The organism is Cellulomonas persica, from assembly GCF_007989825.1.
In the GTDB taxonomy this organism is placed as follows: domain Bacteria; phylum Actinomycetota; class Actinomycetes; order Actinomycetales; family Cellulomonadaceae; genus Cellulomonas; species Cellulomonas persica.
The window spans coordinates 1-115,343 of the sequence record NZ_BJUA01000005.1; the positions used below are offsets into that span (position 1 = coordinate 1).

The 115,343-nt window shown below is 73.7% G+C and carries 93 protein-coding genes, 1 tRNA gene, 1 pseudogene and 1 riboswitch (1 of these 96 running past the window's edge); of the genes and pseudogenes, 45 read left to right on the forward strand and 50 right to left on the reverse strand.

Annotated elements, in window-relative coordinates; all coding sequences use genetic code 11:
- Positions 1-225: 225 nt before the first annotated feature.
- Entirely contained in the window at positions 226-1,047 is an 822-nt protein-coding gene (locus CPE01_RS06010) for an alpha/beta fold hydrolase (RefSeq protein ID WP_146805751.1), read from the reverse strand.
- A gap of 179 nt (positions 1,048-1,226) precedes the next feature.
- Between CPE01_RS06010 and CPE01_RS06015 the strand changes: the two genes are divergently transcribed.
- On the forward strand, positions 1,227-2,837 hold the full coding sequence (locus CPE01_RS06015; protein ID WP_146805752.1) for an HNH endonuclease: 1,611 nt from the start codon (positions 1,227-1,229) through the stop codon (positions 2,835-2,837).
- 82 nt (positions 2,838-2,919) lie between these two features.
- Here the strand turns inward: CPE01_RS06015 and CPE01_RS16385 are convergent, their stop codons facing one another.
- Positions 2,920-3,057, reverse strand: coding sequence for a hypothetical protein (locus CPE01_RS16385; protein ID WP_186811431.1), 138 nt, complete (start codon positions 3,055-3,057; stop codon positions 2,920-2,922).
- 277 nt (positions 3,058-3,334) lie between these two features.
- Between CPE01_RS16385 and CPE01_RS06020 the strand changes: the two genes are divergently transcribed.
- Complete coding sequence (locus CPE01_RS06020) at positions 3,335-3,910, forward strand: GNAT family N-acetyltransferase (protein WP_146805753.1); 576 nt, start codon at positions 3,335-3,337, stop codon at positions 3,908-3,910.
- A 272-nt stretch (positions 3,911-4,182) separates the two neighbouring features.
- Here CPE01_RS06020 and CPE01_RS06025 read toward each other — a convergent pair whose 3' ends face one another.
- From CPE01_RS06025 to CPE01_RS06035, 3 genes are all read right to left on the reverse strand, one after another.
- Positions 4,183-5,811: a glycoside hydrolase family 88 protein gene (locus tag CPE01_RS06025; protein ID WP_246783772.1), complete on the reverse strand. Its 1,629-nt coding sequence runs from the start codon at positions 5,809-5,811 to the stop codon at positions 4,183-4,185.
- A 162-nt stretch (positions 5,812-5,973) separates the two neighbouring features.
- Positions 5,974-6,282, reverse strand: a complete 309-nt coding sequence (locus tag CPE01_RS06030; protein ID WP_146805754.1) for an antibiotic biosynthesis monooxygenase family protein — start codon at positions 6,280-6,282, stop codon at positions 5,974-5,976.
- Between the two features lie 40 nt (positions 6,283-6,322).
- Positions 6,323-6,733 (reverse strand): NUDIX hydrolase, encoded by a 411-nt coding sequence (locus CPE01_RS06035; protein WP_307723678.1) that lies wholly within the window; start codon positions 6,731-6,733, stop codon positions 6,323-6,325.
- 214 nt (positions 6,734-6,947) lie between these two features.
- Here CPE01_RS06035 and CPE01_RS06040 point away from each other — a divergent pair, with 214 nt between their 5' ends.
- Positions 6,948-7,589 (forward strand): ClpP family protease, encoded by a 642-nt coding sequence (locus tag CPE01_RS06040; protein WP_146805755.1) that lies wholly within the window; start codon positions 6,948-6,950, stop codon positions 7,587-7,589.
- A gap of 2 nt (positions 7,590-7,591) precedes the next feature.
- Positions 7,592-8,185, forward strand: coding sequence for a ClpP family protease (locus CPE01_RS06045; RefSeq protein WP_246783792.1), 594 nt, complete (start codon positions 7,592-7,594; stop codon positions 8,183-8,185).
- A 168-nt stretch (positions 8,186-8,353) separates the two neighbouring features.
- Here CPE01_RS06045 and CPE01_RS16885 read toward each other — a convergent pair whose 3' ends face one another.
- Entirely contained in the window at positions 8,354-9,058 is a 705-nt protein-coding gene (locus CPE01_RS16885; protein ID WP_146805757.1) for a helix-turn-helix domain-containing protein, read from the reverse strand.
- 654 nt (positions 9,059-9,712) lie between these two features.
- Here CPE01_RS16885 and CPE01_RS16890 point away from each other — a divergent pair.
- The 4 genes from CPE01_RS16890 (at position 9,713) to CPE01_RS06070 (ending at position 15,247) form a co-directional block, all read left to right on the forward strand.
- Positions 9,713-11,575, forward strand: coding sequence for a glycoside hydrolase family 11 protein (locus CPE01_RS16890; protein ID WP_146805758.1), 1,863 nt, complete (start codon positions 9,713-9,715; stop codon positions 11,573-11,575).
- A gap of 252 nt (positions 11,576-11,827) precedes the next feature.
- Positions 11,828-12,880, forward strand: coding sequence for a zinc-dependent alcohol dehydrogenase family protein (locus CPE01_RS06060; protein WP_146805759.1), 1,053 nt, complete (start codon positions 11,828-11,830; stop codon positions 12,878-12,880).
- 83 nt (positions 12,881-12,963) lie between these two features.
- Positions 12,964-13,236 carry a DUF7218 family protein gene (locus CPE01_RS06065; protein WP_146805760.1) on the forward strand — a complete coding sequence of 91 codons (273 nt, stop codon included), beginning with the start codon at positions 12,964-12,966 and terminating at the stop codon, positions 13,234-13,236.
- A 415-nt stretch (positions 13,237-13,651) separates the two neighbouring features.
- Positions 13,652-15,247, forward strand: a complete 1,596-nt coding sequence (locus CPE01_RS06070; protein WP_146805761.1) for an Ig-like domain repeat protein — start codon at positions 13,652-13,654, stop codon at positions 15,245-15,247.
- Positions 15,248-15,301: 54 nt separating this feature from the next.
- Here the strand turns inward: CPE01_RS06070 and CPE01_RS06075 are convergent, their stop codons facing one another.
- Positions 15,302-17,128, reverse strand: coding sequence for an ABC transporter ATP-binding protein (locus tag CPE01_RS06075; protein ID WP_146805762.1), 1,827 nt, complete (start codon positions 17,126-17,128; stop codon positions 15,302-15,304).
- A complete protein-coding gene (locus CPE01_RS06080) occupies positions 17,125-19,116 on the reverse strand; it encodes an ABC transporter ATP-binding protein (protein WP_146805763.1) in 1,992 nt (663 codons plus the stop codon). The genes CPE01_RS06075 and CPE01_RS06080 overlap by 4 nt, the downstream gene beginning before the upstream one ends.
- 114 nt (positions 19,117-19,230) lie before the next feature.
- Here CPE01_RS06080 and CPE01_RS06085 point away from each other — a divergent pair, with 114 nt between their 5' ends.
- Positions 19,231-19,764: a DinB family protein gene (locus CPE01_RS06085; protein ID WP_146805764.1), complete on the forward strand. Its 534-nt coding sequence runs from the start codon at positions 19,231-19,233 to the stop codon at positions 19,762-19,764.
- A 33-nt stretch (positions 19,765-19,797) separates the two neighbouring features.
- Here CPE01_RS06085 and CPE01_RS06090 read toward each other — a convergent pair whose 3' ends face one another.
- On the reverse strand, positions 19,798-20,601 hold the full coding sequence (locus CPE01_RS06090) for a class I SAM-dependent DNA methyltransferase (RefSeq protein ID WP_146805765.1): 804 nt from the start codon (positions 20,599-20,601) through the stop codon (positions 19,798-19,800).
- Positions 20,602-20,736: 135 nt separating this feature from the next.
- Positions 20,737-22,248, reverse strand: a complete 1,512-nt coding sequence (locus CPE01_RS06095; protein ID WP_146805766.1) for an aldehyde dehydrogenase family protein — start codon at positions 22,246-22,248, stop codon at positions 20,737-20,739.
- 250 nt (positions 22,249-22,498) lie between these two features.
- On the opposite strand from CPE01_RS06095, the gene CPE01_RS06100 reads away from it, so the two are divergent.
- Both CPE01_RS06100 and CPE01_RS06105 read left to right on the forward strand, forming a co-directional pair.
- A complete protein-coding gene (locus tag CPE01_RS06100) occupies positions 22,499-23,068 on the forward strand; it encodes a GNAT family N-acetyltransferase (protein WP_146805767.1) in 570 nt (189 codons plus the stop codon).
- Positions 23,065-23,385 carry a hypothetical protein gene (locus tag CPE01_RS06105; protein WP_146805768.1) on the forward strand — a complete coding sequence of 107 codons (321 nt, stop codon included), beginning with the start codon at positions 23,065-23,067 and terminating at the stop codon, positions 23,383-23,385. Before CPE01_RS06100 ends, CPE01_RS06105 begins: the two co-directional genes overlap by 4 nt.
- A gap of 37 nt (positions 23,386-23,422) precedes the next feature.
- Here CPE01_RS06105 and CPE01_RS06110 read toward each other — a convergent pair whose 3' ends face one another.
- The 4 genes from CPE01_RS06110 to CPE01_RS16715 form a co-directional block, all read right to left on the reverse strand.
- Complete coding sequence (locus CPE01_RS06110; protein ID WP_146805769.1) at positions 23,423-24,919, reverse strand: AAA family ATPase; 1,497 nt, start codon at positions 24,917-24,919, stop codon at positions 23,423-23,425.
- Positions 24,920-24,995: 76 nt separating this feature from the next.
- Positions 24,996-25,358 carry a fluoride efflux transporter FluC gene (locus CPE01_RS06115; protein ID WP_146805770.1) on the reverse strand — a complete coding sequence of 121 codons (363 nt, stop codon included), beginning with the start codon at positions 25,356-25,358 and terminating at the stop codon, positions 24,996-24,998.
- Positions 25,355-25,843: a fluoride efflux transporter FluC gene (locus CPE01_RS16710; protein WP_246783773.1), complete on the reverse strand. Its 489-nt coding sequence runs from the start codon at positions 25,841-25,843 to the stop codon at positions 25,355-25,357. Before CPE01_RS16710 ends, CPE01_RS06115 begins: the two co-directional genes overlap by 4 nt.
- Positions 25,840-26,430 carry a universal stress protein gene (locus CPE01_RS16715; protein ID WP_146805771.1) on the reverse strand — a complete coding sequence of 197 codons (591 nt, stop codon included), beginning with the start codon at positions 26,428-26,430 and terminating at the stop codon, positions 25,840-25,842. Before CPE01_RS16715 ends, CPE01_RS16710 begins: the two co-directional genes overlap by 4 nt.
- Before the next feature lie 444 nt (positions 26,431-26,874).
- Here CPE01_RS16715 and bsh point away from each other — a divergent pair, with 444 nt between their 5' ends.
- Complete coding sequence (gene bsh / locus CPE01_RS06130) at positions 26,875-27,819, forward strand: choloylglycine hydrolase (protein ID WP_146805772.1); 945 nt, start codon at positions 26,875-26,877, stop codon at positions 27,817-27,819.
- Here the strand turns inward: bsh and CPE01_RS06135 are convergent.
- Positions 27,816-28,109 (reverse strand): sulfurtransferase TusA family protein, encoded by a 294-nt coding sequence (locus CPE01_RS06135; protein WP_146805773.1) that lies wholly within the window; start codon positions 28,107-28,109, stop codon positions 27,816-27,818. The genes bsh and CPE01_RS06135 overlap by 4 nt on opposite strands.
- Positions 28,110-28,280: 171 nt before the next feature.
- Here CPE01_RS06135 and CPE01_RS06140 point away from each other — a divergent pair, with 171 nt between their 5' ends.
- The 3 genes from CPE01_RS06140 (at position 28,281) to CPE01_RS06150 (ending at position 30,984) form a co-directional block, all read left to right on the forward strand.
- Positions 28,281-28,970 (forward strand): hypothetical protein, encoded by a 690-nt coding sequence (locus CPE01_RS06140; protein ID WP_146805774.1) that lies wholly within the window; start codon positions 28,281-28,283, stop codon positions 28,968-28,970.
- 133 nt (positions 28,971-29,103) lie between these two features.
- The gene (locus tag CPE01_RS06145; RefSeq protein ID WP_146805775.1) at positions 29,104-30,063 is read left to right on the forward strand and encodes an LLM class flavin-dependent oxidoreductase; all 960 of its coding nucleotides are present in this window, start codon (positions 29,104-29,106) and stop codon (positions 30,061-30,063) included.
- Between the two features lie 6 nt (positions 30,064-30,069).
- Positions 30,070-30,984, forward strand: a complete 915-nt coding sequence (locus CPE01_RS06150) for a cation diffusion facilitator family transporter (protein WP_146805776.1) — start codon at positions 30,070-30,072, stop codon at positions 30,982-30,984.
- A 141-nt stretch (positions 30,985-31,125) separates the two neighbouring features.
- Here the strand turns inward: CPE01_RS06150 and CPE01_RS06155 are convergent, their stop codons facing one another.
- The 5 genes from CPE01_RS06155 to CPE01_RS06175 are packed head-to-tail and all read right to left on the reverse strand — an operon-like array spanning position 31,126 to position 39,359.
- On the reverse strand, positions 31,126-32,334 hold the full coding sequence (locus tag CPE01_RS06155) for a nitrate/nitrite transporter (protein WP_146805777.1): 1,209 nt from the start codon (positions 32,332-32,334) through the stop codon (positions 31,126-31,128).
- Positions 32,335-32,360: 26 nt separating this feature from the next.
- Entirely contained in the window at positions 32,361-33,107 is a 747-nt protein-coding gene (narI, locus tag CPE01_RS06160; RefSeq protein WP_146805778.1) for a respiratory nitrate reductase subunit gamma, read from the reverse strand.
- Positions 33,107-33,850 (reverse strand): nitrate reductase molybdenum cofactor assembly chaperone, encoded by a 744-nt coding sequence (gene narJ / locus CPE01_RS06165; RefSeq protein ID WP_146805779.1) that lies wholly within the window; start codon positions 33,848-33,850, stop codon positions 33,107-33,109. Before narJ ends, narI begins: the two co-directional genes overlap by 1 nt.
- Positions 33,847-35,568 (reverse strand): nitrate reductase subunit beta, encoded by a 1,722-nt coding sequence (gene narH / locus CPE01_RS06170; RefSeq protein ID WP_146805780.1) that lies wholly within the window; start codon positions 35,566-35,568, stop codon positions 33,847-33,849. The genes narJ and narH overlap by 4 nt, the downstream gene beginning before the upstream one ends.
- 17 nt (positions 35,569-35,585) lie before the next feature.
- A complete protein-coding gene (locus tag CPE01_RS06175) occupies positions 35,586-39,359 on the reverse strand; it encodes a nitrate reductase subunit alpha (protein WP_146805781.1) in 3,774 nt (1,257 codons plus the stop codon).
- A gap of 122 nt (positions 39,360-39,481) precedes the next feature.
- Between CPE01_RS06175 and CPE01_RS06180 the strand changes: the two genes are divergently transcribed.
- From CPE01_RS06180 to CPE01_RS06190, 3 genes are all read left to right on the forward strand, one after another.
- Positions 39,482-41,407: a M3 family metallopeptidase gene (locus tag CPE01_RS06180; RefSeq protein WP_146805782.1), complete on the forward strand. Its 1,926-nt coding sequence runs from the start codon at positions 39,482-39,484 to the stop codon at positions 41,405-41,407.
- A gap of 198 nt (positions 41,408-41,605) precedes the next feature.
- Positions 41,606-42,544 carry a hypothetical protein gene (locus CPE01_RS06185; protein WP_146805783.1) on the forward strand — a complete coding sequence of 313 codons (939 nt, stop codon included), beginning with the start codon at positions 41,606-41,608 and terminating at the stop codon, positions 42,542-42,544.
- A gap of 131 nt (positions 42,545-42,675) precedes the next feature.
- The gene (locus CPE01_RS06190; protein ID WP_186811433.1) at positions 42,676-43,377 is read left to right on the forward strand and encodes a nucleoside/nucleotide kinase family protein; all 702 of its coding nucleotides are present in this window, start codon (positions 42,676-42,678) and stop codon (positions 43,375-43,377) included.
- Between the two features lie 59 nt (positions 43,378-43,436).
- Here the strand turns inward: CPE01_RS06190 and CPE01_RS06195 are convergent, their stop codons facing one another.
- Complete coding sequence (locus CPE01_RS06195) at positions 43,437-43,655, reverse strand: chemotaxis protein CheW (RefSeq protein ID WP_146805784.1); 219 nt, start codon at positions 43,653-43,655, stop codon at positions 43,437-43,439.
- Between the two features lie 118 nt (positions 43,656-43,773).
- Here CPE01_RS06195 and CPE01_RS06200 point away from each other — a divergent pair, with 118 nt between their 5' ends.
- From CPE01_RS06200 to CPE01_RS06215, 4 genes are all read left to right on the forward strand, one after another.
- Positions 43,774-45,087, forward strand: coding sequence for an MFS transporter (locus CPE01_RS06200; RefSeq protein WP_246783774.1), 1,314 nt, complete (start codon positions 43,774-43,776; stop codon positions 45,085-45,087).
- 34 nt (positions 45,088-45,121) lie between these two features.
- The gene (locus CPE01_RS06205; protein ID WP_146805785.1) at positions 45,122-45,682 is read left to right on the forward strand and encodes an RNA polymerase sigma factor; all 561 of its coding nucleotides are present in this window, start codon (positions 45,122-45,124) and stop codon (positions 45,680-45,682) included.
- A 3-nt stretch (positions 45,683-45,685) separates the two neighbouring features.
- The gene (locus CPE01_RS06210) at positions 45,686-46,669 is read left to right on the forward strand and encodes a hypothetical protein (RefSeq protein WP_146805786.1); all 984 of its coding nucleotides are present in this window, start codon (positions 45,686-45,688) and stop codon (positions 46,667-46,669) included.
- Between the two features lie 211 nt (positions 46,670-46,880).
- Complete coding sequence (locus tag CPE01_RS06215; RefSeq protein ID WP_146805787.1) at positions 46,881-48,179, forward strand: RNA polymerase sigma factor; 1,299 nt, start codon at positions 46,881-46,883, stop codon at positions 48,177-48,179.
- 31 nt (positions 48,180-48,210) lie between these two features.
- Here CPE01_RS06215 and CPE01_RS06220 read toward each other — a convergent pair whose 3' ends face one another.
- Both CPE01_RS06220 and CPE01_RS06225 read right to left on the reverse strand, forming a co-directional pair.
- Entirely contained in the window at positions 48,211-49,464 is a 1,254-nt protein-coding gene (locus tag CPE01_RS06220; protein ID WP_146805788.1) for an Nramp family divalent metal transporter, read from the reverse strand.
- Between the two features lie 92 nt (positions 49,465-49,556).
- Positions 49,557-50,198, reverse strand: a complete 642-nt coding sequence (locus CPE01_RS06225; RefSeq protein WP_146805789.1) for a hypothetical protein — start codon at positions 50,196-50,198, stop codon at positions 49,557-49,559.
- Positions 50,199-50,262: 64 nt separating this feature from the next.
- On the opposite strand from CPE01_RS06225, the gene CPE01_RS06230 reads away from it, so the two are divergent.
- Complete coding sequence (locus tag CPE01_RS06230) at positions 50,263-51,402, forward strand: GNAT family N-acetyltransferase (RefSeq protein ID WP_146805790.1); 1,140 nt, start codon at positions 50,263-50,265, stop codon at positions 51,400-51,402.
- 217 nt (positions 51,403-51,619) lie between these two features.
- Here the strand turns inward: CPE01_RS06230 and CPE01_RS16895 are convergent, their stop codons facing one another.
- Entirely contained in the window at positions 51,620-52,492 is an 873-nt protein-coding gene (locus CPE01_RS16895; RefSeq protein WP_146805791.1) for a PadR family transcriptional regulator, read from the reverse strand.
- A 247-nt stretch (positions 52,493-52,739) separates the two neighbouring features.
- Here CPE01_RS16895 and CPE01_RS06240 point away from each other — a divergent pair, with 247 nt between their 5' ends.
- Positions 52,740-53,009, forward strand: a complete 270-nt coding sequence (locus CPE01_RS06240; protein ID WP_146805792.1) for a hypothetical protein — start codon at positions 52,740-52,742, stop codon at positions 53,007-53,009.
- Positions 53,010-53,109: 100 nt separating this feature from the next.
- Here CPE01_RS06240 and CPE01_RS06245 read toward each other — a convergent pair whose 3' ends face one another.
- From CPE01_RS06245 to CPE01_RS06265, 5 genes are all read right to left on the reverse strand, one after another.
- Positions 53,110-53,871, reverse strand: coding sequence for a hypothetical protein (locus CPE01_RS06245; RefSeq protein WP_146805793.1), 762 nt, complete (start codon positions 53,869-53,871; stop codon positions 53,110-53,112).
- 106 nt (positions 53,872-53,977) lie between these two features.
- Positions 53,978-55,204 (reverse strand): ABC transporter ATP-binding protein, encoded by a 1,227-nt coding sequence (locus tag CPE01_RS06250; protein ID WP_371861985.1) that lies wholly within the window; start codon positions 55,202-55,204, stop codon positions 53,978-53,980.
- The gene (locus CPE01_RS06255; RefSeq protein WP_146805794.1) at positions 55,201-57,054 is read right to left on the reverse strand and encodes an ABC transporter permease; all 1,854 of its coding nucleotides are present in this window, start codon (positions 57,052-57,054) and stop codon (positions 55,201-55,203) included. Before CPE01_RS06255 ends, CPE01_RS06250 begins: the two co-directional genes overlap by 4 nt.
- Before the next feature lie 10 nt (positions 57,055-57,064).
- Positions 57,065-58,195: a thiamine ABC transporter substrate-binding protein gene (locus CPE01_RS06260; RefSeq protein WP_146805795.1), complete on the reverse strand. Its 1,131-nt coding sequence runs from the start codon at positions 58,193-58,195 to the stop codon at positions 57,065-57,067.
- 74 nt (positions 58,196-58,269) lie between these two features.
- A riboswitch (TPP riboswitch) is annotated at positions 58,270-58,404 on the reverse strand.
- Between the two features lie 107 nt (positions 58,405-58,511).
- Positions 58,512-67,934 (reverse strand): DUF11 domain-containing protein, encoded by a 9,423-nt coding sequence (locus tag CPE01_RS06265; RefSeq protein ID WP_146805796.1) that lies wholly within the window; start codon positions 67,932-67,934, stop codon positions 58,512-58,514.
- A gap of 161 nt (positions 67,935-68,095) precedes the next feature.
- Here CPE01_RS06265 and CPE01_RS06270 point away from each other — a divergent pair, with 161 nt between their 5' ends.
- The gene (locus CPE01_RS06270; protein ID WP_146805797.1) at positions 68,096-68,353 is read left to right on the forward strand and encodes a DUF4235 domain-containing protein; all 258 of its coding nucleotides are present in this window, start codon (positions 68,096-68,098) and stop codon (positions 68,351-68,353) included.
- Positions 68,354-68,374: 21 nt separating this feature from the next.
- Here CPE01_RS06270 and CPE01_RS06275 read toward each other — a convergent pair whose 3' ends face one another.
- Complete coding sequence (locus tag CPE01_RS06275) at positions 68,375-69,862, reverse strand: phytoene desaturase family protein (RefSeq protein ID WP_246783776.1); 1,488 nt, start codon at positions 69,860-69,862, stop codon at positions 68,375-68,377.
- Positions 69,863-70,156: 294 nt separating this feature from the next.
- Between CPE01_RS06275 and CPE01_RS06280 the strand changes: the two genes are divergently transcribed.
- The 3 genes from CPE01_RS06280 (at position 70,157) to CPE01_RS06290 (ending at position 72,510) form a co-directional block, all read left to right on the forward strand.
- Positions 70,157-70,726, forward strand: a complete 570-nt coding sequence (locus CPE01_RS06280) for a hypothetical protein (RefSeq protein WP_146805799.1) — start codon at positions 70,157-70,159, stop codon at positions 70,724-70,726.
- Positions 70,723-71,706 (forward strand): hypothetical protein, encoded by a 984-nt coding sequence (locus CPE01_RS06285; protein WP_246783777.1) that lies wholly within the window; start codon positions 70,723-70,725, stop codon positions 71,704-71,706. Before CPE01_RS06280 ends, CPE01_RS06285 begins: the two co-directional genes overlap by 4 nt.
- Positions 71,707-71,823: 117 nt before the next feature.
- Positions 71,824-72,510, forward strand: coding sequence for an ABC transporter ATP-binding protein (locus CPE01_RS06290; RefSeq protein WP_146805800.1), 687 nt, complete (start codon positions 71,824-71,826; stop codon positions 72,508-72,510).
- A 120-nt stretch (positions 72,511-72,630) separates the two neighbouring features.
- Here the strand turns inward: CPE01_RS06290 and mnhG are convergent, their stop codons facing one another.
- Genes mnhG through CPE01_RS06320 form a run of 6 tightly spaced genes read right to left on the reverse strand, consistent with a single transcriptional unit; the run spans position 72,631 to position 79,162 of the window.
- Positions 72,631-72,999, reverse strand: coding sequence for a monovalent cation/H(+) antiporter subunit G (gene mnhG, locus CPE01_RS06295; RefSeq protein ID WP_146805801.1), 369 nt, complete (start codon positions 72,997-72,999; stop codon positions 72,631-72,633).
- On the reverse strand, positions 72,996-73,388 hold the full coding sequence (locus tag CPE01_RS06300; protein ID WP_146805802.1) for an MrpF/PhaF family protein: 393 nt from the start codon (positions 73,386-73,388) through the stop codon (positions 72,996-72,998). Before CPE01_RS06300 ends, mnhG begins: the two co-directional genes overlap by 4 nt.
- Positions 73,385-73,948 (reverse strand): Na+/H+ antiporter subunit E, encoded by a 564-nt coding sequence (locus CPE01_RS06305; RefSeq protein WP_146805803.1) that lies wholly within the window; start codon positions 73,946-73,948, stop codon positions 73,385-73,387. Before CPE01_RS06305 ends, CPE01_RS06300 begins: the two co-directional genes overlap by 4 nt.
- On the reverse strand, positions 73,945-75,579 hold the full coding sequence (locus CPE01_RS06310; RefSeq protein WP_146805804.1) for a Na+/H+ antiporter subunit D: 1,635 nt from the start codon (positions 75,577-75,579) through the stop codon (positions 73,945-73,947). The genes CPE01_RS06305 and CPE01_RS06310 overlap by 4 nt, the downstream gene beginning before the upstream one ends.
- The gene (locus CPE01_RS06315) at positions 75,576-76,136 is read right to left on the reverse strand and encodes a Na(+)/H(+) antiporter subunit C (RefSeq protein ID WP_146805805.1); all 561 of its coding nucleotides are present in this window, start codon (positions 76,134-76,136) and stop codon (positions 75,576-75,578) included. The genes CPE01_RS06310 and CPE01_RS06315 overlap by 4 nt, the downstream gene beginning before the upstream one ends.
- Entirely contained in the window at positions 76,133-79,162 is a 3,030-nt protein-coding gene (locus tag CPE01_RS06320) for a Na+/H+ antiporter subunit A (protein ID WP_146805806.1), read from the reverse strand. Before CPE01_RS06320 ends, CPE01_RS06315 begins: the two co-directional genes overlap by 4 nt.
- Before the next feature lie 502 nt (positions 79,163-79,664).
- Between CPE01_RS06320 and CPE01_RS06325 the strand changes: the two genes are divergently transcribed.
- Positions 79,665-81,848, forward strand: coding sequence for a (Fe-S)-binding protein (locus tag CPE01_RS06325; protein WP_146805807.1), 2,184 nt, complete (start codon positions 79,665-79,667; stop codon positions 81,846-81,848).
- 101 nt (positions 81,849-81,949) lie between these two features.
- Here the strand turns inward: CPE01_RS06325 and CPE01_RS06330 are convergent, their stop codons facing one another.
- Together CPE01_RS06330 and dcd are read right to left on the reverse strand one after the other, a co-directional pair.
- Positions 81,950-83,086, reverse strand: a complete 1,137-nt coding sequence (locus CPE01_RS06330; protein ID WP_146805808.1) for a hypothetical protein — start codon at positions 83,084-83,086, stop codon at positions 81,950-81,952.
- 4 nt (positions 83,087-83,090) lie between these two features.
- Positions 83,091-83,666 carry a dCTP deaminase gene (gene dcd / locus CPE01_RS06335; protein WP_146805809.1) on the reverse strand — a complete coding sequence of 192 codons (576 nt, stop codon included), beginning with the start codon at positions 83,664-83,666 and terminating at the stop codon, positions 83,091-83,093.
- A gap of 241 nt (positions 83,667-83,907) precedes the next feature.
- Between dcd and CPE01_RS06340 the strand changes: the two genes are divergently transcribed.
- The 4 genes from CPE01_RS06340 (at position 83,908) to CPE01_RS06355 (ending at position 89,423) form a co-directional block, all read left to right on the forward strand.
- Positions 83,908-86,376, forward strand: a complete 2,469-nt coding sequence (locus tag CPE01_RS06340; protein ID WP_146805810.1) for a glycoside hydrolase family 94 protein — start codon at positions 83,908-83,910, stop codon at positions 86,374-86,376.
- A 48-nt stretch (positions 86,377-86,424) separates the two neighbouring features.
- A complete protein-coding gene (locus CPE01_RS06345) occupies positions 86,425-87,396 on the forward strand; it encodes an aldose 1-epimerase (protein ID WP_146805811.1) in 972 nt (323 codons plus the stop codon).
- Positions 87,397-87,512: 116 nt separating this feature from the next.
- Positions 87,513-88,364 carry an SCO4651 family lipoprotein gene (locus CPE01_RS06350; RefSeq protein WP_146805812.1) on the forward strand — a complete coding sequence of 284 codons (852 nt, stop codon included), beginning with the start codon at positions 87,513-87,515 and terminating at the stop codon, positions 88,362-88,364.
- Between the two features lie 204 nt (positions 88,365-88,568).
- Complete coding sequence (locus tag CPE01_RS06355; RefSeq protein WP_146805813.1) at positions 88,569-89,423, forward strand: SCO4651 family lipoprotein; 855 nt, start codon at positions 88,569-88,571, stop codon at positions 89,421-89,423.
- Between the two features lie 21 nt (positions 89,424-89,444).
- Here CPE01_RS06355 and CPE01_RS06360 read toward each other — a convergent pair whose 3' ends face one another.
- Positions 89,445-90,047 carry a GNAT family N-acetyltransferase gene (locus tag CPE01_RS06360; RefSeq protein ID WP_146805814.1) on the reverse strand — a complete coding sequence of 201 codons (603 nt, stop codon included), beginning with the start codon at positions 90,045-90,047 and terminating at the stop codon, positions 89,445-89,447.
- A 107-nt stretch (positions 90,048-90,154) separates the two neighbouring features.
- On the opposite strand from CPE01_RS06360, the gene CPE01_RS06365 reads away from it, so the two are divergent.
- The 9 genes from CPE01_RS06365 to CPE01_RS06405 all read left to right on the forward strand — a co-directional run bounded on the left by CPE01_RS06365 (position 90,155) and on the right by CPE01_RS06405 (position 100,822).
- Positions 90,155-90,985 (forward strand): hypothetical protein, encoded by an 831-nt coding sequence (locus tag CPE01_RS06365; protein WP_146805815.1) that lies wholly within the window; start codon positions 90,155-90,157, stop codon positions 90,983-90,985.
- Positions 90,986-91,849, forward strand: coding sequence for a hypothetical protein (locus CPE01_RS06370; RefSeq protein WP_146805816.1), 864 nt, complete (start codon positions 90,986-90,988; stop codon positions 91,847-91,849).
- A 33-nt stretch (positions 91,850-91,882) separates the two neighbouring features.
- A complete protein-coding gene (locus CPE01_RS06375; RefSeq protein WP_246783778.1) occupies positions 91,883-93,562 on the forward strand; it encodes an AMP-binding protein in 1,680 nt (559 codons plus the stop codon).
- 137 nt (positions 93,563-93,699) lie between these two features.
- The gene (locus tag CPE01_RS06380) at positions 93,700-94,491 is read left to right on the forward strand and encodes a hypothetical protein (protein WP_146805818.1); all 792 of its coding nucleotides are present in this window, start codon (positions 93,700-93,702) and stop codon (positions 94,489-94,491) included.
- Positions 94,492-94,592: 101 nt separating this feature from the next.
- A tRNA-Gly gene (locus CPE01_RS06385) sits at positions 94,593-94,666 on the forward strand.
- Positions 94,667-94,934: 268 nt separating this feature from the next.
- Positions 94,935-95,999: a C39 family peptidase gene (locus tag CPE01_RS06390; RefSeq protein WP_186811434.1), complete on the forward strand. Its 1,065-nt coding sequence runs from the start codon at positions 94,935-94,937 to the stop codon at positions 95,997-95,999.
- 164 nt (positions 96,000-96,163) lie between these two features.
- Positions 96,164-97,153, forward strand: a complete 990-nt coding sequence (locus CPE01_RS06395) for a hypothetical protein (protein ID WP_146805820.1) — start codon at positions 96,164-96,166, stop codon at positions 97,151-97,153.
- Between the two features lie 217 nt (positions 97,154-97,370).
- Positions 97,371-99,905, forward strand: a complete 2,535-nt coding sequence (locus CPE01_RS06400) for a circularly permuted type 2 ATP-grasp protein (protein WP_246783779.1) — start codon at positions 97,371-97,373, stop codon at positions 99,903-99,905.
- The gene (locus tag CPE01_RS06405; RefSeq protein WP_146805822.1) at positions 99,902-100,822 is read left to right on the forward strand and encodes a transglutaminase family protein; all 921 of its coding nucleotides are present in this window, start codon (positions 99,902-99,904) and stop codon (positions 100,820-100,822) included. Before CPE01_RS06400 ends, CPE01_RS06405 begins: the two co-directional genes overlap by 4 nt.
- A 52-nt stretch (positions 100,823-100,874) precedes the next feature.
- Here the strand turns inward: CPE01_RS06405 and CPE01_RS06410 are convergent, their stop codons facing one another.
- The 6 genes from CPE01_RS06410 to CPE01_RS06435 form a co-directional block, all read right to left on the reverse strand.
- A complete protein-coding gene (locus tag CPE01_RS06410; protein WP_146805823.1) occupies positions 100,875-101,750 on the reverse strand; it encodes a hypothetical protein in 876 nt (291 codons plus the stop codon).
- Positions 101,751-101,990: 240 nt separating this feature from the next.
- Positions 101,991-102,527: a DinB family protein gene (locus CPE01_RS06415; RefSeq protein WP_146805824.1), complete on the reverse strand. Its 537-nt coding sequence runs from the start codon at positions 102,525-102,527 to the stop codon at positions 101,991-101,993.
- 74 nt (positions 102,528-102,601) lie between these two features.
- A complete protein-coding gene (locus CPE01_RS06420; protein WP_146805825.1) occupies positions 102,602-103,009 on the reverse strand; it encodes a DUF779 domain-containing protein in 408 nt (135 codons plus the stop codon).
- A gap of 123 nt (positions 103,010-103,132) precedes the next feature.
- Positions 103,133-104,656 carry an acetaldehyde dehydrogenase ExaC gene (gene exaC, locus CPE01_RS06425; protein WP_146805826.1) on the reverse strand — a complete coding sequence of 508 codons (1,524 nt, stop codon included), beginning with the start codon at positions 104,654-104,656 and terminating at the stop codon, positions 103,133-103,135.
- 221 nt (positions 104,657-104,877) lie between these two features.
- A complete protein-coding gene (locus CPE01_RS06430) occupies positions 104,878-105,639 on the reverse strand; it encodes a deoxyribonuclease IV (RefSeq protein ID WP_146805827.1) in 762 nt (253 codons plus the stop codon).
- Positions 105,640-105,744: 105 nt separating this feature from the next.
- Positions 105,745-106,971: a GAF domain-containing protein gene (locus tag CPE01_RS06435; protein ID WP_146805828.1), complete on the reverse strand. Its 1,227-nt coding sequence runs from the start codon at positions 106,969-106,971 to the stop codon at positions 105,745-105,747.
- A gap of 203 nt (positions 106,972-107,174) precedes the next feature.
- Between CPE01_RS06435 and CPE01_RS06440 the strand changes: the two are divergent.
- Both CPE01_RS06440 and CPE01_RS06445 read left to right on the forward strand, forming a co-directional pair.
- A pseudogene (locus CPE01_RS06440) lies at positions 107,175-107,759 on the forward strand (TetR/AcrR family transcriptional regulator); the annotation flags it as partial.
- A 161-nt stretch (positions 107,760-107,920) separates the two neighbouring features.
- A complete protein-coding gene (locus tag CPE01_RS06445) occupies positions 107,921-109,177 on the forward strand; it encodes a methyltransferase domain-containing protein (protein WP_146805830.1) in 1,257 nt (418 codons plus the stop codon).
- A gap of 35 nt (positions 109,178-109,212) precedes the next feature.
- On the opposite strand, the gene CPE01_RS06450 is transcribed toward CPE01_RS06445, so the two are convergent.
- The 5 genes from CPE01_RS06450 to CPE01_RS06470 all read right to left on the reverse strand — a co-directional run bounded on the left by CPE01_RS06450 (position 109,213) and on the right by CPE01_RS06470 (position 113,585).
- Positions 109,213-109,818 (reverse strand): TetR/AcrR family transcriptional regulator, encoded by a 606-nt coding sequence (locus tag CPE01_RS06450; RefSeq protein ID WP_146805831.1) that lies wholly within the window; start codon positions 109,816-109,818, stop codon positions 109,213-109,215.
- Positions 109,819-109,830: 12 nt separating this feature from the next.
- Positions 109,831-110,526 (reverse strand): ABC transporter ATP-binding protein, encoded by a 696-nt coding sequence (locus CPE01_RS06455; RefSeq protein WP_146805832.1) that lies wholly within the window; start codon positions 110,524-110,526, stop codon positions 109,831-109,833.
- Positions 110,523-111,653: an ABC transporter permease gene (locus CPE01_RS06460; protein WP_146805833.1), complete on the reverse strand. Its 1,131-nt coding sequence runs from the start codon at positions 111,651-111,653 to the stop codon at positions 110,523-110,525. Before CPE01_RS06460 ends, CPE01_RS06455 begins: the two co-directional genes overlap by 4 nt.
- Positions 111,654-111,738: 85 nt before the next feature.
- Complete coding sequence (locus CPE01_RS06465; RefSeq protein ID WP_146805834.1) at positions 111,739-112,770, reverse strand: 1-acyl-sn-glycerol-3-phosphate acyltransferase; 1,032 nt, start codon at positions 112,768-112,770, stop codon at positions 111,739-111,741.
- Positions 112,767-113,585, reverse strand: a complete 819-nt coding sequence (locus CPE01_RS06470) for a patatin-like phospholipase family protein (protein ID WP_186811435.1) — start codon at positions 113,583-113,585, stop codon at positions 112,767-112,769. The genes CPE01_RS06465 and CPE01_RS06470 overlap by 4 nt, the downstream gene beginning before the upstream one ends.
- 186 nt (positions 113,586-113,771) lie before the next feature.
- On the opposite strand from CPE01_RS06470, the gene CPE01_RS06475 reads away from it, so the two are divergent.
- A protein-coding gene (locus CPE01_RS06475; protein WP_146805835.1) for an NHL domain-containing thioredoxin family protein crosses the window boundary here: on the forward strand, positions 113,772-115,343 show its 5' portion. Its footprint extends 399 nt past the window's final position; only the first 1,572 of its 1,971 coding nucleotides appear in the window; its start codon is at positions 113,772-113,774; its stop codon lies off the right edge, out of view.

The following is a 115,343-nucleotide window of genomic DNA, read 5'->3' on the forward strand; positions in this document are numbered from 1 at the left end:
CCGCTCGAGGCGACGGGTTGGGCCTCCCCCGACGATCTCCCCGCCCCGGACGCCCCGACCCGCCGCTGACCGCTGCACGCGTCCCGGGCGCGGCGGACCCCGCGAGGGCCGCGCGGCCGTGCAGGGCGTCGTCGGCCTGCTCAGCAGTGCGGACGGCCCCGGCGGTCGCGGCCCAGGAGGTCCGGACGACGATCGCGCGACCGCGCGCGAGCCAAGGGCGCCGCCTCAGGCTCTCCGGCGGCGCAGCCACTCCGCAGCGATGGCGCGGAAGACCTCAGGCTGCTCGACCCACGGGTAGTGGCCGCAGTCCGGGATCCAGGCGACCGGGGCGGACAGCGCCGCGGCGTACGCGGTGACGGGTGCGCGGCCGGACAGCGCGTCCTGCGCGCCGGCGACGACGAGCGTCGGCGGCGGCTGAGCGGCAAGCACCTGCTCGGCGGCGTCGTCGGGCACACCCTGGAACCAGGCGGTCACGGCTGCGAGCGACTGCTCCCCGACGCGCGCGTGGCGCTGCTCACGCTCGGTCCAGCGCGCGTAGGAGCCCGCCGCGACGAGCTCACGCTGCCGCTGGAACTCGGCCTCGTCGGCGGGCGCGGGCGCCGCCATCGCGTCGAGCGCCGCGGCGGCAACGTCGTCGTGGCGAGCGAGCAGCAGCTCGTCGGCGTCGGAGGGCGTGCCCGTGAGCCAGGATGCGGACGGCGTGACGAGCAGCAGCGACCGCACCCGCGCGGGGTGGCGCGCGACGAGGGCGAGCGCGAGCCGGGTCCCGGCCGAGTGCGCGACGACGTCGACCGACGCGAGTCCCAGGTGGTCCGCGAGCGCCACGACGTCGTCGGCGTCGGTCCACCACCCGCGCGAGGGCGCGCTGTTCGTCGGGGCGCCACGCGGGTGCAGCACGACGAGCGAGCGGTCGTCGGCGAGGCCCGCGAGGCCCTCCAGGTACTCGACGCCGCGGCACGGGCCGCCAGGCAGGACGACCGCCGGTTCGCCGGTCCCGCCTTCCCGGTGCCAGGTCAGCGCCGCTGGGTGCCGGGCCGTCGTGCTCACGCGCCGACCGTACCCGCCGGTGCGATCTCACCGGCACGGTTCGTGCGTCGATCCCTCCTGGACGGGCTGACTCCTCGTTGTCCACAGATCTTGCCGGGGCCGCCCCGCGCGTGCTGCGTCTTCGTACGCTTGTACGAGATGCCCGGTTCGGGTTCCGGCAGACGAGGGAGGTGCGTGGCATGGCGGTGACGACGGTCGCGCGCTCGGCGCTGGGTGCGGGGCGTGACGACGAGGCCCCGGGCTGGGAGCTCCTCGTCACTGTCGCACGGCGTGCGGCCGACGAGGCCGCGCGTGCGTCCACATGGTCCGCGGACTCTCGTCGCGACCGGCTCGCCGCCATCGACGCGGCAAGTGCTGCCCTGACGGCGGCCCGCGCTCGCGTGCTGGCCGCGGTCGACGAGTCGCGCGACTGGGCCAGGCGTGGTGACCGCAACGTGAGCGCGTGGCGGGCCCGGACGTCGCGGGCCGGCTCGACCACCGCGGGCGCCGAGCTCCGCCAGGCGGCGACGCTGACCCAGATGCCCGCCGTCGAGCAGGCTCTCCTCGACTCCGAGATCTCACCCACGCACGTGGACGTCATCGCGAAGGTCGCGGCACGCGGCACGCCGGACGTCGCCGCGTTCCTCGCGGCGCCGGACACGCAGGGGACGCTCGTCGCGCTCGGGCGCTCGCTCGACGGCCGTGAGTACGCGCGAGCGGTCGACCGCATGGTCGCGCAGGTCGACCCGGTGTCGCTCGAGCGCGGGCTCGCCGTGCAGCGCGCGAACCGGCACCTCTGGCTCACCGACACCGCCGACGGCACCTACGTCAAAGGCCTGCTCGACCTCCAGGCCGGCGCCCGCCTGCGGCGCGCGCTCGAGTCGGTGGCGGGACGGCCGTCGGCGGACGACGAGCGGACGTCCGAGCAGCGCCGGGCGGACGCTCTCGACACGCTGGCCACCGACCTGCTCGCCTCGCCGAAGAACGCCGCAGGTGCCGTGGTGCCGCCGCAGGTCTCGGTGATCGTCACCGAGCCCACCTGGCTCGCCCTCACCGCTGCGCTGCGCAGCGGCGACCGCACCCCGCTCGCCGAGCGCCTGCGCGGCCTGCCGCCCGTCACCGACGAGGACGGTCGGCCTCTGCCTCCGAGCGCCGTCGCCCAGCTCGTGTGCGACAGCGCGCTCACGCGCATCGTGGTCGACGCACAGGGCACGCCCGTGGACCTCGGGCGCACCACGCGCCTCATCACCAACGAGGTGCGGCGAGCAGTCGTCGCCCGCGACGGCGGGTGCGCGTGGAACGGCTGCGACGCGGTCGCCCGGTGGTGCGAAGGGCACCATATCGAGTGGTGGGAACGAGACGGCGGGGTCACCAGCATCGAGAACAGTGCGCTCCTGTGCTCGTTCCACCACCACGTGGTGCACCAGGAGTCGCTGCACGTCGAGCGGCTTGAACCGCCACCGCCAGGTGCCGCGGATCCAGGCTGTGAGCAGGCCAGCGCGTTCGCGCTCACGCGCGCCCGCTACCGGTTCACGCGACCAGACGGCACCGTCCGGTCCGAGCCTCGAGGTAATCCGGCACCGCATGCCGCCGCACGCGAGCGCCGGGTGGCGCCTCCCGGCGACGCGGGCGTCAGCTCAACCGACGGACCCGGGTGCGCGGGCAACACCGACGCCCTCATCCGGCCGCCGATGCAGCGGACGCCGGCGGCACCGATGCCTGGTGCTGGCATGTGTGAGCCGCCCGGCAGTCTCATCTCCCCTGCCGTTCCTGCGGCCGTGTCCGAGGAGCGCAACGTTGCCTCGGCATGACCGTCCGCCGCCCAGCATGGCCGCGACACGCGCGCGCAGCCGCGGGCCGTGGCTGCACCAGCTGCGCGGCCGTGCGGTCCGCTCAGACGGCGGTGGCCGCGAGAGCGGTGAGCACACCGCCGACGGCTCCGACGAGCACGGCGGCGACCGCGAGCGTGCGGTGCGCGAGCAGGTCGGCGAGAGCGGCGCGCTGGCGGGCGGGGGATGGCGTCGCGGTCATCGGTCCTCCTGGTCGGGCCCGGCGGTGCCGGTCGGTCGCGGTGCAGGTCGTCGTAGTGCAGGTCGTCGTAGTGCAGGTCGGTCGTCGTGCGGGCCGGTGGGAGTGGGGATCTGTGGCGGTCCCGGCGCGGGCGGCGGGGGGACCGCCCGTCGTCGGGGCACCGGCCCGCTCCTCGTCGAACGTGACCGGCCGAACCACCCTCACCCGGGCCGCGCAACCCCGCAACCGGAGCGGATGTCAGGGGCCGGTGCCAGGCTTCGACGAGGAGGTGGTCGCGATGGGGAAGCTGACCGTGCAGGCGCTCAATGCGACCACGTGGGACCTGTTCGCGGGTCTCGCGGAGCGGCACAACGGCGTGTGGGGCGGGTGCTGGTGCGTGTACTTCCACCCCGACTGCGCGGAGAAGCGGGTGTCCGCCGAGGGCAACCGGGCCCTCAAGGAGCGGCTCGTGCGGGACGGTCTGGCGCACGCGGCGCTCGTCGTCGACGGCGACGAGGCCGTGGCGTGGTGCCAGTACGGGACGCCCGACGAGCTCCCGGAGATCCAGCACCGCAGAGATGACGAGAAGGCCCTGGTCGACCTGCCGGACTGGCGGATCACGTGCTTCTTCGTCGACCGCCGGTACCGCAGACAGGGCACCTCGGCGATCGCGCTGCAGGGCGCGCTCGACCTCATCGCGGCGGCTGGCGGCGGCGTCGTCGAGTCGTACCCGCAGGACACCGCGGGCAAGCGCACGTCGGCGTCGTTCCTCTACAACGGGACGCGGTCGCTGTTCGAGCGTGCAGGCTTCAGCTACGACCGCCCGAAGGGCAAGAACCACTGCGTCATGCTCCGCACGGTCGCGCCCGCCTGATCGCAGCGGGATTCGAGGTCCGCCGACCCGGAGAGCCCTGTGCCGGCTGCTCGTCGGGCCGTCCCAAGGTCACCGGCGGGTGGGCCGCGCCCGGGCGCGGCGCACCGATCCGGCGCGCGGTGGCGTCAGCGCAGGCCAGCATCCCTCCCGCTCGTCGTCGGCAGGATCGGGACCCCCTCCGCACCTCGCCGACCGAACCGAACCGGGCCTCCGCTCGACGACTTCACCAGGCGTCCTCACGCTCGTCGTCGACCGGGCTCGAGCGCTCGGCATCAGCGCAGGCCACCCCAGCGCATCGGGTTCGTGGCGGTCGAGGCGAAGACGAACCAGGACGTCGCGCCGACGTGCTGCACCTGGAAGTAGCCGAAGCCGAACCCCGTGTCGAGCAGCGACGACGCCGCGACCACGCCTCCGGAGACCTCGACGCCGCCGAGGTGCTGACCGCCACCCAGCGCGTGCTGCGCGTGCCGGATCTGCTCGAGCAGCGCGCGGGAGGTGTAGTTGTCGCCGCGGCGGTGCCGGTCGGCGAGCGCCGTCGCGAGCTGGCCGGTCCCCTCGAGCCAGACGCCCTGCGGGTGCACGGTGATCCCGTTGTACTGCGCGGTCGAGGTCAGGCTCGCGGTCGAGAACGTGACGCCCGAGACCCGCTCGCCGTCGGGGAGCTGCGAGGTGTCGGCAGCGGCGTCGTCGGTCGTGGCGAGCGCACGGCCTGCCCAGTCCAGGGCGCCCGCGTACGAGCGCTCCCGCAGCGCGAGCCAGCTCCACGTCGCGGGGTCCAGCGGCACGGGCGAGCGGTTGATCTCGACTCCGTCGTTGGTCCCGGTCCAGAACCACCCGTCGCGGCGTGACCACATCCGGTCGACGAACGCGCGGGCGTGCGCGGCGGCCTTGGTCCACTTCTTGTCGCCGGTGACCGTCTTCAGCATCGTGAAGAACGCGACGCAGTCGATGTTGTGCTCGGTCGAGCCGTTCGGGACCGGGGTGTTGCCGCCGTCGACGCCGAACGAGAACCCGCCCAGCGGCTTCGTCGACCACGTGTTCGTCGTGATCCACTCGCCGATGCGCACTGCGGCGTCGCGGTACCGGCGATCACGCGTCACGCCATACAGCTGCGCGAGCGCGAGGCCGGGCCAGGCCATGTCCCCGACGGCCGTCCCGAGGAACCCGAACTGCCAGCCGATGTTCGCGTTCCCGTCGGGCAGCACGAAGCCGTACGGCTGGAGGCTGCCGTCGTAGAACGTGTACGGCCCGACGTTGTAGCCCTGGCGCAGGCGTCCGTCGTCGAACGCCGGGTCGTGCTCCTGCGCGTAGACGAGGCCGTCACCCAAGGTCTTCGCGGTGGCGAGCGAGGACCGCCGGCCGTCGGCGAGCAGGGCGAGGACCGCGAGCGCGGTGTCGTAGACGAACGCGGTGCTGAACAGGCCGAGCTCGTCGGCGTAGGACTGCGCGAGCCGCGGACCGGCGTTGAGCGTCGGGTACGCGTCGGTCGCCGACTGGAGGAACGCCACCGCGGCACGTTGCGCGGCGGCGGGGTGATGACCGTGACCCGGCCGCCCCGGCCCCGGCCGTCCTGGCGCGGGTCGCGCCGGTCCGGGATGGCCCACCGCCCCTCCCGACGACGAGCCGGCGCGGCCCGCCGGGAGGGCGGAAGCCCGTCCGGTGCCGGCGAGCGCCCCGCTCGCGCCGACGGCCACCGCGACGGCGGCGCCCGAGAGCGCGAGGAACGAACGACGACCCAGCACCGCAGCCGACGGCACCGGACCACCTGGGCTGCCGGCCGACGACGAGCGGTGCGTGGGCGTGGAGCCCGCCAGGGCGCTGGTCCCGGCCTGAGCCAGGCCCGCCCGCGCGGGCCCGGTCGCCGAGAGCTCGTCGATGCCGGCGTGCGGGTCGTTCGTCATCGCAGGTCCCCTCCGACGGGCGGTGCGGGCCGCGACACTGCAACCCCGCGCTCAGAGTAGTGACACGTGTCATCGATGGGAAGATCCGGACAGACCTGGCACGAAGGGCCGGTTCAGGGGCGCCGACCACACCCGTGCCGTCGCGCGCGGCGGCCCGACCGGTCAGGCCGAAGGGTCGGCCACCAGGACCCTGCTGTAGTGCTCGACGGTCGGGAACGGGTCGTAGAAGCGGTGCAGCAGCGCGCGCCACCGCTGGTACTCCGGCGATCCTCGGGAACCGACGGTATGCGCCTCGAGCGAGTCCCACTCGACGAGCAGGAGGTACCGCGTCGGTCGCTCGAGGCACCGCTCGAGCCGCAGCGACCGGAAGCCGGGCATCGCCGCGATGATGTGCCGCGCCTCGTCGAAGGCCGCCTCGAACTCCTCCTGCTGGCCGGGGACGACGTCCAGCACCGCATGCTCCAGGATCACCGGCTCTTCCTGGCACCCGGCCGGTGCCGGCGGCGGGGTGTCAGAGCACGTGCGTGCGCAGCGCGGGCAGCACCTGGTGCTCGAGCAGCGGAGCGAGGTCGTCGGGCAGCGGGTCCAGGTCGGGGTCGAGCCACCGCACCTCGGCGATCTCCCGCGAGGGCACGGGCGCGACGACCGCAGGGTGGACGTAGACCGTCCCGCGCACGCGCCGGCCCGCCTCGTTCGCGGCCGCTGCGGAGAACGTGCCGAGCTCGAGCAAGGCGTCGGGATCGAGCTCGACGCCGACCTCCTCGGCGCACTCCCGCAGCGCGGTCTGCGCGGCGGTCTCGCCGGGCTCGGGCTTGCCGCCGGGGAGCATGAACCTCGCCGTGCCGCGCTTGCGCACGGTCAGCACCTCACCGGCGGGTGAGCGCAGCACGACGGCGCTCACCTGGATCACGTCCTGGGTCACGGTCAGCCATCGTAGGTTCCGCGCCGAGGCGCCTGGTGCGCACCGGGCCCTCGATCGATCCACGGGATCTACCCGCCCGTCCCCATCACGCATATCCAGCCAACCGCCACCCACGCGGCCCCGACCCACCCGCCCTCGACCGGTCCGCCGTCGGCAGATCCGCCGTGGGCAGCACCGACCGACCATCGACCGGCAGCGGTGCGAGCGTGGCGGCATGAGCGAGACGACGACGAAGACCGAGTACGACGAGGTGCTGGCGCAACGCCTCCTGCACCAGCGGGTGCTGCTCATGGGCACCGCGCTGGACGAGCAGCTGGGCAACCGGCTGTGCTCGGCGCTGCTGGTCCTGGCCGCGGAGGACCCGCACCGCGACATCACGCTGCTCATCAACTCACCGGGCGGCTCGGTGCCGGCGATGCTCGCGATCCGCGACGTGATGAACCTGGTGCCGTGCGACGTGGCGACGATCGCGATCGGCTGGGCCGCGAGCGCGGGGCAGTTCCTGCTGTCGTCGGGCGCACGCGGCAAGCGGGCAGCCCTGCCGCACGCGCGGGTGCTGCTGCACCAGGGTTCGGCGGGCATCGGCGGGACGGCGGTGGACGTCGAGCTGCAGGCCGACGACCTGCGCCACACGCGCGACACCGTGCTGGGGCTGATCGCGCAGGACACGGGTCAGCCGGTCGAGCGCGTCACGGAGGACTCCCAGCGCGATCGCTGGTTCACGGCCGACGAGGCGCTCGCGTACGGGTTCGTCGACCGCGTGGTCGACGACGTGGCGCAGGTGCTGCCGTGGTTCGGCACGCCCACGGGCTTCGGCGCGCCGTCGGTCGCGCCGGGTGCAGGAGGTGCGCGGTGATCATCCCCTACGTGACGCAGAAGGTGCCTGGTGGTGAGCGTTCGCTCGACGTGTACTCGTGGCTGCTCGCGGACCGCATCGTGTACCTGGGGTCACCCATCGACGACGAGGTCGCGAACGTCGTCGTCGCGCAGCTCCTGCACCTGGAGTCCGCCGACCCGGACGCCCGGATCGACCTGTACGTGAACTCACCGGGTGGGTCGCCGTCGGCGATGCTCGCGATCTACGACGCGATGCAGTACGTGCGACCGACGGTCACGACGACGTGCGTGGGCCGGGCCGCGGCGGACGCGGCAGTGCTGTTCGCAGGCGGCGCCGCCGGCCAGAGGTCGATGCTCGCGCACGCGCGCATCGTCCTGCACCAGCCGGGGACGCAGGCGCGCGGCGACGTGCCGGACCTGATCCTCGCGGCCGACGAGATCGTGCGGGTCCGGTCCGAGCTCGAGGAGGTGCTCGCACGGCACACGGGGCGGTCGGTCGAGACGCTGCGTCGGGACACCGACCGCGCGCTCGTGCTCACCGCTCAGCAAGCGGTCGAGTACGGCCTCGCCGACCAGGTCATCGACCGCGACGACCTGGGTCGGTCCGCCGCCTGAGGTGCGCGTCCGACGGCCGTCCGGGGGCCGCCCGAGGGTCGGTCCGATCGCGAGCAGGCGGACCGGGATGACGGTCGGCGACGACGAGCGTCAGGCCGCGAGCAGCGTGACCGCACGGGCATCGGCGTCCGCGCCGCGGACCGGGACGACCGTCGGCGACGACGAGCGTCAGGCCGCGAGCAGCGTGACCGCGCGGGCATCGGCGTCCGCGCCGCGGACCGGGATGACCGTCGGCGACGACGAGACGGTCGCACCCGCCGCGTCGCGGGCCGCCGTCAGGTCGAGCACGACGCCCGTCCGCGCTCGTCGCGGCAGCGTCGCCAGACCTGCCACGCGACGCTCGGCAGCACCGACGCGGACGCGGCCGGATGCGCCTGCGTGCGACGACCGTGCGAGGTCACCGCGGGCGCCGACGGCGGGCACGGGGGCGCCGGGCGTGCGGGCACTGCGGGCGGCGGGAGCGGGCACGAGGGCGCCGGGCGCGGCGACAGCAGGCGCGGAGGCAGCGGGCGCGAGGGCGCTGGACGTGAGGGCGCTGGGCGGCAGGGCGGTGGGCCTGAGGGCGACGGGTGCGAGGGCTTCGGGTTCGAGGAGCTCGGCGACCCGCAGCGCGAGGTCGGCGAGCGACAGCTCGAGCGCACCGGTCACGGCCTCGAGCACCTCCGACGAGGCCTCCTTGCGGCCGCGCTCGATCTCGGAGAGGTACTGGGTCGAGACGCCGGCGCGCGCGGAGACGTCGGTCAGCCGGAGCCCCGCGTCGAGCCTCGTCGTCCGGAGCACCGCGCCCACCGCGTCGCGCCACCGCCACCGACGGCGCCAGGCCGTGCGCGTCGCGCGGTCACTGTGCAGCGATGTCGTCGCGCCTGCTCCCATGAGCCGACGCTAGCTGCGGGGTCGGGACCGTCGAAGGCGTTCCGCTCACAGCAGAGCCGGCCCCGGCCCAAGCCCAAGCCCAAGCCCAAGCCCAAGCCAGCACCAGGACAAAGCCCGAGCGGACGAGGCGCGCCCGCGGCCGAGGGGCGAGCGTCGGGTGCCGGGCGCGCGGCGAGCATCGGGTGCCGGGCGCATGGCGAGCGTCGGGTGCCGGGCGCGCGGTGCCGAGCATCGGCCGGAGTCGCACGCACGCCGAGAGGCCAGGCAGCGCGCTCCAGGATCGGCGCGGCGGCGCCCCTCTCCGTGCACCGACGGCCTGCGCGGTTTCGACAGTTTCGAGTGCGCGTTCACGCAACCGGTCCCGATCCGCACTAATCGGTTCGGATTCGGCACCACCCGTTCCACGCCTGGCGGACCCGCGCTCACACTCGCTCGATAACGGTTTACATCCTGCTGTCGGAGCACCGACCAGGGCGAAGACCGTGACAGCCCGACGGCTCGTCGGGCCCGCGCTCCGCCCCCGTGCGGGGAGGCGGAGCGCGGCCGATCCCCACTCCAAGGAGTGCAGCAGTGTCCGATAGTTTCTCTCTGCGCGGGCGGCGACACGGTCGTCGAACGCTGCGCGCCTGGCTGGCCCTCGGGACGGCCACCGTGATGGCTGCGGCGGGTCTGGCCGTCGCGACCCCTGCCTCAGCGGTGTCGACCAACTCGACCGGCACTCACGACGGGTACTACTACTCGTTCTGGACCGACTCCCAGGGGACGGTCTCGATGGACCTCGGCTCGGGTGGCAACTACTCGACCCGGTGGTCCAACACGGGCAACTTCGTCGCCGGCAAGGGCTGGCAGACCGGGACCCGTCGCGCGGTGTCCTACTCGGGTCAGTTCAACCCGTCCGGCAACGCGTACCTGACGCTCTACGGGTGGACCCGCGGTCCGCTCATCGAGTACTACATCGTCGACAACTGGGGCACCTACCGCCCGACCGGGACGTTCATGGGCACCGTCAACTCCGACGGCGGCACCTATGACATCTACCGGACGCAGCGCGTGAACCAGCCGTCGATCGAGGGCACGTCGACGTTCTACCAGTACTGGTCGGTGCGCCAGCAGAAGCGGACCGGCGGCACCATCACCGCGGGCAACCACTTCGACGCGTGGGCGTCCAAGGGCATGAACCTCGGCACGCACGACTACCAGATCCTCGCGACCGAGGGGTACCAGTCCTCGGGTTCGTCGAACATCACCGTCGGCACGGGCACCTCGGACGGCGGGAACAACGGCGGCGGTGACAACGGCGGCAACAACGGCGGTTCGAACGGCTGCACCGTCACGGCCACGCGCGCCGAGTCGTGGTCCGACCGCTTCAACGTGACGTACACGGTGTCCGGCGCGACGAGCTGGTCGGTGACCGTCAACCCCGGTTCGGGTCAGTCGATCCAGAACTCGTGGAACGCGACCCGCAGCGGGAACACATTCACCTCGAGCGGCAACCAGAGCTTCGGCGTGACGTACTACTCGGGCGGCAACACGTCGGTCCCGTCGGCGAGCTGCACGGCCTCCGGTTCCAACAACGGAGGCAACAACGGTGGGAACACCGGGGGCGACAACGGTGGCAACACCGGCGGCGGGAACGGATGGACCTGCACCGCCGGCTATGTCGCCCTGACGTTCGACGACGGCCCGAACTCGGGCACGACGACGCAGCTCATCAACACGCTCACGGGCAACGGCGCGACCGCGGTGGTCTTCCCCACCGGTCAGAACGCCCAGAACAACGCATCGCTCATGCAGGCCTACAAGAACGCGGGCCTGACCATCGGGAACCACTCGTGGGACCACCCGCACCTGATCAACATGAGCTACAACGACGTGCAGTCGCAGCTGTCCCGGACCCAGCAGGTGATCCAGCAGACCGCGGGTGTCACGCCGAACCTGTTCCGCCCGCCGTACGGCGAGACGAACAGCACGCTCAAGCAGGTCGAGCAGCAGCTCGGGCTGACGGAGATCATCTGGGACGTCGACTCGACCGACTGGAACAACGCGTCGTCGTCGACCATCCGTAGCGCGGCGAGCCGGCTCACCAACGGCCAGGTCATCCTCATGCACGACTGGCCGGCTGCCACGATCCAGGCCCTGCCGGGCATCCTGCAGGACCTCAAGTCGCGCAACCTGTGCACGGGCACCATCTCGCCGAGCACGGGCCGCGCTGTCGCCCCGTCGACCGGTGGCAACAACGGCGGCAACAACGGTGGCAACACCGGCGGTGGCTCGTGCACCGTCACGGCGGCCCGGGCCGAGTCGTGGTCCGACCGCTTCAACGTCACCTACACGGTGTCCGGCGCGTCCAGCTGGTCGGTGACCGTCAACCCGGGCTCGGGCCAGTCGATCCAGAACTCGTGGAACGCCACCCGCAGCGGGAACACGTTCACCTCGAGCGGCAGCCAGAGTTTCGGGGTGACGTACTACTCGGGAGGCAACACGTCGATCCCGAGCGCCACCTGCACCGCCCGCTGAACCTGCACCGCCCGCTGACCGGCGAGCCGGCCTAGCAGGCAGCAGCACCACCCGTCCGACGAGATCGGCGACGATCCCGATGGCGGACGCACCACCCGGCGAGGGCCGCGGCAGCCACCAGGCACCGCGGCCCTCGTCGCGCGCGGTCCGTGCTCCGCTCCGGGGCACGGAAACTCCGCCTGGTCCCAGGGCCGGCGGCGCCGCGGGCTCGTACATTGGGCGCCAGCACGCAGGCACGACGGAAGGACGACGATGCGCGCGACGGTGATCCACGGTGCCCGGGACGTCAGGGTCGAGCAGGTCCCGGACCCGGTCATCCAGCACCCCACGGACGCGGTGGTGCGGGTCGTCGCGGCGTGCGTGTGCGGCTCGGACCTGTGGCGGTACCGGGGCGTCGAGCCGACCCGGCAGCCGACGCGCATCGGGCACGAGTACGTGGGCGTCGTCGAGGAGGTCGGCTCGCAGGTCACGGGCGTCGCGGTCGGCGACTTCGTGATCGCGCCGTTCTACGTGTGCGACGGCACGTGCGTGAACTGCCGCAACGGCGTGAGCACGTCGTGCCGGAACGGCGGCTGGTGGGGCAGCCACGACGGTCCGGGCAGCTCGGCCGACGGCGGGCAGGGCGAGCGGGTACGCGCACCGCTGGCGGACGGCACGCTCGTCGTCGTCCCGGGCGGCCTGCCGTCCGACGAGCTGCTCCCATCGCTGCTGACGCTGTCCGACGTGATGGGGACGGGTCACCACGCCGCGCTGCAGGGCGGGGTGCGCGAGGGGTCGACGGTCGCGGTCGTCGGCGACGGCGCCGTGGGGCTGTGCGCGGTGCTCGCCGCCCGGAGGCTCGGAGCGTCGCGCGTCGTCGCGATGTCCCGGCACGAGACCCGGCAGGCGCTCGCGCGCACGCTCGGCGCCACGGACGTCGTACCGGAGCGCGGTGACGAGGGCGTGGCGCGGCTCAAGGAGATGTTCGACGGGGTCGGCCCGGACGTGGTGCTCGAGTGCGTCGGCACCAAGGAGTCGATGGACCAGGCGCTGCGCTCCGCGCGGCCGGGCGGTCAGGTCGGCTTCGTCGGCGTGCCAGCGGGCGGGCCCGAGCTGCCCGTGCGGACGATGTTCAACTCGAACGTGGGCGTGCGCGGTGGGGTCGCGCCGGTGCGCGGGTACATCGAGGAGCTCCTGCCGGAGGTCCTCGACGGTCGCCTGGACCCCGGGGTCGTGTTCGACCTGGAGCTGCCGCTCGACGAGGTCGCGCAGGCGTACGCCGCGATGGACGAGCGCCGCGCGACGAAGGTCCTCCTGCGCCCCTGACATCCGGCGGTTCCCGCCCGGCTCCGGATGCAGCCTCGTCGTCGCCGTGCCTAGCGTGGAGGTCCGAACGACGAGGAGGCACCATGCCTGGACGACGTGACCCCGGTCCGAGCGTGAAGGACAAGGAGCTCTACGAGTCGCTGCGCGACGAGGGCAACAGCAAGGGGAAGTCGGCCCGCATCGCCAATGCCGCTGCGGCACGCGGGCGCAAGGCCGTCGGGAAGAAGGGCGGCGAGTCGGGCTCGTACGACGACTGGACGGTCAAGGACCTGCGCAAGCGCGCCTCCGAGCTCGAGATCGACGGCCGGTCGAGCATGACCAAGTCCCAGCTCGTCGACGCCCTCCGGAACCACTGACCCACGGACGACGTCGCGCCGTCGTCCGGCGCGACGAGCACGTGACAGGACCAGCCTGACGGCACGACCCGCCCCGTCCTCGCCTGCGCGGGCCGGCCGCTGCTGATGCTCCGGACGGGTGACCGCTGCGGTCCGCGGCAGGTCGTCATCAGCCAGCCACTACGCTCGCGCTCGCGCGGACCTGCCGTGCGGCGACGGGGGGTGGGCTGTGCCAGATCGTGGGAGCGCCGTGGTCCGGCGGGTGCGCGGAGCGCTCGCGGCGGTCGTCGTGGCGGCCTGCGCGCTCACTCTCGTGCCACCCGCACACGCGTCGGAGACCGGCTACCTCGTCGGGCGGCTGGTGCGCGAACCTGGCCTCGACGGGTCGGCGAGCGTCTGCCTGGTCCGTGTGGGAGCGGTCTACGGTGAAGGCTGCGTGGAGGTCATCCGGGACGCGTACGTGTTCCACTCGTACGTGCCGCCGGGACGCTACCGGCTCGTGCTGTCGACCGACTACCACGGCTACTTCGGCGTCACGTCGGAGCCTTTCGAGATCACGTCGAGCACCGGAGTGCTGCCGACTTTGACGATGAGCGCGGGCGCACCGCTGACGGGCGCCGTCAAGGACCGTCAGGGCCGGCCGATCCCGGGTGCTGACGTCAGCGCGGTTGCGGACCTGGCCCCGGCCGGTCCGACGCCGGAGTGGGAGTCCATGTCAGCCACGACCGACGGCCGGGGCCGGTTCTCCGTACCCGCGCGGCCGGGCTGGCGGTACCGGACCTATGTGAACCTTCGGGGGAACGGTCGCTCCCCCTACGCCGGTCGCGAGGTCACCCTCAGGGAGGGCGGCACGACGCCGAGCACCGTGTACGCGTCGACGATCCGCAGCACCGCGGGATTCACGGCCGTGAAGGCCAGGGTGGTGGCTCGACGTTGGGGCTCACGCCATCCCTCGGGGACCGTCACCGTCCTCGAGGGGTCGACGGTCCTCGCCGCTCAGGCGATCGACGACGACGCCGTCGCTCGGATCACCCTCCCGACTCTCGCTGCGGGAACACACATGCTCACGCTCGTCTTCAGCGGGCACTGGGACGTCCTGAGCTCCCGCGACACGCTCACTGTGAAGGTGACGGGGGACCTTCCGCGGGGCGCCGACCCGGGCCCCGGCTACCCGAGCTGGTTGCGGGGCCACGTGCGGAGCCGCGACGGGCGGCCGGCGACGTCCCACACGGTGACGGGCGTGGCCGTCGACTGCACCACGGGTGTCGTCGTGGAGCCGACGACCAAGGTCCGCACCACGTCCGGCTCGGACGGCACGTTCGCCTTCGCCACCGAGACGGGCTGGTGCTACGACATCTCAGCGGTCGTCGACGACGAGCGCGTCACCCAGCGAGCGGTCCCTGTCAGGACGACCGACGTCGTGCTGATCCCCCGGGACCAGCGCCCGGCTCCGACGGTCGTGGCCGTCAGTGGCTCGACGAACACGTTTGGCTCTCCCGGCACCGTCACCGTGGCGGTGACACGCGCCAACGGCGGGTTCGCGCCCGTGAAGGGCCGGGTCGTGCTGCTGGACGGCACGCGCTTGATCGCCTCCGAGCGCGTCACGAGTGACGTGACCACGACGCTCACCACGCCACGCCTGGCCGGTGTGGGCAAGAACCGGTACACCGTGGCGTTCCGGCCGGACAGCGGCTTTCGAGCCTCGTCGAGCGGGGTGACGCAACGGGTCACGCGCGGCTGGCCCTCGATACGGGTGCGGACCTCGAACTTCTACATCTACGAGACCGGGACGATCTCGGTGAAGATCAACGCGGCGACGCCCGTGGCCGGGACGGTCCGGCTCACGCGCGGTGGGGCCAACAAGCTGGTGGCCACCGCGAAGCTCACCGGGAAGAAGAAGTCTCAGACCGTGACGTTCAGGGTCCCGTACCTCGTCGCGGGCAGCGGCTTCACCGCGACGTACAGCGGGAGCAGCACGCTCCACTCCGTGCACGCCGGATTACCCGGGCCGCAGCCCCGCCCTCGCGAGTAGCGACGCGGGCCCGCGGTGACGACGCACGGCTGACCAGGTCCCCACGCGAGCGGTTCAGGAGCTCGCGTACGCGCGGGACTGCAGGGCCCACAGGCGGGCGTAGGGGCCGTCGGCGGCGACGAGCTCGGCGTGCGTGCCGTGCTCGACGACGCGTCCGGCGTCGAGCACGACGATCCGGTCGGCGAGCCGCACGGTGGACAGCCGGTGCGTGACGAACACCGTGACGCCGCCCACGGTCGTCGCGACCTGCGCCGCGGTCGCCTGGTAGGCGTCGACGAGCCGCTGCTCGGCGAGTGCGTCGAGCGCGGACGCGGGCTCGTCGAGCACGAGCAGCTCGGGGTCCTCGCGCATGAGCGTGCGCGCGAAGCCCAGGCTCTGCCACTGACCGCCGGACAGGTCACGCCCGGGCGCGTACCCGGTGCCGACGACGTCCTGCGGACCGAGGGCGTCGGCGAGCTCGCCGATGTCCGCCCGCCGCACGGCACCGGCGACCGCGCCCTCGTCGTCCACGTCCGCGAGCCGGCCGATCCCCACGCTGTGCTGCAGCGTGAGCTCGACGCGCGCGAAGTCCTGGTAGAGCGCCGCGGTGCGTTCGCGCCACCGGGCGGGTGCCACCGTGGCGAGGTCCGCGCCGCCGACGAGCACGCGCCCTTGCGTGGGTCGGTAGAGACCCGCGAGCAGCTTGAGCAGCGTGGACTTGCCCGCGCCGTTCTCGCCGACGAGCGCGACCGACGTCCCGGCGGGCAGGTGCAGGTCGATCCCGTCGAGCACGGTCGCCTCGGTGCCCGGGTACCGGAACGTGACGCCCTCGAGGCGGATGCCGTCGCTGAGGTCGTCGGGCAGCCCGCGGTCCCGATCGAGGCTCGGCGTTCCGGCCGACGAGGAAGTGCGGCCTGACGAGGCGTCGCGGTCGGCGGCGACCTCGGCCTCGAGCGCGAGGAACCGGCGCAGTCCGGCGGCGGCGCGGTGCACCGACCCGAGCATCTCGATCCCCGCGGACATCTGCACGGACAGCTGCGTGGCGAGCGTGATGGTCAGGACGACCTGTCCGACGCTCGCCCGTCCCTCGCGCGCGAGCCAGAACGCGCCGAGCACCGCGGCCACGTACGCGACGCCGAACACGATCTGCCCGGTCGCGCGCAGCAGCGCGTAGCGGGTGTCGGCACGGCCCATGGCGTCGTCGTACGTGTCGAGCAGCGTGCGCTGGCGCGCGAGCAGGAAGTCCGTGCCGCCGCCCAGCCGGATCTCCTTCTGCGAGGCCGGGCTGGTCGCGAGGCGGCGCAGCGAGCGGATGGAGCGCGTGGTCGCGGACTGCTCCTCACGCACCTCCTGCAGCGCGGACTCGGCGCGTCGGCCCAGCACCACCGGCGCCACGGCGAACGCGGCGAGGACCAGCAGCCACGGCGAGACGGTTGCGAGCACCACCGCGGTGAGCAGCACCTGCACCGCGGTCGCGCCGAGCTGCAGCCCGGTCTGCACGGTCGCGCGCATCTGCATGACGTCCTGGCGCAGCAGGTCGACGCGGTCCGCGAACGCGGGGTCGTCGGTGCGGTCCAGGTGGTCGCTGCCGTTGACGAGGTGCAGCAGCTCGCGGTTGAAGTGCTCCTCGGTCTGCTCCGCGAGCTCGAAGTAGTACAGGTGCGCGAAGTGGCCGAGCATGAGGTCGCCCGTGAGCGCGACAGCGACGACGACGGCCCACACGCTCGCCCCGGACACGTCGGCGGCGACCACGTGGTCGACGAGCCGTCCGGCGCCGATCGCGACGACGGGCGTCGCGATCGCCCCGAGCAGCAGCAGTCCGGCGCCGACGACGAAGCGGCGACGGTCGAGGCGCCACGCGACACCCAGCAGCCGGCGCAGGCAGAACGCCACGTCCTTCATCGCGCACCTCCCGTCGCGCCCGCACCCGCGGCCGCGCTGTGGTCGAACGGGTCGTCGGGCTCGTCGGGCGAACCGGCACCCGCCTCGTCGGCGAAGCGCCGCGCCTGCACGTCGAACATGCGCGCGTACTGCCCACCGGTCGCGACGAGCTCGTCGTGCGTCCCGGCCTCGGTGACGCGTCCGCCGTCGAGGACGACGATCCGGTCGGCGCGCCGCACCGTGGAGAACCGGTGGGAGATGACCAGGCTCGTGACGCCGCGCGTGAGCTCGAGGAACGTGTCGTAGAACTCGGCCTCGCCGCGCGCGTCGAGCTGCGCGGTGGGCTCGTCGAGGACGAGCACGGACGCGCCGTGCCGCACCGCGAACAGCGCGCGGGCGAGCGCGAGCCGCTGCCACTGCCCGCCGGACAGGTCACGGCCGCCGGGCAGCGCACGCGTGAGCGGGGTGTCGAGGCCGTCGGGCAGCTCCGCGAGCAACGACCCGAGGCCCACGCGCTCGAGCTCGGCGCGGATGCCCTCGTCGTCGTCGCGGTGCGCGATCGCGGCCATCGCGACGTTCTCCCGCAACGGCAGCTCGTAACGCAGGTAGTCCTGGAACGTGATCGCGAACGCGGCCTGCCATGCGTCGACGTCGAGCGTGCGCAGGTCCTCGCCGTCGATCCGGACTGCACCGGACTGCGGCGTGTACATGCCGGTGAGCAGCTTGACGAGGGTCGTCTTGCCGGCGCCGTTGACGCCGATCAGCGCGGTGGACGTGCCGACGGGCAGGTCGAGGTCGAGGCCGTCGAGCACCGCGCGGTCGGTCGTGTAGCCGAACCGCACGTCGTCGAGCCGGACGCTGCGCTGCGGCGTCAGCCGCGCGCCGGGCGCCGCGGCGGCGGGCTCGGGGCCCGTGCGGCGCGCGATGTCCTCGAGCTCGAGCAGCGCCTGCCACGCGCCGCGCCCGTAGACGAGCTTGACGTCCGACTCGGGGAAGATCACGCCGAACCGGCCGCACAGGATGAGCGCCTGCACCGCGACGCTGACCGCCGCGACGTCCACGTCGGCGCGCGCGACGACGAGCAGACCGATCACCGAGCCGATCAGCGCCGCGACCGTGTAGGCGACGAACGGCGCGCCGTACACCGCGCGGCGGCGCGTCCACAGCGTGTCGAGGACGGCGCGGTTCTCGGCGACGTAGCGGTCGTCGAGCCAGTCGACGAGACCGAGCGTGCGGATCTCCTTGGCGGCGCGCGTCCCGGTGGCGAGCTCGCGGACGTAGTTCGCACGACGACGCAGCGGCGCGAGCGAGCGGATCACGTCGCCCCAGCGGTGGAACGCCTCGGTCTGGCCGAGCCGCGCAATGATCGCGACGAGGGCGCCCGCGAGCGCGGCCCACGGTCCCGCGGCCCACGTCAGCACGACGAGCGAGCCGACGAGCTGCGTGTACCGCGCGGTGAGCGCGAGCGCGCCCTCGACCGCCGCCCCGGGCGTGAGGGTCCACTGCTCGAACGCCTCGTCGGCCTGGCTCAGCCGGTCGGCGACCTCGGGCCGCTCGAGTCCCGCGAGCGACGCCCCGCGCAGCGAGAACGTGGCGAGGCGCTCGATGCACGCGGCGTCGACCCGGCGCTGCACGCGGCGCGAGAGCACGAGCTGCACGGGCGCGACGAGCTGCTGCACGAGGAACGCCCCCGCAGCCAGCGCGAGCCAGCCGATCGCGGCGTCGCTCCCGAGGTCGCGCAGCGCGAGACCCGTGCCGAGCATGAACGCGACCGGCGCGAGGCCCGCGACGAGGTGCACCGCGACGGTACCGGCGACGAGGCCGCGACCCGCGTAGCCGCGCAGCTCCGCGAGCTGGCGCGCGGCGAACCGCCGCTGCGCGACCCGCTCGCGCGCGAACCGCCGCCACGTCGCCGGTGCGCTCGCGCCCTGCCCGCGCTCGTCGCCCTCTCCGCGCTCGTCGTCCTGCCCGCGCTCGTCGTGCCCGCGCTCGTCGTCCTGCCCGGCCATCCGCTCCCCCGCACGTCGTCGTCAGCCTGGGAACGCTCCCGCAGGGGCGCCCGCAGCCGCCACCGTATTTCGCATGTCGGTCATCGACCAGGGCCGCGGCCGTAGCCTCGTCGGGTGATCACCACCGAACGCACCGACCCGCCCACGTCCGGCGACGAGGCCGCGATCCTCCTGGGGTTCGTCGACTTCCACCGGCGCACGCTGCTGACCAAGGCGGACGGCCTGGACGCCGCCCAGCTCGCCACGCGGCTCGAGCCGTCGACGATGACGCTCGGCGGGCTGCTGCACCACCTCGCGTACGTCGAGGACGTCTGGTGCAGCATCGTGCTGCACGGCAACCCGCCCGCCGAGCCGTGGGCGTCGGCCGACTGGGACGCCGACCGGGACTGGGAGTGGACGGCCGCCGTCACGTCGTCGCCCGACGAGCTCCGTCGGCGCTTCGTGAGCACGGTGGAACGGTCCGACGAGCTCGTCGGCGAGGTCCTGCGCACGCGCGGGCTCGACGCGACCGCCGTCCGCCGCGACCGCGCGACCGGCGAGGAGATCTCGCTGCGCTGGATCCTCGTGCACCTCGTCGAGGAGTACGCCCGCCACAACGGCCACGCCGACCTCATCCGCGAGTCCATCGACGGCCTCACCGGCGAGTGAGGGACGCGCCCTGGCGCGCGCGAGGACGTCCGGTCAGCGCGTGAGTCGGTAGACCGAGACGTGCGAGCGTGACTCGGCGGTGAACGGCGCGCCCGACCAGTCCGCGTCCCGGCTCTCGAGCTCGAAGCCCGCGAGCCGGCCCATGAGGTCGAGCTCCGCGGGCCACACGTACCGGTGGCGGCTCGTGCCGATCCGCGCCCGCCGGGCGGGCTGCGCGTGCTCGGCGCCGAACCACACGTGGTGCGAGACGACCTGCTGCGCGAGCGTGTCGTACGTGTCGACGCCGAGGTAGCCGGGCGCCGTCCCGAACACCGTCGCGCCCTGACCCGGCGGCAGCGTGCGCAGCTCGGGCACCCACAGCTCGACGACGAACCGCCCGCCCGGCTCGAGGTGGGCCGCGGCGTTGCGGAAGCACGCGACCTGCGCGTCCTGCGTGAGCAGGTTCGAGATCGGGTTGTAGACGACGTACACGAGCGAGAACGACCCGGGGACGCGCACGCGCGTCATGTCCCCGACGGCCACCGGCAGCGCGTCCTCGTCGAGCTTGGTGCGCAGCACGGCGACCATCGCGGGCGAGTAGTCGATGCCCGCCACGCGCACGCCGCGCTGCGCGAGCGGCACGGCCACACGCCCGGTGCCGATCGCGAGCTCGAGCGCGCGGCCGCCGTCCGCGAGCGCCGCGAGGCGGTCGACGGTCGCGTCGAGCAGCTCGGGCGCGAACATCCCCTCACCCGGGGTGTCGTACGTGGCCGCGGCCTCGTCGTCCCAGCCGTCGGCGACGGGGTCCGGTGCGGCGTCCGTCCCGTGGTCCGACGACGCGTCGTGCGCAGTGGTCATGCGCCGACGATCCTCACGCGACCGCATGACGGTCAACGCGATTACTCCCACGTCGGACGCCCGCGCGCCGACCTGCGGTGGACGACGAGGTCAGCGGCGCACACGTGCGACGAGCCGGGAGTGGCTCGTCGTGCGTCAGCGGTGCTGGTCGGTGGCGGTGCGCGCGACGAGGCGGCGGGTCGTGAGGTCCGCACCCGTCAGGACGCCCGCACGGCCGAGCAGGCGACCGTGCTCCCAGTTCGACAGGCCGAGCTCGGGTTGGTCGAGCGCGTACTGCCCGTCGACCCAGCGCGTGAACCCGTCGCCGACGAACGGCGCGTCGACCGCGTCGACGAACGCGCGCCAGGCCTCGGCGTCGGTCCCGACGAGCGAGGCGACGAACCGCGGTGAGTACGCGTTGAACAGCGCGACGGCCTCAGCGACGTCCTCGACGACGACGAGCGAGAGCTCGGGCGTGTTCTCCCACTCCCACTCGCGGCCCAGCTCGTCGGCCGCGAGCAGGCTCGCGCGCGGCTCGGCGACGACGCCCTCGGCCCGGTGCACGTCGATCGTGCGCTCGAGCTCACCCGCGGGCAGCCACTGCTCGCTGCCGGCGACGACGTGCACGCGCGCGACCGTGCCGCGTGCGGCGGCGGCCTCGTCGGCAGCGGCCAGGAGCACCGGGACCAGCTCGGCGGCGCGCGAGCGCGGGATCGCCGCGACGTTGAGCGTGTTGCAGACCTTGCGGTCCAGCGAGTGCCGCACCACCGAGGCGAACCGCGCGGTCTGCGCGGACTCGTCGGCCACGAGCCACGCGCCACCCGTGCCGTGCGCGCTGACGGGCGTGCCCGCCTGCCGCGCGACCGCCGCGAGCTGCGCGACCGCGGCACCCGAGCCGCGCACGACCCCGAGCGACAGGCGACGGTCGGCGAACAGCGCCCAGCCCGCCGAGCGCTCCCGGCTGGTCACGAGGCTGATCGCGCCGTCGGGCAGCCCGGAGCTGCGCAGCGCGGGGGCGAGCGCGTGCTCGACGATCGCGGTCCCCGTCCCGAGCGCGTCTCCGCCGATCCGCAGCACCGCGGTGTTGCCGGTCGCGAGCACGCCCGCGGCGTCGGCGAGCACGTTGGGTCGGCCCTCGAACACGAACCCGATCACACCGAGCGGCGCGGTCACGACGTCGACGTGCCAGTCGGCGTGCGTGACGCGCGGCGGCGCGACGTCGTCGCTCGCGGCCTTCTCCACCAGGTCCGCCCAGCCCCGCAGACCCTCGGCCATCTGGTCGCGCACCGCGGCGTCGATGCGCAGGCGCGTGGTCGACCGGCCGAGCCCCTCGGCGCGCATCACGTCGTCGGAGTTGGCCGCGGCGATCGCGTCCCACGCGGTGACCAGCCCGTCGGCGAACGCGCGGTAGAACGCGGCGACCTGGACAGCCGGCACGCTGCGCATCGCCTGCGCCGCCTCGACCGCCGCGCTCACGCTCGTCGTGACCGCGTCGGAGACCGCGGCGGGCACGTGCAGGAGCGCACCGTCGTCGTGCACGACGTACAGCCGGTCACCCGGCCGGAACGCGGCCGCGAGCGTCTCGTCGACGGTCGTGAACCGGTCGCCGCCGAACGGCACGAGCGTGCCGGCGGTGAGCTGCGTGAGCTGTCCTGCGGTCGTGGTCATGGCGGGCCTCGTGTGTCGGTCGTCCAGGCGGTGCACGGCGCCGGGTCGCGGTGGGAGTCGGCCGGGTTCGGTGGCCGGACCGCGCCGGGCGGGGTCCAGCCTGCCCGCTCGACGCACGCGTCCGCAGCAGCGTCCATTGTGCGTCCGTGGAGGCGCCCCCCGCTGCGACCCTGACCAGTCGCGCGCCCGGTCCTGGCACGCTCCTGGCGCGGTCCCGCGCAGTCCTCGCGCGCCCGGCTAGCGTGCTCGGGTGAGCCACTTCGCCGAGTACCGGCCGGGCCGGCACGGCACGCGCGACGCGACGCTCGTCGTGCGGCCCGCGCTGCCGCGTGACGTGGACGGGATCGCTCGCGTCGCACGGACCCGCGGGGGTCAGCGCGCCGGGCTCGAGGACCGGCTGACCGCGTGGGTGCGCGACGACGAGCGCGTGGTGGTCGTCGCGTGCCACGCCACCGAGCCGGACGGCGGCGTGGGCCACGAGCCGGACGGCCAGCCGGACGACGAGGTGGTCGGCTGGTCGTCGGCGTCCCGCATCGCGGGTCACGAGGACGCGCCGGACGGCTGGTACGTGTCGTCGCTGACCGTCGACCCGGCGTGGCGACGACGAGGCGCGGGCGACGGGTTGCTCGCGGCCGTGATCGCGGCGACGGCGGACCGCAGCCCGCTGCTGCGCTCGATCGTCAACGCGACCAACCGTCCCTCGCTCGACCTGCACGCCGCGCACGCCTTCGTCGAGGAGGCGCGTGGTTCGTCCTTCGCGGGCATCACGTTCCGTGGCGGCGAGGGCGTCCTGCTGCGACGTGGCACCCTGCGTGCATGACCACACCGCGCACCGCCGGGACGCGACCGGCCGCCGCGTTCCGTGAGACGTTCGCTCGCGAGCTCCGCCGCGGCGCCCGGGACCTGCCGCGCGACGTGGCGCGCGGGTTCCTCGAGGACCTGGGCTACGCCGTGGCGGGGCTCGTCGCGTTCGTCGTGCTCGCGGGCGGCGGCGCGTGGGTCGGTTCGGCGATCGGCGGGCGCCTCGCCGCGCTCGTCGGGCTGGTCCTCGGGGTGCTCGTGGGCGGGGCGGCTCTCGTCGTGATCGGCGTCGTCGTGCTCGCGCGGACCGGTCGCAGCCGGGGCGCGGCCGGCTGACCTGCACCCGCCCGCGTCGGCAGGGACCGACGAGCGATCAGCGAGCCGGTACGGCCCGGGCCGAGGCCCACGCGCGCAGCTCCGCGACGCGCTCTCCCATGACGACGGCCAGCGGGCGCGTGTGGCCCAGCTCGGCGAGGACCGCGGCGGCGTCGAGCGAGACGGCCTTCGCGTGCGCGGCGTACGTCGCCGCGACGACGCCCTGCTCGATCTCGGCCCCCGAGAACCCGGCGGACGCGGCGACGAGCGGCCCGAGGTCCTCGTCGCGCAGCGTGAGGCCGCGGCGGGCCGCGTGCAGCCGCAGCAGCGCGGCGCGGGAGGCCTCGTCGGGCAGGTCGACGAAGAACATCTCGTCGAACCGGCCCTTGCGCACGAGCTCAGGCGGCAGCGCCGAGATCTCGTTGGCGGTGGCCGCGACGAACACGGACGAGCGGCGGTCGGCGAGCCAGGTGAGGAACGTGCCGAGGACACGGCGTGCGGAGCCACCGTCGCCGTCCGACGATGCGACGGCCTTCTCGATCTCGTCGATCCACAGCACGCACGGCGCGAGCGCGTCCGCCGCGGCGAGCGAGTCGCGCAGGCGCCGCTCGGACTCGCCGACGTACTTGTCGTGCACGCCCGCCAGGTCGAGCCGCAGCAGCGGGACCCCCAGGACCGATGCGGCCGCGCGGGCGGCGAGCGACTTGCCGCAGCCCTGCACACCGAGCAGCAGCACGCCGCGCGGTGACTCGAGGTGCGGTGCCGTGCCGTCGAGCGCGGGCCGGCGCAGCGTCAACCAGTGCATCATCCGGTCCAGCCCCACGACGTCCGCGGCCCCGACGGTCGCGTACTCGTACGACAGGACCCCGTCGGCCGCGAGCGCGTCGAACCGGGCGCGCTCGACGACCGGGACGTCGCGCACCGTGATCGCGCCGTCGTCGACGACCGCCCCGCGCGCGAGACGCGCGACGTCGCTGCGGGACAGGCCGGCGAGCCGCTGCACGAGCAGGTCACGCGCCTGCGGGTCGACGTGCGGGAACCGACCCGACGACGCCGCCCACTGCTGGACCGTCTCGTCGACGATCGCCGCGCGCTCGGCGGCCGACGGGAACGCGACCGGGACGTGCACCGCGAGGTGCTCGAGCTCGTGCGGCAGGTCCACGGCACGCGACACGAGCACGACCGTGCTGCGCTGCGCGGCCGGCGCCTGCGCGGCGTCCTTGAGCAGCCGCACGACGACGGGGTCCTCGAACCACGGGTGCAGGTCGAGCAGCACGTAGACGCCCGGCGCGCTGTTCTCGACGACGGCGCGCAGCATCGTGACCGCGTCCGCGTTGTGCCGCTGCGTCGAGCCGAGGTCCACGTCGAGCCGGCGCAGCCCCTCGGTCACGCTCCAGCGCAGGACGGGCCGCCCGCCCGTGATCCCCGCAGCGCCGTGCGCCGCACGCACCACGAGCTCGACCGCCGCGGCCTCGTCGGCCGTCTCCAGCACGACGATCGGCGTGCGCGCGGCGATGAGCGCCGCGACGTCGTCGCGCGAACCGTCGGGGACCACGCGCACAACCTAGCGGCTGCCCTCGCGCCTCCGGAGGTCGCCGCTCGGCGCGCCACCCGCTCGGCCCAGCGGGTCGTCAGGACGTGATCGCCACGCCCAGCCAGGCGGCGGCGACGCTCGCGACGAGCATGCCGCCGGCATGCAGCACCGCGGCGCGGACCCTGCCCGCGCGCAGCAGCCGCGCACCCTCGACGCTCGCCGTGGAGAACGTCGAGTAGCCGCCGAGGAAGCCCACGCCGAGCACGTCCTTGAGGTCGCCGAGCCCCGGGTGACCGGCGACCCAGCCGGTGACCATCCCGAGCAGCACGCACGAGGTCACGTTGATGACGAGGGTCCCGGCGGGCATCGTCCAGCGGTTGTGCCGCGCGACGAGCGTGTCGACCTCGAACCGCGCGACGGCACCGAGCCCGCCCGCGAGCGCGACGAGCAGCGCGATCACGCGACGGTCCGCTCGTCGGCCGATCCGTTCGCCGTCGGGCGCGTCGTCGGGTCCGTCGTCGAGTCCGTCGTCGTGCTCGCCGGTGGCCCGGGACGGCGTCCCGCGAGCGCCATGCCTGCCACCGCGAGCGCGAGCCCCAGCACGACGCTGACCAGCGGGTACGCCACCGCGACGGCCGACTCACCGTCGGTCGCGAGCCGTTCGACCTCGAGCACGAACGTGCTGTAGGTCGTGAACCCACCCAGGATGCCCGTGCCGCAGCCGAGCCGCACCGCACGGCGCCGACCCTCGTCGGGACCTCCCCGCACGAGCCGTTCGAGCAGCAGTCCCAGCACGAACGACCCGACGAGGTTGATCCCGAACGTCGCCCACGGCCAGCCCGTGGGCGGCGCGAACGCGTTCTCGAGCCCCGCGCGCAGCGCCGTCCCGAGGGCCCCTCCGACGAACACCAGGCCGACGAGCCGCGCGTGCTCGCTCCGACTCACCACGGGGACCTCGTCGCGCTCCAGTCGACGACGTCGAGCGGCACGGTCAGCACCGGGCGGTGCTGGTGGTGCGCGAGGTGGACGGCCACCGAGCCCTCGACCAGCTCGCGGAGCTTCGCCCCGGTCCCGGGTGCACGCGTGCCGACGACGATCGCCGCCGCGTCGACCGCGCGCGCGAGGTGCGTCAGCGCCCGGTCGGGCCGTCCCGCCAGGTAGTGGCACGTCCACGGCACACGGTCCGGGGCCGAGGTCGCGCTCGCCGCGGCCGCGGGGATGGTCGACGAGGCCGCCGGGCCGAGCAGCCGCTCGGCCCACGCGCGCAGGTCCGCGTCGACCGAGCGCCACGCGTCGTCGGCACCGTCGGGGTCGACCGCGGCGTGCCGCACGCTCCCGTCCGGGTGCTCCTCGACGACGTAGCGGGCTGTGTCGACGTACGCGAGGTGCAGCGCGCCACCCACCGCGGCGGCCCAGCGGGCGGCGGTGCGCACGACGAGCTCGGGCTGCCCGGGCACCACGCCGACGACCAGCGCGTGCCCGGCGGGTTCGACGATGCGCGTGACGGCCGGCTGCGGTGCCGCTCTGGTCACGGGCCCCTCCTTCGTCGTCGGCAGCCACCTGCCCACGGTCGTCACGACCGGCCACGGGCTGGCCGCCACGCGCAAGGGCCGTCAGCCGCGCGCACGCATCACGGGCCCGGCGCATGCGGCCGGCGGCATCCGTCTGCTCGCCCAGCGTAGGACCACGCGACCGTCACGGCGGCGACCGCGGTCCCGCGCCGGGTGTGGTTCCGCACCGCGTGGTTTCGCACCGCGCGGTCTCGTACCGCCTGGTTTCGCACCGCGCGACGGCTCCGGCGTGCCGTCGGCCGCGCCAGGGCGCATGCTCGTCGAGGGGCCTGCTCGTCGGGGGCCTGCTCGACGAGGCGTCGGCTCGACCGGGAGCGGGCGACAGGCAGCAGGCGTCGACCGCCGTCGTGCGACCGCCGTCGTGCTGTCGGCTCCCCGGCGACCACCGGCGTGGGAGGCATCGACATGTGCACCAGCATCAGGTTCTCGGACGGCAGCCACCTCTACCTCGCTCGCAACCTGGACTGGACGAGCGGCTACGGAGAGCGGGTGGTGGTGACACCGACCGGCTACGCGACGAGGTCACCGTTCGGCGCCGTGCCCGGCATCCGGCACGCGGTGATCGGGATGGGCATCGTCGAGGACGACACACCGCTGTACTTCGACTGCGGGAACGACGCGGGCCTGGCCGTGGCCGGTCTCAACTTCCCGGGGTACGCGGTGTACGCGGACGGACCCGTGGACGGGGCGACCAACGTCGCGGCGTACGAGCTCCCGCTCTGGGTGGCCTCGCAGTTCACCTCGGTCGACGAGGTCGAGGCCGCGCTCGAGCACGTCGTCGTGGTCGACCGGCCGATCAACGAGAAGTACCCGAGCTCGCTGCTGCACTGGATCGTCGGCGACGCGACGCGCGCGATCGTCGTGGAGAGCACGCGCGAGGGCCTGCAGGTGTTCGACGACGACGTCGACGTCCTGGCGAACCAGCCGGGCTTCGCCTGGCACCACGAGAACCTGCGGAACTACCTCAACGCCTCCCCCGACTTCCCCGGGACGAGCGTCCTCGGCCGGGCGCACCTGAGCCCGTTCGGTTCCGGATCGCACATGCGCGGGATCCCCGGCGACTACTACTCGACGTCACGGTTCGTGCGCGCCGCGTACGTGAACGCGCACTACCCGGACAAGACGAGCGAGGAGGAGAACGTCAGCCGCGCCTTCCACACGTTGCAGCAGGTCGCGATGGTGGACGGCTGCGCGGCCATGGACTCGGGCGAGTTCGAGAAGACGATCTACACCGGGCTGTTCTCGTCCAGGACGACGACCTACTACTGGAACACCTACGACGACCCGGCGGTCCGCAGCGTCGCGATGGCCGACCACCGGCCCGACGGGACGGACCTCGTCGTCGTCTAGCTGATCGGGTCCTGCGGCGCGGCGCGCCGCCAGGGGTTGGCCGGGTCGGTCGCGGTCGGCGCCGCGACGACGCGGACCGCGTACGTCGGCACCCCGGTCCCGGCGACCGTGCCCAGGTACTCGTGCCCGGTCATGCGGCACCAGACGGGCAGGTCGATCGGGGCGATCGGGTCGCTCGTGGACAGGTGCACGACCGTCCCCTCGTCGAGCTCGGCGACCCGCGCGCGCAGCAGCACGAGCAGCCGCGCGCACCCGAGGTCGCCCCCCTCGATCAGCACCGGCTCCGCCACCCGCCGATCGTGCCACGCACCCGAGCGCCCGCTCACCACCCGCTCGCCCGCTCGCCCGTCGCCCCCCTCACCCCTCACCCCTCACCAGCAGCAAGGTCGCCCGCGGAGAGCCGTGTCGCGAGCTCGCCGGAATCCGCCCAGACCGGGGCGTCGCACGGGCATGCTGAGCAGATGACCCTCGAGCCTGCTCCCACGTCGCGCGGACCCCGCACCCAGCTGCTCGCGGCCGGTGTCGGTCTCGCGCTCCTCACGCTCGGTGCGTCCCTGCTCGTCGCGCAGTGGCCCGTGGGCATGACGTACCCGGACGAGTGGGTCGACTACGGGTCGGACGCCGTGGTGGGCCTGCGCGTCGAGGGCCCCTCGGTGGGCTTCGTGCTGGGCATCGCGCTGGTCGCGCTGGGCGCCGGGGTGCTGGGCATGGTCCTCGGCTGGGGGATGACCGGGCGCGGCGGTGGCGGTCAGGTGCTGGTGAGGCTCTGGCGCACGCATCGCGCGCTCGTCGTCGTCGCCGTCGGCGGGGCGCTGCTGGTCGCACTGGGTGCTCTGCTGCTCGCGAACGCCACCGGCACCTCCGACGACGAGGCGTGGCCGGTCGTCGTCGCCCGTCCGGATCTCGCTCCGGAACGCTGGACGGACGTGGCGGACATGGCGGACGGCTCCTCGGATGCCCTGGAGCTGTCCGACGGGACCGTCGTGAGCGAGGTCCCCGCCGCACGGTTCACGTCCGTCCAGCTCGAGACGACGCCCGAGCGGGCCGGGACGTCCGACGAGCGGGTTGTGGGGTTGCTGCTCGGCGGGCTCGGGCTCGTGCTGCTCGGTGGTGTCGGCGGCTGGCTGCTCGCGCCGACGCGCGAACGGTGACCAGCGCGAACGGTGACCAGCGCGAACGGTGACGAACCCGAACGGTGACCAGCGCACCCGGAGACGAGCCGCGCACGGTGGCAGGCCGCGCCTGGAGGGTGAACCCCGCCGCGGGGACGGGCAGACTGGCCGCATGACCACGCCTGCTGTCGGGGTGCTGCTGCCCCGCGACCTGCCCGCCGAGCAGATCCTGCCGTTCGCCCGCCGCGCCGACGACCTCGGGTTCGACGAGCTGTGGGTGGTCGAGGACCTGGGGTTCCGCGGCGGTGTGGCGCAGGCGGCGGCGGTGCTCGCGGCGACGAGCCGGGTGCACGTGGGCATCGGCATCCTCCCGGCCGCGGTGCGCAGCGTGGCGTTCACGGCGATGGAGGCGGCGACGCTCGCCCAGCTCTTCCCGGGCCGCGTGACGATCGGGATCGGGCACGGCATGCCGGGCTGGATGCGCTCGGTGGGCGTGTGGCCGGACCGCCCGCTCACCTACCTCGGGGCGTACACGCGCGCGCTGCGCACGCTCCTGCGCGGCGGCACGGTGCACGACGACGTCCTCGGGGTGCACGACGTCGCGCTCGAGAAGTCGTCGCTCCCTGACGCCGTGCCGGACGTGGTGCTGGGCGTGCGGGGGCCGCGGTCGCTCGCGGTGTCGGGTCAGGTCGCGGACGGCACGATCCTCGCGGAGCCGACGACGCCGCAGTACGTCAGCGGTGCGCTCGCGCAGATCGCGGCACCCGGCCCGCACCGCGTGGTCGCGTACGGCGTGGCCGCGGTGGACGACGACGAGGCGACGGCCCTGGCCGCGGTGCGCGCGGGCCTGGCGTGGATCGGCGAGCCCGACTGGGCGCCGCACCTCGTCGGCCTGCCGTTCGCCGACGACCTGGCCCACCTGCGCGCACGCAGCTCGAGCCGCGAGGCGTTCGCGGCGGCACTGCCGGACGCGTGGGTGCGGGAGCTCGCGCTCGTCGGCACCCCGGCGCAGGTCGGCGCGCGCATCGCGGCCCTGGGCGCGGCGGGTGCCTCGTCGGTCGGTCTGACGCCGGTCGGGCCGGATCCGCTCTCGGCGGTGGAGCAGCTCGCGCGCGTCGTCGGGCGGGTCTGAGGGCGCATGGGCCACGACCACCACCACGGTCCGGACGACGCGAACCGCACCCGGCTCGCCGTCGCGTTCGGGATCACCGCCACGATCCTGGTCGCGCAGGCGGTCGGTGCGCTCCTGACGGGGTCGCTCGCGCTGCTCGTCGACACCGCGCACATGCTCACGGACGCGGCCGGGCTGGCGATCGCGCTCGTCGCCGCGACGCTCGCGAGCCGCCCCCCGACGGCCCGCCGCACGTGGGGCTTCCGCCGCGCGGAGGTGCTCGCCGCACTCGCGCAGTCGGCCGTGCTGCTGGCTGTGGGCGTGTACGTGCTGGTCGAGGGTGTGCAGCGGCTGTTCGAGCCGCCTGAGGTCCCCGCGCGCGAGCTCGTGGTCTTCGGCGTGATCGGTCTCGTCGGGAACGTCGTGGCGCTCGCGGTGCTGGCGGGCGGACGCTCGGCGAGCATGAACCTGCGCGCGGCGTTCCTGGAGGTCGTCAACGACGCGCTGGGCTCGGTCGGCGTGATCGTCGCGGCGGTCGTCATCGCGACGACGGGCTGGCAGCAGGCGGACGCGGTCGCGGGTCTGCTGATCGGCGCGCTGATCCTGCCGCGCGCGCTGAAGATCCTGCGCGAGGCGACCTCGGTGCTCCTCGAGACCACGCCCGCGGGGCTGGACCTCGACGACGTGCGCGAGCATCTGCTCGGCGTGGACCACGTGGTCGACGTGCACGACCTGCACGCGTCCCTGATCGCGACCGGGCTGCCGGTGCTGTCCGCGCACGTCGTCGTCGACCAGCGCTGCTTCTCGACCGGGCACGTGCCGCACATCCTCGACACGCTGCAGGAGTGCGTGGCGCACCACTTCGACGTCTCGGTCGAGCACTCGACGTTCCAGATCGAGCCGGCCGCCCACGCGACCCACGAGTCCCCGACCCACCCCTGAGCGCGGCACACCCCACCACCCGCCGCGAGCTCGTCAGGCACAGGGCAGGTCGTCAGTTCTCGCTGACGACTCGCCGTGTTCCTGACGACCCGGCCGGTGATGGCGCCGGGCCGGGCGGGCGGGGGCCGGCGTGCGGGAGGGTCAGGGGGTGCGGGACTCGCGGGGGAGCCGCCAGAGCGTGTAGGCGAACGCCAGGGCCGCCGTGACCACCAGCAGCACGAGGCCGATCGTGTACGAGTGCGCGACCTCGTCGTACGTCGCCCCCAGGACGAGCGGCGGGAAGTAGCCGCCCAGCCCGCCGGCGGCACCGACGACGCCCGTCACGGCGCCCACGCGGTCGGCCGGCGCGCGCCGCGCCACCCACGCGAACACCCCGCCCGCGCCGAGGCCCAGGAAGAACGCCATCGCGACGAACACGACACCCGCGGGGATCTCGGGCTGCGGCTTGAGCGCCATGAGCACCGCGGAGACCGCAGCACCCGCGAGCGAGACCAGCACGACGACCTTGGGGTGCGTGCGGTCGGACAGCACCCCGCCGATGGGCCGCGCGATCACGGCCGCGATCGCGAAGCCCGCGGTGCGCGTGCCGGCACCGGCGAGGTCGAACTCGTACACGTCCTTGAGGTAGGTGGGCAGGTAGGTCGAGAAGGCGACGAAGCCGCCGAACGTGACGGCGTACAGGAACGACATCTGCCACGTGACCCCGAGCTTCGAGGCGGCGACGAGCTTGGGCATGACCGCCTGCGAGCTGGGCTTCCAGGCCGGGGCGTCCCGCGCGAACAGCCAGACGACGACGCCCGTGACCGCGAGCGCCACGGCGATGATCACGTGCGCGGGGACGTACCCGAACCACGAGACGAACCGCGGCGTGAAGAACGACGACAGCGCGGTGCCACCCATGCCCGCGCCGAACAGCCCGGTGGCGAACCCTCGTCGGGCCGGCTCGTACCAGGCGTTGACGAACGGGATGCCCGCGGCGAACGACGTCCCCGCGATGCCGAGGAAGAACCCGAACACGAGCAGGAGCGTGTACGACTCCAGGACCCCGGCCCACGCGACGAGCAGCACCGGCACGACCGAGATGACGCTCAGCACCGAGAGCATCACGCGACCGCCGTACCGGTCGGTCAGCGCGCCCACGGGGATCCGGCCGACGGCCCCGACCAGCACGGGCGTCGCGATCAGCAGCGACTTCTGGCTGGCCGACAGCGACAGGTCCTCGGCGTACCGCACGGCCAGCGGGCCGATGATGTTCCAGGCCCAGAACGTGATGGCGAACGTCCACGTGGCCAGGCCCAGGTTGAGGGCGCGCCCGGTCGTGGTCGGTGCGCTCGTCGTCGATGCGCTCATGTGCTCCCCTGCAGGGACGAGTAGTGTCAGCGGTCCCGGTCGCGGGTGCCGACGGGGTCCCAGCCGCGCCGCGGTGCGGACGCTCCAGGGGTCGGTCGGCGGTCGCGCGAGCGGTAGACGATGTACGGGCGGAACAGGTAGTGCATGGGCGCGGTGAACGCGTGCACGAGCCGGCTGAACGGGAACAGCGCGATGAGACCGAGCCCGAGCAGCACGTGCAGGTGGAACTGCAGCGGCGCGGAGGCCATGGCGTCCACATCCGGCCGCAGCGTGAACAGCGAGCGGAACCAGGGCGAGACCGACTCGCGGTAGTTGTGCGCGTCGTGGCCCGCGGTGAAGGCGATGGTCGTGACGACGAGCCCGGTGACGATCGCGGTGGTCAGCACCGCGTACATGAGCTTGTCGTTGCGCGTCGTCGCCATGAACACCGGTCCGGTGCGACGCCGCCGCACGATGAGGATCACGATCCCGACGAGCGTGCCGATGCCGGCCAGCGTGCCGATGCCGAGCGCACCCGCGTGGTACATGTCCTCGGTCACGCCGATCGCGTCCGTCCAGGACTCGGGGATCAGCAGCCCGACGACGTGCCCGATGATCACGAACAGCAGCCCGAAGTGGAACAGCGGCGACCCGATCCGCAGCAGCCTCGACTCGTAGAGCTGCGACGAGCGCGTGGTCCAGCCGAACTGGTCGTACCGGTAGCGCCAGATCAGCCCGCCGACGAACGTCACGACGACGAGGTACGGCAGCACCCCCCAGAGCACGACGTCCATCAGCCCCTCCCGTCCGACGTCCCGTAGCCCGCGAGCGGCAGCAGCCGCGGGTCTGCCGCGTCCAGCCCCACCGTCTCGGTCGGCGGGCCGGCGGCGGCCATCGCGTGCACCGCGGCCCGGTCCCGGGGCGACTCGCCCGGGAGGGTCGCGCACACGGCCTCGAGCACGCCCGCGTACGGCGGGGACGCGTCGATCAGCGCGAAGCGCGTGAGCTCGAGGCTCGCGCGGTACTCCTGCAGCAGCGCGGCACCGTCGTCGGGGTCCGCGAGCGCGGCGTACTCGAGCACGAGCGGCAGGTGGTCCGGCAGCTCGCCGTGGGTGTCCACGAGGAACCCGCTCGCGCGGTAGCGCTCCTTGAACCGGGCGAGCACCTCGCCGCGCCGCCGCGTGTCGCCGTCGGTCCAGTACGACAGGTACAGCGCCTGCTTGCGCGACAGGTCGAACAGGTGCACGTAGTCGGTCTGCAGCTGCTCGAGCGGCGTCGCGGCGGCGTGGTCGAGGAACGCGCGCAGGCCGTCGCGCGCGCGGCCAGCGGGCAGCTCGTCGACCGCGGCGGCCAGGAGCGGGAGCCGTTCGACGAGCGTCTCGTCGGGGTAGCCCAGGCACCAGGACGCCGCCTGGTGCACGACGCGCGTCGGCGCGGTTGCCGGCGCACCGTCCGCACCGTCCGCGTCGGGACGTGCCGACGACGAGGCCGCGTCGCTCGTCGTGCCCCGGACGCGACCCGACGGGCGCAGCCTCATCGGACCACCCCTTCGTCGTCCCGGCCGTGCTCGGCCCGCGCCGGCGCACCGTCCGGGTGCGCGACGTCCTTGTGCGGGAACAGACCCGGCGGCGTGCCGACGCCGTCCCAGTTCAGGAGGTTCACCCGGCCACGCATCTCGTCGGGCGGGGCGATGTCCTCCGACGTCTGCCGCTGCCGCAGCGCGTGGAACGTCTCGACCGCGACCGGCACGGGCCGGCCCGACGCCTCGCCGAACGCCGCGGACTCGTACATGCCCGGGCCCTCGTCGTAGTCGAGCGAGCAGCCCAGCTCCTCGAGCTCGTGCCCGCGCTCCTCGTGCGCCTTCGGGATGACGTAGCGCTCGTCGTACTTCGCGATCGCGAGCAGCCGGTACATCGCGTACATCGCCTGCCCGGTCATCCCCACCGACCGCGCGACGGACTCGTCGGCGCCCGTGCCCATCGTGATCCCGCGCAGGTACGTGCGCATGGCCGCCAGCCTCTTGAGCACGCCGGTGACGACCTCGGTGTCGCCCGCGCTGAACAGCTCCGCGAGGTACTCCACCGGGATGCGCAGCGCGTCGATCGCGCCGAACAGGTTGCCGTGGTCCTCGGCGTCGTGCCCCTGCTCGCGCAGCAGGTCGACCACCGGCGACAGCGGCGGGACGTACCAGACCATCGGCATCGTGCGGTACTCGGGGTGCAGCGGCAGGGCCACGCGGTACGTCTTGGCCAGCGCGTAGACCGGGCTGCGCCGGGCCGCGTCGACCCAGTCCGCCGGGATGCCCTGCTCACGCGCCGCGGCGACGACCGCCGGGTCCTGCGGGTCGAGCATGAGGTCGAGCTGTGCCTCGTACAGGTCCTTCTCGTCGGGCACGGACGCAGCCTCGGTGACGCGGTCCGCGTCGTACAGGAACACCCCGATGTACCGCAGCCGGCCCACGCACGTCTCCGCGCACACCGTCGGCAGCCCCACCTCGAGGCGCGGGTAGCAGAACGTGCACTTCTCGGCCTTGCCGGTCTTGTGGTTGAAGTAGACCTTCTTGTACGGGCAGCCCGTGATGCACTGCCGCCAGCCGCGGCACCGGTCCTGGTCCACCAGGACGATCCCGTCCTCCGCGCGCTTGTAGATCGCGCCCGACGGGCACGACGCCATGCAGGACGGGTTCAGGCAGTGCTCGCAGATCCGCGGCAGGTAGAACATGAACGTCTTCTCGAGCTCGAAGCGGATCTTGTCCTCGGACTCGCGACGGACCTTCTCCACGACCGGGTCGAGGTGGCCCAGCTCGGACGTGCCGCCCAGGTTGTCGTCCCAGTTGGCCGACCAGGTGACCTTCGTGTCCTCACCCGTGATCAGCGACTTCGGCCGCGCCACCGGGAAGTCGTCACCCAGGGGCGCCTCGACGAGACGCTCGTAGTCGTACGTCCACGGCTCGTAGTAGTCGTTCAGCTCGGGCTGGACCGGGCTCGCGAAGATCGACAGCAGCCGCTTCGCGCGCCCACCCGTGCGCAGCGTCAGGCGGCCCCGGCGGTTCAGCGTCCAGCCGCCGTGCCACTGCTCCTGATCCTCGTAGCGCCGTGGGTACCCCTGCCCGGGGCGCGTCTCGACGTTGTTGAACCACACGTACTCGACGCCCGCACGGTTCGTCCACGCCTGCTTGCACGTCACCGAGCAGGTGTGGCACCCGATGCACTTGTCGAGGTTCATCACCATGGCGACCTGGGCCATCACACGCATGTCGTCGTCCCCCCGGCCTAGTACTCGACGTCCTGCGACCGACGACGGATCGTCGCGACGATGTCGCGCTGGTTGCCCGTCGGGCCCAGGTAGTTGAACGCGTACGACAGCTGCGCGTACCCGCCGATCAGGTGCGTCGGCTTGACCAGCAGACGCGTCACGGAGTTGTGGATGCCGCCCCGTCGGCGGGTCTTCTCGGTCTTCGGGACGTCGATCGTGCGCTCCTGCGCGTGGTGCACGAACACCACACCCTCGGGCATGCGGTGCGACACGATCGCCCTCGCCACGAAGATGCCGTTGGCGTTCGAGCACTCGATCCACTCGTTGTCCTTCGCGCCGATCGCGTCGGCGTCCGCGGGCGACATCCAGCACGTCGGGCCGCCGCGGGACAGCGAGAGCATCAGGAGGTTGTCCTGGTACTCCGAGTGGATCGACCACTTGTTGTGCGGGGTCAGGTAGCGCACCGTGACCTGCTTGGCGCCGTCCGGGCCGAGCTCGGGCTCGCCCAGCAGGCGGTGCAGGTCCAGCGGCGGGCGGTAGATCGGCAGCGCCTCGCCGAGGTCCTTCATCCAGCCGTGGTCGAGGAACAGGTGCATGCGACCGGTCAGCGTGTGCCACGGCTTGAGCCGCTCGACGTTGACCGTGAACGGCGCGTACCGCCGCCCGCCCGTCTCCGAGCCGGACCACTCCGGGGACGTGATCACCGGGACCGGACGCGCCTGCGTGTCCGGGAACGTGATCCGCTTCTCCTCCGAGCCCTCCGCGAGGTCGTGCAGCTCCTTGCCGACGCGCCGCTCGAGCGTGCGGAACCCCTGCGTCGCGAGCTCGCCGTTCGTCGTGCCGGACAGCGCGAGGATCGCCTCGGCCATCTTCACGTCGGTGTCCAGCGCGGGCCGGCCGTCACCCGCGCCACCGAGCATCACGCCGTTCAACCGGCCCAGCCGCTCCACCTCGTGCTCGAGGCGGTACGTCACGTTCTTCACCGTGAAGCCCTGCGTGGAGGCGAGCGGCCCCAGCGAGCCGAGCTTGTCGGCGATCGCCGTGTAGTCCCGCTCGACGACCTGCAGCAGCGGCATCGTCACGCCCGGCACCGCAGGCGCGTCCCCGTGCCGCCAGTCGCCGCCCGCACCGCCGTCGCGCGGCATCTCGCCGGGGGTGTCGTGCTGCATCGGCACGCTCACCAGGTCCTTGCGGACGCCCAGGTGCGTCGCCGCGAGCTCGGAGAACCGGCGCGCCACCAGGTGGAACGCGTCGAAGTCGCTGCGTGCCTCCCACGGCGGGTCGATCGCCGGGGAGAACGCGTGCACGAACGGGTGCATGTCCGTCGAGGACAGGTCGTGCTTCTCGTACCAGGTCGCCGCGGGCAGCACGACGTCCGAGAGCATGGTCGTCGACGTCATCCGGAAGTCCGCGCTGACCAGCAGGTCGAGCTTCCCCTCCGGGATGTCGTCCCGCCACGTCACGTCGCTCGGCCGCGCCGTCGGCTCGGGCGCCTGCACGTTCGAGTGCGTGCCGAGCAGGTACTTCAGGAAGTACTCGTCGCCCTTCGCGCTCGACCCCAGCAGGTTCGAGCGCCACAGCACGAGCGTGCGCGGCCAGTTCTCCGGCGCGTCCACGTCCTCGACCGCGAACCGCAGGCTGCCGTCCTTGAGCCGGCCCGCGACGTGCGAGGCCGCATCCGGTGCCGAGCCGTCCTGCGTCGCGGCCGTCGCCTCGTCGGCCAGGTCCAGCGGGTTCGCGTCGAACTGCGGGTAGAACGGCATCCAGCCGCGCCGCGCGGAGGCCGCGATCGTGTCCGCCGTGTGCATCTTCGCCAGGTGGCCGTCGGCCAGCGGCCACGCGAGCTCGTCGGCCGAGTAGCCGTCGAACCGCCACTGGTCGGTGTGCATGTACCAGTACGACGTGCCCGTCATCGTGCGCGGCGGACGCGACCAGTCCAGCGCGTTCGCCAGCGAGATCCACCCCGTCAGCGGACGGCACTTCTCCTGCCCGACGTAGTGCGCCCAGCCGCCGCCGTTGCGTCCGAAGCACCCCGTGAACGCCAGCAGCGCGAGGATCGCGCGGTACGTCGCGTCACCGTGGAACCACTGGCAGATGCCCGCGCCCATGATGATCATCGAGCGGCCCTGCGACTTCTCCGCGTTCGTCGCGAACTCCCGCGCGATGCGCGTGCACGCCTCGGCCGGGACCGACGTGTGCGCCTCCTGCCACGCGGGCGTGCAGCCCTGCGTCGCGTCGTCGTAGCCCGTGGGCCACTGCCCGGGCAGACCGTCGCGGCCCACGCCGTAGTGCGCGAGCGTCAGGTCGAACACCGTCGTGACCAGGTGGCCGTTGACGCGGCGCACCGGCACGCCGCGGCGCTGCACCGCGCCGGTACCGCCGGGGTCGTCGAACCGGGGCAGCAGCACCTCGACGGCCTCGTCGGTCGTTCCCGACGAACCTGCGTCCGACGAGCGCGCGTCGCGGATGCTCAGCGCCGGGACGACGCCCTCGAGGTCGAGGTTCCACCGGCCCTCGCCGGAGTCGGTGTAGCGGAAGCCCAGCGAGCCGTTCGGCACGACGGGCCGGCCGGTCGCCTGGTCGAGCAGCACGGTCTTCCACGCGGCGCCCTCGCCGTCGGGCGCGGTCACCGGGTCGGCCCCGGCGCTGTCGGGCGACCCCTGCTCGTCGGACAGGTCCTCGGCACGCAGGAACCGGCCGGGCACGTACGCGCCGTCACGCTCCTCGAGCGTCACCAGGAACGGAAGGTCGGTGTACCGGCGGACGTAGTCGCGGAAGAACGGGACCTCGCGCTCGACCAGGTACTCCTTGAGCACCACGTGCCCCATGCCCATCGCGAGCGCGCCGTCGGTGCCGGCGGCCGCGGGCAGCCACTCGTCGGCGAACTTGGTGTTGTCCGCGTAGTCCGGCGACACCGTGACGACCTTGGTGCCGCGGTAGCGGACCTCCGCCATCCAGTGCGCGTCGGGCGTGCGGGTCACGGGGACGTTCGACCCCCACATCATCAGGTAGGTCGCGTCCCACCAGTCGCCCGACTCGGGGACGTCCGTCTGGTCGCCGAACATCTGCGGGGACGCGACCGGAAGGTCGGCGTACCAGTCGTAGAAGCTCGTCATGACGCCGCCGATGAGCTGGATGAACCGCGTGCCCACCGCGTGCGACACCATCGACATCGCCGGGATCGGCGAGAAGCCCGCGCAGCGGTCCGGGCCGTACGCCTTGATGGTGTGCACGTGCGCCGCGGCGACCATCTCCACGGCCTCGTCCCACGTCACGCGCACCAGGCCGCCCTTGCCGCGTGCCTGCTGGTAGCGGCGCCGCTTGACCGGGTCACCGGTGATCTCGGCCCAGGCGGCGACCGGGTCGCCCAGGCGCGCCTTCGCCTCGCGGTACATCTCGACGAGCACGCCGCGCGCGTAGGGGTAGCGGACCCTCGTCGGCGAGTACGTGTACCAGGAGAACGCGGCGCCACGCGGACAGCCCCGCGGCTCGTAGTCGGGGCGGTCGGGGCCCGGCGACGGGTAGTCCGTCTGCTGCGCCTCCCACGTGATGATCCCGTCCTTGACGTAGACCTTCCACGAGCACGAGCCCGTGCAGTTCACGCCGTGCGTGGATCTGACGACCTTGTCGTGCCGCCAGCGGTCTCGGTAGAACACGTCGCCTCGTCGTCCGCCCTCGCGGAAGACGGCACGACCGTCGTCGGTCTCGTCCCAGCGTGTGAAGAACCTGCCGGCGCGAAGGAGCACGTCAGACGCAGGACCGTCGAGGCCGGGCAGCTGCGGGTCCGCCATGGGTCCGACCCTAGCGACGGGTGTGACCCGCGCCACCCGGAACCGGCCGTGGAAAATCGCGGGCACCGCCGCGCCCCACAATCCACGGGCTCCGCGAGGGTCCGCGCGGGTAGGTTCGGCGCATGACGCTCGAGCCCCTCACGCTTCCCGCCGACGACGCCGGGTGGTCGGACTTCCTGACCACGACGATCGACGCCGCGCTCGACGAGGCGCGCACGCACCTCGCGACGCTCAAGGACGGCGCGTCGCGCACCGCCGCCGAGGTCCTCGAGCTGTGGAACGCGTCCGACGTCGCGCTCGGCCAGGCGTCCGCCGCGGCGCACCTGCTCGCCGAGGTGCACCCGTCGGCCGAGCTGCGCGAGGGCGCCGAGCAGCGCGCGCAGGCCGCCGAGGACCTCGCCACGGAGCGCGGCCTCGACCGCGAGCTGTGGGAGGCGTTCAGCGCGACCGACCCCGCGGGTCTCGACGCCGACGCGCAGCGCCTGCACGCCCACGTGCTGCGCGACTTCCGCCGCGCGGGCGTCGACCGCAGCGCCGCCGAGCGCGACCGGCTGCGCGCCCTCGCGCAGCGGTGCACCGAGCTCGGGCTCGAGTTCGCGCGCAACATCCGCGAGGGCGCGCGCTCGATCCGCGTCCGGCCCGAGCAGCTCGACGGCCTCCCCGAGGACTTCGTCGCGTCGCACACCCCGGACGACGAGGGCCTCGTCACCCTCACGACCGAGTACCCCGACCTCATCCCGGTGCGCACCTACGCGCACGACGCGTCCGTGCGCCGCGCGCTGACCACCGAGTACCTGCGCATCGCGCACCCGGAGAACGGCCCGGTCCTGGCCGAGCTGCTCGCGCTGCGCGCCGAGCGGGCGCAGCTGCTCGGCTACCCGGACTGGCCGTCGTACGACGCCGAGGTCAAGATGATCGGCACCGGCACGGCGATCGGCGAGCTCATCGAGCGGCTCGACGCGCTCACCGCCGAGCCCGCCGCGCGCGACGTCGCCGTGCTCCTCGAGCGCTTCCGCCGCGACGACCCGACCGCCACCGCGATCACGCCCGCCGACAGCCTGTACTACGACCAGGTCGTGCGCCGCGAGCAGTACGACGTCGACGCGCAGGAGGTCCGCCGCTACTTCCGCTACGACAAGGTCCGCGACGGCGTCATGTCGACCATCGGCCGCCTGCTCGGCCTGACGTTCACGGCCGTCGACGTGCCCGTGTGGGACTCGTCGGTCGAGGTGTACGACGTCGCGTCCGACGGTGAGCGGATCGGCCGGTTCTACCTCGACATGCACCCGCGCGCGGGCAAGTTCAACCACGCCGCGCAGTTCTCGCTCGTGCCCGGCATCGCCGGTGTGCGGCTGCCCGAGGGCGTGCTCGTGTGCAACTTCCCCACGGGGAGCATGGAGCACGACGACGTGTGCACCTTCTTCCACGAGTTCGGCCACCTGGTGCACGAGATCGTCGGCGGGCACCAGCGCTACGCCGAGTTCTCCGGCGTCGCGACCGAGTGGGACTTCGTCGAGGCGCCGTCGCAGCTCCTCGAGGAGTGGGCGTGGGACGCGGGCGTGCTGCAGTCGTTCGCGACCGACGACGCCGGCGAGCCGATCCCCGCGTCGCTCGTGGCGAAGATGCGGCGGGCCGACGAGTTCGGCCGCGGCTCGTGGACGCGCCGCCAGCTCAACTTCACCGCGCTGTCCTACGGCCTGCACGCCGACCCGCCCGCGGACCTCGACGCGTTCACCGCGCAGGTCGACGCGCGTTTCGGCCCGTTCGCGCCGCTGCCCGACACCCACCAGGTCACCGGCTTCGGCCACCTCGAGGGCTACGGCCCCGCGTACTACACGTACCTCTGGAGCCTGGTCATCGCGAAGGACCTCCTGACCGCCTTCGACGGCGACCTGATGAACGCCGACGTCGGCCGTCGCTACCGCGACCAGATCCTGGCCCCCGGCGGCAGCCGCGACGCCGCCGACCTGGTCGAGTCCTTCCTGGGCCGACCCCGCACCTACGAAGCCTTCGACACCTGGCTCACCACCACCCCCACCCCCGCCTGACCCCCGGCGAGCCCTCGTCAGCCCCCGCGAAGTCGTCAGCTTCGCGACAAGTCGTCAGCGGCGTCTGACGAGCTCGCGCGGTTCTGACGAGATCACCGGTCGCTGGCCACCCGACCCCAGCACTGGGTGTCGCACGCGCGGTCCACAGGGAGCGGGGGCCGGGGCCAGCACCGGACCTGGGGCGGCGAGGGTGGGGGTATGCCGCGTCGTCCGGGGTCCGTCTCCACGCTCGCACCCGTCCCCGCGCCGAGCGTGGTGCTTGCGCGCGAGGTCCCTCAGGACGTCATCGTGAGCCGGGTGCGGGCGGGTGCGTGGGTCAAGGTCGGGCACGGGGCGTACGTCGCCGCGGGAACATCTCCGCTCGACGCGGCGATCGCCCGGGCTGCCGGTCTGCACGCGCGGCTGACCGCGCCGCACGCCTTCAGCCACGAGACCGCTGCGCTGCTGCACGGCCTGCGGGTCTGGTCCGTCCCCGAGAGGACGCACGTGCGCCAGCAGCATCGCGCCGGCGGCTTGAGCGACCGACGGGTGGCGCGGCACTGCCCGCTGCCCGACGCGTCGCGCATCGTCGTGCGGGCGGGTCTGCCGGTGACCGACCTCGAGACCACCACCTGGGACTGCCTGACGTCGCTGCCACCGTTGCCCGCCCTCGTCGTCGCCGACGCGGCCCTGCGGGCGGGCGCCGACCGAGAGCTGCTCGCCGCGCGAGCGCACGGGCTGCGGGGGCGGGGAACCGCTCGAGGGCGCTTCCTCCTCGGGCTCGCCGACGACGGCGCCGAGTCGCCGCGCGAGACCATGGCACGGTTCGCGCTCCTGCGCGCGGGGTTGCCCGCACCCGAGACGCAGGTGCGCGTCGAGACGCCGCGCGGGACGTACTGGGCGGACCTGGGCTGGCCGCGGTGGCGGCTGCTGGTCGAGTACGACGGCCTCGAGAAGTACGAGGGCCGCGAGCGCGAGCACCTCCTCGACGAGAAGATCCGACGCGATGCGATCGCCGAGGCGGGTTGGCGCACGGTCCACCTCACGAAGCGCGACACCCTGGACGCAGTCGCCGCCCGGGTCCGCCCGTACCTGCCCGACCGGGTCCTGGCTGCATCGACTCCGCCCCGCTTCCTCCACCCCCTCGTCCTGCGCTGAGGTCGTCAGATCGAGGGTGGGTCGTCATCGACCACTGACGACTCACCGCGGATCTGACGACTCGCGCGGCAGGTGCGCGACCCGTCCGCCACCGACCAAAGGCCCCTCCGGGTGGCCGTAGCGTCGTCGGCATGGGACGTGAAGATGTGCTGGCTGACGTGGTGCAGGTGGTCAAGGACGCCGGGCCGGGCGTGCTCGTCGGCGTGGACGGCGTCGACGGAGCCGGGAAGACGGTCTTCGCCGACGCGCTCGGGGATGCGTTGCGCGGTGCGGGGCTGCCCGTGGTGCGGGTGTCCGTGGACGGGTTCCACCGGCCGCGCGTGGAGCGGTACCGGCGCGGGGCTCGCTCGCCCGAGGGGTTCTTCCTCGACTCCTACGACTACGACGCGCTGCGGCGGGAGGTCCTCGACCCGTTCGCGCCGGGCGGCGACCGGCGGTACCGCGGGGCGATCCGGGACGTGGCCTCCGACGAGGCCGTCGAGGAGCCGCAGCGCACCGCGCCTGCCGACGCCGTGCTCGTCGTCGACGGGATCTTCCTGCACCGCGACGAGCTGGCCGGCGTCTGGGACGTCTCGCTGTTCCTCGACGTGCCGTTCGGCGAGACGTTCGCGCGCATGGCGCGGCGCGACGGCTGCCCGGCCGACCCTGCCGACGAGCGCAACCGGCGCTACGTCGAGGGCCAGCGCCTCTACCTGGCGGCGTGCGACCCGGCGGCCCGCGCGACGCTGGTCATCGACAACACCGACCCGGCACACCCGCGAGTGACCAGAACACGACCTCGTCAGGAGCACGCGAGGTCGTCAGATGCCGCTGACGATCTCACCGCGTTCTGACGACCTCGGCACGATCTGACGAACCACCGCACGCGCGGGGGCCGGCGGCGAGGCGGGGGTCAGGCGACGAGGGCGCCCAGGAGCGCGGAGACGCCGATGCCGATCAGGGCCCAGGCCACCATGCTGCCGACGAGGTAGCCGACGAACGCGAGACGACGGCCGACCGAGCCCTCGAAGCGCGGGGCCGGGGCCCAGCGGACGGTCTCGACGAACCGACGCAGGCGCATGCCGAGAGCGGGAGTGGTGGGGCGGGCGGGGGACAGGGTGACGGCGGACACGACGTGCTCCTCGTGGGATCCAGCTGGAGTGGGCGCCGGGGTCGCCGGCCCCCTGATCGTCTCACGGACTGGACAGGCGACCAGGGCCCAGGGTCCCGCGTGTGGGTATCGTCACCCGGTGCTTCACCCGATCGAGCTGCTCGCGCCACGCCGGCTCGGCACCGGGTTCCGCTGGGTCATGGCGTCGTCCTGGACGACGAACCTCGCCGACGGATTGGTGCTCGCGGCCGGACCCCTGCTCGTGGCGTCCCGCACCGAGGACGCGTTCCTCGTCGCGCTCGCCGCGACGGTGCAGTGGCTGCCGCCGCTCGTGTTCGGGCTGTGGGCCGGTGCGCTGACGGACCGGCTCGACCGGCGTCGGCTCGTCATCACGGTCGACGTGGTCCGCGCGCTCGTCGTCGGCCTGCTCGCGACGGCCGTGGTGCTCGACGCCGCACCGATCGCCCTGGTGCTCGTCGCGCTGTTCCTGCTCGGGACCGCGGAGACGTTCGCGGACAACGCGTCCCAGACGCTCGTGCCGATGCTCGTCGAGCGCGACGACCTCGCCGCCGCGAACCAGCGCATCCAGGCGGGGTTCCTCACCATCAACCAGATGGCGGCGCCGCCGATCGGCGCCGCGATGTTCGCGGCCGCGCAGGCGACCCCGTTCGCGACGTACGGCGTGCTCGTCCTCGCCGGCGCCGTGCTCGTCTCACGCCTGCAGCTGCCCCCGCACGGCCGGGCGAAGCACGAGCGCACCCACATCCGCGCGGACATCGCCGAGGGGGTGCGCTGGGCGTGGCGGCACCCGGCGGTCCGCACGCTCGTCCTGACGATCTTCATCTTCAACGTGACGTTCGGCGCCGCGTGGTCGGTGCTGGTGCTGTACGCGCAGCAGCGGCTCGGGCTCGGCGACGTCGGGTTCGGCGTGATCACGACCGTGCAGGCCGTCGGCGGGCTCCTCGGCACCGCGATGTACGGGTGGCTCACGCGGCGGGTCTCGCTCGCGAACCTCATGCGGATCGGCCTGATCATCGAGACGCTCACGCACCTGGCGCTCGCCCTCACGACGACCGCCTGGGTCGCGCTCGTGGTGTTCTTCGTCTTCGGCGCGCATGCGTTCGTGTGGGGCACGACGAGCGTGACGGTGCGTCAGCGCGCGGTGCCGACCGCGCTGCAGGGCCGGGTCGGGTCCGTGAACCTGGTCGGGGTGTTCGGCGGCCTCGTGATCGGGTCCGGGGTCGGGGGCGTGCTCGCGCAGCACTACGGCGTGACCGCGCCGTTCTGGTTCGCGTTCGCGGGCTCGGCGGTGTTCGTCGTCGCGATCTGGGGGCAGCTGCGCCACGTCGCCCACAGCGACGAGCAGGCCCACCCGCTCGACGACGACACCGGCACGGCCGCCCCGCACGAGACCACCCTCACCGCCCCGCACCACGACGTCGACGAGCCCTGACGTAACCCCGGACCCGCCCAGGACACTTCAGGGTGTGAGCACAGACCAGCCGAGCGACGCGCAGCGGTTCTCCGACCTCTGGGACCGGTACGCGCCGCGGATCCAGGCCTACGCGATGCGTCACGTCGACCGCGACGAGGCGCCTGAGATCGTCGCCGAGACGTTCCTCGTCGCGTGGCGCAGGCTGGTCGACGTCCCCGGCGAACCGTTGCCGTGGCTGCTCGTCGTCGCCCGCAACACCGTCGCGTCCCACCGCCGTTCGCGCCACCGCGCTCGCGTGCTGTCAGACGAGCTCGCTCGCCTGCACGCCGTCGTGGCCCCCGACTCGTCCTCACCGGACGAGCTCGTCCTCGAACGCGACGCGTTGCTGCGGTCCCTGGCGGCCCTGACCCCGATCGAGCGGGAGGCCCTCCTGCTCGTCGCGTGGGACGGGCTGCTCCCCGCGCAGGCGGCCGAGGTGGCCGGCTGCTCCGTCACCGCGTTCAAGGTGCGGCTGCACCGTGCGCGTCGTCGGCTCGAGGCGGCGGTCGCCGCGACCGGGCCCGACGAGCACGCCGCCCGTGCCGCCCTGTCCCTCGTCTCCCAGGAAGGCTGACCGATGGCCCCGCTGAACCTGACCGACCTGCGGCCCGACCGCACGATCGACCCCGCCGGTCTCGACGCCGCACGCGACCTGCTGCACGCCCGCATCGAGGCCGACGCGACCCCGACGACCGTCGTCCACCTCACGTCACGCCGCCGCAGGGGGGCGGTGCGGCTCGGGCTCGTCGGTGCCGCCGCGGCGGCCGCCGCGGTGGTCACCCTCGTGCTGCCGAACCCCACCGACGCGGCGGCGTTCGCCGGCTGGACCGCCGTGCCCGCCCAGCTCGACGCGGCCGACACCGCGGCAGCGGGCGAGCAGTGCCTCGCGCTGCGCACGGACCTCGCCGGGGACGCACCGCAGGGCGACCCCCCGGTGAACCTCGCCGGGGCTCGCACGGTCCTGGCCGACCGCCGCGGCGAGACGACGTTCACGGTCCTCGCGTCCGATGCGGGACTGCAGTCGTGCCTCATCGGGCCGGCCGTGGCGACGTCGCTGGTGCTGTCCGGGTCCGGTGACGTCGTGCTCGGATCGGGCTCCGGCGACGCCTCGGACGCGCCCCGGGAGCAGCTGAGCGTGGGCGTCGTGGGGGACGACGAGACGCCGGCCGCCGACGGCGCGACGTACGCCGCGGGCGGGATCGACGGCGTCGGCTCCGACGAGCCGTGGGGGTTCGCCGTCGGGCGCGTCGGGGCGGACGTGACGTCCGTCGAGGTGCGCCTGGCCGACGGCAGCACCGTGCAGGCGAGCGTCGCCGAGGGTGTGTGGGCCGCGTGGTGGCCGACGCAGCAGCTCGCGGCCGGCGTCGTGCCGACGCTCGCCGACGGCACCGTCGGGCAGTCCCCCGCGATCGACCGCAGCACGCTCGAGGTGACCTCGGTGGACGGGACCGAGGACGCCGACGCGTCGACCGGTAGCGGGACGGGCGGCGGAGCCACGGTCGACGACGAGTCGGTCGTCGACGAGTCCGTGGTCGAGTCCACGCCCGAGTCGGGCGACTGAGCGGCCCGAAGGGCGCGACCAGACCGCAGCGCGGCGTCCCGCGGGGGGCGCCGCGCTGCGCTGCGTCGGGGTGCCAGCCGGACACCGGCGGGTCGGGTTGTCGAGTCGCGTCGTCGTGGCGCGTCATCCGCTCGACGGCCGCCGCGGAGGCGGGCACAGTGAGGCCGACGGCGAAAGGACGTGGGATGAGCAGCCCGACGACGAGCGAGGCATGACCGCGGAGCGCACCGCCGACCCGGCGCGGGCGGCGCTCGACGAGGCGTGGCGGTCGAGCTGGTCGCGCGTCGTCGCGCTGCTCGTCGCGCAGTACCGCCGCCCGGACCTCGCGGAGGACGCCGCCGCGGACGCGTTCGAGGCCGCGGCCCGCACGTGGCGCTCGTCGGGCGTGCCTGCCAACCCGGGCGCGTGGCTGCTGACCGCCGCGCGCCGACGCGTGCTCGACCGCCTGCGCAGCGAGGCGGTGCACCGACGCAAGGAGCCGCTCATGGCCGTCGACGACGAGATGCGGGCGCTGGCCGCCGCGGTCGTCGACCCGGGCGCGCACGTCGCCGACGAGCAGCTGCGGCTCGTGTTCGCGTGCTGCCACCCGGCGATCGCGGCCGACGACCGGGTCGCCCTGACGCTGCGGTTCGTGGTGGGCCTGCCGACGAGCGAGATCGCGCGGCTGCAGCTCGTGCAGGAGATGACGATGGCCGCGCGGATCACGCGCGCGAAGAAGCGGCTCGCGTCCTCCGACATCCCGTTCGAGACGCCGGGTCCGGACGCGCTCGCGGACCGGCTCGACGTGGTCGCCACGGTCGTGTACCTGGCGTTCACGTCCGCGTACCAGCCGGGTGCGGACGGGCTCCGGGTGGACCTGGGCGACGAGGCGATCCGCCTGGCGCGCCTCCTCGACGAGCTGCTGCCGGGCCGGGACGTGGTCCGCGCGCTGCTCGCGCTCATGCTCCTGCAGCACTCGCGTCGCGACGCGCGTCTGGACGCGGCGGGCGACCTGGTCCTGCTGCCGGACCAGGACCGCACGCTGTGGCATCACGACGAGATCGCGCAGGGACTCGCGCTGCTCGCGGACCTGCCGCCGGTCGCGGGCTCGCGGCTCGCGGCGGAGTACCGGTTGCAGGCGAGCATCGCCGCCGAGCACGCGACGGCGGCGACCGCGCAGGCCACGCGTTGGCCGGTGATCGCGGACCTCTACGCGCGGCTCGAGACGCTCACGGGGTCGCCGGTCGTCCGCCTGGCGCGCGCGGTCGCGGTGGCGGAGGCCGACGGCCCGGACGCGGGGCTCGAGGTGCTCGACGGCATCGAGGTCGCGCTGCCGCACCACCACCGCGTGCCGGCGGTGCGGGCTGAGCTCCTGACCCGAGCGGGCCGGGCCGGCGACGCGGTGGACGCGTACGACCGGGCGATCACGATGGCCGTGAGCCCGGCCGAGGTGAGGTACCTGCAGGCACGACGCGCGGCGCTCGTCGGCGGACCCGACCCGCAGAGCCGGACCCCGGAGCAGCGGTCCTGACGGATCGGCCGGGGTCGGGCAACCGGGCCGGTCAGCCGACGGCCAGCAGGTAGAGCAGCGCGCCGTTCAGGACGACGACGAGGCCGACGACCGTGACGAGCACCGCGTGCAGCGGCGTGCGCGTGCGCGCCTCGCCCATGACGTCGCGCGACCGCGTGAGCCGGACCAGGGGGATCATCGCGAACGGGATGCCGAAGCTCAGCACCACCTGCGAGACGACGAGCGTCCATGTGGGGTCCGCGCCCGCGGCGAGCAGCAGCACCGCGGGGACGATCGTCGCGGAGCGGCGCGCGAGGATCGGGATCCGCTTGTGCAGCAGCCCCGCCATGATCGTCGCGCCCGCGTAGGACCCGACGGACGTCGACGCGAGCCCCGAGGCGAGCAGCCCGATCGCGAACGCGATGCCGACGACCGGCCCGAGCGCGTCGGTGATCGCCGCGTGCGCGCCCTCGATGGAGTCGGTGCCCGGCACGCCGCGCAGGCCCGACGCGGCGAGCAGCAGCAGACCGATGTTGACGAGCCCCGCGACGACGAGCGCGAGCCCGACGTCCCACCGCGTCGCGCGCAGCAGACGGTCGCGCCACGGCCCGGCCTCGGCGTGCCCGTGCCGGTCGCGCGCGAGCGCGGAGTGCACGTAGATCGCGTGCGGCATGACGGTCGCGCCGAGCATGGACGCGGCGAGCAGCACCGAGTCGCTGCCCTCGAACCGCGGGACGAGCCCGGACAGCACGCCACGCGCGTCGGGCGGGCTGACGACGAGCCCCGCGAGGAAGCCCACGGTGATGACGGCCAGCAGCGCGACGACGACGTGCTCGAACCGGCGCTGCCCGTACCGGTCCTGGGTGCCCAGGAGCGCGAGCGAGACGAGCCCGACGATCACGCCGCCGAGCCACAGCGGCACGCCGAACAGCAGGTTCAGCGCGATCGCGCCGCCGACGACCTCGGCGATGTCGGTCGCGGCGGCGACGAGCTCGGCCTGCGCCCAGTACGCGAGGCGTGGTCCGCGGCGCAGGCGGTCGCCGAGCACGTCGGGCAGCGAGTGGCCGGTGACGAGCCCGAGCTTGGCGGACTGGTACTGCACGAGCACGGCCATGGCGTTGGCCGCGACCAGCACCCACAGCAGCAGGTACCCGTAGCGCGCGCCCGCGGTGAGGTTCGCGGCGACGTTCCCCGGGTCGACGTACGCGATCGCCGCGACGAACGCCGGCCCCAGCAGCAGCGGTCCGCGCGGCCGCCGGCCGGGCCGCCTCGTCGTGCCACGCTCCGCCACCGGCACCTGCGTCATTCGGCCACCCTCGTAGAGAAGTTCGGATATCCGAACTCTACGTCGTCACGGCCGACTCCGCGGCGCGGACACGCGCTCGTCGCGCGACGCCGTCAGGCCGCCGCGACCTCGCGCACCCACGTGCCGTCGGCCTCCGGCGCGAAGCCCACACGGCTGAAGTAGTCGCGGTTCGTGGGCACCGGGTCGACGACGAGCCGGGAGAACCCGCGGTCGCGGAACACCCCCGAGCGCCGGTACACGAACTCGCCGGGGGTGCAGTCGCGGAACCGCGGCGTCACGTAGTCCATGAGCACGCGGCCCGTGCCCGCACCTTCGTCGCGCACCTGCACCACACCCACGGTCTCGTCGCCCCGGACGACGAGGAACGCCGCCGAGGCCGCCCGCGGCGCACCGTCACGGCCTGAGGCCGGGGCCCCCGGCTCGAACTTCGCGATGTCCGCGGCGTGCACCGCCAGGACCCGGCCCAGGTACGCGTCGTCCGGCGCGACCTCGACGACCTCGTACGTCGCCTCGTCGTGCCGCTCGCGCAGCAGGCGCGCGAGCCAGTAGACGTCGATCAGCGTGATCGCCGCGTTCATGGCCGCGAACGGCCAGATGCCGATCGCGACGTTGTACGCGGTCGCGATCGCCGCGCCCGCCAGGTTCATCCACCGGAACCGCAGCACGCGAGCCTGCATGAGGGAGACGACGACCAGCACGGAGCCGATCCAGCCGAAGACTTCGAGCCAGTTCATGCACCGAGCGTAGGTGCCGCCAAATACGTGGCGACCGGGACCCGCGCAGGCGCACGCTGAACGTATGACCACCGTCCGAGAGGTACCCGTGACGGCCACGGCGACGGAGCCGGCGGCCGCACTCCTGCGCGCCTACGTCGACGCGTGGAACGACGTGAGCCACAACACCTGGGGTCACGACGACTTCGTCCGCGAGCCCGTCGAGATGCTCGAGGCGATGCGCGACAAGCCCTACGAGAAGCTCGTCCGCCTCGTCGCGATCGACGACGCCCACGCCGACACCCCGTCGGACGAGCTCCCGCTCGAGGCCGTGACCGGCACCGGCGTCGTCCTGCTCCCCCAGCAGGACAACCTCACGTGGGCGTACGTCGGCACCACCGTGCGGCCCGCGCACCGGGGGCGCGGCGTCGGCGGCGCGATCCTCGAGAGCTGCGTGCGCGTCGCACGTGACCACGGCCGCAGCACGCTCATGGCCGAGACCGAGCACCGCGTCGAGCCGCCCGAGGGCCCTGAGTCCCTGACCGCGCCGACGGGCTCGGGCCGCGTCCCGCTCGACGACGCGGGCGTGCGGCTCCTGACGAAGCGCGGGTGGGACCTCGAGCAGGTCGCGAGGCGGTCCGTCCTGGACCTGCCGGTCGACCCGGACGCACTCGAGGAGCACCGCGCACGCGCCGCACGGGCCGCCGGCGACGAGTACCGCACCGTCGGCTGGGACGGCCCCGTGCCCGACGAGTGGGTCGACGCCATGGCCGAGCTCTACACCGAGATGAGCGACGCGCCCCCGATGGGCGGCCTCGAGTACGAGCAGGACCGCTGGGACGCCGCACGGGTGCGCTCGCACGAGGAGCAGCAGGTCCGGCGCGGCATCGCGTCGTGGACGACGGTCGCGCAGCACGTGCCGTCGGGCCGGCTCGTCGGCTACACGACGCTCCTGGAGGTCCCGCCCGTGCGTGACCTCGTCCACCAGGAGGACACGCTCGTCGCCGAGGCGCACCGCGGGCACCGGCTCGGCATGCTCCTCAAGGCGACGAACCTGCAGCGCCTCGCCGCCGCGCGGCCCGACGCCCAGCGCATCGACACGTGGAACGCCGAGGAGAACGACCACATGCTCGCGATCAACATCGCCCTGGGCTTCCACCCCGCGGGGTGCGCGGGCGAGTGGCAGCTCAAGCTCGGCACCGCGCACGGCCGGCCCGCCGCCTGACGCGCGGCGCACCCGTCGTCGGCCACGGTGCGCACATCTCCGGCCCTCCGGGTCGACCACCCGCACGGTCGGTCCCGGAGGGCCGGGCACGACGAAGCCCCGTCGTCACCTCGGTGTGTGGTCGAGGGGCGACGGGGCTTCGTCGTGCCGTGCGGCCCGTCGGCGCCGGCGGCGTCGAGCAGCCCCCCGCAGGTGGACCGGCGGGTCCGGGGTCGGATCAGGCGGGTGGGGCGGTGTCGTCGGGCGCGGCGGGAGCGCCGGGTCCTGCGGGGCCCGGGGGTTGCGTGGGGGCCGGGGGTGCCGCGGGTGCCGGGGGTGCCGCGGGTGCCGGGGGTGCCGTCGGGTCCGTCGGGTCGTCGGCGAGCAGGCGGTAGAGCTCGCGACGAGCCGCGTCGATCGCGGCCACCGCGCGCGCCACCTGGTCCGGCGTTCCCGTCCGGGCGACCTGCTCGGCCGCGCCCGCGAGCGCGCCCAGCGCGTGGTGCAGCTCGCGACCGGGGTGCTCCGGGCGCTCGCTCGCGGCCTGCCACGGGTCGCCGAGCTCGTCGGCGTGCTCGGTGACGTACGTGCCGCCGGCCTCGGTGAGCGTCGCGAGCTTGCGGCCCGACTCGCTCACGATCGCGACGAGACCCTCGTCCTCGAGCGCCGACAGCGCCGGGTAGATCGCGCCGGGGCTCGGCCGCCAGCGCCCCTCGGTGCGCTGCTCGATCTCCTGGATGAGCTGGTAGCCGTGCATCGGCTGCTCGGCGAGCAGCAGCAGGATCGCGGCGCGGGTGTCGCCCCGGCCTGCTCGTCGTCCGCGGCCGCGGTGACCCTCCGGGCCGAACCCCGGCGGGCCGAACCCCGGGGGGCCGAACGCGTGCGGACCACGCGGGCCGAACCACGGGCCGCGCGGGCCGAAGCCCGGTCCGCCGGGCCCGCCCGGGCCTCGTCGGCCGCGCTCGGGTCCGTCCCAGCCGCCGTCCCAGCCGCCGGCCCACGGGCCGCGCTCGGGACGCCGACGGCGTTGGCCGCGCTCGCGGCCGGTGATGTTCTCGATCGGGTCGGGGCGCTGGTCGCGCCTCCCGCACCCGGCATCGTCGTGTCGCACGGGGTGCCTCCTGAATGTAGGTGCGTCGGTGTCGCCGACGTGTGAACGATATATCGTCGATACATCGCAGACAACCCCCTCCCCGGCGTCGCAGGGACCGACGTCCTCACCACGACCCTTCGCGCACCCCGACCCCACCTGGCATCGGGTCGGTCCGGGCCCCGTGCGGCCCACGAGGCGGCCGGATAGAGTCCCGCAGGCCGGCCGCGGACGAGGCGCCCGGTGAGTCCCGCGCCGGAGGTGGAGCGTGCCCCTGCTCGTGCTGGTCGCGGCGCTCGTCGGCGCGCTCGCCGCGTGGCAGGTCGGACGCCTGCGCCGTCGCGGCGACCGGCGTCTGCTCGTGCTGACCGCGGGGGTCGTCGTCGTGCTCGTCGGGCTGGGCGTGCTCGCCTGGCGGACGCAGGCGGGTCGCGTCGCGCACGTCGCCCTGGTCGGCGGCTACGTCCTGACCTCCGTGGTCACGCCGATCGACCGCACCCGACCCGACACCCCCACCCCGCCCTCACCGCCACGCTGACCGACACGACCCAGCGCACGCTGCGTCGTGGGGTGTCGTGGGCCGCGCGCGGGGGTGAGGCCGGCGGTCGGGTCAGTGGGTCGGGGTCAGTGGGTCGGGGTCAGTGGGTCGGGACAGGGGCGCCGGCGTCACGCCACCACGCGTCCCAGCGGGCCGTGACCTCGTCGAGCGTGGGCTGGTCCAGGCCGAACACCGACAGCACCGCCGTGACGGTCCCGTGCGGCGGGTGCGCGCCGATCGGGATCTCGCGGACCACCAGGAGCGCCTCGGTGATGGCATGCAGCTCGATGCCGAGCTGGTGCTCGGTCTTGTAGAGGACCGTGCCGCCGAGCACGGAGCCGTCGGGCCGTCGGGCCTCGAGGTGCCCGCGCACCGGGATGCCGTGCGCACCGTGCAGACCCGCACGGTCGAGCAGCCGGTCCGTGCGCGGGCCGGCGTCGGCGTCCACGAGGCTCACCGTCCGGCGGTCACGTCCCAGCTGCTTGCCGAGGGCGAACTGGAGCTGGTGCATGTTCGCGATCCAGTCCTCGTCGACCTCGTCCATGTTCCCGTCGTACTGCACCGCGAGCGCGTCGTGGCTGCGCCGCGTCACGCGCAGGCGCGTGAGGTGCGGCTGGTGGGCGGCGGCGCTCACGGCGAGGACGTCGTGGTTGGGCCAGGTCAGGGTGTGGGTGGTGGCGTCGTGGTCGACGTCGCGCCGCTCGGTCGGGGTCCGGGTGAAGGCGAGCGCCTCCTCGTCGAGCCCGGGGCGTTCCCAGCCGAACCAGCGGCGCACGAGCGTGGGCTCACGCAGGTGCTCCCACACGGTGGCGAGCCCCACCGGGATCTCGAGCGACACGATCTCGCGGCGATCAAAGGCCATCACGCCTCACCTGCCCGTCGACCTCGACGACGATCTCCTCGCTTCGGACGCTAGCCCGGGCGTCGCGTCGCCGCACCTCAGGTCAGGGCCGGGTCCAGCGCCGCGGTCAACGCGGCAGGACGACGACCGCCTCGCGCAGGATGTGCAGGGACACCTCGTCGCCCGGCGTCGGCATGCCGGAGCCCATGGGACCCCGAGCCGCGAGCGCGGGACCTGCCGGCTCGGCCGCGCCGGGTACGGGGGCGACGAGAGCGCGGGTGGCGGCCGTGACCTCGCCGATCCCCGGGACGTCGACGTGCAGCGTCGGGCTGCCCCGGCGCGTGCGCACCGCGAGCACGACACCCGTGAGCACGTCGGCGGACCCGGTGGCCGCGCCGCTCACGAGCGCGCCGGGCGGGAGCGCGTACGTGGCGTCGTCCGGTGCGGGCACGGCCCGGCGCAGAGCGACGGGGGCGTCCGCGACGGGGACGAAGGCCTCGTAGCCGAGGAAGCGCGCGACCTGCTCGTCGGCGGGCGCGCGCCAGAGCTGGGCGGGCGGGCCGACCTGCAGCAGCCGTCCTGCGGACATCACCGCGACGCGGTCGGCGACGACGAAGGCCTCGTCCTGGTCGTGCGTGACGAACAGCGCCGTGGTGCCGGTGGCGAGCAGCGCCGCGCGCAGGTCGAGCGCGAGGCGTTCGCGCAGCGAGCGGTCGAGCGCGGACAGCGGCTCGTCGAGCAGCAGCAGGCGGGGGGCGGGGGCCAGGGCACGCGCGAGCGCGACGCGCTGCCGTTCGCCGCCGGACAGCGTCGCGACCGCGCGAGGTCCCGCACCGGGCAGGCCGACGAGCTCGAGCAGGTGCTCGACGCGCGCCGCGACCTGGCCGCGCGGGCGGCCCGCGAGGCCGTAGGCGATGTTGCCCGCGACGTCGCGGTGCGTGAACAGCTGCCCGTCCTGGAACATCAGCCCGAAGTCGCGGCGGTGCACGGGGACGTCGACGACCGACGCGCCGCCCCACGTCACGTCCCCGTCGGCGAGCGGCTCGAGGCCGGCCACCGCGCGCAGCAGCGAGGACTTGCCGCAGCCCGACGGCCCGAGCAGCGCGAGCACCTCACCGCGTGCCACGTCGAGGCTCACGCCGTCGACCGCCGCAACCGGCTCGGCCCGCCGCCGCGGCGCGGGGTACCGCACGACGACGTCGCGCACGCCGAGCCCCGCCGCGCGATCGCGCGCACCGTCGTCGGGCGTGCGCGAGGCCGCCCCCGCACGCGAGCCGGCCGCGCTGCCGCTCGTCGGGCTCGGGCTCGTCGGGCTCAGGCCCGTCGTGCTCGGGGTGGTCCTGCTCGTCGTCACCACTCGCCTCCTTCGCCCGCGCGACGCAACCGCTCGCACAAGGCCACCACGGTCGCGGTCAGCACCGCGAGCAGCACGGACGCCGCGAGCGCCCGGCCGTACGACTCGGGCCCGGGCCGGCCGATGAGCCGGAAGATCACCACGGGCAGGGTTGGGGAGTCGGGGCGCGCGAGGAACGACGTCGCGCCGAACTCCCCGAGCGACGCGGCGAACGCGAAGCCCACGGCGAGCCCCACGGCGCGCAGCGCGAGGGCGCCGTCGACGGTCCGCAGCACACGCCCGGGTGCGGCGCCCAGGGTCGCGGCGGCCTCGCGCAGGCGCGGGTCGATCGCGCGCAGCACGGGCAGCACGGTGCGCACGACGAGCGGCACGGCCACGACCGCCTGCGCGACGGGCACGAGCAGCGGTGAGCGCCGCAGGTCGAGGTCGAGCCCGAACGGCTCGTGCATCGCGAGCAGGAACCCGAACCCGACGGTCACGGCGGACACCCCGAGCGGGAGCATGAACAGCGCGTCGAGTCCCGCGACGGCTCGTCGTGCGGCGGGGCGGCGGGGCCGGCGGGACACGATCAGCGCGACGAGCCCGCCGACGACGAGCGCGAGCAGCGTCGCGTCCACGGCGGTCCGCAGGGACGTCAGCGCCGCCTGCCACACGGACACGGTGACGCCGCCGCTGGCGGTGGACAGCGCGACGTAGTGGTCGAGCCCCCACCCGTCGCCGACGCGCAAGGAGCGCACGACCAGGTGGAGGAGCGGCAGCGCGAGCAGCACGACGACGAGCGCGGTGAGCGCGGTGGCGCCGCGGACCAGCGCGAGCCCGTCGTCGCGCGGCTCACCGCGCCGGCGACGCAGCCGCAGGGGGCGCACGACGAGCCCGGGGTCGGCGAGCTGGAGCGCGCGCTCGCGCCGCGTGCGGGCCCGTCCGGCGACGAGCAGCGCGCCGGCGACGACGACGAGCTGCACGACCGACAGCACCGCGGCGGCGCGCAGGTCGAGGAACTGCGTGGTCTGCACCCAGATCTCGGTCTCGATCGTGCCGAACTGCAGGCCGCCGAGCACCAGCACGGTCCCGAACGCGGTCGCGCTGAACAGGAACACGAGGGACGCGGCGGACGCGATCGCAGGCGTCAGCGCGGGCAGCGTCACGGTCCGCAGCGCGCGCCAGGGCGTGGCGCCGAGCGCGCGGGCGGCCTGCTCGGCACGTGGGTCGAGCCGTTCCCAGAGCCCGCCGACGCTGCGCACCACGACGGCGTAGTTGAAGAACACGAGCGCGGCGACGATCGCGGCGAACGTCCCGTCGAGGTGCAGGAACCCGAGCGGCCCGCCCTCGACGAGCAGCGACCGGAAGGCCACGCCGACGACGACCGTCGGCAGCACGAACGGGACGGTGACGAGCGCGCGCACCGCGGCGCGCCCCGCGAACCGGTGCCGGTACAGCACGTACGCGCCCGGCACGCCGAGCAGCACGCTGACGACCGTCGCGACCCCGGCCTGACCCAGGGTCTGCCCGATGATCCGCCACGTGCGGGGGCGCGAGAACACGTCGGCGAACCCGGACAGGTCGAGCTGCCCGTCGACGACGAACCCGCGGCCGACCATGACCGCCACGGGGTAGGCGAAGAACGCGACGAGGAACGCGAGCGGGACGACGACCGCGACGGTCCAGACGGTGCCGCGGCCGAGCCGACCGGCCCGGTCCCGCCCGCGACCCCCTCGGGGACGCGCCGCACCGGGGTGCGACGGACCGGGGTGCGACGGACCGGCGGACCACCGACCCCCCGGCGTGCGTGCGGGCACGCCGGGTCGCGCCTCCCCGGGGGGAGGTGCGTGGGTGGTGGTCGCCGAGGTCATGGCCGCGTGGTCAGCCGATCACCGTCTCGGACCACTGGGTGAGCCACACGTCGCGGTTCGCGGCGATGTCGGCGGGCTGGACCTCGAACGGGTTCTCGGCGAGCGGCGCGAACTGCACCCACTCGTCGGGCAGCTCGGCCGACGAGCTCACGGGGTACATGTACATCGAGCCGGGGATGTCGGACTGCACCTCGTCGGACAGGAGGAAGTCGATGAACGCACGCGCCCCGGCGGGGTTCTCCGCACCCGCGAGCACGCCCGCGTACTCGACCTGACGGAAGCACGTGTCGAGCAGCGCCTGGGTCGTCGGCTCGGTGCCGCCCTCGGGGACGGTCGAGGGCGGCGAGCTCGCGTAGGACAGCACGACGGGACGCGGGCCGTCGCCGCCGCCGCCGGAGAAGTCGGTGAAGTACGCGTCCGACCAGCCGTCGGCGACCTTGAGGCCGTTGGCCTTGAGCGCCGACCAGTAGTCGGGCCAGGCGTCGCCCTTCGCGCCGATGGTCGCGAGCAGGAACGCGAACCCGGGCGACGACGTGACCGCGTTCGGCACGACGAGCAGGTCCTGGTACTCGGGGAGCGTCAGGTCGTCGAGCGTCGTGGGGACCGCGAGGTCGTGCTCGTCGAACCACGTGGTGTCGACGTTGAGGCACACGTCGCCGAAGTCGACGGCGGTGAGCGCCCCCTCGTCGTCGCCCTCGACCGCGAAGCCGAGCGCGTCCGCGGCCGCCTTGCCCTGCGCGGCGTACGGCTCGAGGACGCCCTCGGTGATCGCGCGCGACGCGAACGAGTTGTCGATGCCGTAGACCGCGTCGCCCAGCGGCGCGTCCTTCGTCAGCACGAGCTGGTTGACCAGCGCGCCCGCGTCGCCGGGCTGCACGACCTCGACCTCGATGCCGGTGGACTGCGTGAACGAGTCGAGCAGGCCGTCGGACAGCGCGAACGAGTCGTGCGTGACGACGGTGAGCTTCCCTCCGGCGGTCGCCTCGCCGGTCGGGGCCGTCGCCGACGCGTCGGGGCCGGGGGCCGGGTCGTCGGAGCCGGTCAGCGAGCAGCCCGCGAGCGCGAGCGTGAGGGCCGTGCCGACGGCCGTGCCGAGGGCGACGATGCGCGCGTGGCGCGTGTGCGAGGCGGTTCCCGCCATGGGTGGTGCTCCTCCTTGGTCTGCAGGAGGGGTGCACCGCGGGCGGCGCCGACCCGCGGTCGACGACGACCACGGAGCTGAGATTCCCGACTCCCTACGCCGGTATCACCCGGATCAGGTTCGAGGGTCTGCGGTTGTCCCGCACTCTCAGCGTCCCGGCGGTGGGTTCCCGAGGGTTCCCAGAGCCCGACGCTCCCCTGTCGTTCTCCTCGATCGTACCCGCGTGCGCGCGGTCGTCGGTCCGGTCGACCGGACCTCGCACGGTCGCCGCGCGTGCCCGGAGGCGGCCACGGGGCCGGCCTCCGGGCACGCGGGGTCAGCGGCGGCGTGCCTGCACGACCGCGGCGGTCCCGCCCGCGAGCAGGAACATCGCGAGCAGGGCGAGCAGCCCCGTCTCGACGCCGGTCGTCGCCAGCGGCTTGCCGCGCACGGGCACGGTCACCGACCCGCTGTTGTTCTCGGTGTCGACGTCCTCGGTGCCGCTCGTGACGGACGCCGTGTTGGTCACGGACGTGCCCCCGACCGCGCCGACGCGCACGGTCAGCCGGACCTCGGCGGACTCACCCACGTCGAGCCCGTCGAGCGTGCACGTGACCTCCTGGCCGTCGGCCGCGCACATCGCACCGCTCGCGGTGTCGAACGTCAGCCCCGCGGGCAGCACGTCGGTCACCGTGATCGGGCCGGGGTCCGCGGTGGGTCCCGCGTTGGTCACGGTGAGCACGAACGTGCCCGTCGAGCCGACCTGCAGCGCGTCACCGTCGAACGTCTTGACCAGCGTCAGGTCGACGAGCGGGGCCAGCGCCATCGAGTCGTCGTCCGTCGAGATCACGATGCCGTCGGCGCCCGGCGTCGAGGAGCGCACCTCGACGACGTTCACGACGCCCGGGAAGGCGTCGGGTCCGACGACCACGTCGATGTCGATGGTCGGCGCGGTCGTGCCGGGCGCCAGCGAGGCGGTCGTGCACAGCACGGGGGTGCCGTCCGCGGCCGCCTCGCCGATCACGCACCGCCAGGTCGCGTCGTCCGCACGGACGGCCGTGACCTGCAGCGACGCGGGCACCTGGTCGAGCACGGTCACGTCGGACGCGGCCGACGGCCCCGCGTTGGCGACGACGAGGTGGTACGTCAGGGTCCCGCCGACGCGCGCGTCGCCGGTGTGGGTCTTCACGACGGAGAGCTCGGCGTACGCCGTGGTGCCGGACGTGACGCTGTCGGTGTTGTCCGCGGGCTCGGGGTCGGGCGTCGAGGACGTGACCGTCGCGGTGTTGACCACGTCCCCGGTGAGCGTCGGGTCGACGGCCACCTCGAGGTCGAGCGTCGCGATCGCGCCGGTCGGCAGCGGGGCGTCGAGCGTGCACGTGACGTCCGTGGTGCCCGTGCAGGCCCACGAGCCGGCCGACGAGCCGACCACGGCGGCGAACGTCAGCCCCGCGGGCAGCTCGTCGTGCACGACGACGTCACGCGCGTCGGACGGCCCGAGGTTGGTCACCTCGACCCGGTACCGGGCCGTGCCACCGGCGACGGGCTCGGACAGGACGCTCTTGACGAGCCGCAGGTCCGCCGACGCGCTCGGCGTGGCCGTCGCGTCGTCGGAGTCCGGCTCGTCGCCCGTCTGGGCACTGCCCGCACCGGGACCCACCTGGGGCGAGAGCCCGGGCCGGACGGTCGCGAGGTTGACGACGTCACCGGTCGCGCTCGAGCGCACCCTCGCCGTCACCGTGATGACCGGCGCGGCCCCGACCAGCAGGTCGGTGTCCCGCTCGCAGGTCACGGTGCCCTCGTCGGTGCTGCAGACCCAGCCGGCGCCGGACGCGGTCGCGTCCTGCACGCCCGCGGGCAGCTCGTCGACGACGACGATCGGCGTCGTCGCGTCGGCGCGCGACGTGGACGGGCCGTGGTTCGTCACCGCGACCCGCCACGCGATCGCGTGGCCCGCGACGACGTCCGCCGGGTCGGTGACGAGCTCCTTGACGAGCCCGAGGTCCGCGACGCCCGTGACGGTCACGTCGTCGGTCGCCTCGTCGTCGAGCGTCTCGACGACCGGCTGGGCCGTCAGGCCGCTCGGGGTGACCACGGCGCGGTTCGTGACCGTGCCGTGCAGGTCGGCGTCGAGCAGCACCGGCACGGTCACCGACGCGGTCGCCAGCGCGGCGAGCGTGGTCGGGCGCGTGCACTCGACGACCTCGTGCGTGTCCCCGCCGACGGTGACCGGCGTCCCCGCGACGCACGTGAAGCCGCCGCCGGTGACCGGGTCGGAGTCGTCGAACGTCACGCCGACGGGCAGCGTGTCCCGCACGACGATCGGGTCGGCCGCGGTGGCGCGCGAGTCCGACGGACCGCCGTTGGTCACGGTGAGCGTCCACGCGAACGGCTCACCCGCGACGGCGGTGCCGGTGTGGGTCTTGGTCAGGCCCAGGTCGGCGGACGTGGTGACGTCGACGTCCGCGGTGTCGGGGTCGGAGTCGCCCGACAGCGTCGAGGTCGCGTACGCGGTGTTCGTCACCGTGCCCGGCTCGGCCGCGGCCGAGACGACCGCGACGAGCCGCAGCGTGGGGGCCGAGGCGCCCGCGACCAGGCCGGCCGTGCCGTCACCGAGCGTGCAGGTGACCTCCTGGCCGTCGTCGTCGCACACCCACGCCGGCGAGCCCGTGGTGGACGCCGAGTCGAACGTCAGCCCCGTCGGCAGCGTGTCGGTGACGGTCACGGGACCGGGCACGTCGGACGGCCCGTCGTCGTGCACGACGAGCGTGTACGCGATCGTCTCGCCCGCCCGCACCGTCGTGCTCGTCGCGGTCTTGGTGACCGTGAGCGTCGCCTCGGTGTCCACCGTGATCGTCGCGTCGTCGGAGTCCGTCGTCGGGCCGGTGCCGTCGACGTCGGGCGTGGTCGACGAGACCGTGGCCGTGTTCGTGACGGTCGCGCCGTCCGCGACGCCCGAGCGTACGCGCGCCTCGACGGTGACCGTCACGGGGCCGTCGGCCTCGAGCAGGTCGCCGAGGTCGCAGCTGACCTCCTGGCCGTCGATCTGGCACGTGCCGACGGTCGACGACGCCGAGACCGGCGCCAGGGCCGCGGGCAGCGTGTCGACGACGGTCGTCGCCGCGGCCACCGAGGGTCCGGCGTTCTCGACGACGAGCGTGTACGTCACGCCGTCGTCGTCACCCGCGACCACCGTGGTGGCCGAGGGCGTCTTCGTGATCGACAGGTCGGCCGCGCGGACGACCACGACGTCGTCGCTCGCGGTGTTCGCGTGCGTGTCGTCGTCCTCGTCGAGCGTGGGCGGACCCGCGACCGTCGCGGTGTTCGTGATCGTCGCGGGGGCGGCGTCCGCGGGCACGAGCACCGGGATCTCGATCTCCCACTCGTCGTCCACGTCCAGGCCCGTCGCGAGCGTGCACGTCACGGGACGCGCACCGCCGGACGTCGCCGCCCCGACCGTGCACGAGCCGCCGTCGGGCGTCGGCGCACCGTCGAGCGGCAGACCCGCGGGCACCGTGTCGGTCACGGTGATCGGGCCGGGTGCGTCGGACGGGCCGTGGTTCGTCACGACGATCGTGAAGGTCGTGCCGTCGCCCGCGCGCACGTCACCGGCCGGGTGCGACTTGGTGATGCCGAGGTCGGCGTGCACGGTCGTCCCCGTCTGCACGTCGTCGCTGTCCTGGTCGGCCTGCCACGTCGAGCCGACGACGGCCTCGTTGAGGATGGTCCCCGTGCGGCCCGCGGCGACGGTCACGTCGAACGTGAACGACGACGCCGCGGACGTGCCGACGCCGAGCACGCCGTCGAGCTCGCACGTGACGCTCGTCGTGCCCGTGCACGTCCAGTCGTCGGTCGAGGTGACGCCGCCCGCGAACGTCAGGCCCGTGGGCAGGTCGTCGGTCACGACGACGCCACGCGCGAGCGACGGGCCGTCGTTGCGGACCGCGATCGCGTACGAGCCGGTCGAGCCCGCGACGAGCGTCTGCGCGATCGTCTTGGTGATGTGCAGGTCCTCGGCGTGCGCGATCGCCGTGCTGGTCGAGTCCGCGTCGTCGTACGTGTCGTCGCCCTGACCGGTCACCGGGACCACCTCGGCGGTGTTCACCAGCGGGCCGTCGGCGGCGACGAGCGCCGCGTCGAGGCGGCCCGTGACCTGGACCTGGAACGACGCCCCGCTCGCGAGGTCGGTCGTCCGGCGGCAGGTGAGCTCCGTGCCGTCGGGCTCGTCACACACCGCGCCCACCGGCGAGACGTCCGTGACGGTGACCCCCTGCGGCAGCGTGTCCGTCACGACGACCGGCGCCGCGACCGTGGCGCGCGAGACGGACGGTCCGCGGTTCGTCACCGTGACGGTCCACGTCGCCGGCGCACCCGCAGCCACGGACGCCGGGCCCGTCTTGACCAGCTCGAGGTCGGCGACCGTGGTGACCGTCGCCGTGCTGCTCGCCTCGTTGTCGTCGGGGTCCGGGTCGAACGTCGCGGACGTGACGGTCGCCGTGTTCGCGACCTGCGTCCCCGCCGCGACGCCGGAGTCCACGCTCATCGTCACCGTGAGGGTCGCGGACGCGCCCGACGCGAGCGCGGTGCCCCGGGTGCAGGTCGCCTCGCCCGCGGCGGCGTCGACGTCGCACGTGAAGCCCGTGCCCGCGACGGACACCAGCGAGACGCCGTCAGGAAGCGTGCCCAGCACGTCCTGCACGACCACGCCGACCGCCGGGTCGGGGCCGGCGTTCGTCACCCGCACGGTCCAGGTGTTCGTCGACGAGCCGGCGACCCACGTCGAGGCGGTCTTCGTCACCGACAGGTCCGCCGCGTGGATGCGCGCGGTCGCCGAGCCACCCGTGCCGAGGTACGAGCCGGTCCCGCCGTCGTACGAGTCACCCCCGAGGCGGTCCGTCACCCCCGTCACGTCGACCGTGTTCGTGTGGGCGGCGGCCGAGCCCGCGGACGAGGCGGCGGCCGCGGTCGGCGTCGCGACGTACCGCAGCACGGCCTCGGCGCCGGGCGCCAGGCTCACCCCGCTCGGCAGCACGTCGGACCACACCAGGGTGCCGGTGCCCGACGGGTCGGCCAGGGCGACCGCAGGGGTCGACCCGACCTGGATCGTCGCGCTCCCGGCCACGTACTCCCAGCTCGCCGGCAGGGTGTCGGTCACCCCGACCGACGCCGCCGTGCCGCCGCCCGCGTTGGTCAGGGTCACGGCGTACGAGACCTCCTGACCGACCGTCACGGGGTTCGTCGTCGTCTGCGCCTTGGTCGCGTTCACCCGCGGGTACACCGGGGTCACGTCGACCGTCGCCGGCGTGCTCGGGCCGTAGGAGCGCCCGTCGGCCGCGAGCGAGGACCACGAGGCGACCCGAGCCGTGTTCGTCAGCGTCGCCGCGGTCACCGCGTCCGCGTCGACGATCATCGCGGGGACCGCGAGCGTCGAGCTCGCGCTCGCGGCGAGCGAGGTGAGCGTCCAGGTGATCCGTCGCGTCGTCGCGTCCCACGCGCCGCCGGAGGCCGTCGTGCCGAGGTCCGCCACGGGGTCGCCGTCCGCGTCGAGCGGCTCGACGCCGACCGGCACCGTGTCGGTCACCGTGATGCCGTACGCCGTGGCCTGGCGGTTCGCGGCGGTCGCCGACGAGACCTTGACAGAGTAGGTGAACACCTGACCGGGCTCGGGCGTGCTGTCGTCGACGGTCTTGGTCACCGTCAGCAGCGGCTCCCGGACGGCGACGCTCACGGTGCCGAGCGTCGGCGCCCGGTCGAACGTCGTCGTCGTGGTCACCGTCCGGCTCGCGTCCGTCTGGAACCACCCGATGCCGTGCGCGTTCGTCGTGGAGGTGCCGGCCGCCGTGGAGCCCGCGGGGTCGATCGTCGCGGGCAGCGTGATCGTCACGACGCGCTCGCTGGTCAGCGCCGGCAGGTCGCCGAGCGGCCACACGACCCGCGTCGTCGTCGTGCCCGTGTACGTCGCCGACACCGGGGTGCCGGCGCACGTCGCCTGCCACGTCGCGTCGCCACCCGTGCACGTGACGGTCGCGTTCGTCAGGTCGGGCTCGACGCCCGCGGGCAGCACGTCGATCACCGCGGAGTCGTAGTAGTTCGCGTTGGCCGGCAGGCGCGACGTCAGCGTGTAGGTCACGACCTGACCCGGCACCGCCCACGTGACGTCCGCGGTCTTGGTGCCCGTCGGGCTCGCGAGCTGCACCGTGCCCGTGTCGGACGCGGTGAACGAGCGCTCGGTCGTCGTGCCGTTCGCGCCGTCCTCGATCGTCGACGCCGTCAGGGTCGCGGTGTTCACGAGCGCGCTCGAACCCGCGGAGTCCGCCGGGACGGTCGCCTGGTACTCCACGACGCTCTCGCCCGTCGCGGCGAGGTCGCCGAGGTCCCACGTGATCTGCTTGCGCGTCGAGGCGCACGGGCTGCCCGTCCCGTCCTGCGTGGTCAGGCCCGCCGGGAGCGGCGTCACCGGCAGCATCCCCACGGGCAGGCAGTCGACGACGACCGCGTCGTGCGCCGTCGGGCGCGTGCTCGACGACTGCGCGGCCGTGAGCCGGTACGTCACGACCTGGCTGGTCCCGACGGTCAGGGGGTCGACGGGCGCGTTCGAGCCGTTCAGCGGAGCCTTGACGAGCGTGACCGCCGGCAGGACCACGTTCACCGTCGCGCTGGCGGTGCCGCGCGTCACGGGCGTCGTCGCCGTGGCCGACGGGTGGCTGGTCAGGGTCGCGGTGTTGACCAGCGTCGAGGCGTGCGTGTTCGCCCCGGCGTTCGCCACGCGCGCGGAGACCGACACGGAGAACGTCTGCGCGGACGCGGTCGAGTTCGTCACGACGGGCGGCAGGGACAGCCTGCCCGTGGTCTGGTCGACGCACGCGGTCGTCCCCGTGGGCGTGCAGGTCTCCCCGTCGCCCGACGAGAAGCCCGTCGTCGTCAGCCCCGGTGCGGCCGACGAGTGCACGGTCAGGTCGGTGAGCCGCCCTCCGCCGGGCAACGCGTCGCTCAGCACGCCGTGGAAGATCGACGACTTCGCGGGCAGCTCGATCGAGTAGACGTAGGAGACCCGCTCACCGATCGTCGCCTGCGTCAGCTCGTCGTTGCCCGCCTCGACGACGCTCGTCGTGCTGACCCTCTTGGCGACCACGGCGTTCGGCAGCGTGACGGTCGCCGACGCGTTCGCGGCGGGTGCGTTGCCGTCGGTCGGGTCCGCGAGCGAGTCGCTCGGCCGGTAGACCGCCTCCGTGGCGCCCGGGCGTCCGTCGGTCGTGGGCACCGTGTACTCGACGACCGAGGCGTCGTTGCGGTGCGAGGACGCGATCGACAGCGGCGACGGGATGCGGACCTGGAGGTCGAACGTCGCGGTCTCGCCCGCGGTGAGCACCGCGTCCCCACCCAGGGCCGCGCCCTGCAGCGTGGTCGTGACGACGCTGCGGCCCGTCGTCGACGTCGTCGTCCCGGGTGCGCACGTGACGGCCGAGACGACGTCCGCGCACGTGAAGCCGCTGGGCAGCGCGTCCCACAGCTCGACCGAGCTCACAGGGTGGTCGCTCGCGTCGGCGGCCGTGCCGTCCTGCCGCACGGTCAGGCGGTAGGTCACGACCTCGCCCTCGCCGACGCGCTGGCTCGTCGAGGTGCCGCTCGCCGCGGTCACGGTCTTGGTCAGCGACAGCGGCGCCGCGGGGGCGACCACGAAGTCGACCTGCGTGCGCTGCGCCGCGATCCGGTTGTCCGCGTCCCGCCAGCGCATCTTCGCGAGGTTGCCGAGGATGTCCTTGCCGGTCGGGTTCGTGTCCGTGACCTGCGCGAGCACCTGGAACGTCGCCGAGGCGCCCGCGGGCAGGTAGCGCGACGAGCCGATCGTGTCGCCGATCGTCCACGCGGGCTGCCCGGGGATCTGCGTCACCGCGAACGACGACGAGGTGTCCACGACGTCCGCGTCGACGTACTCGGTGCCGACGGGCACGAAGTCCCGCAGCGCGACGTCACGCAGCGCGACGCCGCTGTGGGCCCGGAGCGTGATCTGGAAGCACACGAGGTCCCCGAGCCGCACGACGGGCTGGGCGCTCGTCGACCACAGCGGGCTGGTGACGTCGGGGCAGGACGCCAGGCCGGCGATCGGCGACCGGGACGCGTTGGGCCAGACCTGCTTGACGAGCGTCGGGCCGTCGGAGGCCACCACGGCCGACGAGCCGTTCGCCACGTGGCGTGAGCCGGTCTCGGGCGATCCGGCGACCGGGTTCGTCGTCGCGCTGAGGGCCGCGGTGTTCGTGAAGGTCTCACCCGTCGCGGTCGGGGAGCCGTCCGCGTGGGTCGCGCGCATGTACGCGTCGTAGGTGACGCGCGCGGTCCCGTTGGCCGGCACGTCGGGAAGCTCGAACGTCAGCGTCGTGCGGCCGTCCCCCAGGACGTCCGCACCGAGCAGCGTCGCACCCGAGACCGGGCGTCGGTCCAGGCCCGCACAGTCCGCCGGCCAGCCCGCCGGGACGGCGAACCCGGCGGGCAGGTACAGGCACACGCCGTCGGGCAGGGTGTCGGTGACGACGATCGCCGAGGCGTCCGTGTACTGGCCGACCCGCACGTCGAGGGTGTAGCGCACGGTGCTGCCGCCCGCGAAGCTGCCCGTGTCGGCGGACTTGGCGAGCGCGACGTCCAGCACCTGCACCGTGTGCTGGGTGCTCGCGTCGACGGCGCGGTCCGCCGCGGTGAGCACGGCACCCCCGTAGGTGCCGGTCACGGTGGCGGTGTTCACGGCCTCGGTGCCGGACGGGCTCTGGCGCAGGGAGGTCCCGTCGAACGCCCCGGTCTCGGTCAGCGCCTGGTACCCCGCCGCGGCGCGGTAGCGGATCGTCGTCGTGCTGCCCGCAGGGAGCGTCCCGAGCTCCCAGCGCAGCTCGGTCATCGCCCCCGACGGGCTCGACACCACGGACTGCCCCGCGAACAGCGCGCACCCGTCGACGGTGCTCACCGACTCGCAGCCCAGGAACTGCAGCGGTGCCGGGAGCATGTCCCGCACCACGACGCCCTCGAGCGCGCCGGCCTGCGCGACGCGCACCGTGAGCGTGTACGTCGTCTGCTGGTCCTGCAGGCCGCGCAGCAGCTCGCTCTCCGACGACGGCTCGGACTTCGTGATCTCGACGGGCGACACGCGCGTGACGGCCGTGTCCGACGCGTCCACGGTCGCGTTCGCGACGGACGAGACGCCGGTGGTCCCGAGGGTCACCGTGGGCACCATGCGCTCGTCGTCGCTGCCGAGCACGAGGCTCGGGACCTCGACCGTGCTGCCCGCGGGGAACCGGGCCGGGTCGAGCGCGAGCTCGAAGCCGAGCGTCGCCGTGCCCCCGGCGGGCACGTCGGTCACGTTGGACCACTCGAGGACCCAGAAGTCGGTGGAGGTGTCGGCCGGGTTCGGCGTCACCTTCGTCGCCTGGGGCTCACCCGGCGAGCCGGGGCCCGAGGCGGGCGTCGCGGAACCGGCGACGTAGGTCGCACCCGGGGGCAGCGTCGCGACGAACGACACGTTGTACGCGATGTCCTCGGACGCCCCGGCGTGCCGCGCCTCGAGGGCGATCCGGGCGTTCTCGCCCGCGAGCACGGTGGCCGGCGTCGCGTCGTGGTCGAGGCTCAGCGTGCCGGTGGCGGCGGCTGCGGGAGCGGGCGGTGAGGCGACCGTGACGACCGCCCCCATGCCGAGGACGAGAGCCAGGCTGAGCAGCGCGGCGAGGCCCCTGCTGGGGCTGCGGTGACGCACGGTGACCTCCGGGGGTGTAGTCACCGCGGAGCGTATGGGACACATCGACCCAGGTCAGGGCATCATTTCGGACTTGTCACGACGAACTGTCACAAAGAGAGGGGTGGCCGTCCCGCCAGTTGGACAGATGTTCATGTTCGGCCCCGCGCGCGTTCACCCGTACGTGCGCGGTAGCGTCGGCGACCATGGCAGACAAGCCCTCCACCCCGCTCCTCGCGAAGCTCGTCGGACTGGCCGCGGCCGGCCTCGCCGCCTTCGTCGCGACCCAGGTCGTCAACCAGTCCTGGCAGGCCGCGCGCGGCCACAAGCCGCCCAAGGCCGAGGACCCGGGCGACTCCGGGCTCGCCGAGATCGTCGTCGCGGCCGCGCTCACCGGCGCCGCGGTCTCCATCGCGCGCGTGTTCGCCACGCGCGGCACCGCGAAGCTCGCCGCGCGCTCCTGACCGGCCCGGCGCTCGCCCTGATCAGGGCCGCAGGTCGGGCACCGCGGTGATCCCGAAGACCTCACGCATGGCGCGACGAGCCGCGAACCACCCGCCGAGCCCGTGCACGCCCGGCCCCGGCGGGGTCGACGACGAGCACAGGTACACGCCCTCACGCCCGGTCGCGTACGGGTCGGGGCGCATCGTCGGCCGCGCGAACATCTGCCGGATCGAGACCGCACCCGCCGAGATGTCGCCGCCCACGTAGTTCTGGTTGTGGCGCGACATCTGCGACGCCGGGACGCACCGGCTCGCGACGACGACGTCGCGGAAGCCCGGCGCGAACTCCTCGATGTGCGCCGTGACGGCCTCGGTCACGTCCACGTCCGAACCGGCGGGCACGTGCGCGTACGACCACAGCGGCCGCAGCCCGCCCACGACGCGCGTCTCGTCGACCACCGACGGGTCGCTCACCAGCGTCATCGGCCGCTCCGCGTGCCTGCCCGCCGCGACCTGCGCCTCCGCGGCCGCCATCTGCGCGCGCGTCCCGCCCACGTGCACCGTGCCCGCACGCGCGAGCTCCGGGTGCGTCCACGGCACCGGACCGGACAGCACGAAGTCGACCTTCGCGGCGCCGTCGCCGTACCTGAAGTCCCCGAGCGCCCGCCGAGCACGCGCGGGCAGCTCGTCGCCGAGCACCTCGACGACCGTGCGCGGCGTCGTGTCGAACAGGTACGCGTGCGCGTGCGGCAGGTCCGCGACCGAGCGCACCGGCCGGCCCGTGAGCACCGTCCCGCCGTGCGCCTCGAGGTCCGCGCGCAGCGCGTCGGTGATCGCACCCGACCCCCCGCGGGGGATCGACCAGCCCTCGCCCGCGTGCGCGAGCGAGCCGAGCAGCAACGCCGTCCCCGCGGCCGCGAACGACGGCAGCGGCGTGATCGCATGCGCCGCGACACCCGTCAGCAGCGCCGGTGCGACGTCCCCCTGGAAGCGCCGGTCCCACGCGCGCGTGCCCTGCTCGAGCACCGCGAGCCCGAACGCGACCGCGGTCGGCACACCCCGCGGCACCAGCCCCGGCGGGATGCTGCGCTTGTCGCCGAGCGCGACCCGCACCACGTCCGGCCAGTGCTCCGAGAGCCGTCCGACGAGCGAGCGCCACGCCGGCCCGTCGACCCCGAGCTCGTCGACCGTGCGGTCCAGGTCCCGGTACGCCAGGCCGGCCCGGCCGTCGGGCAGCGGCTGCCCGTACGAGATCTCCGGCGTCAGCAGCTCGACCCCCCGCGCGCCCAGGTCGAACGCGCGGAAGAACGGCGACGCCCACGCCATCGCCTGCACCGCCGAGCAGACGTCGTGCACGATGCCGTCGGCCAGGCCCAGGTCGAGCGTGCGCGCGCCACCGCCGGACGTCGGCTGCGCCTCGAGCACGGTGACCTGCAGCCCCGCGCGTGCGCACGTCACCGCCGCGGCGAGCCCGTTGGGTCCCGCGCCGACGACGACGACCTCCGTGTGCCCCTCGCCGTGGCCCCGCACCCTGCCTCCCGGCTGTCGACTCGTCTCCGCGCCCATCCAACCACCGCCCCACCCCACCCCGCCCACGACCCAGCGGACGCTCCGCGTTCTCGAGCGGTGGGCCCGAGCGGGCGCACGGTCCTCGCGGCGGTGTGCGCGGCGGTGTGCGTGGCGGCGGGCGTGGTCCCGGCGAGGCCTGCTGGCCTGCGGGTTCGCCGGGTTGTGTGAAGGTCGTGACGATGCGCCCGCAGGCCCGGCCGGGTCTGGCAGAGTGCCGCCGAGGGGCGCACGCCCGCGGCAGGAGGCAGGGGAGCGATGGGGGACACGGGGGCGACCTCGCGCGGGCCGTCGGCCGACGAGCACACGGCGGGCTCAGGGGTGTCCGACGAGCACGCGATGGGCGCTGCGGTCGACGACGAGCAGGCTGCGGGCCAGGCAGGCGACGACGGTGCCGCGGCCGGTGCGGCCGGGCGGGACCGCCGCGTGGCGCGCGTCGTGACGTGGGGCGCGGTCGCGGTGATCCTGCTCGGGGCCGCTGTCGAGATCGAGGCGTGGCCGGTGACGTCGTTCCGCCTGTTCAGCACCATGCGCACCGCGGACGGTGCGACGACGAGCCTCGTCGCCATCGCGCCGGACGGCACCCAGACCCCCGTGCCGATCCCCGAGCACCAGGTCCTCGCGACCACGAGCCACCAGCTCGTCGAGCTGCGCGACCAGTCCCCGCGGCAGCAGCGCGCCGAGGCGGTCGCGTGGCTGGAGCTTGCCGGGCTCGACCCGCAGGACTTCGTCGCGGTGGCCGTCGACCGGTCCGCGTGGACGATGGACCCCGACACGCGTGAGCGGCACGTCCGGAGCACGACGCGGCTCGTGGAGGTGCCGCTGTGACGCCGACACCCACCCCGGGCCGCGCGGCGACGAGCACGCCGCCAGGCGCCGCCGCGACCGGCACGGAACCCGCGACGGCGGCCGCCGCGCAGGTGAGGCACCCGGGCCGCGTGACGCGGTTCGTGCGCGGCATCGACGCGCGTCTGACCGCCCCCGGGCCGGGCTTCCGGCTGCTGGAGGTGCACACGCTCGTCGCGCTCGTCATCGGGCTGCGGCTCGTGGCGCGGGACTGGAGCGCGGTCGCCGACCGGCCCGCGGCACTGACCGACGGCCTCACGTTCGTGTCCTGGCTCCCGCCCCACGTGCCGGACCGCGTGCTCGTCGCGCTCGCGGTGGTCGGGGTGGCGGGGGTCGGGCTGGTCGTCGCGCGGCGCCGCGCGCAGCTGGGCTTCGTCGTCGCGTGGACCGCCTACGCGGTGCTGTGCGCGCTGTGGGGCTCGTCGGGCAAGGTCATGCACAACGACGTGCTGACCGTGTGGGTCGGCTTCGTCCTGCTGTTCGCGCGCGTGCCGCAGCGCGGTCGGGACGACGAGCGCACGGTCGCGTTCGGGTGGCCGCCTCGGGCGGCGCTCACGGTGCTCGCGGTCGTGTACTGGCTGACCGGCGTGCAGAAGGTGCGGCACTCCGGGTTCGACTGGGCGTTCTCCGACAACATGTCGTGGATCCTGCGGCAGGGCGGCCAGGCACCGGCGACGGGGCTCGCGCACTGGGTCGCGGACCACGGCCTGCTCGCCGGGGCGCTGGCCACGGGTGCGCTGCTGCTCGAGCTGACCGCTCCGGTGTGGCTCGTGTGGCGGCGGACGCGGGCGCTGTTCGCGCTCGCGGTGGCGGTGATGCACACGAGCATCTGGCTGTTCCTGGGGCTCGACTACTCGGCATGGGTGCTCACCGCGGCGGCTGTCGCGGTGCCCATGAGCCTGGCCCCGACGCGCCGACTGGGTGATATGCGGCGATTTGGGACCATTTCCACGGCGCCCTAATCGTTGAAGTTGGACGCATCGCCACAATTCGCCCGTCAGGATGCCACGCAAGCGGGTAGCCCCCTGCCCCCGCGAACCGCTGACCGCCGCACTCCCCATGCACCGCTGCGAGGCGCCATGTCTGTGCTCTCCGCCTGCGACGTCGTCGCTCGCGCCGGATCCCCCGCCGAGCTGCTCGGCGCCAGTCTCGACGTCGCCGAGGGCGAGTCCGTCGCGCTGCTCGGCCCGCCCCGGTCCGGCACCACGACGATGCTCCAGTGCCTGGCCGGCCTCGCGAAGCCCACCGCCGGACGCGTGCGCCTCGACGGCGTCGACCTGGCCCGGCTCGAGCCGCACGAGCTCGCGGCCACGCGCCTGCGGTCGCTCGGGCTCGTGTTCCCGGGCGACGAGCTGCTGCCCGAGCTGACGCTCGTCGAGAACGTCGAGCTCCCGCTGCTGCGCATGCAGATCCCCGCCGACCTCGCGCGCGAGCACGCCGCCGAGCTGCTCGCGCGCCTGTTCGTCGGCGCGGGCGCCAACCGCGTGCCCGACGCGGTGTCCGTCGGGCAGCGTCAGCGCACCGCCGTCGCGCGGGCGCTCGTGCACCAGCCGCGCGCGGTCCTCGCCGACGACCCCACCGCGGGCCTCGACTCGTGGCATGCGCTCGCGCTGTTCGGGCTGCTCGTCGCCACCGCGCGCGACGCGGGGATCGCGGTCGTCGTCGCGACGCACGACCTGGAGCTCGCCGAGCTCGCGGACCGCGTCGTCGAGCTCAAGAACGGCCGGCTCGTCGCCCGCCCGTCCACGCGGACGTCCATCCGCTGACCGCGTCGTCGGCGCGGACGTCCGTCCGCCGACCCTCGTCGCTGACGTGCGCAAGCGCCGTTCGTCGGCGACGTCTGGTCGCCGACCGCTCGTCGGCCCGGCCACGGACCGCCGACGCCGTCAGGTCTCGTCGCGCGTGCGCGCCTCGGCGAGGTCGCGCGTGAGCTCGTCGGTCACCAGCAGGTCGCTGCGCACCTTGCCGGTGCGGTACCCCGCACGGCCCACCATGTGCGCCGCGACGGGCGCCGTGAGCAGGCCGAAGACGGCGACGAGCACGAGCGCCCACACGGCACCGCCCGAGCGCAGCCGCAGGCCCAGCCCCACCAGCACGAGGATCAGCCCGAGCACCTGAGGCTTCGTGCCCGCGTGCATGCGCGCGAGCAGGTCGGGAAACCGCAGCACGCCGACGCCCGCGGCGAGCACCAGGAACGACCCGCCGAGCATGCAGATGATCGAGACGACGTCCGCGACCGTGTCCCACGTGCTCATCGGACCTCCCCCTCCGCCGGCCCACCGTGCTCGGGACCTTCGAGCCCCGCCCGCAGCTCGGCCTCCTCGGCCTCCCGCCGCGCGGCCTCCTCGGCGGCAACCTCCTCGCGCGTGCGCACCCGGCCCTCACCCTCGGGCTCGACCGCCGCGAACCGTGCGACCGTCACCGACCCCACGAACCCGACGAGCGACAGCACGACCAGCACGGGCACGACGTCGGTGCGCCGCTGCGACGCCGCGTACAGCGCGAACGCCGCGATCACCGCGGTCACCGTGACGTCCAGCGCGATGGTCCGGTCGAGCATCGACGGACCCTTCTCCGCCCGCACGATCGCGAGCGCCGCACCCGTGGTGATCATCACCGCGCACACGATCACGACCCACGTCATGAGCGCACCCCCGTCCGGCCGGTCGTCAGGCCCGCCGCGCGCTGCTCGGCGTCGGAGCCGAACGCGCGCAGCACGCGCTCCTCCTGGTCGAGCACCGCCTGGCGCGCGGCCTCGATGCCGCCCGCCGCCTCGACGTCCAGCACGTGCAGGTAGAGCCGGCCCGTCAGGCGGTGGGCCTCGACGACGAGCGAGCCCGGCACGAGCGAGCAGAGCTCGGCCGTCATCGTCAGGTACAGGTCGGAGTGGCTGCGCAGCTGCACGCCGATCACCGCGCCGCGCGGCGTGTAGCCCGGGCGCAGCGCGATGGCCGCGACCTCGAACGACGCGCGCACGAGGTCCCAGCCGAACCGCGCGAACAGCCGCACGACGCCCCACGGCCTGACCTGGCCGTGGAAGTCGACGGGCGTCATCCGCAGCCCGAGCGTGACGAGCAGCGCGAGCCCCGCGCCGGCGAGCACGTTCGCGACCGACAGGTCGCCCCACAGGAACACCCAGACCACCGTCAGCCAGACGACCGTCCCCCACGGGAGTCGTCGTGCGCGGCGTGCGTGCAGGCTCATGCGTCGTCACCCGCCTCGTCGGCCGGTCCCCCGGCGGGTGCACCCGCCGGGTCGCCGGCCTGTCCGCCAGCCGGTTCGTCGTGCTCGCCGGCCTCGTCCTCGCTCACGTCGGCGGACTCGCCCTCGCCGCGCTCACCGTCGGGCAGGACCGCCCAGACGTACGTCGTGCGCAGCGTCAGCGAGCTCGCGGCGCGCTCGGTGTACGCGTAGAGCGGCCCGGCCGCGAACGTCAGCACGAGCCCGACGACGATCAGCGCCGCGGTCGGGCCGACCATGCCGAACGGCATGCTCACCGGCCGCGGCTCGTCCTGCGGCGACTGCCAGAACGCCTTGTTCCACGCCTTGACCAGCGCGTAGAGCGTCAGCAGGGACGTCACCACCGAGCCGACGACGAGCACGTACGCGAGCGGTGTCCCGGCGTCGACGCCCGCCTGCAGGAGACCGAGCTTGCCGAGGAACCCGGACAGCGGCGGGATGCCGCCGAGGTTCATGGCGGGCACGAAGAACAGGATCGCGAGCACGGGCGCGATCTTCGCCAGACCGCCCAGGCGCGTCAGCGACGTCGAGCCGCCGACGCGTTCCACGAGGCCCACGACCAGGAACAGCGCGGTCTGGACGGTGATGTGGTGGGCCACGTAGTAGATCGCCGCGGCCCAGCCCGCCTGCGACGACAGTGCGATACCGAACAGCATGAAGCCGATGTGGCTGACGAGCGTGAAGGACAGCAGACGCTTGATGTCGTCCTGCGCGACGGCGCCGAGGATGCCGATGACCATCGTCGCGAGCGCGGCCCACATGAGCACGTCGTCGAGCCTGCCGTCCGGGAACAGCAGCGTCTGCGTGCGGATGATCGCGTACACGCCGACCTTGGTGAGCAGGCCGGCGAACACCGCGGTCACGGGTGCCGGTGCGGTCGGGTAGGAGTCCGGGAGCCACGCGGACAGCGGGAAGATGGCCGCTTTGACGGCGAACGCGAGCAGCAGCAGCACCTGCAGCGTCAGGCGCGTGCCCGGGTCGATCTCCGGCAGGCGCAGCGCGAGCTGCGCGAGGTTCACCGTGCCCGTGGTCGCGTACACGGCCGCGAGCGCGACGAGGAACAGCACCGACGACAGCAGTGCCACGACGATGTAGATCGTCCCGGCGCGGATCCGGTCGCGCGTCCCGCCGAGCGTGATGAGCACGAACGACGCCGCGAGCAGGATCTCGAACCCGACGTAGATGTTGAACAGGTCGCCCGAGAGGAACGCGTTCGCGACGCCCGCGGACAGCACCAGGAACGTCGGGTGGTAGATCGAGACGGGCGCGGACTCCTCGTCGTCGTCCCGGCCCTGCGCGAGCGAGTACAGCAGGACGCACAGGGTGACGGCCGACGAGACGCTCAGCATGAGCGCCGAGAGCCGGTCCGCGACGAGGTTGATCCCGACGGGCGCGGCCCAGCCGCCCACGTCGACGACGAGCGGGCCGTCGTCCGCCAGCACCAGCAGCGTGACCGACGAGAGCAGGACCAGCACGAGCGCGCTCACCGAGACGACCGGCTGCACGCGCGGGCGGCGCCACAGGGCGAGCGTCAGGCCGGCGGCGAACAGTGGGATGACGACCGGCAGCGGCACGACCCAGGTCCAGTCGCTCACGGTGTCACCTCCTCGTCGCCAGGCTCGTCGCCGTGCTCGTCGCCCTGCTGGGCCTCGTCGTGCTGGTTCCCCTCGGGACGGCCCTCGCGGACCAGGCCGTCGTCGACCTCGTCGCGGGCCTCCTCGGCCTCCTCGTCGAGCGACTGACGGGTCGCCTCGGTGTCGGCGTCCGCGGTCGCGCGCTCGTCGATCGCCGCGAGACGCGCGATACGGCGGTCCTCGACGTCGTCCTGCACCTCGTCGTGCCGCTGCAGCTGCCACGAGCGGTAGGCCATCGCCAGCAGGAACGCCGTCATGCCGAGCGTGATGACGATCGCCGTGAGCACCATCGCCTGCGGCAGCGGGTCGGACATGCGGCGCTCGTCGGCGAGCCCGACGATCGGCGGGCGCCCGGCGCGTCCCCCGGCGACGAGGAACAGCAGGTTGGCGCCGTTGCCGAGCAGGATCACGCCGATCAGCACGCGCGACAGCGACCGCTCGAGCACCAGGTACACGCCCGCGGCGAACAGCACGCCGATCGCGACGACGAGCGTGATGTTGGGGGCCATGTCGATCATCGCGACGCCCCTTCCCCGACCCGCGGCACGGCGCCGTCGAACGGCGGGTCGTCGCCGATCTCCGCGCGCCGGTCGAGCTCGGCGCCGAGCGAGCGCAGGATGTCGAGCACGAGGCCGACGACGACGAGGTACACGCCGATGTCGAAGAACAGGCTCGTGACCAGGTGCACGTCGCCGAGCAGCGGCACGTGCAGGTCGACGATCCACGAACGCAGCACCGACCCGCCCGCGAGCAGCCCGACGAGCCCCACGCCCGCGGACAGGAACAGGCCCGTGCCGAGCAGCAGACCGGGCTGCACGGGTGCGGCCTCGCCGAGCTCGTACCGACCGCCCGCGAGGTAGCGCACCGTGAGCGCGATGCCCGTGACCAGGCCCGCGGCGAACCCGCCGCCCGGCTGGTTGTGCCCGCTGAACAGCAGGAACACCGAGTACACGACCATCGTGTGGAACAGCAGCCGCACGACGACCTCGAAGATCACCGAGCGTCGCTGCGGCGCGAGCGTCGAGCCGGCGCGCAGCCACTCGCGGTTCGTCGTCGGTGCGTTGATGCGCGCCTCGTCCGTCCCCCGCCGCAGCGCCGCCATCGGGTCGAGCCCCGCCCACACCGCCCGCTCGGGCGCCGCGTCCCGCGCCCGGAAGATCTGTCCCGTGCGCCGCGAGAGGAAGACGAGCGACGCGACGCCGGTCGCCGCGACCAGCAGCACCGAGATCTCGCCCATCGTGTCCCACGCGCGGATGTCGACGAGCGTCACGTTGACGATGTTCTTGCCGCCGCCCCAGCTGACCGCCTCCTCGGCGAAGTGCTCCGTGACGGGCGGGTGGATGCGCGCGGACGGTGCGACCAGGGCGATGCCGGCGACCGTGAACCCGACGGCCAGGCCGATCGCGAGACGCAGCCAGCGCGATGCGACCAGGGGACGGTCGGAGAAGTACGGCGGGATGCGGCGCAGCACGAGCACGAACACGACGAGCGTGACGGTCTCGGTGAGCACCTGCGTGAGCGCGAGGTCGGGCGCTCCCTGCAGCAGGAACAGACCCGCGACCGCGTAGCCACCGATGCCGAGCAGGATGACGGCCTTGAGGCGCCGGCGGGCGCGCGCGACGAGCACCGACGAGGCGATCACCGCGGCCGCGAACACGACCTGCGCGGGGTGGTCCCACGCGGTGACGTCGGTGGGCCACGTGCCGCCGACGAGCAGGCTCGTGCCCACGCCGACGACGAAGACGACGAGCACGACGCCGACGTACAGCGGCAGCGAGCCGCGCTGCGTCGCGGCGGTCACGTCGGCGGCGAAGTCGTCGAGCCGGCGCATGAACCGGCGGTAGATGCGGTCGGCGTCGGGGCCGCGGTACGTCAGACGCGCCTGCACCGTCTCGATGCGCTCCCGCACCGCGAACAGCGCGGCACCGGCGACGAGGATCACCACGGTGAGCAGGAGCGTGGGCGTGACCCCGGCCCACAGCGCGAGGTGCCCGGGCTCGCCGACGTGCAGCGTGTCCGCGTACGGCTCGAGCAGGTGCTCGCCGAGCTGCGGCAGGAGCGCCACGGCGAGTCCCAGGACGCCGAGGATCATCGCGGGCCACACGAGCAGCAGCGACGGGTGCGAGATCGCGGCGGGCTCGGCGTCCGGCTGCGTCGCCACGCGGCTCGTCGACCCCGGGCTGCGCGCGCCGTCCGCCTGCGTCGCGACGGCCTCGTGCGCGATCGCCGACTCGGGGATGACCGCGCGCTTCGTCGCGAACGCACCCCACCACAGCCGCAGCCCGTACGCGACCGTCAGCACCGACCCCACCGCGACGCTGACCAGCACGATCAGCCCGACGGCGTTGTCCTGGAGGTGCTCGATCGCCTCGAGCCCCGCCTCCTTGGCGACGTACCCCGCGAACGGCGGGAGGCCGATCATGCTCGCCGTCCCGAGCGCACCCGCGAGCGCCGTGAGCTTGAGCTCCTTGCCGACGCCCGACAGGCGCCGCAGGTCACGCGTACCCGTCGCGGCGTCGACCACGCCGACGACGAGGAACAGCGTCGCCTTGAACATCGCGTGCGCGCCGAGCATCGCCAGACCCGCGAGCGCCGTGGCGCGCGTGCCCAGGCCGACGAGCAGCGTGATCAGCCCGAGCTGGCTGACCGTGCCGAACGCGAGGACGAGCTTGAGGTCGTGCTGCCGCAGCGCGCGGTACCCGCCGAGCAGCAACGTCCCGCACCCGAGCACGACGACGGTCCACCGCCACAGCTCGTGCTGCGAGAACGCGGGCGCGAACCGCGCGACGAGGTACACCCCTGCTTTGACCATCGCCGCCGCGTGCAGGTACGCCGAGACGGGCGTCGGCGCGGCCATCGCGGCGGGCAGCCAGAAGTGGAACGGCAGCAGCGCGGACTTCGTCGCCGCACCCGCGAGCAGGCACGCGATCGCGGCGGTCGCCGCGGCGCCCGTCGGCGGGTGCGCGATCACCTCGCTGAGCCGGTACGTCCCCGCGGACTCGCCCAGGAGCACCACGCCGACGAGCATCGCCAGGCCACCCGCGGTGGTGATGACGATCGCCTGCATGGCCGCGCGACGGCTCGCCTTGCGGTCGCTGTAGTGGCCGATCAGCAGGTAGGAGGTGACGGTGGTCAGCTCCCAGAAGATGAACATGAGGACCATGTCGTCGGCCGTGACCAGGCCGAGCATCGCGCCCGCGAACGCGACGAACACCCCGCCGAACCGGCCGAGCCCCTGCGCCGAGACCGAGAAGTACGCCGCGCAGTAGATCAGCACGAGCGCACCGACCCCACCGACGACGAGCGTCATGAGCCACGCGAGCGTGTCGAGCCGGAACGTCAGGTCCAGCCCGAGCGCCGGGATCCACTGCACGCTCTGCACGGGTCCGTCCCCGCGCTGCACCTGCGACGTCCAGCTCAGCGCCCAGATCGCGGCCGAGGCCGGAGCGGCGGCGAGCACCCAGAACGCCTTGCGTCCCCACAGCCCGACCAGCGTGGGCGCAACGAGGGCTGCTGCGAGATGGATGAGAAGCAGCAGCAGCACGCGTGCGGGCTCCGTCCTGTCGGGGCGCAGCACCGGTGACCGAATCGTTCTGGTCGACGGCGTGCCTGGGCAGGGGATCGGTCAAGACTCTACCAACCGACATCCCCGCACCCGGCTCCCGATCCCGAACCGTGACCACCCTCACGGACCCCTGGCCCCCTCCCCTCCCACCGCGGCACCCCGCGTCGAACGCGCCAGATCCACCCCGAGCGCGGTCCTCCCTGACAGGCGCTCGCGTCCGATGACCCGCGCTCGCGGACCAGCACCCGCGCTCGCGCACGCACGGACGCCTGACCACTCGGACCACGCCCGCACGCCCCCACGCCCAACGCCCTGACTCCGAGCGCGCCAGATCCGGTCCGAGCGCGGGCCTGCTCGAGCCGCGCTCGCGGCCGATCACCCGCGCTCGCGCACCAACGCCCGCGCTCGCGCGGGTGGGCCGGCGCTCGTGGGATGTGGGCGTATGGGTGGGGGTGCCGGGTGGGTGGGTAGGTTGTGCGGCGTGAACGGGGTGCAGTGGGCGTGCCTGGTCGTCGTCGTCGCGACGACGGTCGTCGGCGTGTGGTTGTTCGCCCGCGGGGCGACGAGGATCACGCGCACGGTCGGCATCGGCCGGCCCGCTCCGGGGCGGCTCAAGCCCGTCGGGCAGCGGCTGGCCACGCTCGCGCGCGAGGTGCTCGGGCACGGTCGGTTCCAGCACCGGCCCGTCGTGCGCGCGGCGCACTGGGTGGTCATGGTGTCGTTCCCGGTGCTCGCGGTGACGCTCGCGACCGGGTACCTGCAGGTCGTCTCCCCGAGTGCCGCGCTGCCGCTGATCGGGCACCTGGTGCCGCTCGAGTGGGCGGTCGAGCTGCTCGCGTGGACCTCGCTCGTCGGGATCGTCGCGCTCATCGTGCTGCGCCTGCGGATCCGGCCGCGCGCCTCGCAGCCGGACGACGTCCAGCGTCGGTCGCGGTTCTTCGGGTCCACGCAGTGGCAGGCGTTCTACGTCGAGGCGACCGTGCTCCTCGTCGTGCTGGCCGTGATCGTCCTGCGCGGGCTCGAGTACGCGCTCGCGGCCGCGGCCGGTGAGGGCACCGCGTCCGCGTTGCACTTCCCGCTCACCGCGTGGCTGGGGCAGGCCTGGCAGGGCGCGACGACGAGCACGCTGGAGACCGCGGTCGTCGTCGTGGCCACGGTGAAGATCGTCGTCTCGATGACGTGGCTCATGGTGATCGGCCTGCAGCCGACGATGGGCGTGGCCTGGCACCGGTTCCTGGGCCTGGTCAACGTGTACGCGCGGCGCGAGCCGGACGGCGCCCCCGCGCTCGGACCCCTGCAGCCGCTGACGCTCGCGGACGGCTCACGCGTCGACCTGGCCGCGCTCGAGGACCTGCCCGACGACGCGCGCCTGGGCGTCGGCGCGATCGAGGACTTCACCTGGAAGGGTCTGCTCGACTTCGCGACCTGCACCGAGTGCGGCCGCTGCCAGGACCAGTGCCCCGCCTGGGCCACGGGCAAGCCGCTGTCCCCCAAGCTCGTCACGCTCGCGCTGCGCGACCACGCCGCCGCGACCGCGCCGTACCTGCGCGCACCGGACGGCACGCGCAACCTCGACGACGAGCACGCGGGCCTCGACCTGATCGGCACGGGCGTGATCGACCCCGACGCGCTGTGGGCGTGCACCTCGTGCGGTGCGTGCGTGCAGCAGTGCCCGGTGGACATCGAGCACGTGGACGCGATCGTCGACATGCGCCGCTACCAGGTGCTCATGGAGTCCGCGTTCCCCAAGGAGCTCGGCGGCACGTTCACCAAGCTCGAGCGGCAGGGCAACCCGTGGGGTCTGCCCGCCCGCGCGCGGCTCGACTGGGCCAAGGGGCTCGACTTCGAGGTCCCGGTGGTCGGCGCGGACGTGGAGTCCGCGGCCGACGTCGAGTATTTGTTCTGGGTCGGCTGCGCCGGGGCGTACGAGGACCGCGCCAAGCGGACGACGAGGGCCGTGGCCGAGCTCCTGCACGCCGCCGGGGTGAGCTTCGCGGTGCTCGGCGACGGTGAGACGTGCACCGGCGACCCGGCCCGCCGAGCGGGCAACGAGCTGCTCTACCAGATGCTCGCCGCGCAGAACGTCGAGGTGCTCAACGAGGTCGGCGCGCAGCGCATCGTCGTGACGTGCGCGCACTGCTTCAACACCATCAGCCGCGAGTACCCGCAGCTCGGCGGCCGGTACGAGGTGGTCCACCACACGGTCCTGCTCGACCAGCTCATCTCCGACGGTCGCCTCACGCTGCTGCCCGCGGACGACGAACGCACGGTCACCTACCACGACCCCTGCTACCTGGGCCGGCACAACCAGGTCTACTCGCCGCCGCGCGAGCTGCTCGGCGCGATCCCGGGTGTGCAGGTCACCGAGATGCCGCGCTCCGGTGCGGACTCCTTCTGCTGCGGCGCGGGCGGCGCACGCGTGTGGATGGAGGAGTCCATCGGCACGCGCATCTCCACGGCCCGCGCAACCGAGGCGATCGCCACCGGCGCCGACGTCATCGCCACCGCGTGCCCCTACTGCACGGTCATGCTCACCGACGGCGTCGCCGCCGCGAGCTCGGCGGACACGGCGTCGTCGTCCGCCGCGCAGCCTGGCGCCGCCGTGGGCGTCCCGGAGGTCACCGACATCGCCCTCCTCCTCCGCGACCGCCTCGCCACCCCCTGACCCCCGACCCGGAGCCGAGTCGTCAGTGACGCGCTGGATCGTCAGCTACGACTGACGACCCCGCGATGTCCTGACGACTGAGCGCGCCTGATCGGTGCGGGTCAGAGGTCGGCGGGGTCGATGAGGAAGTCGGCCTCGTCGGCGATCTCCCCGCCGACGGCGGCGTGGAGGGCCCGCGCGATCGCCTGCACCACGGGCGCGCTGCGGGTCCGTGCGACGCGGTGCTCGAACGACGGCTTCTCGAGCTCGAGCTCCTCGATGAGCAGCGGCTCCCAGCGCACCCGGTAGGCGACCACGCCGTCCTGCGTCCACGGCAGCCCCTGCAGCAGCGGCGGGAGGTCCTGCTCCTCGGCCGCCTCGACCACCACCATGCCGTCGACCCCGAGCTCGACGAGCACCCCGAACGACTCGGCCGCAGGCGGCGCCGCGAGCATGAGCTCGTCGAAGGCCGCGGCCTCCATCTGCAGGCGCCGACGCTCGTCGGGATCGAGGACCCCGTGCTCGAGCAGCGCGTCGCGCAGCCCCGAGCCGCCGGGCTCGGGCATGCCGGACAACGCGTGCCCCTCGTACCGGCCGGCGCCGCGCATCGGGCCGTCCCACTCGCTCGTCGGGACGGACAGCCGCGCGCGCGGCGCCGCGCGCTGGACCACGGCGAGCGCCTCGGCGGGCTCGACCCAGTGGTCGGAGAACACGGTGAGGTCGATCGCGGACTCCATGTCGGGCTGCAGCACGACGCCCGTCTGCCCGGTCCGCACCGCACCGCCGAGCCGCCGCGCGGCCGCGACGAGCCACAGCAGGACACGCTCCTCCTCACGGTTCGGGTAGCCGTCGGGGAACGCGCGCTTGAGCCCGTGCCGGTCGCCGCCCGGGTAGGGCTTCGCGCCGCGGTCGCGCGGGCAGACGACGTCGAACGCGGTCGTCGTCGAGACGGGCAGGCCGAGGGTGAGGGCGTCCTCCTGCGTGACCGCGTACGGGCCGACGAGGGTGGAGTGGCGGTTCAGGCGCAGCACGCGCGCCTGCGGCCGCGCGCCGGACAGCCGCAGCCCGAACGCGGCGGTCAGCGGCCGGGAGCGCTGCGTGGGGGTGTCGCCCCCGGGCTCCTCCCAGCGCGCGTTGACGAAGCGGCTCGCGGCGAGGACCTCGACCTCGTCGGGCTCGACACCGTCGGGCAGCGCGAGCAGGTGACGCGTGCGCAGGCCGTCGTCGGACAGCGGTAGACGCGGCAGGTCGCGCGTCATGGGGTCATACCTCCGTGCGGTGGAAGTTCTGCCAGGAGCGGGAGGCGGTCGGGCCGCGCTGGCCCTGGTACCGGGAGCCGTAGCGGGACGAGCCGTAGGGGTGCTCGGCCGCGGAGGAGAGCCGGAAGAAGCACAGCTGGCCGATCTTCATGCCGGGCCAGAGCACGATCGGCAGCGTCGCGACGTTCGACAGCTCGAGCGTCACGTGCCCCGAGAAGCCCGGGTCGACGAAGCCCGCGGTCGAGTGCGTGAGCAGGCCGAGGCGCCCGAGCGACGACTTGCCCTCGAGGCGCGCGGCGATGTCGTCGGGCAGCGTGACCTGCTCGTACGTGGACCCGAGGACGAACTCCCCGGGGTGCAGCACGAACGACTCCCCCGCGGGGACCTCGACGAGCCGCGTGAGGTCGGGCTGCTCCGCGGCGGGGTCGATGAAGGGGTACTTGTGGTTGTCGAACAGCCGGAAGAACCGGTCGAGGCGCACGTCGATGCTCGACGGCTGGATCATCGCCGGCTCGTAGGGGTCGAGGGCCACGCGGCCCGACTCGAGCTCGGCCCTGATGTCACGGTCGGAGAGCAGCACGCGCCCACGGTAGTGCCCGTGGCGCCGGCTGCCCACGCCCGTCCGTGGGAGGTCGACCGAGCGGCTGAGTCCTACGCGCGCGCGGTGGTTATCGTGTGCCCGCACGCCCCGCTATAGTCCTGTCTCGTGAGGCGCATGGGAGCGCTCTCGCACCGACCAAGAGGGGCACCGACGGATCCGGACGCAAGGCAGCACCGGACCGCAGGAGCCCCGGCAACGAGCACCGCGAGAGGCCATCCCCATGCGTTACGGGCACTTCGACGACGAGGCACGCGAGTACGTCATCACGACTCCGCACACGCCGTACCCGTGGATCAACTACCTGGGATCGGAGCAGTTCTTCTCGCTCCTGTCGCACCAGGCGGGCGGCTACTCGTTCTACCGGGACGCCAAGATGCGCCGTCTGACGCGCTACCGGTACAACAACATCCCCGCCGACGCGGGCGGCCGCTACCTGTACGTCAACGACGGCGGCGACGTGTGGACCCCGTCGTGGCTGCCGGTCAAGGCGGACCTCGACCACTTCGAGGCGCGCCACGGCCTGGGCTACTCGACCATCACGGGTGAGCGGGGCGGCGTGCGCGTCGAGACGGCGTTCTTCGTGCCGGTCGGCGAGACCGCCGAGGTCCAGAAGGTCACGGTCACCAACACCTCGGACGCCGACAAGACGCTCTCGCTGTTCTCGTTCGTCGAGTTCTGCCTGTGGAACGCGCAGGACGACCAGACGAACTACCAGCGCAACCTGTCCATCGGCGAGGTCGAGATCGAGCAGGACTCGCCGCACGGCTCGGCGATCTACCACCGCACCGAGTACCGCGAGCGCCGTGACCACTACGCCGTGTTCGCCGTGAACACGAAGGCGGACGGCTTCGACACGGACCGCGACTCGTTCGTCGGCGCGTACAACTCGCTCGGCGAGGCGACCGTCCCGCTCAAGGGCGAGTCGACGAACTCGGTCGCGTCGGGCTGGTACCCGATCGGCTCGCACCAGGTGAACGTCTCGCTGGCGCCCGGCGAGTCGCGCGAGCTCGTCTACGTCCTCGGCTACGTCGAGAACCCCGACGAGGAGAAGTGGGCCGACGACGCCCACCAGGTCGTCAACAAGGAGCGCGCGCACGCGCTGCTGTCGCGCTTCGCGACGGCCGAGCAGGCCGACGCGGCGCTCGCCGAGCTGCAGGAGTACTGGACGTCGCTGCTGTCGACGTACTCGGTCACCTCGACCGACGAGAAGCTCGACCGGATGGTCAACATCTGGAACCAGTACCAGTGCATGGTCACGTTCAACATGTCGCGCTCGGCGTCGTTCTTCGAGACGGGCATCGGCCGCGGCATGGGCTTCCGCGACTCCAACCAGGACCTGCTCGGCTTCGTCCACCTGATCCCGGAGCGGGCGCGCGAGCGGATCATCGACATCGCCTCGACGCAGTTCGCCGACGGCTCGGCGTACCACCAGTACCAGCCGCTGACGAAGCGCGGGAACAACGACATCGGCTCGGGCTTCAACGACGACCCGCTGTGGCTGATCGCGGGCACCGCGGCGTACATCAAGGAGACGGGCGACTTCTCGATCCTCGACGAGCCGGTGCCGTTCGACAACGAGCCGGGCTCCGAGGTGCCGCTGTTCGAGCACCTGACGCGCTCGTTCGAGTTCACGGTCACGCACCGCGGCCCGCACGGCCTGCCGCTCATCGGCCGCGCCGACTGGAACGACTGCCTCAACCTCAACTGCTTCTCCACGACGCCCGGTGAGTCCTTCCAGACCACCGAGAACCAGGAGGGCGGGGTCGCGGAGTCGACGTTCATCGCGGCGCAGTTCGTCCTGTACGGCGAGCAGTACGCCGAGCTCGCGGCGCGCCGCGGCCTGAGCGACGTCGCCGAGCGGGCACGCGGCCTCGTCGCCGAGATGCGCGACGCGCTCCTGACGGACGGCTGGGACGGCTCCTGGTTCCTGCGCGCGTACGACTACTACGGCAAGCCGATCGGCACCGACGCGCACGACGAGGGCAAGATCTGGATCGAGCCGCAGGGCTTCGCCGTCATGGCGGGTGTCGGCGTGGGCGAGGGCCCGCAGGACACCGACGCGCCGGCCATCAAGGCGCTCGACTCGGTCAACGAGATGCTCGCGACCGACCACGGCATGGTGCTGCAGTACCCCGCGTACACCACCTACCAGGTGCACATGGGCGAGGTCTCCACGTACCCGCCGGGGTACAAGGAGAACGGCGGCATCTTCTGCCACAACAACCCGTGGGTGATCATCGCCGAGACGGTCGTGGGCCGCGGTGCGCGCGCGTTCGACTACTACAAGCGCATCACGCCCGCCTACCGCGAGGACATCTCCGACGTGCACCGGCTCGAGCCGTACGTGTACGCGCAGATGATCGCGGGCAAGGAGGCCGTGCGCCACGGCGAGGCGAAGAACTCGTGGCTGACGGGTACCGCTGCGTGGAACTTCGTCACCGTCTCGCAGTACCTGCTGGGCGTGCGGCCCGAGTACGACGGCCTCGTCGTCGACCCGCAGATCGGCCCCGAGGTCCCGTCGTTCACGGTCACGCGCGTCGCCCGCGGCGCGACGTACGAGATCGTCGTGACGAACTCGGGTGCCGAGGGTGCGCGCGGCCGGCTCGTCGTCGACGGCACGCCCGTCGAGGGCAACACGGTGCAGTACGCGCCCGCCGGCTCGACGGTGCGCGTCGAGGTGACGGTCTGAGGTTGGTTCGCCCGGCGGTCGTCGGACGAGGGTGAGCAGGGGGCGACGATGACCGCAGTCAGTGAACGTGCCGGGGCGCACGTCGAGCTCGACCCGCGTGTGCTGCGTCTGCGCAGCGACGGGTGGGAGCTCGACGTGCTGCCCGGCACGGGCGCCTCGGTCGCCGCGGGTCGCGTGCGCCTGGGCGACACGTGGGTGGACCTGCTGCGGCCGACGCCGTCGCAGCACCTGGGCTCGGTCGAGCACTGCGCGAGCTTCGCGATGGTCCCGTGGTCCAACCGCATCCGGGACGGCGTGCTCCGGTACGGCGGTCGCACCTGGCAGCTGCAGCACAACGGCGCGGACGGCACGGCGATCCACGGCACCACCGGCTGGGCCACGTGGGACGTCGTCGAGCGGACCGAGGGCGCCGTCACGCTCGCGTACGACTCCACGAGGCTCGTCGGGGTGAACTTCCCGTGGCGGTTCGCCGCCGAGATCACGTACGCACTGTCCGGGAACCGCCTGTCGGTCACGACGAGCGTGCGCAACCTGGGCGCCGAGCCGTTCCCCGCCGGGTTCGGGCACCACCCCTACTTCCGGCGCACGCTCGTCCCCCCGGGGACGCTGCCGTCCGTGCACGGCGACCCGGTGCTGCACGTCCCCGCCGCGAAGGGCTTCCCCCTCGAGGCGGGCATGGCCGTCGGCCCCGCGGGCGAGATCCCGGCCCGCGCCGACTACCGCCGGCCGCGCCCGGTGGGCCGCGCGTTCGTCGACGACGTGCTCACGGACCTCGCACGCGACGAGCCCGTGCGGATCACGTACGACGAGGGCCTCGTCGTCGAGCTGCGCAGCGACCCCGTGTACGCGCACGTCGTGGTGTACGTGCCGCGGGGACGGTCGTTCTTCGCCGTCGAGCCCGTCACGAACGTCAACGACGGCTTCACGCTGCACGACGCGGGTGTGGCCGGCACGGGCGTCGTCGTCCTGCAGCCCGACGAGCAGGTCACGGGCACGTTCACGGTCGACACCCGCGGCTGACGGCACCGGCCCGACGCGGGCGTGCGGCTCGATCCTGTGGGCGGCCCTGCGGTCGCGTCCGCCGCATGTGTCAGGATTGCCCGTCTGCCGTCACCGTCACAGGGGGAGTCCTTCTCATGCGCGCCATCACCCGGATCGTGAGCGCTGCGGCCGCCGCGGCCCTCGCCGTCACGCTCACCGCCTGCAGCTCGTCGGACGAGAAGACGCCCGACGACGCCAAGGCCACCGGCCAGGCGACCGCGTCCGAGAAGCCCGCGGACGACGCCGACAAGGGATCGTCCGGTGGCCTGACCGCCGAGAACTTCCACGAGGTGCTGGCCGCCTCGATCGCGGACGGGACGTCGTACCGCATGAGCATGTCGACGTCGTCGGACGCGGGCGCGGCCTCGACGATCGAGGGCGAGGTCGTGATCACCGACGCGGGTCCCGCGATGTCGATGACGACGAACGACGCGGGCGTCGACATGACGATCATCATGGTCGACGACGCCTACTACATGAACATGGGCGAGATGACCCAGGGCAAGTTCGTGAAGATCGACCTGAACGACCCGTCGAACCCGCTGGGGTCCAGCGTCGGCTCGCTCAAGGACCTGACCGACCCGAGCAAGAGCCTGGAGATGTTCAAGGACTCGGTGAAGTCGGTCGAGAAGGTCGGCGAGGAGGACGTGGACGGCACGAGCGCGACGCACTACGTCGTGACCCTCGACTCCTCCGCCGTGAGCGACTCCCTCGCCGGGATCGACCCGTCCGCGCAGCCGTCGCTGCCCGCCGAGTTCGTCTACGACTTCTGGGTCGACGACGAGAACCGTCCGGTCAAGATGACGTCGGAGACCATGGGCACGACGTCCGACATCCGGTACTACGACTGGAACGACTCGAGCATCTCGGTGACGGCCCCGAGCGCCGACCAGATCTCCGAGCTGGACTTCTCCGAGCTGCTCGGCGGTGCCACCACCGAGGGCTGACCAGCCACACTCCGCAGGAGCGCACGACGAGGGCGGGACCGCACGACGCGGCCCGCCCTCGTCGTCGTCCGGCGGCGTGGTGCCCCGCCCACCCGGCTCGTCGTCGTCCGTCCGGGTGACCGGGACCTCGTCCCCTTCGTCCGGCGCGGAACGGCTGCCAGGATCGGCCGACTCGTCACGACACAGCACACAGGGGGCCCGCTCATGCGCGTCATCACTCGAACCCTCGCCGCCACGGCGGGCCTCGCCCTGGCGCTCAGCCTGACGGCGTGCGGCTCGTCGCCCTCGCCGACTCCGGGCGCGGGGGCCAGCACGTCCGCGGCGGCGCAGACCACCGCTCCTGCAGACCCGACGCCCGAGGCCGAGCCCGGCGCCGGTGCGCTCACCGCGGAGACGCTGATCGACACGATGGTGGAGACGATGTCGAGCGCGACCGGCTACCGGTACGGCTCGACCGCCGTCACCGCCGAAGGGACCGTGACGTACGACGGAGTGGTCCAGATCGACGACGGTGTCCTGTCGATGTCGATCCACACGGAGGCCCCGGGGACCACGATGGATGTGGTCGTGATCGACAGGACGATCTACATGAACCTCGGTGAGGCGTCCGAGGGCAAGTTCGTCGTCGCGGACCTCGACCGTGCGCTCGCCGAGATCCCGGGCTTCCCGGACTTCGGGGCGATCATGGACGTACGGAAGAGCTTCGAGCACCTCGACGGCTCGATCCTCGACGTCCAGCAGATCGGGCCCGAGGACGTCGACGGCGAGCCGGCGACGCGGTACGCCGTGACCATCGACACCGCGAAGCAGGTCGAGGCCATCGCGACGACGATGGGCGGCTCGGTCGCCGAGCTCATCGAGACGATGTCCCTGCCGCCCGCGCTGACGTCCGACTACTGGATCGACGCCCGGAACCGACCGCTCAAGCAGGTCGGCACCATCGCGGGCACCACCACGACGAGCACCTGGTCCGACTGGGACAGCCCGAGCATCGTCGTCGAGGCGCCGCCCGCGGACCAGATCTCCGACATCGACCCGTTCGGGCCGAGCGACCAGTGACCCGATCCCCTCGCCGGACCGTCACACGGGCAGGGTGAGGACGCGGCCCCACTCGCGGCGCGCGTAGGTCGCGAAGCCGACCTTGGCGTAGAACGCGATCGCGCCGGTGTTGCGCTCGTCGACGCCCAGGTGCAGGCCGGCCACGCCGCGTTCGCGCAGCGCGTCGGCGAGGGTCGCGATCAGGCGCCGACCCCAGCCCTGCCCCTGCAGACGCGGGTGCAGGTCGATGTGCAGGTGCGCGGGGAACTCGTCGTACTGCGGCTCGGGCGCCGCGGACCACGCGTGCATCCGGTCGATCAGCACGTGGTCCTGCGAGCCGTCGCCCGGGTCGGGCACGCGCGGGTACTGCGCGCGCAGCGTCGGCCACCAGTGCTCGTCGAGCCAGCGGGCGAACCCCAGGGAGTCCGCCGTGCCGACGACGTACCCCGCGATGCCCTCGTCGTCGGCGACGACGAACGTCAGGCTCGGGTCCGCGACGGGGTACGGCCCGGCGTACAGGTGCCCGAGCAGGTCCGGATTCCGGTAGAGGCCGGACGCGTCGCCGCCCGCCTCGCCCGTGAGCAGGCACAGCCGGTAGATCCCGGCGAGGTCGGCGGGATGAAACGGACGGATCTGGGTCGCCACGTCCCGATCCCATCACGACGAGGGCGCGGCTGGGTCACGTCTGGACCGAACCCGCCCGCAAGGGGCGCGCGGACCGCGATCCTGTCTCGGGACGACGAGGGGGCGACGTGACGACGAGGGCCGACGAGCGGGTGCGGGGCGTTGCGGGCGGAGTCCGCGCCGGTCGCGTGCGCGATCCGGAGCTGCGGGCGTCGCTCGCGTGGCTGACGCACCCCGTGACGGTCGTCGCGCTCGTCGTGCTGCTGCTCAACGACCATGTGCTCAAGCGCGCGTACGGGACGTGGTGGACGGGCAAGCTCTCGGACGTCGCCGGCCTGGTCCTGGCGCCCGCGCTGCTCGCGGTGGCGATCTCGGGGGTCCGCGCGTGGGCTCGCCGTCCCGGATCATCGCCGGGCGCTCGGGGGTCGGTCCGTCACCCGCGCCGGACCGGCGCCGTCCGGCCGCGTCCGCGCGCGCCGTTCGGGGGGCTGACGACGATCGTCGTCGGCCTGGGCTTCACGTTCGTGAAGGCGACCGCCGTCGGCGCGACCCTGGCGTCGGCGGCGTGGACGGCGGTCGCCGGGCCGAGCGAGGTGCTCCGCGACACGACGGACCTGCTCGCGCTGCCCGCGCTGGCCGTCGCATGGTGGGCCGCGCGCGTCTCGTCGCGGCCGAGTCGCGTGCGGGCCGGGCGCCGGTGGGCGCTGGTCCTGCCGCTCGCGGTGCTCGCGACCGCGGCGACGTCGAGCATGGGGCCGACCGGGACCCTGACGGTGGACGTCGAGGACGGCGCGGTCCTCGTCGGCACGGGGTGGTCCGAGACGGACGTGAGGCTGCACCGGTCCACGGACGGGGTGACGTGGACGAGCGTCGAGCCGACCTACCCCCCGGGCCCCGGACCGTCCGAGGCCGCAGGTGCCGATCCGACGAGCCCTGCGGTCGAGGACGGCCGGCACTGAGTGCCCGATGAGCCGGACGTGTGCTTCCGTCCCGTCGCCGACGAGGGCGTCGGGGTCGAGCGCAGCGACGACGGCGGGCGGACGTGGCACGTCGACTGGGCGCTGACCGCCGAGCAGGTCCGCGTCCTGACCGAGCGGTGGGGCGACCCGATGCTCCTGCGCACGCACGAGGTCGCGGTGCTCCCGAGCGCGGACGGCTTCCTCGTGTTCGCAGCGAACGGTGGCGACGGCCTGGCGATGCGGCACGAGGACGGCCGCTGGGAGCGGCTCGGGACGACGTTCGAGGGCGGCTGGGTCGCGGCGCTGCCGGGCGAGCCGCAGGCCCGGACGTTCCCGTTGCCGCTCGGCGTGGTGGTTGGCGTGCTGGCGGGGCTGTTCGCGCTCGTGGTCGTCGGCCGACCCGCGCGGGTGGAGGTCGGAGCGGCGCGGCGCGGCGGGGCGTGGGCGTCGGGGCTGGGCGCGGGGGCGGTGGCCCTGGTGGCGGTGAGCGTCATGGAGCTGGGTGCGGTCTACGGTCCGTCCACCGGCGTGCCGGTCCCCCGCTTCGTGGTCACGGTGCTGCTCCTGACGGCAGCGGGTCTGACAGCTCTGGCGGTCGGGCTGGCTGGTCGTGAGATGGCGGTGGGTGCGCTGGGCGGGCTCGTCGTCGGTGTCGTCGCAGGTGTCGCGACGGCCGTCACCCCCGTCGCGTGGACGGACCCGGGCAGCGTCTGGGTGGGTGTCGTCGTCGCGCTGGTCGGCACGTGGGGTGCCGCGGTGCTCGCGCGCCGCCGGCCGGACCGTGCCGCGCAGGTCGGACGCGCGCCGGATCTGCCGCCCTATCCGCCGGCGCCGTGGGACGTGGAAAACAAACCTACGCACTAGTAACTTACGGTGGCGTAGGTTAGGCTGACGAATGTGACCCCCGCGCCGACGATCACCGTCTCGCCGATCCCCCAGTTCGATGCGCCCGACGAGCCCTTGACCGCCGCCCTGCACCGCGCCATCACGGACCACGGCGAGCGCGTCGCCGCCGACTTCCTCGGCGCGACCATCACCTACCGCGAGCTCGGCGAGCAGGTTGCGCGGGGCGCCGCCGCGCTCGTCGCCCTCGGCGTGCAGCCCGGCGACCGCGTCGCGATCGCGCTGCCCAACTGCACGCAGCACCTCGCCGCGTTCTACGCGGTGCTGCGGATCGGCGCGGTCGTCGTCGAGCACAACCCCACGTACTCGGCCGACGAGCTCGCGCACCAGCTCGCGGACTCCGGCGCGACCGTCGCGCTCGTCTGGACCAAGGCGGTGCCCGCGGTGCTCGAGGCGCGCGAGCGCACCGCCCTGCGCCACGTCGTCGCCGTCGACCTCGCGCACGACCTGCCGCTCAGCAAGCGGCTCGCGCTGCGCCTGCCCGTGGCGAAGGCGCGCCGCACCGCGGCCGCGATGCGCGGGCCCGTGCCCGCCGAGATCCCGCTGTGGCACCGCCTCGTCGCCGCCGCGAACCCGCTGCCCGCGAACCACCCGCAGCCCGCGCCGTCCGACGTCGCGCTCCTGCAGTACACCGGCGGCACCACCGGCACCCCCAAGGCGGCCGTGCTCACGCACGCGAGCCTCGTCGCGAACGCCGAGCAGGGCCACCTGTGGACCCAGCACCGGCGCGGCCAGGAGACGGTCTACGGCGTCCTGCCGTTCTTCCACGCGTTCGGCCTGACGCTGTGCCTGTCGTACTCCACGCGGATCGCCGCGACGCTCGTCGTCTTCCCGTCGTTCGACCCCGCGCTCGTGCTCGCGGCGCAGCGCCGCCGCCCGGGGACCTTCATCCCGGCCGTCCCGCCGATGCTCGACCGGCTCGTGACCGCGGCCGAGAAGTCGGGCGTCTCGCTGCACTCGTTCACGCACGCGATCAGCGGCGCCATGGCGCTGCCGCCCGCGACCGCGCGCCGCTGGGAGGCCGCGACCGGCGGGCTCGTCGTCGAGGGCTACGGCATGACCGAGACGTCGCCCGTCGCGCTCGGCAACCCGTTCGACGCCAGCCGCCGCCCCGGCGCGCTCGGCGTGCCGTTCCCGGGCACCGAGGTGCGGGTCGTGTCGCAGACCGACGTCACGCTCGACGTCGCGCCCGGCGAGCCCGGTGAGCTCCTCGTCCGCGGACCGCAGGTGTTCGCCGGCTACTGGCAGCGGCCCGACGAGACCGCGCAGCAGCTCCTGCCCGACGGCTGGCTGCGCACCGGCGACGTGGTGCGCGTCGACGACGACGGGTTCGTCCTGCTCGTCGACCGCATCAAGGAGATGATCGTGACCGGCGGGTTCAAGGTGTACCCGTCGCAGGTCGAGGACCACCTGCGCGACATGCCGGGCGTCCAGGACGTCGCCGTCGTCGGCGTCCCCGGTGGTGACCTGGGCGAGTCCGTCGTGGCGGCGCTCGTGCTGCGCGACGGGCACGACGTGGACCTCGCCGCGGTGCGCGAGTGGTGCGGGCGCAAGGTCGCGCGCTACGCGGTGCCGCGCCGGATCGTCGTGCTGCCGGACCTGCCGCGCTCGCAGGTCGGCAAGGTGCTGCGCCGCGTGGTGCGCGACCAGGTGCTCGCCCTGCCCGCCGCCTGACGCTCCTCGCCGCCTGACCCGGCCCCAGCCCGACCGCCGGTTGCGGCGCGGCCGCTCCCGGCCCACCGGTGCTCGTCCGTGCACATTCGCTCGTCGGGACGGTGCGCACGAGCCCGTGGGCCTGAGAGAGTTCCGCCGTGCGTCTTCCCCCGTTCTCGCGCGTCCCGGCGCTCGTCGCCCTGGGCGGGTTGATCGCGGGCGGGCTCACGGGCGCCTTCGCGGGGAGCGCACTCGCCGGCAGCCAGCCGGACGCGGGGCCCGCCGTGCCGACCGCGATCGCCGCGCCACGCGTGACGGTGCGGTACGACCCGCAGCACGTCGTCGGCGACCTCCTGGACGCGCTGCGCCCCGCCGACTCCTACGCCTTCACGCTGACGCTCGACCCTCAGGCGCCCGCGCTCACCGGGGCCGCCGCGCGCGACGGCGACCGGTGGGACCTCGTCGGCCGCGTCGAGGAGGCCGAGACCGTCACCGAGGTCCGTCTCGTCGGCGACGACGCGTACGTGTACGTCTCCGGTCTCACCGACGGTTTCGGTCGCACGTCGCGCGACGAGCCCGGCGACGCGTTCGTCGCCGCGTACATCGCCTCGTTCGGACCCGCGCAGCTCGCCACCACGCTCCTCGAGACCCGCGAGGCCGTCGTCTCCGTCGCCGCGGGCGGCGCGTCCGTCGAGCTCGACCAGGTCCCCGCCCAGCCGTTCGACGTCGTCGTCGACCTGCGACGCGCCACCGGTGCGATGGGCGCGCGCTTCACCACCGGAGCCACGACGAACCCCTACGCGATGATGCGCCTGTGGATCGGCCCCGACGGGCTCGTGCGCCGCTACGCCGAACCCGCCACCACGCTCCAGGTCGACTTCACCGAGTGGGGCGACGACGTGGCCATCGCGGCGCCCGACGACGCCGTCGAGCTCGACCTCGGAGGGTGAACGCCCTCGTCGGGCGAGTTCGCCGGGCCGCTCACGCCCGCTATGATGACGACTGCTTGCCGCGGCACAGGCGTCCCCGACGCCCGTGATCGACGGTTCGCGCGGGTGTAGTTCAATGGTAGAACTTCAGCTTCCCAAGCTGACAGCGCGGGTTCGATTCCCGTCACCCGCTCCAGGTGACGTGCAGGACGGTAGGCCGAACGGAACCCCGTCAGCGGCGGACCCCGCCCAGAACACCGCACTTGCCTACGCCACACCGCCTGACACGGCACGGGGCGTGGCCGCAATGTGCCGCCGCGCCCGCCCCACGGCACGGCATGCCCAGACCGCGGGGGAATTCCTACGACCGTTTCGACCCGCAGCGGAGCTCCGGCGCGATACATTCGCCGACGACCGGAGAAATCCACCGTTCTGCAGGGGGCAAAACGATGTCTAGCATTCGCATGCGCGCACTCATGGTCAGCGTCCTCGTCGCAGGCGGGCTAGCCGGCACGTCGAGCGCGACGGCGGCTGAGGCCGACGTCGTTCAATGCGCGACGGTCGACGGGCTGAAGTTCTGCACCGAAGTCGGCTTCACGAAGGAGTCCACCACGGCCATCCGCGCCAGGGTGCACCGGACCATGGCGTCCGCGAACACGGCATTCGCGGCGGGGCCTTTGGATACTGGCGACCTGACACCGGCCGAGCAGCTCGCTCAGCTGGCCGGGCTCACGCCGGAACAGCTCAAGGCGCGTCAGGATGCGCAACTGGCAGAAGCGCGCGACGCGGTCGGCCGCATGAAGCTGGTCGACTACGTCGACTCGGGCAAGCCCATCCCGGCAGGCTTCTTCGCGAAGTACCCGCAACTGCACGTGAAAGAGGGCAGCGCTCAGGCCAGGGCTCTGAGGGCCGGCACGTCGATGCGGTTCGCTGCGGCGAGTGGCAACTCGACGAGACTTGCCGTGTCGAGCGACCCGTCAAAGGACTATGAATACATTATGCCTAACGTCGCTCGCGACCAGAAGACGTCTTACTGGTGCGGGCCCGCGACGATGGAGATGATGGACTTGGGCGACGGCGGTTCGCTCCGTACGCAGGCCAAGTGGGCAGAACTCCTCGGGACCACGACCGATGGCACCGGCATCGGAGCGATGAAGGATGGCATGAACGCGTACACGACGTGGGACAACACGGCGGGCAAGTACGTCACCGTGGACCTGTCGGATCGGACTGCTAGCTGGTTCTTCTCGGCGCATCGGACCCGGGTGGGCTTCACAAAGTCGCCGGTCGTCGAGCACGTCCAGCTGCTGATGAAGTACTTCTCGTACTTGAACTACAACCACGGCGGCCACTATCAGGTCGGCCGCGGGTACAGCAGCACGACCGGGAACGTGATCGGCATCATCGACCCGTACGACGAGCGTGACTACCGCAGCGGCGGCGCCGCATCCGGCGGGTACCACGTCATCCCGCTGGACAAGATGTGGGGGGCGACGCTCGCCAACGTGAACCAGAACTTCTCCTACTGATGCGCCTACGAGTCGCGGTGCTGGCGAGCGTCGCCGTCATCGCACTGTGTGCGTGCACGGATGACGGGGTCGATCCCGCTCCGCCTCAGGTCGTCACGGCGAGCACCACCCCGTCCGCGAGCGCGACGACGGGCAGCGACCCCCAGGGGGACACCACCGTCGACGTGTCCGACGACAACAGCGAGTGGTCGAACGTCGATGTCCCCGACGGATACCTCGGGACGGTCGGGATCTCGAGCACGGGGAACGCCTATGCCGTGCTCCAGGACGCGAAGGGCATCCAGAGCCTCACGGTGGTCGGCGATGACACGGCCGCCCCCCTCACGATGAGGCCTGCCGAGATCGTCCAGAACGCACAGACTGCAGACGACGGGACCGTGGTCTACGGGCTCGGGGACGACGACGACGGCGAGTTCTGGGTCAAGCAGTGGGACCCGGAAAGTGGCGAGCAATCCGTTCTGTACGAGTCGGTGGGTGTCGGAGCATCGTGGTCCGAGACAGCGCTGGTCGGTGACTCCCTGTACCTGACACGCCGACACGACGACGGGTCGGACTGCCTGGACGTGCTCACGCCCATTGCTGTCGGCGCAGGGACGACCACGCTGGACTGCGCCAAGGAAGGCGAGACGCTGGACCACCTCCGCGCCGCTCCTGATGGGACGATCAGCTACCTGACACACCCGCAGGCGTCCGACTGCGGCGCACTCCACAAGGTCGCGCCGGGAGGCGCCCCGCAGACAGTGGCTAGCGGCGACTGCGTCTCTCGCGGCAACGCCGACGGCACCACGGTCGTCTGGACCGGTCTGCCGCCTACTGGCGACCTGGGCACGAACTACTTCGACGCGCCGCTCTCCGCGACCAGCAACGGCGTCGAGCGCGAGCTCGGCACCGCGGCCGCCGGTTCCACCCTCCTGTGCGAAGGCAGCGTGTACTGGCTCTGGGAAGACTTCACCCCTCCGGTGTCGCCGTCTGAGATCCGCCGCTGGACTCCTGGCAGCGACACCATCGAGGTCGTGTACCGGTCACCTGACGAGTCGGACCTGAACCGGTTCTCGACGTCGGCGCCGCAGTGCGGCGGGGACCGTCTGTGGGTCGAGCGCATCGGCTGGCGGGGCGACTCGAAGCCAGAGCTGCTGACGCTGCCGCTGGACTAGGGGTGCGCGGGCACCACGCCGCGCCCGTGCGCTGTGCAGGACCGGCCGCATCGCGTGACGGTGTGGGGGGCGAGCCAGGGGGTCGGCCCGTCCCCCGACGGCCGACCCCCGTGGCAGAGAGGATCGCTAATCCGATCGATTCGGTCAAGTATTTGAGGGACCGGCCCACGATCTGAGACGCGAGCCGTTCGCCCTGGTCGTGCGTCAGACTCGGGCTGTGATCGACGTGCTCTCCTCCGCCGGCCCGAACGGCGCGCGCCCGGGGGGCACGTGGGACTGGCTGCCGGAGCAGGCCGCGACGCCCAGCGAGAGCGACCTCGCGCGGGCCCGCTCCGAGGCGGAGGGGTTGCTCGCCGACCACGGCGTCACGTACGGGGCCGCGGCGGAGCACGAGCCCTGGCGGCTGGACCCTGCGCCGGTCGTCATCGACGAGGACGAGTGGTCGCGGCTCGAGGCGGGGATCGCGCAGCGCGCGGAGCTGCTCGACGCGGTGCTGCAGGACCTCTACGGCCCGCGGCGGCTGCTCGCGGACTCGCTGCTGCCGCCCACCGCGGCGGTCGCGCACCCCGGGTTCCTCCGGACCGTCGACGGGTTGCGCCTGCCGGGCGGCCGCGAGCTCGTCCTGACCGCGACGGACCTCGCGCGTGACGACGACGGCACGTGGCTCGCGCTCGCGGACCGGACCCAGGCGCCCTCGGGGGCCGGGTACGCGATGGAGGGTCGGCGCGTCGTCGCGCAGGTGCTCGAAGGCGTGTACCGGCAGACGCCGATCCAGCGCCTCGGCCCGTTCTTCCGTGCCCTGCGCCAGACCCTGCACGACGTCGCACCGCCGTCCGCCCCGCAGCCGCGGATCGCGCTGCTCACGCCCGGGCCGGGCTCGGAGACGGCGTTCGACCAGGCGTACCTCGCCTCGATGCTCGGCCTGCCGCTCGTCGAGGGCTCGGACCTGGTGGTGCGCGACGGGCGGCTGTGGGTGCGCGGGCTGGGCGGGACGGAGCCGGTCGACGTGCTGCTGCGGCGCGTGGACGCCGCGTGGTGCGACCCGCTGGACCTGCGCGCGGGCTCGCGCCTCGGCGTGCCCGGCCTCGTGCGGGCGGTGCGCGCGGGGAACCTGTCCGTGGTGAACCCGCTGGGCTCGGGCGTGCTCGAGAACCCCGCGGTCATCGCCGCGCTGCCACGGCTCGCGCGCACCGTGCTCGACCAGGACCTGCTGCTGCCGTCCGCGCCCACGTGGTGGTGCGGCGAGCCGTCGTCGGCGTCGTACGTGCTCGAGCACCTGGCCGAGCTCGTGCTGGTCCCGTTGTCACGCGAGGACCACGGCGTGCTCGGCTGGACGCTCGACGCGACGCAGCGCGACGAGCTCGCCACGCGGATCAGCGCGGAGCCGTGGCGGTGGGCGGGTCAGGCGCGCGTCGGCGGCGGGGCGCTGCTGGACGTCGCGGGCGACGACGGCACCGGGCCCGGTGAGCAGGACCGCTCCGGCTCCGGGGTCGGGGTGCTACGGACGTTCGCGGTGGCGCACCGGGGCGCGTACACGGTCATGGCGGGTGGGCTCGCGCGGGTCGCCGACGGGCCCGTGGTGTCGTCGCGCACCGGGGCGGTCGCCAAGGACGTGTGGGTGCTCGCGGGGGCGAGCGAGCCGGCGGCCGAGCCCGCGGACGCCGGCGGCGAGGCGCCCGTCGCGCGTCGCACGGGCGTCGGGATCTCGTCGCGCACCGCGGAGAACCTGTTCTGGCTCGGCCGGTACGCCGAGCGGGCCGAGGACCAGGCGCGTGACCTGCGCGTCGTCGTCGACCGGTGGGACGACTTCCACGGGCGCCCGAGGTCCGCGGGGGGACGTGCGCTCGCCGTGCTCGTCGGCGCGCTCGTCGACCCGGACGCACCCGCGGACGCCGCGCACGCCCCGACGCTGCGCGAGCTCGCGCTCGACCGGTCCCGGCCCGAGTCGATCGCGGCGTCGATCGCGGGGCTCGGGAACGCGGCCGCGGCGGTGCGCGACCAGCTCTCGACCGACACGTTCGGCCCGCTCGCTCGGATCGACCGCGCACTGCGAGCCGAGCGTGCGCGGCAGCGGGTCCCCGAGCAGGGCCTCGACCTGGGCCGCTTCGACGACGCGCGTGCCGCGACCGCCGGGCTGCGGCCCGTGCTCGACCGCACGCTCGAGGGTCTTCTGGCGGTTGCGGGGATCGTCGCCGAGGGGCTCGTGCGCGATGTCGGCTGGCACCTGCTCGACGCGGGACGCCGCCTCGAACGCGCGCAGCACGTGGTCGCCGCGCTGCGCCGCACGCTCGTCGACCCGCTCCCGCGCACGGTCGAGGCGCACGTCGTCGACTCGGTCGTCCTCGCGCACGACTCCGCGATCACCTTCCGCCGCCGCTACCCCGAGGACGCGGGCGTCACCGCGGTGCTCGACCTGCTCCTGCTCGACGACGCCAACCCGCGCTCGCTCGCGTTCCAGATCGAGCGTCTGCGCCGCGACCTGTCGGGCGTCCCCATGCGCTCGCGCCCGACCGACGAACGCGACCGCCTGCTCGCCCAGCTCGGCGACCTCGTCGTCGAGCTCGACCCGGCGGCCGCGAGCGCACGTGACACCGACGGCCGCCGCGTGCGCCTGGCCGAGACGCTCGACTCGATGCACTGGCGCCTGCTCGCGGTCGCCGACGAGATCGAGAAGGTGCACTTCGCACGGCCCGTCACCGCGCGAGCGCTCGACGACCCGTGGGACGCGGGCGACGAGGAGGTCGCACCGTGAGCCGCACGTACGACCTCGTGCACCGCACGACGTACACGTACCCGCAGGAGGTCACCGACTCCTACGGCCGCACCGTCATGACCCCGCGCGACCTGCCCGGGCAGACGGTCCTGACCAGCGCCGTCGAGATCGACCCCGCGCCCGCGGACAGCGCCGTGCAGCACGACTACTTCGGCAACCGCACGACCTACTACTGCGTCACCGAGCCGCACACGCGGCTCGTCGTGACCGCCCGCTCGACCATCGAGATCACGCGCGTCCGGCCGGACCCGGCGAGCCTGCCGACCGTCGCGTGGGACGAGACCGCGACCTCGGTGCAGACGGGGTCCGCCGCGGCCGCGATGTCGCCCGACGCGCTCGTCGTGCTGCGCGAGATGGTGCTGCCCTCGGCGCACGTGACGTTCGTCGACGAGGTGCGGCAGTGGGCGGCGCCGTCGTTCGCCCCCGGGCGGCCGCTCGGGGACGTCGTCGTCGACCTGTGCCACCGGATCCGGCACGAGCTCACGTACCGCACCGGGTCGACGACGGTCAGCACGACCCAGCGTCAGCTCCTCGCGCAGCGCACGGGCGTCTGCCAGGACTTCGCGCACTTGATGATCGCGGCGCTGCGGCTGCACGGGGTGCCTGCGCGGTACGTCAGCGGGTACCTCGAGACCCTGCCGCCGCCCGGCCGCGAGAAGCTGCGCGGGGCCGACGCGTCGCACGCGTGGGTGTCGGTGTGGATCCCCGGCGCGGGATGGGTGGACGCGGACCCGACGAACGACCAGCTCGTCGACGACCGCTACGTGGTGCTCGGCTGGGGGCGCGACTACCACGACGTGCCGCCGCTGCGGGGCGTGATCTTCACCGAGGGCAGCGGTTCGAAGCTCTCCGTCCAGGTCGACCTGGTCCCGTCCGGCTCACCCGCGTTCGCCTGAACCAGGGTGCGACCCCAGCCCCCCAAGCCGGGGGCGGCACGGCCGCGCCTGGTCAGCGCGGCGGGACGGCCCGGCGGGTGAGCTCGGACGGCTCGACGACGAAGCCGCCCTCGTCGACGACCGTCCCGCCCGCCGTACGCCACAACGCCGCGGCGACCCGGGCGATCGTCGGCGCGACGCGCTGGCGGGCGATCGCCGACAGCGGTGACTCCGGGTCCTCGCCGTCCGGCGGGTGCCAGCGCACGCGGTACGCCCAGGGCCCGTACTCGCGCCAGTCGAGCGTCGTGAGCACCGCGGGCACCTCCTCACCGCGCGACGAGCGCAGCGTGACCGCACCGTCGTACTCGAACTGCGCGGTCACGGCGCACAGCGGCGGACCGTCGATCCCGGGCGGTGTCGGGAGCTCGGTCGGGGAGACGCGCGCGCCGATCATCGCGGGCCGCACGAGCGGCAGGACGTCGGCCGGCGCCAGGGGCACAGGCGACCAGAGCGTGAGGCCGGGCGCGGCCTGCGGGTCCGGGACGACGACCTGCGTGCGCGTCGCCGGGACGAGCAGCCCACGCGCGTGCCGCGCCGCCGCGACGCACCAGGCGGTGAGCTGCGGCGAGGCGTCCCCGTCGATCGCGTACAGGTCGAGCCCGCCGTCGCCGCGCAGACCGGCGGCGCGGACCTCGTCGGCGGTCAGGGGGTGCGGGCCGACGACCGCGGCGTCGGCGACCGGGAGTCGCCCCGGTGCCGTCGCGGCGGTCTCCACCGCCAGGCCCCGGAACCTGGCTCCGGTCATGGGGCGCGCGACCGAGGCCGCGACGGGCTCTCGTTCCCAGGCGGCGTCCGGGAACCAGGCACGCACGAGCGTGAGCAGGTCCGTCCCTGCCGGGAGAGCGAGCACGTGCCTGCCGTCGAGAGCGGCGGGGAGCGTGGCGTCCATGGCCGCACGGTAGGGCCAGGATGCTGCCGGGATGTTTCGGTTTGCCGCCCTCTGTGGGTCTTGCGTCACGTGGTGCGCATGTGAATCCATTCACCTGCCGCTCCCGCCCGCCCCGCCGTCCACGGGTCGTGGGCGTCCGTCCACCGGTCTGCTCGCGGTTGTCCACAGGGCCGCGCGCACAGATACCCACGGGTGTGCAGAACCCTGTGGATGACCGGTGGACAGGGCGGACGACGCGCGTCAGGCGTGCACGTCGTGCAGGTGGTGCACGACGTCGTGCAGGAAGTACTGCCCGAGCGTGCGGACGGTGAAGAACGAGCCGTTCGAGCGGCGGCCGGTGCGCTCCCACTCGTCGTCGCCGACGGCCTCGAACGCGGCCGCGGTGGCCTCCCCGGACGCGACCAGCTCCTCGGCGACGACCGCCGGGTCCTGCAGGTCGTACCGGTCCGCGAGCGCCGTCGCGTCCTGGTCCCAGTTCTCGAACAGCGGGTCCTCGTGGGCGAGCATGAGCTCGAGCCGGCCGCCGAAGATGCGGAACACGTCGCGCACGTGCGCGGAGTACTCCAGCGTGGACCACACGGTCGGCTCGGGGCGCACGCGCACGTCGTCGCGGTGCAGCGCCGAGACGTACCGCGGCAGCAGGTCGCGCACGGTCGCGCCGATCTGCCGGGGGTCGACGTCGGCGGCGGTGAACCCGCACTCGCCGCACCGCTCGTGCAGGACCCAGGTCCAGTCCTTGTCGTCGGGAACGATCGGGTCGGACGTGTCGGTCGCCATGCCCGCACGCTAGCAACGAGACGTGTCACCGCGGTGACGAACCGGACATCGCGTTCGTCGGACGAGCAGTCGCGTCACAGGACGCCCGCGGACTGCAGCTCGCGGAACTCGTCGTCGGTGAGCACGCGCGAGCGGATGAGGAACCGCACGCCCTCGGGGGCCTCGAGCGAGAACCCCGCACCGCGCCCCGGGACCACGTCGATCGTCAGGTGCGTGTGCTTCCAGTACTCGTACTGCGCCTTCGTCATCCAGACCGGGACGACGACCGGGCCGCTCTCGCCGTCGCCGACGTCCAGGTCCCCGAGGTGCTCGTCGACGTCCCCGGTGAGGAACTCGCCCGCGGGGTAGCACATGGGCGACGAGCCGTCGCAGCAGCCCCCGGACTGGTGGAACATCAGCTCGCCGTGCTGCGCGCGCAGGGTGCGCAGCAGCTGCGCGGCCGCGGGAGTGACCGCGACGCGCTCGACCTGGGTGGTGGCCATGGGCAGGCCTCCTTCCTCGTCGTCGTCCTGCCAGCATGCGCCGCGGGACCGCGCGCCGCCCGACGAGGCAGGGGCGCGCGGTCCGCGGCGGTCAGGTCACGTGCCGGTCAGAAGCCGTGCCGGTCAGAAGAAGCCGAGCTTGGTGCCCGAGTAGCTGACCAGCAGGTTCTTGGTCTGCTGGTAGTGGTCGAGCATCATCTTGTGGTTCTCGCGGCCGACGCCCGAGCCCTTGTAGCCGCCGAACGCCGCGGCCGCCGGGTACGCGTGGTAGCAGTTCGTCCACACGCGGCCGGCCTGGATGTCACGCCCGGCCCGGTACGCGGTGGCCTGCTCACGTGACCACACGCCCGCGCCCAGCCCGTACAGCGTGTCGTTCGCGATCGAGATCGCGTCCGCGTAGTCGGAGAACGACGTGACCGCGACGACCGGCCCGAAGATCTCCTCCTGGAAGATGCGCATCGAGTTCTTGCCCTCGAACACCGTCGGGGTGATGTAGTACCCCTCGGCCAGGTCGCCGTCGAGGTGCGCGCGCTCACCACCCGTGAGGACCTTGGCACCCTCGTCGCGGCCGATCGCGAAGTAGCTGAGGATCTTCTCGAGCTGGTCGTTGGACGCCTGCGCGCCGATCATCGTCTCGGTGTCGAGCGGGTTGCCCTGCTTGATGGCCTTGACGCGCGCGATGCCGTCCGCGAGGAAGTCGTCGTAGATCGACTCCGCGATCAGCGCACGCGACGGGCACGTGCACACCTCGCCCTGGTTGAGGGCGAACATCGCGAAGCCCTCGAGCGCCTTGTCGTAGTAGTCGTCCTTCGCGCGCGCGACGTCCTCGAAGAAGATGTTCGGGCTCTTGCCGCCGAGCTCGAGCGTCACCGGGATGATGTTCTGGCTCGCGTACTGCATGATCAGGCGGCCCGTGGTGGTCTCACCCGTGAACGCGATCTTGCGGATCCGCGACGACGAGGCCAGCGGCTTGCCCGCCTCGACACCGAACCCGTTGACGACGTTGACCACGCCCGGCGGCAGCAGGTCCGCGATGAGCTCCATGAGGAACAGGATCGACGCGGGCGTCTGCTCGGCCGGCTTGAGCACCACGGTGTTGCCCGCCGCGAGCGCCGGGGCGAGCTTCCACGTGGCCATGAGCAGCGGGAAGTTCCACGGGATGATCTGCCCGACCACGCCGAGCGGCTCGTGGAAGTGGTAGGCGATCGTGTCCGCGTCGATCTCCGAGATCGAGCCCTCCTGCGCGCGGATCGCGCCCGCGAAGTAGCGGAAGTGGTCGATCGCGAGCGGGATGTCCGCGGCGAGCGTCTCGCGCACAGGCTTGCCGTTCTCCCACGACTCGGCGACCGCGATCATCTCGAGGTGCTCCTCCATGCGGTCGGCGATCTTGTTGAGGATCACCGCGCGCTCGGTCGCGCTGGTCCTCCCCCACGTGCGCGCGGCGCCGTGCGCGGCGTCGAGCGCGCGCTCGATGTCGTCGGCGTCACCGCGCGCGACCTCCGTGAACGTGCGGCCCGTGACGGGGCTCGGGTTCTCGAAGTAGCGGCCGGCCTTCGGCGCGACGAACTCGCCGCCGATCCAGTGGTCGTACCGCTCGCGATAGGTGGCCAGGCTGCCGGACGTGCCAGGTGCTGAGTAGACGGTCATGCGGCCGCTCCCTCCGGGGTGCGCGGGCGCCGGCGGGGGCCGTGGCGCCCGGGCGCGGCGTCGTTGCCGCGCTTCGTCCCGACGCTAAGCACCCGAGGTTGCATCACCGTTGCAGCGCCGTGATGGGTCGTCAGGCGCGCGCTGGGTCGTCAGGCGCGCGGTGGGTCGTCAGGTCGTGCTGACGACCCACATGCGGTCTGACGACCTGCCTGCGCCCGCTGTCAGCCTGCGAGCGCCGCCCGCAGGAAGGCGATGTCGTCGGCCTGGCCCTCGGCCGGGGTCTCGACGATCGCGTCGCAGCCCGCCTCGCGGACCACGTGCGCGATGAGCTCGGGCGGAATGGTGCCGTGCGCGAAGTTCGCGTGGCGGTCCCGGTTGGAGCCTGCCTCGTCGCGCGAGCTGTTCGCGTGGACCAGGTCGATCCGGCCGGTGATCGCGGTGATCTGCTCGACCACGGTCTCCAGGTCGAGGCCCGACGCCCACGCGTGGCACGTGTCGAGGCAGAAGCCGACGTCGTACTGGCCGATCGCGTCCCAGAGCTGCGCGATGCGGTCGAGCGTGCGCGCGCACGCATTCTCGCCGCCCGCGGTGTTCTCGACGAGCACGCGCACGGGGTACGTCGCGCGCTCGAACGTCTTGCGCCAGTTGTCGACGCCCACCGCGATGTCGTCGCCCGCGCCCACGTGCCCGCCGTGCACGATCAGCCCGCGCGCGCCGAGCGTCGCGGCCGCGGCGCTGTGCTGGGCGATCATGGTGCGGCTCGGGATGCGGATGCGGTTGTTGGTCGACGCGACGTTGACCAGGTACGGCGCGTGCACGTAGACCCCGAGGCCGCTCGCGACGATCGCGTCGGCGTCCGGGCGCGGCTCGGGCTTCTTCCAGCCCTGCGGGTCGGCGAGGAACACCTGCACCGCCTGCGCACCGGTCTCGGCGGCGGCCGCCACCGGGTCGTCGCCACGCGTGTGAGCACCGATCAGCACCACGTCGTCACCCTCGTCCTCGTCGTCCTCGTCGTCCTGCGTCTGGCCGTGACCTGACCTGCGTGACGCTAGACGCCACGTGCGACAGGCGCCCGCGCTGTCCGCGGCTCAGCGCGGGCCGAGCGCGTGCTCGAGGCGGCGGAGCTGGGCGAAGGCGCGCAGCTGCGTGGCCGAGCCGGGGGCGCTCGTCGCTGCGAGCGCACGCCACGCGGCGTAGTCGTCGGCACCCTCGTCGGACGCGGCCCACCGCACGATCACGCGCGGGTCGCGGGACGCGAGGACGGCCGCGCGCACCTCGTCGGACACCGCGGCCCGCACGCGCTCGACCCCCGGCGACGACGAGCGGGGCAGCACGGGACCGGTGTACGAGCCGACGGCCTGCGCGACGTCCCCGAGCGCGAGCGCCTCACGGACCGCGTCGACGTCGGTCCGCACCGCGCGCGTCAGCCGGTAGGGGCGCGACTCGCTCAGCAGCGGCCCGACGACGCGGCGCAGGCGCGAGACCTCCGCGCGCACGGTGACGCCCGACAGCTCGGAGTCGCTCAGCAGCACCGCGACCTCGTCGGCGGTCAGTCCCGCGGGGTGCTCGGCGAGCAGCAGCAGGATCTCGGCGTGCCGGCCGGAGAGCCGGTGCGCGGTGCCGTCGAGCACGAGCGTGCCGCCCTGGCTGCCGAGCACGCGCAGGGTCGGCGCGGGCGGTCCGGCGGGCGTGCTCGTCGTGATGCGCCCGACCGTCGCCTCGACGGCCGTCGCGGTCGCGCGGACGAGCTGCATCGCGAGCCCGGACCCGACGACGGCTCCACCCGTGATGTCGAGGACGCCCAGCACGCGGCCGTGCGCGTCGTGCACGGGTGCCGCCGCGCAGCTGAACGCGTGCACGGGCCGCGCCCAGTGCTCGGTGCCGATCACCTGCACCTCGCGGTTGGTCGCCAGCGCGGTCCCGGGCGCGTTGGTGCCCGCGCAGTCCTCGCTCCACACGGCCCCCTCGACGAACCCGACGCCGCCGACGGCTCGTCGGACCTGCGCGTTGCCCTCGACCCACAGCAGGCGGCCGGACGCGTCCGTCATCGCGGCCACCCACTGGGGGTCCGTGTCGAGCAGCAGGCGGCGCACCACGGGCAGCGCGTCGGTCAGGGGTGTGGCGCGGCGCAGGTCGGCGAGGTCGTTGGCGGAGACGTCGATGCGCGGCGCGGGGTGCTCGGGGTCGACGCCGCTGCGGCGGCTGCGCCTCCAGGACTCCGCGACCAGGCGGCGCACGGAACCGGCGAGGCGGCCGGTGCTGACGAACGTGTCCTGCGCGGCGCGGACGTCGGCGGGCTCGGTCGTCGTCGACACGGGCACCTCCCGTCCTCGGGGGGTCGGCGCGCGCTCACCGTCGGCGCCGACGGTGAGGCCGAGTCTAGGGACGAAAGGCCTGTACCGGAATCGGAGCGGTCCCCGCCGGGCGCGCACGGCCGTGGCCTGCGGGTCCGCCCCTGGTCGTGGCCACCATGCCCGCGGGATGCGGGGATTCTGACATGTTGTGTCAGACTGTCAGCATGCCCAAGATCATCGGCGGGTCACTGCACGAGCACCGCGAGCAGACCAGGCTGAAGCTGTTCGGCGCGCTCTCGACCCTCATGGTCGAGCGCGGGTTCGACGCCGTGACGCTCGCGGAGATCGCGCACGCCGCCGGTGTCGGGCGTACCGCGGTCTACAACCACTTCCCCGACAAGGAAGCGCTGCTCCTCGGGTTCATCACGCACGAGACCGAGCAGTACGCCGCGGTGCTGCAGAGCTCGCTCGACGACCTCGACGACCCCGTCGAGCGCCTGCGCACCTACGTGAGCCAGCAGATCCAGCTCAAGCGCATCTACCACGTGGCCCCCGGCCCCGAGCTGCGCAGCGTGCTCTCCCGCCAGACGCAGCAGCGCGTGCGCGAGCACGTCGTGATCGTCGAGCGGATCCTGCGCGACATCCTCACCGACGGCATCGCGTCCGGCGCGTTCCCCGAGCAGGACCTCGACACCACCGTCCCGCTGGTCAACGCGTGCCTGACCGGCCGTGGCGTCCCCGAGGACGGCCCCGAGCGCGAGCGGGCGATCGAGCAGACCGTCGCGTTCGTGCTGCGTGCCGTGGGGGCGGCCGAGACCGCCTCCGCACCGCAGTCGTCCGACGAGGCCGCGGCTGACGAGACCGCCGCCACGTCCGGGTCCGACCAGGCGGCGTCCGCCGCGACCGGCGAGGGCATCCGCGTCGACGACGAGGCCGCGCTGCTGTCCGCGGTCTCCGCCTGACCCGCCGCGTGCCACCGTCCCGGCGCGGCCGTCCGCCGCACCCCGACCGTTCCGGCGGCTTCTCCGGAGGGCGCGGCCGTCCGGGCAGCGGGTCGCGCCAGGATGACGCCGCGCCGCGCGGCGGTCGCAGCTCGTCGCCGCGCCACGGCCACGGCCGTCCGGCGCGCGACACGGCACGGCAGCCGAGCCGCGCCGGCCACCGCCCGACGCGCGTCGAGCTCACGTACCTGCCCGGCCTGGGCGACGTCCTGGCCGACGAGGTGCGCGAGGTCCTCGAGGTCGCGCCCCGACCCGTCGCGGGACGTGACGACGCGCTCGTCGTCGACCTGCCGACCGACCGGCTCGCCCAGGTGCGCCGTCTGCGCACGGCCGTCGCGGCGTTCGTCGTGCTGCACCACGACGTCCCGCGTCCGCGCTCGCTGCTGTCCGGCGAGCACCTGACGCGGATCGTCGAGGCCGCGTACGCCTCCTTGCGGGTGGCGGGGTCCTCGACGTTCCGGTTCGAGGCCGCCGGCGCGGACTCGCCCACCTTCCTGCGGCTCGGCGACGAGCTCGCGCGCGCCACGGGTCTCAAGCACGATGCGGCCGACGGCGAGCTCGTCGTGAAGGTCCGGCGCGGTGCGCGTCGCGCCGACGACGCCGACCCGGGGTGGGACGTGCTCGTGCGGATCGGGCCGCGGCCGTTGTCGGCCCGCACGTGGCGCGTCACGGACTTCCCGGGCGCCGCGAACGCGACGATCGCCGCCGCGATGGTGCGCCTCGCGGGCGTGCGCGACGACGAGCGCGTGCTCAACCTCATGTCCGGCTCGGGGACGCTGCTGATCGAGCGGCTGCTCGCCGGTCCCGCGGCCGCGGCGGTCGGGATCGACCTGTCCGACGAGGCCCTGGCCGCCTCGCGCGACAACCTCGAGGCCGCGGGCCTGACCCGGCGCGCGTCGCTCGTGCAGGCCGACGCACTCGCGCCCTCGTCGTGGTCGACGGGTCCGGCGACCGACGTCCGACCGGCCGACCTGGTGCTCGCCGACCCGCCGTGGGGCACGCTGCACGGCTCGCACGCCTCCGCTGCGCAGGTCCACGCGGGGCTGCTGCGCGCCGCGCACGAGGTCGCGGCTCCCGGCGCGCGCCTCGTCGTGCTCACGCACGAGGTCAAGGTGATGGAGGCGGCCGTGCGCGACGCGGCGACGCTGTGGACCCCTCGCCCGGCCGTGCGCGTGTTCGCCAAGGGCCACCACCCGCGGATCTGGGTCCTCGACAAGGTCTCCTGACCGCCGGCCGCGACCGCCGGCCGCGCCCCGTGCGGTCAGTCGGTCGCGGGGAGGCCGAGGTACGGGCCCAGCACACGCCGCAGCGGCGCGAGCGCGGCCGCGCGGTCGTCGATGCCCACCTCGGGGTGCTGGGCACCGCGCAGCTGCGACGTCGCACTGAGCAGCATGGCGTCGACGAGGTCCGCGACCGCGTCCGGGGCCGGGTCCCCGAGCTCGCGCAGCGCCTCCCGCAGGGGCTCCTGCAGCGCGGTGTGGAACTCCTGCATCGGCCCGTGCAGGATCGCCGGGTCGACCACGGAGCCCAGCGCGCGGGCGACCCGCTGCTCCGAGCCGGAGAAGAACGCGACGTTGCTCTCGACGTACGCCCACACCTTCTCGGCCGGCGTCGGAGCCTGCGCGATGGCCGTCCGGATGCGGTCGGCCCAGCCGGGGAACACGTCCGCGACGACCGCGGCCATCAGGTCGTCACGCGACCGCGCGTACTCGTAGACGCTGGACCGCGCGAGACCGGCGCGCTTGCCCACCTCGGCGAGAGAGGGTGCCTGGCCGGTCTCGGCGAGCAGGTCGCGCGCGGCGTCCAGGACGGCGCGGCGCTGCAGAGCGCGGTGCTCGGCGACGGTCGCAGCGTTGATCCGCGGCAACGGGACCTCCTGTCAGGCGGTGTGGGGCAGCAGCTGTCCGTCCATCATCTCCAGAACGCGGTCGCAGTGGTGCAGCACGTCGTGATCGTGCGTGACCATGACGGTCGCGACGCCGTGCTGGTGCGCCTCGCGGGCCAGCAGCGCGACGACCTCCTGGCTGCGAGCACGGTCGAGCGCGGCGGTCGGCTCGTCGACGAGCAGCAGGCGCGGGCGGGTCATGAGCGCGCGGGCGATGCCGACGCGCTGACGCTCACCTCCGGAGAGCTGGTGCGGGCGGCGCTTGGCGCGCTCCGCCATGCCGACCTCCTCGAGCAGCTCCATCGGGTCGCGCGGGTCCGCGACCTTCCCGAACTGCAGCGGCAGGCGGAGCTGGTCGACGGCCGTCAGGGCGGGGACGAGGTTCCCGCTCTGGAACACGAAGCCGATCTCGGTGCGGCGGATCGCCGCGAGCTGGCGACGGGACGCGGCGACCAGGTCGGCCGCGCCGACGCGCACCTGACCCGAGTCCGGGCGGGTCAGGCCGCCGGCCACGGCGAGCAGGCTCGACTTGCCGGCACCCGACGGCCCGACGACCGCCAGGAGCTCGCCGGGCTCGACGGTCAGCGAGACGTCGTCGAGCGCTGTCACGACGCTGTCGCCGTCGCCGTGGGTGAGGGTCACACCGACCATGACGAGGCCCGTGGTCGTGGTCACCGGGTGGGCGGTCATCGGTTGCCTCCGAGTGCGGTCAGGGGGTCGACGCGGGTGATGCGGGTGACGGCCGACGCGGCGCCGACCATGCCGAGCACGACGAGCAGGGCGCTCGCGCCCACGATCGGCGAGGCCTCGAGGGCGAACGGCATGTCCGTCCCGGAGATGCTCGCGCCGAGCAGGAGCCCGATGCCCACGCCGATCGCGGTCGAGACGACCAGCAGGATCGCCGACTGGGTGAGGCTGTCGCGCAGCAGGTAGCGCGTGCTGGCGCCCATGGCCCGCAGGACCGCGATCTCGTGCTTGCGCTGGATCGTCACGACAGTGAAGAACGCGCCGACGACGAGCGCGGAGATCGCGTAGAGGAAGACCTGGATGAGCTGCAGCGTGGACGTCTCGGCGGTGAAGCCGGGCGACGCGCCGAACGACTGCGTGAGCGTCAGGGACGTGGTCCCCGCCTCGGCGTCGACCGCCGCGAGGTCGGGCGACGCACCGTCGGCGGCGAGCACCGCGATCGCGCTGACCTCCTGGTACGCGTGCTCGGGCACGTTCTCCCCCGGACGGACCCCGGCGCGGACCTCCTGCCACGTGCGCAGGTCGACGTAGCCGACGTCGACGTGGCCGAACGTGTGCTGGCCGTCGATGAAGCCGACGACCTCGAGCTCGGTGCCGACCTGGTCGATGGTGACGACGTCACCCACGGCCACGCCCTCGTCGCGCAGCGTGCCCGGCAGGACGATCTGACCCTCGTCGGCCAGCGCGGTGCCGGTGGCGACCTGCGGCGCCAGCCACGAGTCGCGCTCGACGCCGAACAGCGCCAGGTCGAGGTCGAGACCGCCGTCGGTGCGGGTGTTGACGAGCGTCAGGCCGAACGGACCGGCCTCGGCGACGCCGTCGGCCGCGGCCCACGTCTGCGCGGTGTCGACGTCGACGACCGAGCGCGTGAACGCGGCGCTCGTGTCGACGTCGCGCTCGAAGGCGAACGAGGAGACGGGGAGCTTCTGCAGCCCGGAGACGCCGTCGTTGACCAGGCCCACGGACAGTCCGGACAGCAGGACCATCAGCACGCCGATCAGCGCCACGACCGAGCCCATGAGGGCGAACCGACCGCGGGCGAACGAGAGCTCACGCAAGGCGAGGAACACGACTACCCACCCACTCTTGTCGACATCATGTCGGTAAGCGTAGGTCGGTTCCGGCTGTCTTGTCGACACGATGTCGGCAATGTGATCAGGCGGACTCCTCACGCGCCGCGATCCACTCGTCGATCCCGCGCCAGTGCTCGAACAGCCACGCCTCCTGCGAGGACCCGTCGCGCGGCACGTCCTCGGGCAGCAGCGACCACCCCTTCATGACGATGGACTTGTCCATCGGCAGCTCACGCCAGATGTCCCGCACCGTCACGAGCTTGTCGAGCCCCGTGTGCGCGACGAAGACCACGCCCGCCTGCGGTGCCGCGTCCAGCGCCGACAGCAGCCCACCCGCGTGCGGCGCCATGACGTTGACCATCTGCTCCGCCTGCGCGGCGAGCTCGACGCGGCCCGCGCTGCGCAGCGCCTCGATACGGCCCAGCCGCCGGCGCGGGGTCACGTTGCCGCCCTCGGGGAAGATCAGCAGCGCGTCGTCGCCGTCGAGACCCAGCGCCAGGTCGCCGACCGCGTCCGACAGCCGCGGGGCATCCGCGCGGCGCGCGCTGCGCGGGGTGATGAACTGCGACGGCAGCCGGTTGAGCAGCACGTCGATCGCCGGGTCCCACTGCAGGGTGTCCTTCAGGACGATGCGCGGCTCCCGGTCGAACCAGTTCAGCAGCGCGTGGACCAGGATGAACGAGTCGCCCGGCCCGGCGTGCCGGCTCGCGACGACGATCGGCCGGCCCCGCAGCACGTTGCCCAGGTCCGCGTCCTCGACGTCGATCCTCAGCCGCAGCGTCTGCGTGATCTGCCAGAACAGCACGCGCAGCATGAGGCCCGCGAACCGGTAGTGCGCCCGCTGGAACGCGGGCCGCCGCAGATGGAGGCCGAACCCGCTGCCCACCCACAGCGCGAAGCACACGACCAGCACCACCGCGTCCCAGTACAGGTAGAAGACCGCCATCCAGATCGCCCGCAGGACCCGCAGGCGGCCCGGGAGCAGCCACGTGAGGACCGCGCCGACGAAGGCCGCGAGCAGCACGCCGATCGGCAGCACGACGAGCGCGACGAGCAGCAGCGCCGGGGAGAGCACGGCGCGCCGCACCCACCGCGGCGGCAGGCGCCAGCTCACGAGCCCGCCAGGTATGCGCTCGTCGCGGCGTGCGCGGCCTCCATGCGCGCACGCACCGTGTCCATGCGGCGGTACGAGCTGAGCTTCTCGTCGCCCTTCGTCGGACCACCGCTCGGCAGCACGTGCACCGACACCCCCTCGGGAACCTCGTCGATCTCGCGCGCGAACCGGTGCCGCCGCGCGATCTCGAAGCTCACCCGCGCGACGTCCGACGGCCTGTCCGGCGCCACGAGCGCCTCCTCGATGCGTCCCACCTGCAGCACGTACACCGTCGTCGCGCCGCGTCGCCACGCCTCACCGAGCGGGATCGAGTTCACGAGCCCGCCGTCGACGAAGTGCTCGTCTCCGATCTCCGTGGGCGGCAGGACCCCCGGGACGGACGCCGAGGCCATCACCGCGGGCACCACCGGACCGGTGTCGAACCACCGTTCCGCCGCCCGCTCGATGCACGCCGCCGCGACCGCGAGCGGCACCGTCAGGTCCTCGAAGCGCGTCTCCGCACCGACGATCCCCTCGAGGAGCTCGCGCAGCGGCGTCGGGTCGTTGAGGTGGGTGCGCGACTTGGCGAGCCGCGCGAGCTGCTTGGGCCACGAGTCGCCGTAGACCGCGGACGCGGCCGGCGACGCCCACGCCTGCGCGAGCCGCTCGACGACGTCCGGCGTCGGGTCCGCCGCGACCGCCGACCCGTTGATCGCCCCGATCGACGTCCCGACGACGAGGTCCGGCCGGATCCCCGCGTCGAACAGCGCACGCAGCATCCCGACCTGCACGGCCCCGCGGACCCCGCCACCACCGAGCACGAACCCGACGCTCACGCCCCGATCGTGGCAGATCCCCCCGACCCGGGCTATCGCTCATGTCCCCCGCCCAGCGCAGTACCGGGTCGTCGAGAGAGGACTCGACCCCGCGGACACTCGGGCCACGTATCAGGTTGGCCGGAGCAGGTGCTGGGTCGTGGCGCGGGGTCGGCGGGGAGGGGGTGGATCGTGTTCACTACGTTCGTGACTGGGTCGACTCGCCGCCTGCCGCGTGTCCGTGCGTCCGAGCTCGTCGGGCGCGGGTGGTTGAACACCGGAGGCCGCGACATCAGCCTCGCGGACCTGCGCGGCAAGGTCGTCGTGCTGGACTTCTGGACGTTCTGCTGCATCAACTGCCTGCACGTGCTCGACGAGCTGCGTGAGGTGGAGGCGGAGTTCTCCGACGTGCTCGTCGTGATCGGCGTGCACTCCCCGAAGTTCGTGCACGAGGCCGACCCGGTCGCTCTCGCGGCGGCGGTCGAGCGCTACGAGGTGCACCACCCGGTGCTGGACGACCCGCAGCTGCAGACGTGGCAGGCGTACGCCGCGCGGGCCTGGCCGACGCTCGTCGTGATCGACCCCGAGGGGTACGTCGTCGCGCAGATGGCCGGCGAGGGGCACCGGCACAACCTCGAGATCCTGGTGCGCGAGCTCGTCGCGGAGCACGACGCGAAGGGGACGCTGCACCGCGGCTCGGGCCCGTACGTGCCACCGCCCGCCACGCCCGGGACGCTGCGGTTCCCGGCCAAGGCGGTCGCTCTGCCGAACGGGAACCTGCTGGTCGCGGACGCGGGCCACCACTCGCTCGCCGAGCTCGCGCCCGACGGCGAGACGCTGGTCCGCCGGATCGGCTCGGGAGAGCGCGGGTTCGTCGACGGCGGACCCGACGAGGCGCGGTTCAGCGAGCCGAACGGCCTGTGCCTGGTGCCCGACGAGCTGCGGCCGTGGCTCGAGTACGACGTGCTGGTCGCGGACACGGTGAACCACGCGCTGCGCGGCGTACGTCTCGACGACGGCACGGTGACCACGGTCGCCGGGACCGGAGAGCAGCTCATGGTCGGGGCGTCGGACAACGTGTCCGCGGCGTTCGGCGGCGGAACGGGGCTGGGCTTCGCCGGGCCCGCGCAGGCGGTGCGGCTCTCGTCGCCGTGGGACGTCGCGTGGTCGCAGGAGTGGGGCGCGTTCGTCGTCGCGATGGCCGGCAACCACACCCTGTGGGCGTTCGACGACAAGGAGGGCTCGATCGCGCACGTGGGCGGGACCATGAACGAGGGCCTGGTCGACGGGCCGCTGGCCGAGGCGTGGTTCGCGCAGCCGTCGGGGCTGGCCGTCGGGCCGGACGGGCGGATCTGGCTCGCGGACTCCGAGACGTCCGCGCTGCGCGTGGTGACGCCGGTGCACGCGACCATCGGCGACGGGACGGTGCGCACGGTCGTCGGCGAGGGCCTGTTCGACTTCGGGCACCGCGACGGCCCGGCCGACGAGGCGCGGCTGCAGCACCCGCTCGGCGTCGCGGTCCTGCCCGACGGCTCGGTCGCCGTCGCGGACACGTACAACGGCGCGGTCCGTCGGTACGTGCCGCCCGCCGACGAGTCCGGCGCGGGCATGGCGGGCGAGCGCGTGTCCGGGGCCGGTGTCGGGTCCGGCGCCGGCGAGGTCACGACGATCGCGACCGGTCTGGCCGAGCCGAGCGGGCTCGTCGTGCTCGGCTCCGGACGGGACGCGACGCTGCTCGTCGTCGAGTCCGCGGCCCACCGGATCACGCGCATCCCGCTC

Excerpts from the sequence above, each read along its gene's own strand:
- CPE01_RS06015 (WP_146805752.1), top strand. The coding sequence starts at position 1,227 with ATGGCGGTGACGACGGTCGCGCGCTCGGCGCTGGGTGCGGGGCGTGAC.
- CPE01_RS16385 (WP_186811431.1), bottom strand. The coding sequence starts at position 3,057 with ATGACCGCGACGCCATCCCCCGCCCGCCAGCGCGCCGCTCTCGCCGAC.
- CPE01_RS06020 (WP_146805753.1), top strand. The coding sequence starts at position 3,335 with ATGGGGAAGCTGACCGTGCAGGCGCTCAATGCGACCACGTGGGACCTG.
- CPE01_RS06025 (WP_246783772.1), bottom strand. The coding sequence starts at position 5,811 with ATGACGAACGACCCGCACGCCGGCATCGACGAGCTCTCGGCGACCGGG.
- CPE01_RS06040 (WP_146805755.1), top strand. The coding sequence starts at position 6,948 with ATGAGCGAGACGACGACGAAGACCGAGTACGACGAGGTGCTGGCGCAA.
- CPE01_RS16885 (WP_146805757.1), bottom strand. The coding sequence starts at position 9,058 with ATGGGAGCAGGCGCGACGACATCGCTGCACAGTGACCGCGCGACGCGC.
- CPE01_RS16890 (WP_146805758.1), top strand. The coding sequence starts at position 9,713 with ATGGCTGCGGCGGGTCTGGCCGTCGCGACCCCTGCCTCAGCGGTGTCG.
- CPE01_RS06060 (WP_146805759.1), top strand. The coding sequence starts at position 11,828 with ATGCGCGCGACGGTGATCCACGGTGCCCGGGACGTCAGGGTCGAGCAG.
- CPE01_RS06065 (WP_146805760.1), top strand. The coding sequence starts at position 12,964 with ATGCCTGGACGACGTGACCCCGGTCCGAGCGTGAAGGACAAGGAGCTC.
- CPE01_RS06075 (WP_146805762.1), bottom strand. The coding sequence starts at position 17,128 with ATGAAGGACGTGGCGTTCTGCCTGCGCCGGCTGCTGGGTGTCGCGTGG.
- CPE01_RS06080 (WP_146805763.1), bottom strand. The coding sequence starts at position 19,116 with ATGGCCGGGCAGGACGACGAGCGCGGGCACGACGAGCGCGGGCAGGAC.
- CPE01_RS06090 (WP_146805765.1), bottom strand. The coding sequence starts at position 20,601 with ATGACCACTGCGCACGACGCGTCGTCGGACCACGGGACGGACGCCGCA.
- CPE01_RS06095 (WP_146805766.1), bottom strand. The coding sequence starts at position 22,248 with ATGACCACGACCGCAGGACAGCTCACGCAGCTCACCGCCGGCACGCTC.
- CPE01_RS06105 (WP_146805768.1), top strand. The coding sequence starts at position 23,065 with ATGACCACACCGCGCACCGCCGGGACGCGACCGGCCGCCGCGTTCCGT.
- bsh (WP_146805772.1), top strand. The coding sequence starts at position 26,875 with ATGTGCACCAGCATCAGGTTCTCGGACGGCAGCCACCTCTACCTCGCT.
- CPE01_RS06140 (WP_146805774.1), top strand. The coding sequence starts at position 28,281 with ATGACCCTCGAGCCTGCTCCCACGTCGCGCGGACCCCGCACCCAGCTG.
- CPE01_RS06145 (WP_146805775.1), top strand. The coding sequence starts at position 29,104 with ATGACCACGCCTGCTGTCGGGGTGCTGCTGCCCCGCGACCTGCCCGCC.
- CPE01_RS06150 (WP_146805776.1), top strand. The coding sequence starts at position 30,070 with ATGGGCCACGACCACCACCACGGTCCGGACGACGCGAACCGCACCCGG.
- CPE01_RS06155 (WP_146805777.1), bottom strand. The coding sequence starts at position 32,334 with ATGAGCGCATCGACGACGAGCGCACCGACCACGACCGGGCGCGCCCTC.
- narI (WP_146805778.1), bottom strand. The coding sequence starts at position 33,107 with ATGGACGTCGTGCTCTGGGGGGTGCTGCCGTACCTCGTCGTCGTGACG.
- narJ (WP_146805779.1), bottom strand. The coding sequence starts at position 33,850 with ATGAGGCTGCGCCCGTCGGGTCGCGTCCGGGGCACGACGAGCGACGCG.
- narH (WP_146805780.1), bottom strand. The coding sequence starts at position 35,568 with ATGCGTGTGATGGCCCAGGTCGCCATGGTGATGAACCTCGACAAGTGC.
- CPE01_RS06175 (WP_146805781.1), bottom strand. The coding sequence starts at position 39,359 with ATGGCGGACCCGCAGCTGCCCGGCCTCGACGGTCCTGCGTCTGACGTG.
- CPE01_RS06180 (WP_146805782.1), top strand. The coding sequence starts at position 39,482 with ATGACGCTCGAGCCCCTCACGCTTCCCGCCGACGACGCCGGGTGGTCG.
- CPE01_RS06185 (WP_146805783.1), top strand. The coding sequence starts at position 41,606 with ATGCCGCGTCGTCCGGGGTCCGTCTCCACGCTCGCACCCGTCCCCGCG.
- CPE01_RS06190 (WP_186811433.1), top strand. The coding sequence starts at position 42,676 with ATGGGACGTGAAGATGTGCTGGCTGACGTGGTGCAGGTGGTCAAGGAC.
- CPE01_RS06210 (WP_146805786.1), top strand. The coding sequence starts at position 45,686 with ATGGCCCCGCTGAACCTGACCGACCTGCGGCCCGACCGCACGATCGAC.
- CPE01_RS06215 (WP_146805787.1), top strand. The coding sequence starts at position 46,881 with ATGACCGCGGAGCGCACCGCCGACCCGGCGCGGGCGGCGCTCGACGAG.
- CPE01_RS06220 (WP_146805788.1), bottom strand. The coding sequence starts at position 49,464 with ATGACGCAGGTGCCGGTGGCGGAGCGTGGCACGACGAGGCGGCCCGGC.
- CPE01_RS06225 (WP_146805789.1), bottom strand. The coding sequence starts at position 50,198 with ATGAACTGGCTCGAAGTCTTCGGCTGGATCGGCTCCGTGCTGGTCGTC.
- CPE01_RS06230 (WP_146805790.1), top strand. The coding sequence starts at position 50,263 with ATGACCACCGTCCGAGAGGTACCCGTGACGGCCACGGCGACGGAGCCG.
- CPE01_RS06245 (WP_146805793.1), bottom strand. The coding sequence starts at position 53,871 with ATGGCCTTTGATCGCCGCGAGATCGTGTCGCTCGAGATCCCGGTGGGG.
- CPE01_RS06255 (WP_146805794.1), bottom strand. The coding sequence starts at position 57,054 with ATGACCTCGGCGACCACCACCCACGCACCTCCCCCCGGGGAGGCGCGA.
- CPE01_RS06260 (WP_146805795.1), bottom strand. The coding sequence starts at position 58,195 with ATGGCGGGAACCGCCTCGCACACGCGCCACGCGCGCATCGTCGCCCTC.
- CPE01_RS06270 (WP_146805797.1), top strand. The coding sequence starts at position 68,096 with ATGGCAGACAAGCCCTCCACCCCGCTCCTCGCGAAGCTCGTCGGACTG.
- CPE01_RS06280 (WP_146805799.1), top strand. The coding sequence starts at position 70,157 with ATGGGGGACACGGGGGCGACCTCGCGCGGGCCGTCGGCCGACGAGCAC.
- CPE01_RS06290 (WP_146805800.1), top strand. The coding sequence starts at position 71,824 with ATGTCTGTGCTCTCCGCCTGCGACGTCGTCGCTCGCGCCGGATCCCCC.
- mnhG (WP_146805801.1), bottom strand. The coding sequence starts at position 72,999 with ATGAGCACGTGGGACACGGTCGCGGACGTCGTCTCGATCATCTGCATG.
- CPE01_RS06300 (WP_146805802.1), bottom strand. The coding sequence starts at position 73,388 with ATGACGTGGGTCGTGATCGTGTGCGCGGTGATGATCACCACGGGTGCG.
- CPE01_RS06305 (WP_146805803.1), bottom strand. The coding sequence starts at position 73,948 with ATGAGCCTGCACGCACGCCGCGCACGACGACTCCCGTGGGGGACGGTC.
- CPE01_RS06315 (WP_146805805.1), bottom strand. The coding sequence starts at position 76,136 with ATGATCGACATGGCCCCCAACATCACGCTCGTCGTCGCGATCGGCGTG.
- CPE01_RS06330 (WP_146805808.1), bottom strand. The coding sequence starts at position 83,086 with ATGACGCGCGACCTGCCGCGTCTACCGCTGTCCGACGACGGCCTGCGC.
- CPE01_RS06340 (WP_146805810.1), top strand. The coding sequence starts at position 83,908 with ATGCGTTACGGGCACTTCGACGACGAGGCACGCGAGTACGTCATCACG.
- CPE01_RS06345 (WP_146805811.1), top strand. The coding sequence starts at position 86,425 with ATGACCGCAGTCAGTGAACGTGCCGGGGCGCACGTCGAGCTCGACCCG.
- CPE01_RS06350 (WP_146805812.1), top strand. The coding sequence starts at position 87,513 with ATGCGCGCCATCACCCGGATCGTGAGCGCTGCGGCCGCCGCGGCCCTC.
- CPE01_RS06355 (WP_146805813.1), top strand. The coding sequence starts at position 88,569 with ATGCGCGTCATCACTCGAACCCTCGCCGCCACGGCGGGCCTCGCCCTG.
- CPE01_RS06390 (WP_186811434.1), top strand. The coding sequence starts at position 94,935 with ATGCGCGCACTCATGGTCAGCGTCCTCGTCGCAGGCGGGCTAGCCGGC.
- CPE01_RS06410 (WP_146805823.1), bottom strand. The coding sequence starts at position 101,750 with ATGGACGCCACGCTCCCCGCCGCTCTCGACGGCAGGCACGTGCTCGCT.
- CPE01_RS06415 (WP_146805824.1), bottom strand. The coding sequence starts at position 102,527 with ATGGCGACCGACACGTCCGACCCGATCGTTCCCGACGACAAGGACTGG.
- CPE01_RS06420 (WP_146805825.1), bottom strand. The coding sequence starts at position 103,009 with ATGGCCACCACCCAGGTCGAGCGCGTCGCGGTCACTCCCGCGGCCGCG.
- exaC (WP_146805826.1), bottom strand. The coding sequence starts at position 104,656 with ATGACCGTCTACTCAGCACCTGGCACGTCCGGCAGCCTGGCCACCTAT.
- CPE01_RS06455 (WP_146805832.1), bottom strand. The coding sequence starts at position 110,526 with ATGACCGCCCACCCGGTGACCACGACCACGGGCCTCGTCATGGTCGGT.